The 111,094-nt window shown below is 67.6% G+C and carries 105 protein-coding genes, 1 tRNA gene and 1 pseudogene (1 of these 107 cut by a window edge); 60 read left to right on the forward strand and 47 right to left on the reverse strand.

The window, feature by feature from the left end:
- Positions 1-622 carry the 3' portion of a trimeric intracellular cation channel family protein gene (locus PFY01_RS03915; RefSeq protein ID WP_066552818.1) on the forward strand. 38 nt of this gene lie to the left of the window's left edge, so 622 of the gene's 660 nt are visible here — the last part of the coding sequence; the start codon falls outside the window, past its left edge; the stop codon is at positions 620-622.
- 141 nt (positions 623-763) lie between these two features.
- A complete protein-coding gene (locus tag PFY01_RS03920) occupies positions 764-1,324 on the forward strand; it encodes an HNH endonuclease (RefSeq protein WP_026108602.1) in 561 nt (186 codons plus the stop codon).
- Here PFY01_RS03920 and PFY01_RS03925 read toward each other — a convergent pair.
- The 3 genes from PFY01_RS03925 to PFY01_RS03935 form a co-directional block, all read right to left on the reverse strand.
- Complete coding sequence (locus PFY01_RS03925) at positions 1,321-1,782, reverse strand: hypothetical protein (protein WP_271042504.1); 462 nt, start codon at positions 1,780-1,782, stop codon at positions 1,321-1,323. The two genes, PFY01_RS03920 and PFY01_RS03925, sit on opposite strands and share 4 nt — an antisense overlap.
- A gap of 93 nt (positions 1,783-1,875) precedes the next feature.
- Positions 1,876-2,640 (reverse strand): ligase-associated DNA damage response endonuclease PdeM, encoded by a 765-nt coding sequence (pdeM, locus tag PFY01_RS03930; protein WP_271042505.1) that lies wholly within the window; start codon positions 2,638-2,640, stop codon positions 1,876-1,878.
- A complete protein-coding gene (locus PFY01_RS03935; protein ID WP_420197060.1) occupies positions 2,637-5,063 on the reverse strand; it encodes a ligase-associated DNA damage response DEXH box helicase in 2,427 nt (808 codons plus the stop codon). Before PFY01_RS03935 ends, pdeM begins: the two co-directional genes overlap by 4 nt.
- A gap of 151 nt (positions 5,064-5,214) precedes the next feature.
- Between PFY01_RS03935 and PFY01_RS03940 the strand changes: the two genes are divergently transcribed.
- The 5 genes from PFY01_RS03940 to hisC are packed head-to-tail and all read left to right on the forward strand — an operon-like array spanning position 5,215 to position 11,440.
- On the forward strand, positions 5,215-8,070 hold the full coding sequence (locus tag PFY01_RS03940) for an ATP-dependent DNA helicase (RefSeq protein ID WP_271042507.1): 2,856 nt from the start codon (positions 5,215-5,217) through the stop codon (positions 8,068-8,070).
- Position 8,071: 1 nt separating this feature from the next.
- Positions 8,072-8,545 (forward strand): Cys-tRNA(Pro) deacylase, encoded by a 474-nt coding sequence (gene ybaK / locus PFY01_RS03945; RefSeq protein ID WP_271042508.1) that lies wholly within the window; start codon positions 8,072-8,074, stop codon positions 8,543-8,545.
- 32 nt (positions 8,546-8,577) lie between these two features.
- On the forward strand, positions 8,578-9,636 hold the full coding sequence (locus PFY01_RS03950; protein WP_271042509.1) for a DUF2125 domain-containing protein: 1,059 nt from the start codon (positions 8,578-8,580) through the stop codon (positions 9,634-9,636).
- On the forward strand, positions 9,636-10,322 hold the full coding sequence (locus PFY01_RS03955) for a hypothetical protein (protein ID WP_271042510.1): 687 nt from the start codon (positions 9,636-9,638) through the stop codon (positions 10,320-10,322). Before PFY01_RS03950 ends, PFY01_RS03955 begins: the two co-directional genes overlap by 1 nt.
- Positions 10,323-10,336: 14 nt before the next feature.
- A complete protein-coding gene (hisC, locus tag PFY01_RS03960) occupies positions 10,337-11,440 on the forward strand; it encodes a histidinol-phosphate transaminase (protein WP_112863417.1) in 1,104 nt (367 codons plus the stop codon).
- 47 nt (positions 11,441-11,487) lie between these two features.
- Here the strand turns inward: hisC and PFY01_RS03965 are convergent, their stop codons facing one another.
- Genes PFY01_RS03965 through PFY01_RS03985 form a run of 5 tightly spaced genes read right to left on the reverse strand, consistent with a single transcriptional unit; the run spans position 11,488 to position 15,303 of the window.
- Complete coding sequence (locus PFY01_RS03965) at positions 11,488-12,267, reverse strand: MipA/OmpV family protein (RefSeq protein WP_112863418.1); 780 nt, start codon at positions 12,265-12,267, stop codon at positions 11,488-11,490.
- Between the two features lie 35 nt (positions 12,268-12,302).
- The gene (locus tag PFY01_RS03970; protein WP_066552743.1) at positions 12,303-13,040 is read right to left on the reverse strand and encodes a lysophospholipid acyltransferase family protein; all 738 of its coding nucleotides are present in this window, start codon (positions 13,038-13,040) and stop codon (positions 12,303-12,305) included.
- Positions 13,041-13,685 (reverse strand): YdcF family protein, encoded by a 645-nt coding sequence (locus PFY01_RS03975; RefSeq protein WP_066627937.1) that lies wholly within the window; start codon positions 13,683-13,685, stop codon positions 13,041-13,043.
- On the reverse strand, positions 13,682-14,596 hold the full coding sequence (locus PFY01_RS03980) for a cell division protein FtsX (RefSeq protein ID WP_084375396.1): 915 nt from the start codon (positions 14,594-14,596) through the stop codon (positions 13,682-13,684). The genes PFY01_RS03975 and PFY01_RS03980 overlap by 4 nt, the downstream gene beginning before the upstream one ends.
- Positions 14,593-15,303 (reverse strand): cell division ATP-binding protein FtsE, encoded by a 711-nt coding sequence (locus tag PFY01_RS03985; protein WP_271042511.1) that lies wholly within the window; start codon positions 15,301-15,303, stop codon positions 14,593-14,595. Before PFY01_RS03985 ends, PFY01_RS03980 begins: the two co-directional genes overlap by 4 nt.
- A 71-nt stretch (positions 15,304-15,374) precedes the next feature.
- Between PFY01_RS03985 and PFY01_RS03990 the strand changes: the two genes are divergently transcribed.
- The 5 genes from PFY01_RS03990 to PFY01_RS04010 all read left to right on the forward strand — a co-directional run bounded on the left by PFY01_RS03990 (position 15,375) and on the right by PFY01_RS04010 (position 18,639).
- Positions 15,375-16,313, forward strand: a complete 939-nt coding sequence (locus PFY01_RS03990) for an MJ0042-type zinc finger domain-containing protein (protein ID WP_205682452.1) — start codon at positions 15,375-15,377, stop codon at positions 16,311-16,313.
- Entirely contained in the window at positions 16,306-16,839 is a 534-nt protein-coding gene (locus tag PFY01_RS03995; RefSeq protein ID WP_271042512.1) for a phosphoribosyltransferase, read from the forward strand. Before PFY01_RS03990 ends, PFY01_RS03995 begins: the two co-directional genes overlap by 8 nt.
- A gap of 160 nt (positions 16,840-16,999) precedes the next feature.
- Positions 17,000-17,554, forward strand: a complete 555-nt coding sequence (gene rplU, locus PFY01_RS04000; RefSeq protein WP_271042513.1) for a 50S ribosomal protein L21 — start codon at positions 17,000-17,002, stop codon at positions 17,552-17,554.
- A gap of 96 nt (positions 17,555-17,650) precedes the next feature.
- Positions 17,651-17,938, forward strand: a complete 288-nt coding sequence (gene rpmA, locus PFY01_RS04005; RefSeq protein WP_039244031.1) for a 50S ribosomal protein L27 — start codon at positions 17,651-17,653, stop codon at positions 17,936-17,938.
- 167 nt (positions 17,939-18,105) lie between these two features.
- A complete protein-coding gene (locus tag PFY01_RS04010) occupies positions 18,106-18,639 on the forward strand; it encodes a GNAT family N-acetyltransferase (RefSeq protein ID WP_271042514.1) in 534 nt (177 codons plus the stop codon).
- A gap of 16 nt (positions 18,640-18,655) precedes the next feature.
- Here PFY01_RS04010 and PFY01_RS04015 read toward each other — a convergent pair whose 3' ends face one another.
- Together PFY01_RS04015 and PFY01_RS04020 are read right to left on the reverse strand one after the other, a co-directional pair.
- Entirely contained in the window at positions 18,656-18,853 is a 198-nt protein-coding gene (locus PFY01_RS04015) for a hypothetical protein (RefSeq protein WP_039244035.1), read from the reverse strand.
- A 115-nt stretch (positions 18,854-18,968) separates the two neighbouring features.
- Positions 18,969-19,484: a hypothetical protein gene (locus PFY01_RS04020; protein WP_165115222.1), complete on the reverse strand. Its 516-nt coding sequence runs from the start codon at positions 19,482-19,484 to the stop codon at positions 18,969-18,971.
- Positions 19,485-19,658: 174 nt separating this feature from the next.
- On the opposite strand from PFY01_RS04020, the gene PFY01_RS04025 reads away from it, so the two are divergent.
- The gene (locus PFY01_RS04025; protein WP_271042515.1) at positions 19,659-20,858 is read left to right on the forward strand and encodes a threonine ammonia-lyase; all 1,200 of its coding nucleotides are present in this window, start codon (positions 19,659-19,661) and stop codon (positions 20,856-20,858) included.
- On the forward strand, positions 20,839-21,354 hold the full coding sequence (locus PFY01_RS04030) for an FKBP-type peptidyl-prolyl cis-trans isomerase (RefSeq protein WP_165115226.1): 516 nt from the start codon (positions 20,839-20,841) through the stop codon (positions 21,352-21,354). The genes PFY01_RS04025 and PFY01_RS04030 overlap by 20 nt, the downstream gene beginning before the upstream one ends.
- Positions 21,355-21,397: 43 nt before the next feature.
- Here PFY01_RS04030 and queG read toward each other — a convergent pair whose 3' ends face one another.
- Together queG and PFY01_RS04040 are read right to left on the reverse strand one after the other, a co-directional pair.
- On the reverse strand, positions 21,398-22,534 hold the full coding sequence (queG, locus tag PFY01_RS04035; RefSeq protein WP_271042516.1) for a tRNA epoxyqueuosine(34) reductase QueG: 1,137 nt from the start codon (positions 22,532-22,534) through the stop codon (positions 21,398-21,400).
- Between the two features lie 29 nt (positions 22,535-22,563).
- Complete coding sequence (locus tag PFY01_RS04040; protein ID WP_271042517.1) at positions 22,564-23,106, reverse strand: DUF2239 family protein; 543 nt, start codon at positions 23,104-23,106, stop codon at positions 22,564-22,566.
- Between the two features lie 58 nt (positions 23,107-23,164).
- Here PFY01_RS04040 and PFY01_RS04045 point away from each other — a divergent pair, with 58 nt between their 5' ends.
- Entirely contained in the window at positions 23,165-23,500 is a 336-nt protein-coding gene (locus PFY01_RS04045; protein WP_271042518.1) for a GIY-YIG nuclease family protein, read from the forward strand.
- Here PFY01_RS04045 and PFY01_RS04050 read toward each other — a convergent pair.
- Positions 23,497-24,183 carry a glutathione S-transferase family protein gene (locus PFY01_RS04050; protein WP_271042519.1) on the reverse strand — a complete coding sequence of 229 codons (687 nt, stop codon included), beginning with the start codon at positions 24,181-24,183 and terminating at the stop codon, positions 23,497-23,499. The two genes, PFY01_RS04045 and PFY01_RS04050, sit on opposite strands and share 4 nt — an antisense overlap.
- Before the next feature lie 61 nt (positions 24,184-24,244).
- Complete coding sequence (locus tag PFY01_RS04055; RefSeq protein ID WP_271042520.1) at positions 24,245-25,237, reverse strand: cation diffusion facilitator family transporter; 993 nt, start codon at positions 25,235-25,237, stop codon at positions 24,245-24,247.
- Positions 25,238-25,375: 138 nt separating this feature from the next.
- On the opposite strand from PFY01_RS04055, the gene PFY01_RS04060 reads away from it, so the two are divergent.
- From PFY01_RS04060 to accD, 8 genes are all read left to right on the forward strand, one after another.
- Entirely contained in the window at positions 25,376-26,176 is an 801-nt protein-coding gene (locus PFY01_RS04060; protein ID WP_091750590.1) for an undecaprenyl-diphosphate phosphatase, read from the forward strand.
- Between the two features lie 4 nt (positions 26,177-26,180).
- Positions 26,181-27,080 (forward strand): class I SAM-dependent methyltransferase, encoded by a 900-nt coding sequence (locus tag PFY01_RS04065; RefSeq protein WP_271042521.1) that lies wholly within the window; start codon positions 26,181-26,183, stop codon positions 27,078-27,080.
- A gap of 32 nt (positions 27,081-27,112) precedes the next feature.
- Positions 27,113-27,865 carry a pseudouridine synthase gene (locus tag PFY01_RS04070; RefSeq protein WP_165115242.1) on the forward strand — a complete coding sequence of 251 codons (753 nt, stop codon included), beginning with the start codon at positions 27,113-27,115 and terminating at the stop codon, positions 27,863-27,865.
- Positions 27,866-27,905: 40 nt separating this feature from the next.
- On the forward strand, positions 27,906-28,547 hold the full coding sequence (locus tag PFY01_RS04075; protein ID WP_066627907.1) for a phosphoribosylanthranilate isomerase: 642 nt from the start codon (positions 27,906-27,908) through the stop codon (positions 28,545-28,547).
- 77 nt (positions 28,548-28,624) lie between these two features.
- Entirely contained in the window at positions 28,625-29,827 is a 1,203-nt protein-coding gene (gene trpB / locus PFY01_RS04080; RefSeq protein WP_271043021.1) for a tryptophan synthase subunit beta, read from the forward strand.
- A complete protein-coding gene (locus tag PFY01_RS04085) occupies positions 29,824-30,303 on the forward strand; it encodes a hypothetical protein (protein ID WP_055807772.1) in 480 nt (159 codons plus the stop codon). The genes trpB and PFY01_RS04085 overlap by 4 nt, the downstream gene beginning before the upstream one ends.
- Positions 30,300-31,142 (forward strand): tryptophan synthase subunit alpha, encoded by an 843-nt coding sequence (trpA, locus tag PFY01_RS04090; protein ID WP_271042522.1) that lies wholly within the window; start codon positions 30,300-30,302, stop codon positions 31,140-31,142. Before PFY01_RS04085 ends, trpA begins: the two co-directional genes overlap by 4 nt.
- A 10-nt stretch (positions 31,143-31,152) precedes the next feature.
- Positions 31,153-32,043: an acetyl-CoA carboxylase, carboxyltransferase subunit beta gene (gene accD / locus PFY01_RS04095; RefSeq protein ID WP_271042523.1), complete on the forward strand. Its 891-nt coding sequence runs from the start codon at positions 31,153-31,155 to the stop codon at positions 32,041-32,043.
- Here accD and PFY01_RS04100 read toward each other — a convergent pair.
- The gene (locus PFY01_RS04100; RefSeq protein ID WP_269220526.1) at positions 31,998-32,441 is read right to left on the reverse strand and encodes a DoxX family protein; all 444 of its coding nucleotides are present in this window, start codon (positions 32,439-32,441) and stop codon (positions 31,998-32,000) included. The two genes, accD and PFY01_RS04100, sit on opposite strands and share 46 nt — an antisense overlap.
- 36 nt (positions 32,442-32,477) lie before the next feature.
- Between PFY01_RS04100 and PFY01_RS04105 the strand changes: the two genes are divergently transcribed.
- Positions 32,478-33,764, forward strand: coding sequence for a bifunctional folylpolyglutamate synthase/dihydrofolate synthase (locus PFY01_RS04105; protein WP_271042524.1), 1,287 nt, complete (start codon positions 32,478-32,480; stop codon positions 33,762-33,764).
- Here the strand turns inward: PFY01_RS04105 and PFY01_RS04110 are convergent.
- The 8 genes from PFY01_RS04110 to PFY01_RS04145 all read right to left on the reverse strand — a co-directional run bounded on the left by PFY01_RS04110 (position 33,761) and on the right by PFY01_RS04145 (position 44,130).
- Positions 33,761-33,946 carry a hypothetical protein gene (locus PFY01_RS04110; RefSeq protein ID WP_066552684.1) on the reverse strand — a complete coding sequence of 62 codons (186 nt, stop codon included), beginning with the start codon at positions 33,944-33,946 and terminating at the stop codon, positions 33,761-33,763. The two genes, PFY01_RS04105 and PFY01_RS04110, sit on opposite strands and share 4 nt — an antisense overlap.
- Before the next feature lie 72 nt (positions 33,947-34,018).
- A complete protein-coding gene (gene trxA, locus PFY01_RS04115) occupies positions 34,019-34,348 on the reverse strand; it encodes a thioredoxin (protein ID WP_017506226.1) in 330 nt (109 codons plus the stop codon).
- 116 nt (positions 34,349-34,464) lie between these two features.
- Entirely contained in the window at positions 34,465-37,890 is a 3,426-nt protein-coding gene (addA, locus tag PFY01_RS04120) for a double-strand break repair helicase AddA (protein ID WP_271042525.1), read from the reverse strand.
- The gene (addB, locus tag PFY01_RS04125) at positions 37,887-40,925 is read right to left on the reverse strand and encodes a double-strand break repair protein AddB (protein WP_271042526.1); all 3,039 of its coding nucleotides are present in this window, start codon (positions 40,923-40,925) and stop codon (positions 37,887-37,889) included. Before addB ends, addA begins: the two co-directional genes overlap by 4 nt.
- A gap of 71 nt (positions 40,926-40,996) precedes the next feature.
- Positions 40,997-41,707, reverse strand: a complete 711-nt coding sequence (murU, locus tag PFY01_RS04130; protein ID WP_271043022.1) for an N-acetylmuramate alpha-1-phosphate uridylyltransferase MurU — start codon at positions 41,705-41,707, stop codon at positions 40,997-40,999.
- 29 nt (positions 41,708-41,736) lie between these two features.
- Positions 41,737-42,828, reverse strand: coding sequence for an N-acetylmuramate/N-acetylglucosamine kinase AmgK (gene amgK / locus PFY01_RS04135; RefSeq protein WP_271042527.1), 1,092 nt, complete (start codon positions 42,826-42,828; stop codon positions 41,737-41,739).
- Positions 42,821-43,279, reverse strand: a complete 459-nt coding sequence (gene tsaE / locus PFY01_RS04140) for a tRNA (adenosine(37)-N6)-threonylcarbamoyltransferase complex ATPase subunit type 1 TsaE (protein WP_271042528.1) — start codon at positions 43,277-43,279, stop codon at positions 42,821-42,823. The genes amgK and tsaE overlap by 8 nt, the downstream gene beginning before the upstream one ends.
- Positions 43,276-44,130 (reverse strand): GNAT family N-acetyltransferase, encoded by an 855-nt coding sequence (locus PFY01_RS04145; protein ID WP_271042529.1) that lies wholly within the window; start codon positions 44,128-44,130, stop codon positions 43,276-43,278. The genes tsaE and PFY01_RS04145 overlap by 4 nt, the downstream gene beginning before the upstream one ends.
- A 115-nt stretch (positions 44,131-44,245) precedes the next feature.
- Here PFY01_RS04145 and PFY01_RS04150 point away from each other — a divergent pair, with 115 nt between their 5' ends.
- Both PFY01_RS04150 and PFY01_RS04155 read left to right on the forward strand, forming a co-directional pair.
- Positions 44,246-46,330 carry a prolyl oligopeptidase family serine peptidase gene (locus PFY01_RS04150; protein ID WP_271042530.1) on the forward strand — a complete coding sequence of 695 codons (2,085 nt, stop codon included), beginning with the start codon at positions 44,246-44,248 and terminating at the stop codon, positions 46,328-46,330.
- 69 nt (positions 46,331-46,399) lie between these two features.
- Positions 46,400-48,511, forward strand: a complete 2,112-nt coding sequence (locus PFY01_RS04155) for an alpha/beta hydrolase family protein (RefSeq protein WP_271042531.1) — start codon at positions 46,400-46,402, stop codon at positions 48,509-48,511.
- Between the two features lie 76 nt (positions 48,512-48,587).
- On the opposite strand, the gene PFY01_RS04160 is transcribed toward PFY01_RS04155, so the two are convergent.
- Positions 48,588-48,893, reverse strand: coding sequence for a hypothetical protein (locus PFY01_RS04160; RefSeq protein WP_039246031.1), 306 nt, complete (start codon positions 48,891-48,893; stop codon positions 48,588-48,590).
- A gap of 263 nt (positions 48,894-49,156) precedes the next feature.
- Between PFY01_RS04160 and PFY01_RS04165 the strand changes: the two genes are divergently transcribed.
- Positions 49,157-51,106, forward strand: coding sequence for an AsmA family protein (locus PFY01_RS04165; RefSeq protein ID WP_271042532.1), 1,950 nt, complete (start codon positions 49,157-49,159; stop codon positions 51,104-51,106).
- 61 nt (positions 51,107-51,167) lie between these two features.
- Positions 51,168-52,019 (forward strand): alpha/beta hydrolase, encoded by an 852-nt coding sequence (locus tag PFY01_RS04170; protein WP_271042533.1) that lies wholly within the window; start codon positions 51,168-51,170, stop codon positions 52,017-52,019.
- Positions 52,020-52,031: 12 nt separating this feature from the next.
- On the opposite strand, the gene PFY01_RS04175 is transcribed toward PFY01_RS04170, so the two are convergent.
- The 9 genes from PFY01_RS04175 to PFY01_RS04215 all read right to left on the reverse strand — a co-directional run bounded on the left by PFY01_RS04175 (position 52,032) and on the right by PFY01_RS04215 (position 59,296).
- Positions 52,032-52,116: transfer RNA gene (locus PFY01_RS04175), tRNA-Leu, on the reverse strand.
- A 54-nt stretch (positions 52,117-52,170) separates the two neighbouring features.
- The gene (locus tag PFY01_RS04180) at positions 52,171-52,707 is read right to left on the reverse strand and encodes a CcdC protein domain-containing protein (RefSeq protein WP_271042534.1); all 537 of its coding nucleotides are present in this window, start codon (positions 52,705-52,707) and stop codon (positions 52,171-52,173) included.
- 63 nt (positions 52,708-52,770) lie between these two features.
- Positions 52,771-53,790: a fumarylacetoacetate hydrolase family protein gene (locus PFY01_RS04185; RefSeq protein WP_271042535.1), complete on the reverse strand. Its 1,020-nt coding sequence runs from the start codon at positions 53,788-53,790 to the stop codon at positions 52,771-52,773.
- Positions 53,791-53,833: 43 nt separating this feature from the next.
- Positions 53,834-54,100 carry a hypothetical protein gene (locus tag PFY01_RS04190; RefSeq protein ID WP_066627839.1) on the reverse strand — a complete coding sequence of 89 codons (267 nt, stop codon included), beginning with the start codon at positions 54,098-54,100 and terminating at the stop codon, positions 53,834-53,836.
- Positions 54,101-54,157: 57 nt separating this feature from the next.
- Positions 54,158-55,216: an isoaspartyl peptidase/L-asparaginase family protein gene (locus tag PFY01_RS04195; protein WP_271042536.1), complete on the reverse strand. Its 1,059-nt coding sequence runs from the start codon at positions 55,214-55,216 to the stop codon at positions 54,158-54,160.
- Positions 55,217-55,955: 739 nt separating this feature from the next.
- On the reverse strand, positions 55,956-56,141 hold the full coding sequence (locus PFY01_RS04200; protein WP_055807817.1) for a hypothetical protein: 186 nt from the start codon (positions 56,139-56,141) through the stop codon (positions 55,956-55,958).
- Complete coding sequence (hppD, locus tag PFY01_RS04205; RefSeq protein ID WP_271042537.1) at positions 56,142-57,254, reverse strand: 4-hydroxyphenylpyruvate dioxygenase; 1,113 nt, start codon at positions 57,252-57,254, stop codon at positions 56,142-56,144.
- Positions 57,255-57,408: 154 nt separating this feature from the next.
- Positions 57,409-58,512, reverse strand: coding sequence for a DUF5694 domain-containing protein (locus tag PFY01_RS04210; RefSeq protein WP_271042538.1), 1,104 nt, complete (start codon positions 58,510-58,512; stop codon positions 57,409-57,411).
- Positions 58,513-58,651: 139 nt separating this feature from the next.
- Positions 58,652-59,296 carry an exopolysaccharide biosynthesis protein gene (locus tag PFY01_RS04215; protein ID WP_271042539.1) on the reverse strand — a complete coding sequence of 215 codons (645 nt, stop codon included), beginning with the start codon at positions 59,294-59,296 and terminating at the stop codon, positions 58,652-58,654.
- 87 nt (positions 59,297-59,383) lie between these two features.
- On the opposite strand from PFY01_RS04215, the gene PFY01_RS04220 reads away from it, so the two are divergent.
- Genes PFY01_RS04220 through PFY01_RS04230 form a run of 3 tightly spaced genes read left to right on the forward strand, consistent with a single transcriptional unit; the run spans position 59,384 to position 61,112 of the window.
- The gene (locus tag PFY01_RS04220) at positions 59,384-59,959 is read left to right on the forward strand and encodes a YqaA family protein (protein ID WP_112863464.1); all 576 of its coding nucleotides are present in this window, start codon (positions 59,384-59,386) and stop codon (positions 59,957-59,959) included.
- A 39-nt stretch (positions 59,960-59,998) separates the two neighbouring features.
- Positions 59,999-60,544: a disulfide bond formation protein B gene (locus PFY01_RS04225; RefSeq protein WP_271042540.1), complete on the forward strand. Its 546-nt coding sequence runs from the start codon at positions 59,999-60,001 to the stop codon at positions 60,542-60,544.
- A gap of 4 nt (positions 60,545-60,548) precedes the next feature.
- A complete protein-coding gene (locus tag PFY01_RS04230; protein ID WP_271042541.1) occupies positions 60,549-61,112 on the forward strand; it encodes a demethoxyubiquinone hydroxylase family protein in 564 nt (187 codons plus the stop codon).
- A 249-nt stretch (positions 61,113-61,361) separates the two neighbouring features.
- Here the strand turns inward: PFY01_RS04230 and PFY01_RS04235 are convergent.
- Together PFY01_RS04235 and PFY01_RS04240 are read right to left on the reverse strand one after the other, a co-directional pair.
- Positions 61,362-62,562 (reverse strand): annotated as a pseudogene (locus tag PFY01_RS04235) (acetyl-CoA C-acyltransferase).
- Positions 62,563-62,707: 145 nt separating this feature from the next.
- Positions 62,708-63,616 carry an SDR family NAD(P)-dependent oxidoreductase gene (locus PFY01_RS04240; protein ID WP_271042542.1) on the reverse strand — a complete coding sequence of 303 codons (909 nt, stop codon included), beginning with the start codon at positions 63,614-63,616 and terminating at the stop codon, positions 62,708-62,710.
- A 154-nt stretch (positions 63,617-63,770) separates the two neighbouring features.
- Here PFY01_RS04240 and PFY01_RS04245 point away from each other — a divergent pair, with 154 nt between their 5' ends.
- The 5 genes from PFY01_RS04245 (at position 63,771) to aguB (ending at position 71,113) form a co-directional block, all read left to right on the forward strand.
- On the forward strand, positions 63,771-64,922 hold the full coding sequence (locus tag PFY01_RS04245; protein ID WP_271042543.1) for an OmpA family protein: 1,152 nt from the start codon (positions 63,771-63,773) through the stop codon (positions 64,920-64,922).
- Between the two features lie 281 nt (positions 64,923-65,203).
- Positions 65,204-66,568, forward strand: coding sequence for a capsular biosynthesis protein (locus PFY01_RS04250; RefSeq protein ID WP_271042544.1), 1,365 nt, complete (start codon positions 65,204-65,206; stop codon positions 66,566-66,568).
- Positions 66,501-69,101 carry a TonB-dependent receptor gene (locus PFY01_RS04255; RefSeq protein ID WP_271042545.1) on the forward strand — a complete coding sequence of 867 codons (2,601 nt, stop codon included), beginning with the start codon at positions 66,501-66,503 and terminating at the stop codon, positions 69,099-69,101. Before PFY01_RS04250 ends, PFY01_RS04255 begins: the two co-directional genes overlap by 68 nt.
- A gap of 132 nt (positions 69,102-69,233) precedes the next feature.
- On the forward strand, positions 69,234-70,253 hold the full coding sequence (locus tag PFY01_RS04260; protein ID WP_271042546.1) for an agmatine deiminase family protein: 1,020 nt from the start codon (positions 69,234-69,236) through the stop codon (positions 70,251-70,253).
- Positions 70,250-71,113 (forward strand): N-carbamoylputrescine amidase, encoded by an 864-nt coding sequence (gene aguB, locus PFY01_RS04265; RefSeq protein WP_271042547.1) that lies wholly within the window; start codon positions 70,250-70,252, stop codon positions 71,111-71,113. The genes PFY01_RS04260 and aguB overlap by 4 nt, the downstream gene beginning before the upstream one ends.
- A gap of 1 nt (position 71,114) precedes the next feature.
- Here the strand turns inward: aguB and PFY01_RS04270 are convergent, their stop codons facing one another.
- Complete coding sequence (locus PFY01_RS04270) at positions 71,115-71,855, reverse strand: alpha/beta fold hydrolase (protein ID WP_271042548.1); 741 nt, start codon at positions 71,853-71,855, stop codon at positions 71,115-71,117.
- 71 nt (positions 71,856-71,926) lie between these two features.
- Between PFY01_RS04270 and PFY01_RS04275 the strand changes: the two genes are divergently transcribed.
- The 5 genes from PFY01_RS04275 (at position 71,927) to rplT (ending at position 75,694) form a co-directional block, all read left to right on the forward strand.
- On the forward strand, positions 71,927-72,889 hold the full coding sequence (locus tag PFY01_RS04275) for a glycosyltransferase family 9 protein (protein ID WP_271042549.1): 963 nt from the start codon (positions 71,927-71,929) through the stop codon (positions 72,887-72,889).
- A 125-nt stretch (positions 72,890-73,014) separates the two neighbouring features.
- Entirely contained in the window at positions 73,015-73,536 is a 522-nt protein-coding gene (infC, locus tag PFY01_RS04280) for a translation initiation factor IF-3 (protein WP_055752751.1), read from the forward strand.
- An 84-nt stretch (positions 73,537-73,620) separates the two neighbouring features.
- Complete coding sequence (locus PFY01_RS04285; protein ID WP_271042550.1) at positions 73,621-74,925, forward strand: MFS transporter; 1,305 nt, start codon at positions 73,621-73,623, stop codon at positions 74,923-74,925.
- Between the two features lie 162 nt (positions 74,926-75,087).
- On the forward strand, positions 75,088-75,285 hold the full coding sequence (gene rpmI / locus PFY01_RS04290) for a 50S ribosomal protein L35 (protein ID WP_003166435.1): 198 nt from the start codon (positions 75,088-75,090) through the stop codon (positions 75,283-75,285).
- Between the two features lie 55 nt (positions 75,286-75,340).
- Positions 75,341-75,694 carry a 50S ribosomal protein L20 gene (gene rplT, locus PFY01_RS04295; protein ID WP_017506327.1) on the forward strand — a complete coding sequence of 118 codons (354 nt, stop codon included), beginning with the start codon at positions 75,341-75,343 and terminating at the stop codon, positions 75,692-75,694.
- 91 nt (positions 75,695-75,785) lie between these two features.
- On the opposite strand, the gene PFY01_RS04300 is transcribed toward rplT, so the two are convergent.
- A complete protein-coding gene (locus PFY01_RS04300) occupies positions 75,786-77,381 on the reverse strand; it encodes an ATP-binding protein (RefSeq protein WP_271042551.1) in 1,596 nt (531 codons plus the stop codon).
- Positions 77,382-77,549: 168 nt separating this feature from the next.
- Here PFY01_RS04300 and PFY01_RS04305 point away from each other — a divergent pair, with 168 nt between their 5' ends.
- The 7 genes from PFY01_RS04305 to PFY01_RS04335 all read left to right on the forward strand — a co-directional run bounded on the left by PFY01_RS04305 (position 77,550) and on the right by PFY01_RS04335 (position 85,001).
- Complete coding sequence (locus tag PFY01_RS04305) at positions 77,550-78,524, forward strand: polysaccharide deacetylase family protein (protein ID WP_271042552.1); 975 nt, start codon at positions 77,550-77,552, stop codon at positions 78,522-78,524.
- A 41-nt stretch (positions 78,525-78,565) separates the two neighbouring features.
- A complete protein-coding gene (gene pheS, locus PFY01_RS04310; protein WP_271042553.1) occupies positions 78,566-79,642 on the forward strand; it encodes a phenylalanine--tRNA ligase subunit alpha in 1,077 nt (358 codons plus the stop codon).
- Between the two features lie 12 nt (positions 79,643-79,654).
- Complete coding sequence (locus tag PFY01_RS04315; protein ID WP_066552620.1) at positions 79,655-80,068, forward strand: hypothetical protein; 414 nt, start codon at positions 79,655-79,657, stop codon at positions 80,066-80,068.
- The gene (locus PFY01_RS04320; protein ID WP_052689542.1) at positions 80,065-80,460 is read left to right on the forward strand and encodes a hypothetical protein; all 396 of its coding nucleotides are present in this window, start codon (positions 80,065-80,067) and stop codon (positions 80,458-80,460) included. Before PFY01_RS04315 ends, PFY01_RS04320 begins: the two co-directional genes overlap by 4 nt.
- On the forward strand, positions 80,457-82,880 hold the full coding sequence (pheT, locus tag PFY01_RS04325) for a phenylalanine--tRNA ligase subunit beta (protein ID WP_271042554.1): 2,424 nt from the start codon (positions 80,457-80,459) through the stop codon (positions 82,878-82,880). The genes PFY01_RS04320 and pheT overlap by 4 nt, the downstream gene beginning before the upstream one ends.
- 44 nt (positions 82,881-82,924) lie before the next feature.
- Positions 82,925-84,265 (forward strand): APC family permease, encoded by a 1,341-nt coding sequence (locus tag PFY01_RS04330; RefSeq protein WP_271042555.1) that lies wholly within the window; start codon positions 82,925-82,927, stop codon positions 84,263-84,265.
- A gap of 124 nt (positions 84,266-84,389) precedes the next feature.
- Positions 84,390-85,001, forward strand: a complete 612-nt coding sequence (locus tag PFY01_RS04335; RefSeq protein ID WP_017506335.1) for a DUF1134 domain-containing protein — start codon at positions 84,390-84,392, stop codon at positions 84,999-85,001.
- A gap of 52 nt (positions 85,002-85,053) precedes the next feature.
- Here PFY01_RS04335 and PFY01_RS04340 read toward each other — a convergent pair whose 3' ends face one another.
- Complete coding sequence (locus tag PFY01_RS04340) at positions 85,054-85,944, reverse strand: SDR family oxidoreductase (RefSeq protein WP_271042556.1); 891 nt, start codon at positions 85,942-85,944, stop codon at positions 85,054-85,056.
- Between the two features lie 8 nt (positions 85,945-85,952).
- Positions 85,953-87,185, reverse strand: a complete 1,233-nt coding sequence (locus PFY01_RS04345; protein ID WP_271042557.1) for an NAD-dependent epimerase/dehydratase family protein — start codon at positions 87,183-87,185, stop codon at positions 85,953-85,955.
- A 353-nt stretch (positions 87,186-87,538) separates the two neighbouring features.
- On the opposite strand from PFY01_RS04345, the gene PFY01_RS04350 reads away from it, so the two are divergent.
- From PFY01_RS04350 to PFY01_RS04365, 4 genes are all read left to right on the forward strand, one after another.
- Complete coding sequence (locus PFY01_RS04350; RefSeq protein WP_271042558.1) at positions 87,539-88,558, forward strand: DUF4167 domain-containing protein; 1,020 nt, start codon at positions 87,539-87,541, stop codon at positions 88,556-88,558.
- A 71-nt stretch (positions 88,559-88,629) separates the two neighbouring features.
- A complete protein-coding gene (locus PFY01_RS04355; RefSeq protein WP_271042559.1) occupies positions 88,630-89,928 on the forward strand; it encodes a hybrid sensor histidine kinase/response regulator in 1,299 nt (432 codons plus the stop codon).
- Positions 89,929-89,967: 39 nt separating this feature from the next.
- Positions 89,968-90,642 carry a DUF4893 domain-containing protein gene (locus PFY01_RS04360; protein WP_271042560.1) on the forward strand — a complete coding sequence of 225 codons (675 nt, stop codon included), beginning with the start codon at positions 89,968-89,970 and terminating at the stop codon, positions 90,640-90,642.
- Positions 90,643-90,702: 60 nt separating this feature from the next.
- Positions 90,703-91,446 (forward strand): DUF4893 domain-containing protein, encoded by a 744-nt coding sequence (locus PFY01_RS04365; RefSeq protein WP_271042561.1) that lies wholly within the window; start codon positions 90,703-90,705, stop codon positions 91,444-91,446.
- Here the strand turns inward: PFY01_RS04365 and PFY01_RS04370 are convergent.
- Both PFY01_RS04370 and PFY01_RS04375 read right to left on the reverse strand, forming a co-directional pair.
- Entirely contained in the window at positions 91,443-91,919 is a 477-nt protein-coding gene (locus PFY01_RS04370; protein ID WP_271042562.1) for a hypothetical protein, read from the reverse strand. The two genes, PFY01_RS04365 and PFY01_RS04370, sit on opposite strands and share 4 nt — an antisense overlap.
- An 89-nt stretch (positions 91,920-92,008) precedes the next feature.
- Positions 92,009-93,661, reverse strand: a complete 1,653-nt coding sequence (locus tag PFY01_RS04375) for a serine hydrolase (RefSeq protein ID WP_271042563.1) — start codon at positions 93,659-93,661, stop codon at positions 92,009-92,011.
- Positions 93,662-93,805: 144 nt separating this feature from the next.
- On the opposite strand from PFY01_RS04375, the gene PFY01_RS04380 reads away from it, so the two are divergent.
- Complete coding sequence (locus PFY01_RS04380; RefSeq protein ID WP_233156403.1) at positions 93,806-94,249, forward strand: MarR family winged helix-turn-helix transcriptional regulator; 444 nt, start codon at positions 93,806-93,808, stop codon at positions 94,247-94,249.
- Positions 94,250-94,275: 26 nt separating this feature from the next.
- Positions 94,276-95,619: a S41 family peptidase gene (locus PFY01_RS04385; protein WP_271042564.1), complete on the forward strand. Its 1,344-nt coding sequence runs from the start codon at positions 94,276-94,278 to the stop codon at positions 95,617-95,619.
- Between the two features lie 5 nt (positions 95,620-95,624).
- Here PFY01_RS04385 and PFY01_RS04390 read toward each other — a convergent pair whose 3' ends face one another.
- Complete coding sequence (locus PFY01_RS04390; protein WP_271042565.1) at positions 95,625-97,511, reverse strand: BCCT family transporter; 1,887 nt, start codon at positions 97,509-97,511, stop codon at positions 95,625-95,627.
- Between the two features lie 174 nt (positions 97,512-97,685).
- Here PFY01_RS04390 and PFY01_RS04395 point away from each other — a divergent pair, with 174 nt between their 5' ends.
- A complete protein-coding gene (locus PFY01_RS04395) occupies positions 97,686-99,977 on the forward strand; it encodes a TonB-dependent receptor domain-containing protein (RefSeq protein ID WP_271042566.1) in 2,292 nt (763 codons plus the stop codon).
- Positions 99,978-99,999: 22 nt separating this feature from the next.
- Here PFY01_RS04395 and PFY01_RS04400 read toward each other — a convergent pair whose 3' ends face one another.
- A complete protein-coding gene (locus tag PFY01_RS04400; RefSeq protein ID WP_271042567.1) occupies positions 100,000-100,641 on the reverse strand; it encodes a LysE family translocator in 642 nt (213 codons plus the stop codon).
- Positions 100,642-100,814: 173 nt separating this feature from the next.
- On the opposite strand from PFY01_RS04400, the gene clpB reads away from it, so the two are divergent.
- Positions 100,815-103,403 carry an ATP-dependent chaperone ClpB gene (gene clpB / locus PFY01_RS04405; protein ID WP_271042568.1) on the forward strand — a complete coding sequence of 863 codons (2,589 nt, stop codon included), beginning with the start codon at positions 100,815-100,817 and terminating at the stop codon, positions 103,401-103,403.
- 25 nt (positions 103,404-103,428) lie between these two features.
- On the forward strand, positions 103,429-104,241 hold the full coding sequence (locus PFY01_RS04410; protein ID WP_271042569.1) for a hypothetical protein: 813 nt from the start codon (positions 103,429-103,431) through the stop codon (positions 104,239-104,241).
- 398 nt (positions 104,242-104,639) lie between these two features.
- Here the strand turns inward: PFY01_RS04410 and PFY01_RS04415 are convergent, their stop codons facing one another.
- The gene (locus PFY01_RS04415; protein WP_271042570.1) at positions 104,640-104,996 is read right to left on the reverse strand and encodes an endonuclease domain-containing protein; all 357 of its coding nucleotides are present in this window, start codon (positions 104,994-104,996) and stop codon (positions 104,640-104,642) included.
- A gap of 239 nt (positions 104,997-105,235) precedes the next feature.
- Positions 105,236-106,147, reverse strand: a complete 912-nt coding sequence (prmC, locus tag PFY01_RS04420; RefSeq protein ID WP_271042571.1) for a peptide chain release factor N(5)-glutamine methyltransferase — start codon at positions 106,145-106,147, stop codon at positions 105,236-105,238.
- Between the two features lie 62 nt (positions 106,148-106,209).
- On the opposite strand from prmC, the gene PFY01_RS04425 reads away from it, so the two are divergent.
- The gene (locus tag PFY01_RS04425; RefSeq protein ID WP_271042572.1) at positions 106,210-107,514 is read left to right on the forward strand and encodes a YihY/virulence factor BrkB family protein; all 1,305 of its coding nucleotides are present in this window, start codon (positions 106,210-106,212) and stop codon (positions 107,512-107,514) included.
- Here the strand turns inward: PFY01_RS04425 and hslU are convergent.
- Positions 107,504-108,805, reverse strand: coding sequence for an ATP-dependent protease ATPase subunit HslU (gene hslU / locus PFY01_RS04430; protein ID WP_271042573.1), 1,302 nt, complete (start codon positions 108,803-108,805; stop codon positions 107,504-107,506). The two genes, PFY01_RS04425 and hslU, sit on opposite strands and share 11 nt — an antisense overlap.
- Positions 108,806-108,941: 136 nt before the next feature.
- Between hslU and PFY01_RS04435 the strand changes: the two genes are divergently transcribed.
- The gene (locus PFY01_RS04435) at positions 108,942-109,472 is read left to right on the forward strand and encodes a GNAT family N-acetyltransferase (RefSeq protein ID WP_271042574.1); all 531 of its coding nucleotides are present in this window, start codon (positions 108,942-108,944) and stop codon (positions 109,470-109,472) included.
- 65 nt (positions 109,473-109,537) lie between these two features.
- Here the strand turns inward: PFY01_RS04435 and ppa are convergent, their stop codons facing one another.
- A complete protein-coding gene (gene ppa / locus PFY01_RS04440) occupies positions 109,538-110,098 on the reverse strand; it encodes an inorganic diphosphatase (RefSeq protein ID WP_066552596.1) in 561 nt (186 codons plus the stop codon).
- A 139-nt stretch (positions 110,099-110,237) separates the two neighbouring features.
- Here ppa and PFY01_RS04445 point away from each other — a divergent pair, with 139 nt between their 5' ends.
- Positions 110,238-110,921, forward strand: coding sequence for a DUF599 domain-containing protein (locus tag PFY01_RS04445; RefSeq protein ID WP_055803258.1), 684 nt, complete (start codon positions 110,238-110,240; stop codon positions 110,919-110,921).
- Positions 110,922-111,094: the final 173 nt, after the last annotated feature.

The following is a 111,094-nucleotide window of genomic DNA, read 5'->3' on the forward strand; positions in this document are numbered from 1 at the left end:
CAATCCGCAGACCGTGTTGACCGCGCTGGATTTCGCCGGCGTGGCGGTGTTCGCCGCCACCGGCGCCCTGGCCGCCGCGCGCGAGAAGCACGACGTGGTCACCTTCGCCTTCTTCGGCGCCATCACCGGCGTGGGCGGCGGGACGCTGCGTGACCTGTTGCTCGGCCTGCCGGTCTTCTGGGTGCAGGACTGGCGCTATCTGGCGGTCTGCCTTTTCGCCTCGACGGCCCTGTGGCTGGTGGGGCAGCGCGACTGGCGGTTTCGCGCCCTGCTGTGGCTGGATGCCGTGGGTCTTGCGGCCTATGGCGTGATGGGGGCGGCAAAGGCCGAGGCGGCCGGGGCGCCGGCATTGATCTGCATCGTCATGGGCACGCTGACGGCCTGTTTCGGCGGGGTGGTGCGCGACACCCTGGCGGGTCAGCCGTCGATCCTGCTGCGGCGAGAGATCAACGTCACGGCCGCGATCCTGGCGGCGACGGTCTATATGGTGCTAAGGGCGCCGGGCGTCGGCGTCTGGCCTGCCGCCATCGTTGCGGCGTTGTCGGGCTTCCTGCTGCGCGCAGCCGCCTTGCGCTGGGGCTGGACCCTGCCGGGGTTCCCGACCCACGCGCGACGGGTCTGAGGCAGGACGTCACGAAAACGCTGCACACTGGTCATGGCGATGATCGGGAATCAGGGGTAGGCTGATCTCACAAGACTAGGGAAGGAGACGTGTCCTCACCTCTGTCGCCTCAAAATCCCCCCGTCCGCGCGGGAGGGCCTGATGCAGGTTCTCCATCGACCACCCTCCGGCTTCCCCGCCCTGGTGTTGAACGCCGACTTCCGGCCGCTGTCCTATTATCCGCTGTCGCTGTGGCCGTGGGAGGAGGCGGTCAAGGCGGTCTATCAGGACCGCGTGGACGTGGTGTCCCTGTATGACAAGGTCGTCCGCTCGCCGTCGATGGAGATGCAGCTTCCCAGCGTGATTGCGCTGCGCAGCTATGTAGATCAGGACCGCAGCCCCGCCTTCACCCGCTTCAACGTCTTTCTGCGCGACGGTTTCGCCTGTCAGTACTGCGGTCAGTCGGCTGAGTTGACCTTCGACCACGTCATCCCGCGCTCACAGGGCGGACGCACGACCTGGGACAATATCGTCGCGGCCTGCAGCCCCTGCAACTTGGCCAAGGGCGGGCGAACGCCGCGCCAGGCCATGATGCCGATCCGCCGCGAACCCTATCGCCCCAACGCCTGGCAGCTTCAGGACGCCGGCCGACGCTTCCCGCCGCACTATCTGCACCAGAGCTGGCTGGACTACCTCTATTGGGACATCGAGCTGGAGCCCTAGGGGCGCAGGACGGCGACGCCCGGGCGGCTGGTTTCGGCGCGGCGACGGCGCAGGCGGCGATCCAGCCGATCGATTTCGGCCAGGGTCATGTCCGGATGGCGGCGGAAGGCTTGGCGCAACTGTTCGATCCGGCCGGGCGCCCAGGCGGCGACGACGCCGGCCGCGCCCGCCAGGAAATCGATGACGGAGACGCTGCGGCCGGTCAGGCCCTGAAGCAATTCGGCGCCGAAGGCGGCGGCGATGACATAGAGGGCCAGGTCGTCGCGGCGCTGGTTCGGCGCGATCAGGAACAGGCCGCTGGCCACGCCATAGAAGGCGATGACGTGGGCGGCCTTGTCGTTCAGCCCGAAGACCTGTTCCAGACCCTGGAACGGTCCCAGCATCAGGACGGCCATGCCCAGCGCCGCCAGGGCGAAGCCGAGGCGGGCGGCCATAACGATGCGGCGGGGCGTGAGCATGAGGCGGGTGTCCGTAACCTTGATCCGCCGTCATCCTGCATCGCCGTCCGCCAAGATGCGGTGAAGCGACGTGCTGAACGCTTTACGAACAACTTATCGCAGGATCGCCCAATCCAGAGCGTGGACACGGTCTCGTCCCAGGGCGGCGGCCATAGGAGGGGCGGCGAACAGGTCGGCGATGGCGGGATCGAGCACGTTCAGTCCGCCGGTGAAGGCCCCGAAGGCCGGCAGGACGATCCGCGATCCGTCCGTGACGAAGCAAGGACGGCGCACGCCGCGCCCATAGGCGGCGATCTTGGCGGCGGGATGCAGGTGGCCCGCGACCTCGCCGCGCCGGTCCTCGTCGGCCGTCAGCGCCTCCGGCTCGTGGGTCAGGCGCAACGCGCCGAGGATCATATCGCCGACGATCCGGCCGGGCAGGCGGGACGCCGTGTCCGCATCGCGAGCCATGCTGCGATTCAGGGCCTCGCGGTCGTGATTGCCTTCCAGCCACAGCCAGTCGCGCCCGGCCGCCAGCCGGTCCAGCCGCGCCCGGTCGTCGGCCGCCATGCGGGGAATGGCCTTGGTGTCATGGAAGCTGTCGCCCAGCAGCACGACCACGGCCGGGTTCAGTTCGACGATCTCGGCTTCCAGCCTGTCCAGCGTGGCGCGGCTGTCATAGGGCGGCAGAAGTTGGCCGCGCACCGCGAAGGCAGAGCCCTTTTCCAGATGCAGGTCTGCGACGATCAGGGTGCGGTGTGCCGGAACCCACATCGCGCCGGAACAGCGCAGCACGCAGGCCTCGCCCGCGATCCGCACGCTCAGCGAACCGCAGATCTTGCGGGCTGGGGACAGGGTCTGGCGCAGGGCGGCGTTCATGCGGCGGCCCCAGACTGGCTGGGCGGCTCGGCGTCGTCCATGACCTCGGCGATCAGTAGGTCGGCGCTTTCGTCCAGAATCATTTCGGCGGCGTCTCCGCTGACCCTTTCGCGTCCGATCTGGACCAGCACGGGCACGCAGAAGGGCGAGGCGCGGTTCAGAGGCTGATGGCGGATACGCCCCTCGATGCGCGCCAACATCTGGCCCAGGCGCGCCACGTCCAGCAGTCGGGACGCGGCGTCGGCGCGGGCGGTCTTCAGCAGCAGATGGTCGGGTTGGTGGCGGCGCAGCACGTCGTAGATCAGGTCGGTGGAGAAGGTCACCTGCCGGCCGGTCTTTTCGGCGCCGGGCTGGCGACGTTCGATCAAGCCCGAGATCAGGGCGCAATTGCGGAAGGATCGCTTCATCATGAAGCTTTCCTCCAGCCAGGCTTCCAGATCGTCGCCCAGCATGTCCGGCTGGAACAGGGCGTCCAGATCGATCGTGTCCATCGGCTTGATCGACCAGATCGCCAGCGAATAGTCGGTCACGACAAACCCCAGCGGCCCGACGCCCATCCGGTCCAGCCGCCGGGTCAGCAGCATGCACAGGGTGGTGTGGGCCAGATTGCCCTCGAACGGATAGGCCACAAGGAAATGCCGGCTGCCGCGCGGAAAGGTTTCGACCAGCATGGATTCGGCGTCGGGAATGACCGAGCGGGTTTCCTGCAACTCCAGCCATTCCTGCACGTCGGGCGGCAGGACGCGCCAGTGATCGCGATCATGGATCATGGTGCGCACCCGGTCGGCCAGCGAGGTCGACAGCGGGAACTTCGATCCGCCCCACGACGGAATCTTGGGGTCGCTGTCATTGGCGTGGGTGACCAGAGCGTCGGTCCCGGTGATGCCCTGAAACGCCCAGGTCTGGCCGGCGAACTGGAAGGTGTCGCCGGGTGTCAGCTGTTCGAAATACCACTCCTCGGCCTCGCCCACCTTGCGGCCGCCGATCAGCTGGCGCGAGGCGCCGCCGCGACGGCTGGCGACGCGGACATTCAGCGTTCCGGCCGAGACGATGGCCCCGACGTTCATGCGGTGGCGCTGGGCGATATGCTGGTTTCGGACCTTCCAGCGGCCGTCTTGCGTGCGCACTATGCGGGCGAACCGGTCATAGGTGCGCAGCGCATAGCTGCCGGTGGCGACGAAATCGACCACCTCCTCGAACTGCTCCCAGGTCAGTGCGCGATAGGGTCCGCAACCGGTGACCTCGTCATACAGGACCTGCATGTCGAACGGCTCGGAACAGGCGACGCCCATGACGTGCTGGGCCAGGGTGTCGAGCGTGCCGATATGGACCGGCTCCCAGTCGAAGGCGTTGTCGGCGACGGCCTCGCGCGCCGCCTGGCACTCCAGCATCTCGAACCGGCTGGCGGGCACCAAAAGCGCGCGCGACGGTTCGTCCAGCCGGTGATTGGCGCGGCCGATGCGCTGGACCAGGCGGCTGGAGCCCTTGGGCGCCGCCATCTGGATGACCAGATCCACGTCGCCCCAGTCGATGCCCAGATCCAGCGTCGATGTGCAGACCACGGCCCTGAGGTCGCCGCGCGCCATGGCCGCCTCGATCTTGCGCCGCTGCTCGGCCGCCAGCGAGCCGTGGTGCAGGCCGATGGGCAGATTATCGTCATTGATGGCCCAGAGCTGCTGGAACACGAACTCCGACTGCCAGCGGGTGTTGACGAAGATCAGGGCCAGGGTCGAACGCTGGATGGCGGCATAGACCTCTGGAATTGCGTGCTGGCCGGTGTGGCCGGCCCAAGGGACCTTGCCCTCTGAAATCAGCACGTCGATGACCGCCGGCGCCCCGGGGTCGCCGCGGACCAAGGCCACGTCAGCGGCGCCGGGCGAGGGACTGAGCCATCCCCGGATCAGATCGGGATCCTCGATGGTCGCGCTCAGACCCACCCGGCGCATGTCTGGGGCGAAGCTCTGCAGTCTCCCCAAACCCAGAGACAGCAGGTCCCCGCGCTTGCCGCTCCAGATCGCATGGACCTCGTCCAGAACGACGCATTTCAGATCGGCGAAATAGGACCGGGCGCCCTCCCAGGCGCAGAACAGGGCCAGCTGCTCGGGCGTGGTCAGCAGGATGTCGGGCGGAAAGTCGCGCTGTCGCTGGCGTTTGGACTGTTTGGTGTCGCCGGTGCGCGTCTCGACGTGGATGTTCAGCCCGATATCGCGGATCGGGGTCATCAGATTGCGCTCGACGTCCGTGGTCAGGGCCTTCAGCGGCGACAGATAAAGCGTATGCACCCCCGACCCCGGCCCAGTCGTCGGCTTCGGTCCGCGCTCGGCCAACTCGATCAGACTGGGCAGAAACCCCGCCAGCGTCTTGCCCCCGCCGGTGGGCGCGACCAGCAGGGCGTGGCGGCCGGCCTGCCCCGCCGCCACCATCTCCAGCTGATGCCGCCGGGGCGACCAGCCGCGCGACTCGAACCAGTCGGCGAACAAGGGCGGAAGCGTTGCGGGAGCGGCGGCGGTCGTCACGGACGGGATATAGCATGTTCCCGTTCCGTTTCAGCCCCAGGCTCGCTATCTATCGGACGTGTCCGACGAATCCGTCATTTCCCAAGCCCGCCTGACCGGCGCCCAGCCGTGGGCGGACTTGCCGCCGGCGCTCGCCACGCCGCCGGGCGCAGGGGCGGTATGCGATGAGGCGGGGGCCCGGAAGATCGGGCGCGGGGCGGCCGAGGGGTTCTTCAGCACCGGGCCGGTGATGGTGGCGCATGCGTCGCTGACGGCGCGCCGGCTGGGGCTGACGCCGCCGCCGCGATCGACTGAGTTGATGGATGTGCTGGAGCTTTACGCCTTCGTGCGGCCGGCGCGCTTCTGTGCGCCGTCGCCGACGGGCTTGGCGCTGTCGCTGGGTCTGGCCGAGCCGAAGTCGGCGGAGGAACAGGCGGCGGCCCTGAGAGAGGCGGCGGGGCTGCTGCTGCGCGAACTGGCCGATCCGGCCTATGCTGAGCGCGAGGCGGCCTATGTTCTGGCGCTGACGATGCAGCGGGCGGGCTGGGCCTGGGGCGAGCGGGTGGTTCAGGCGCTGGAGGCCGGCGGCGTACGGGCGCGCCAGCATCGCGGGTCCGGGATGGATGTCTGGTCGCGCCTGACCGAATGGGAGGACGATGCGCCGCGCGGCGAGGCGGGATCGGCCCCGGTCGACAGCGAGAGCGCGCGCATCCGGCTGGAAAAACTGCTTCAGGCTTCGGGACTGGACGAGACGCGGCCGACCCAATCGGACTACGCCGCCGAAGCCGCCTTCGCCTTTTCGCCGAGGAACGAAGAGGGGCGGCCCCGCATGCTGCTGGCCGAGGCGGGGACCGGCACGGGCAAGACTCTGGGCTATCTGGCGCCCGCCTCCCTGTGGGCCGAACGGAACCAGGGAGCGGCCTGGATCTCGACCTATACCCGCGCGCTGCAACGCCAGATCGACCGTGAAAGCCATTCGCTGTGGCCCGATTCGGTCGAGCGCAAGAAGAAGGCGGTGATCCGCAAGGGGCGCGAGAACTATCTGTGCGTCCTTAATCTGCAGGACATGGTGCAGGCGGCCCAGTTGGGGAATGGCGACCTGATCGGCCTGGCGCTGGCCGGGCGTTGGGCCCTGCATACGCGCGACGGCGACATGACGGGCGGGGACTTTCCTGGCTGGCTGCCCGGCCTGTTCGCCATGCCGGCGGCCCATGCGGCGGGAGCCCCCAATTTGGTGGATCGGCGCGGCGAGTGCGTCCACGCCGCCTGCCCGCACTACCGCGCCTGTTTCGTCGAAAAGACGATCCGCGCCAGCCGCCGTGCGGATCTGGTCATCGCCAACCACGCCCTCGTTTTGACCCAGGCGGCGTTCGACGGGGCGCGCTCGGCGCGGGGCCAGAAGCAAGACGGTGAGACGGCGGCGCTGAAGCGGATCGTCTTCGACGAGGGCCACCACCTGTTCGACGCCGCCGACAGCGCCTTTTCCGCCTGCCTGTCGGGCCAGGAGGCGGCTGAGCTGCGCCGCTGGATCCGCGGGCCGGAGGGGCGGGGGCGTCGCGGGCGCGGGCTGGAACAGCGGCTGGGCGACATGGTCAACGACAATGAGGCGGCGATGAAGGCGCTGCAGGACGCCATCCGCGCCTCGGCCGCCCTGCCGGGGGAAGGCGTATCGGGCCGCGTTGCGCCAGCCTCCGGCGAGGTCAATCCGATCGGCCCGATCGAGGCCTTCCTGGCCGCCGCACTTGATCAACTTCGGGCGCGCACGGCCGAGACAAACACCTATGGCGGGCCCGAGTTCGGCATGGAGTGCGCGCTAAAGCCCGTGACGGATCCGGTGGCCGAGACGGCGCGAGCGGCGGCGCAGGCTTTGGCCGCTATCGAGGCGCCGCTGCTGGCCTTGTCGCGGCATCTGGAAGACATCCTCGACGACGAGGCGGCCGAGTTGGATGGGTCGCAGCGGTCCCGCATCGAGGGCGCTTTGCGCGGTCTGGATCGGCGCGCGCGCATGACCCTGCCGGGATGGCGGTCGATGCTGGCGGCGCTGGAAGATGGGAGCGATCAGCCCGATCCCGACTTCGTCGATTGGCTGTCGGCCGAGACCGCGTTCGGCCGCATCCACGACGTGGCGCTGCGCCGCCACTGGATCGACCCGACCGTTCCGCTGGAGGCCGCCGTGATCGTGCCGTCGCACGGCGTGTTGGTAACCTCCGCCACCCTGTCCGATCCGTTGCAGGAAGACCCGTTCGACCTGGCGCGGATGCGGACCGGATCGGCCCGCCTGATCGAGCCGCCTCGCACCCTGAAGGTCGAGAGCCCGTTCGACTATGCGGCCAACAGCCGGGTCATCGTCGTCAACGATCTGGTCAAGGACGATCCGCGCCAGACGGCGGCGGCGATGCGCGAGCTGTTCCTGGCGGCGGGCGGCGGGGGGCTGGGCCTGTTCACCGCCATTCGCCGATTGAAGGCGGTTTATGAGCGGCTGGGGCCCGATCTGGCAAAGTCGGGCGTGCCCCTGTATGCCCAGCACGTCGATCCGCTGGAGGTCGGGGCGCTGGTGGATATGTTCCGGGTCGAGGAGAACTCGTGCCTCTTGGGCACCGACGCCGTGCGCGACGGGGTGGATGTGCCGGGTCGCTCCTTGCGGGTGCTGGCCTTCGACCGCGTGCCGTGGCCGCGCCCAGACCTGCTGCACAAGGCGCGGCGCGAACGGCTGGGCGGCAAGGGTTATGACGATGCCCTGGCCCGCGCCCGCATCGCCCAGGCGTTCGGTCGGCTGATCCGGCGCGGCGACGACAAGGGGGTGTTCCTGATGCTGGACGCCGCCACCCCCACCCGCCTGTTCGCCAGCCTGCCGCCCGGGACCGAGGTCCAGCGCATGGGCTTGGCCGATGCGGTCGAACTGACCCGCAGTTTCCTGAATCCCGAGACGACGTAGGATGTCCAAGACCACGCCCGCCACCGTCGTCCTGACCAAGGCCGGCGTCGCCTTCTCTCTGTTTCCCTACGACTATGATCCCGACGCGCCGCGCGTGGGATTGCAGGCCGCCGAGGCGTTGGGCGTGGCGCCTGAGCAGGTGTTCAAGACGCTGATGGTCCTGGTCGACGGGGCTCCGGCCTGCGTCATCGTGCCGTCCGACTGCGAGGTCAGCATGAAGAAGCTGGCGGCGGTGCTGGGAGCCAAGTCGGGCCAGATGATGAAGCCGGCCGACGCCGAACGGCTGACCGGCTACAAGGTCGGCGGGGTCAGCCCGTTCGGCCAGCGAAAGGCCGTGCCCACTGCGATGGACGAAACCGCCATTCTGTTCGATCAGGTCCTGATCAACGGCGGTCAGCGGGGGCTGCTGCTGGGCCTGGCGCCGGAGGATGCGCGGCGGGCGGCGAAGGCGGTGCTGGCCGACCTGACCGCCTAGAAGGGCGAGGTGCAGCGCGCTATAGGTCCGGCATGACCGACGCCTCGACGACCAAGCGACACAGCCGCAAGGGCCTGTATGCGCCCTTCATCCTGGTGCTGATCGCGCTGGCGGCCTGGACCGGATGGTGGATCTTCCTGACGCGCCAGATCGATACGCGGCTGGAGGCCCAGGTCCAGACCCTGCGTCAGGACGGCTGGGACATCCGCTTCGCCGACAAATCCATCAACGGCTGGCCGTTTCGCACCCATGTGGCCTTGACGAACCTGATCGTTCAGGCGCCGTCGGGCCATGCGGTCAAGGCGACCGAACTGACCGCAGAGGCCAACGCCTATCAGCCGACCAAATGGGTGGTTGTTGCTCCGCAAGGCCTGATGCTGACCCGCGCCGGCAAGGGCGAGGTCGCGGTCAAGGGCGACGCCATCCGCATGAGCGCGAGCGGCATCGATCAGCGCTGGCCCAATCTGGCGCTGGAGATGGTCAATCCGGTCTTCACGGCCCAGACCGGCGCCGAACCCTTCCCCATCGCCCGCGCCGCGCGGATCGAATTCTATGCTCGGCCGCATCTGGAGGGCTCGACCGCGCCGACCGACGACGTCGATGTCATGTTTGGCCTGGTGGACGGGCAGGGGCGGGCGGACGGCCCCGTCGAAGGCTTCGCCCAGGACAGCCGCCTGACGACCCAGCTGGAGGCCGAGATCGGCCAGGCCAGCCTGCTGAAGACCGGCGGCGATGCGGCGGGCGTCTTCTCGGCCTGGACCAAGGCGGGCGGGACGTTCCGCAATGTGCGCGGCGATCTGCAGGCCGGCGACAGCCGCGCAACCCTCTCCAGCGACGTGTTGCGAGCCGATGCGAACGGCCGGCTGACCGGCCAGGTCCAGCTTCAGGCGCAGAAGCCTCTGCCCGCCCTGGCCGGACTGATGGCGACGCGTCAGGGGCCGGTGAACCGGATCGGCGCGGCCGGGGCCGCTGCAGCAGCGGGCGCGGCCGAGGCCACGGGCCAGGAGCAGTTGCCTCTGACGCTGGTTTTCCGCGACGGCCGCACCTGGCTCGGCCCCTTCCCGCTGGCCCCGGCGCCCAAGCTGTTCTGATGGCGCTGCTGGACGAACCCGAAGCCGACGACGCCCTGCTGGCGCTGGATCGCGCTTTGGTCGAGGCGGTGCGGGCGCGGGTCGCCGCCGGTCCGCGCGACCGGGCCGACGCATCGGCCATCGCCCTGCGTCAGCTGCTGGACGGCGCCTCGGCCGATGAGGCTGCGGCGGCCAAGGCGGTGTGGGGACGGATCGAGGTGGCGACCGGACCTGCGCTGGTCGTCTGTGGCGGCGTAGCCCAGGCCCTGGCGACGGACCGCTATGGCCTGCGGTCGCGGCCCCTGTCCGCCGACGAGGCGTTGAAGGCGGCCGAGGCGGGCTCGCGCGCCGTGATCGACCTGTCGCCCGACCGGCCGTGGTGGGGCCGCCTGCTGGCGCGGCCCGAACTGAAGATCGTCGCCGCCCTGCCGGACGATCGGCGCGGCCGACCTCAGGCGTTCGTCGTGTCCAAAGAGATGTCCGGCCCCACGGGCGAAGACCGCAGCTTCTGGGTCACCGACAGCGGCTGGTCCGAGACCAAGATCGTGGACGCCCTGGGCGACGCGGGACTGGTCGCCGATCCGCTGGCGGCGGCGGGCGGGTTGAAGCTGTTCATGCTGACGGGCTATGTGCAGGTCGACGACGGGCGGCTGAAGAGCGCGCCCGGACGAATGAGCGGCGTGATCGGCGCCGCCCCCATCTTCTGAGATCAAGGCTTTCCATGACCGACGCGACCGCGCCACACGGCCCTGCCCCCAAGCCCGGCATCCTCGACATCGCCCCCTATGTCGGCGGCAAGTCGTCCATCGCCGGCGTCGCCGAACCGATGAAGCTGTCGTCCAACGAGAACATGCTGGGCGCGGGCGAAAAGGCGCGTGCGGCCTATGAGGCGGCGATCAAGAATATCCACATCTATCCCGACGGCCGGGCGACCAAGCTGCGGAACGCGGTGTCGGAACTGCACGGGTTGGAGCCTGAACGGCTGATCTTCGGCAACGGCTCGGACGAGGTCTTCGCCCTGTTGAACCAGACCTATCTGACGGCGGGCGACAACATCGTCTGCGGCCAGTACGGCTTTCTCGCCTACCGCATCAGCGCCCTGGGCTGCGAAGCCCAGGTCAAGCTGGCGCCCGAGCCGAACTTCAAGGCCGAGGTCGACGCGCTCCTGGCCCAGATCGATGAACGCACCAAGATCGTCTATGTCTCCAACCCGTCGAACCCGACCGGCAGCTACAATACGGGCGAGGAAATCCGCCGCCTGCACGCCGCCCTGCCGGCCCACATCATCCTGGTCGTGGACGAGGCCTATGCGGAATATGTGACCGAGGCCGACTGGGAGACCGCCTTCCCGCTGGCCAAGGACGCCGAGAACATCGTCGTCACCCGCACCTTCTCCAAGATCCACGGCCTGGGCGGTTTGCGTATCGGTTTCGGCTATGCGCCGCTGAAGGTCGCCGAAGCCATCGACCGGATTCGACTGCCGTTCAACGTCTCGGTGCCGGGGCTTGAGGCCGCAACGGCCGCGCTGTCGGACGAGGCGCACCAGACGGCGTCGCGCGATCTGATCTCGAACTGGAAGCCGCGCCTGACCCAGGCCCTGCGCGGCTTTGGGCTGAACGTCCTGCCCAGCGCCGGCAATTTCGTGCTGGTGCTGTTCGACAGCGCCAAGCGCGCCGCCGCCGCCAACGACTATCTGAACACCAAGGGCATCATCGTCCGCCCCGTCGGCGGCTATGGCCTGCCGCAAGCCCTGCGCATCACCATCGGCACCGAAGACCAGAACCGCGCCGTCATCGACGCGCTGAGTGAGTTCGCGGCCACCTGATCAAAGGGCAAGAAGCGGCGGCCGCATCCGCAGCCGCCGCCTTGCTATCAGCCGCCGAAGCGACGGGCGATGAAGACGCCGGTGCGGACGGCGTCGTCGCTCTGCGACAGGGGGCTGTCGGCCACGTCGCCCAGGCGGCGTTCGTAGTTGATCAGGCCGCCCGCACCCCATTTGTCGCCGATCGGGACCAGCAGGACCAGGCTGGCGCCCGCGCCCTGCAGGCCGCCGCCGGGGGAATAAGCGCTGATGCCGTTGGCGGCCGCCTCGGCGGTGCTGACGCCATAGTAGGCATCGGCCAGTTTGGAATCGCCGCCGCGCACATAGACCGAGGCGTTCAGCAGGCCGACCGACGTCACGCGCTGATGACCGACGGAGGCATAGTATTCCGTGCCCTCGCTGACGTCGGACACGTCGCGGCTGATCCGACCGCCGACCACCACATTGCCGGGCAGACGCTTGTAGGCGTAGGCGGCCAGGTCGGCGCCGAAGCCCGGACGATCCAGCGTCAGGCCTTCGATATCATCGGCCGAAAAGCGCGGGCGCAGTTGCAGGCCGGCGCGGAAGTCGTCGGTCTTGATCGCGTTCCAGCCCAGGCCGTCGATCGGGTTCAGATAGACTAGGTCGCGATAGTTGGCCGAAACCCACGGGGCGACCGTTGTCTTGGAGCCCGTGTCGCCGTTGGAGTCGTTGCGATAAAGGACGCCCGCGCCGAGATCGACGGTCCAGTTCTGGGGGGCGGGCCGGATCTGCTCATACGGTTGCGACTGGGCCAGAGCGGAGCCGGCGACGGCGGCGAAGGCGACGGAGAGCAGAAGGGGACGAAGCATCGGGCGTTTCCATGGGTGGCGCCCGAGCGGGGAGGTCAGGCCGGTTCAGAATGCGCAAGCTGGGCCTTTGGCTCCAGCAGCGCCAACGACGCCGTCTCTATGCGACTTTCCAGCAACGCCATCATGGCCCCGCGCTTCAGCTGGGCCGGGATCGGCTCAAGGAATTCGAACACGACCGTGCCGGGATACCGGCGGAAACCATGAGCCGGCCAGTGGACGCCGGAGTTGGTGGCGACGGGCCAGCAGGGGCCTTCCAGATCGCGATAGATTGCGGCGACGCCGGGCTTGTAGTCGCCCGGCACGCCCGGATCGTTGCGAGTGCCCTCGGGGAAGATGACGATCTGGCGGCCTTCGGACAGGCGGTCGCGCGCCTGTCGCGTCATGTCTTTCAGCGCCTTGGCGTGGCCCGCGCGATCCACGGCGATCATCTTGGCCTTCCAGGCGAACCAGCCGAAGAAAGGCAGGGGCATCAGCTCCTTCTTCATCACGAAACAGGCGTCGGGCAGGACGGCCAGCAGGGCCACGATGTCCAGCATCCCCTGGTGTTTGGACGCGATTAGGGCGGCGCCGGACGGGGCGTGCTCCAACCCGCGCACCTCGACCTTCACCCCCGCGATCCAGCGCAGGCCGAACAGGACGATCTTCGCCCACAGCTTGCACACGCCCTGCACATAGCGGTGCGGCAGCAGCAGGACCGGCGACAGGCCGATGGCGATGATCGGCATCGACAAATAGAGCCAGGCGGTGAAGATCAGGGAACGCAGGGTGTTCACTTAGGACGCGGCCTTTTCGTCAGGGGCGGTTTCGCTCTCGGCCGGTACGGCGGCGGGCCGGTCGCGGGTGATGCGGCGCACGCCCTCACGGCCCAGGACGGCGAGGTATTTCATATATTCCAGCGTCATCCGACGCGCGGTCACCGCCGCCCGCCACCAGCGCGCATTGTCCAGCGACGGGGTGGAGATGGCGTAGGGCGTCAGTTTCACGCCCGGCAGCTGGCCCCGGATTTCGACCAGCGAACGCGGCATATGATAGTCGGAGGTCACGACGATCAGGCTGCGATAGCCCTTGGCGCGGCTCCAGGCGGCGATCTCCTGAGCGTTGCCGACGGTGTCCTCGGCCTCGAAGCCCAGGTCGACGCAGCAGTTGAACAGACGGCTGGAGCCGGGCGTCAGCTCGCGCAGCTCCTGACGGCGCACCTCGCGATTGACGCCGGAGATCAGCACCCGTTCGCCCTTGCCCTGTTCCAACAGGCGGATGGCGGTGTTGACCCGCTCGGACGACGGACCGGTCAGGGCCACGATGGCGTCGGCGCGGGCGGGGTCGTCGGCTGGCGTCAGCTCGCGCACCCGGTGGGCGAAGGCGAACAGGCCGACCAGCCAGATCAGACCGGCGATGAAGATGACGCTCAACAGTCTCATGCGCCCCCTCCCTCTGTCGGCCGTCCTGAAGCCAGCATTCGCATGGCGGCGAATCTCGCCGCGAGAACCGCAACCGTAGCCGCGAGCAGCGGGCAAGGCGAGAGCAACGCCAGGTCGCTCCAGCTGATCGGCAGGGCCGCCGTCAGGCCGCCCGATCCGCCGATGAACCGCAGGAGGATCAGAAGGACCGCCGCCAGCCCGGCGCCGATCGCGCCCGCGCCGGCCGCCATCAGACCGAACCGCCGCTGGAACAGCCAGGCGATGGCCCCGTCGGTCGCGCCGTTCAAGCTCAGGGTCTCGATCACGCCTTGACCGGCCGCCAGGCCCGCCCGGGTCGCATAGGCGATAGCGGCGGCCGCCGCGAAGGCGACGGCCAGGAAGGCGGCGCCGGCCAGAACCGTGATCATGCCGGCCGACCGCTCGACCTCGCCGCGCCACAGGCTGTGATCGTCCACCGTAGCGTCCAGCCCGGCCTCGGCCAAGGCGCGGCTCAGGGTGACGGCGCTGGCGGGGGCGTCGCGGTTCAGCCGCACGGTCACCAGATGGGGCAGGGGCAGATCGGGCAGGACTGCGTCGCCCAGCCAGGGGCGCAGCAGATCTTCGGCCGCCTTGCGGCTCAGAGCGGCGGCCTCCTCTACTCCATCGACGCCGGACAGGGTCTCGGCCGCGCGGGCGGCGGCGGTGTCGCCGGTTTCGCCGACGCGGGGACGGACCTGCACGGTGGCCTCGGCGCCCAGCTGTCGGGCCCAGCCGTGCGCGGCGCGGTCGGCGGCCGAGGCGGCGACGGCGGCGAGGCAGGCCAAAAAGCACAGGACGGCGATGACGGTCATCAGCCACGGCTCGCCGGCTGCGGCGGGCGGCAGCAGGCCAGGCCGGCGGCTGGAGAGACTAAAATCGGACAGACGGATCATGCGGCGACCCGCGAGGGTTCGCTGAGCCGTCCGGCCTCCAGCCTCAAGACGCGCGCGCCCGACCGCTGGGCTAGGGCCTCGTCATGGCTGGCGATCAGGACGGTGGCGCCCAGTTTGTTCAGCGACTGGAACAGCCGCAGCAGCTTGTCAGCCATCACGGCGTCCACGCTGCCGGTCGGTTCGTCGGCCACGATCAGGCCGGGGCGAGTGATGACGGCGCGGGCGATGGCCAGGCGCTGCTTCTCGCCGCCGGACAGGGCGGGGGGGCGAGCGTCCATCCGGCGACCTAGGCCTACCCATTTCAGCATCTCGCGCACGTCGTCGGCGTACTCGGCTTCGGATCCGCCCGCGAGCCGCAAGGGTAGGGCGACGTTGTCGAAGGCCGACAGATGATCCAGCAGGCGGAAATCTTGGAACACCACGCCCATCCGCCGCCGAAAGGCCGGGATGTCGCGACGATCGATGCGCGTGACATCCGATCCGAACAGGCGGAGGGTTCCCGTTCGGGGTTGGTCCGCCAGCGTCAGCAGACGCAGCAGCGAAGACTTTCCGGCCCCGGACGGCCCGGTAAGAAAGTGGAAAGAGCCGCGCGGCAAAATGAGGTTAACGTCCCGCAGCACGTCGGGCGCGCCGACATAGCCGAAGCCGACGCCGGACAGGCGAACGGTCTCGGTCATAGCGGCGGGTTCGGCAGGCGAGGACGGCATGGTATGTGTTTCAGGAACAGGGCGCGGCGTCGCGCCTTACGGGAGGGGGCGACAGCCTCGCAGTCAGCCACATGATACTGACCTGCCCCGCCTGCGCCACCAGCTATTTCATTCGTGACGAAGCCGTAGGCCCCGAAGGCCGCAAGGTGCGCTGCCAATCGTGCGGCGAAGTCTGGCGCGCCACGCCCGACGAGCCGCTGGAACTGACCTTGGCGCCCGACCCGGCGGTCGCCGCCGCCGCCACGCCTGCAACCCCGCCCGAACCCGATCCCGCACCGACCGCCGCCAGCCTGGCCGAAACGCCGGCGCCGGAGTTGCCCCGGGCGTTCCGCGCTCGCGCCGATCGCCAGAAGAAGCTGCGCCGCGCCGCCACCCAGGGCGTGATCTGGGCGGGTCTGGCCAGCGTCTTCATCGGCCTGATCGTTTCGGCCTTCCTGTTCCGTGTCGAGATCGTTCAGGCCTTCCCCCGAGCCGCTTCGGCCTACAAATTCTTCGGCGCGCCGGTCAATCCGGTCGGGTTGGACTTCGAAGCCCTCACGGCCAAGGCTGCGCCGAACCATCCCGGCATGGTCGTGGTGTCCGGCGCCATCCGCAATGTGCGCGACGTAGAGATCGTCTCGCCGCCGATTCGCGTGGCCCTGCTGGACGCCGCCGGCGCCGAGGTCGGGTTCAAGATCGTAAAGATCGACGCGGCGCCGGTCCTGCCGGGCAAGGTCCAGGGCTTCGCCGCCCTGATCCCCGATCCGGGCGGCCACGGGGCCGGGATCGGCGTCGACTTCGCGCCGGCCAGCCCGGCGCCTGCCAAACCCCCAGCTGAACACGGCGGACATGATGCGAAGGCCGCGCCCGCGCACGCAGCGCAGCCCGCCGCCGAAACCTCGCAGGGACTGCGCTCGGCGACGGCGCCCGGCGCCGAGGCGCCGAACACGGCCGCGCCGATCGACGCGCGACCGGTCGGGGCTGTGGACAAGGGGCATGGTGAGGCGGTATCGGCCTCGCATCATGGCTGATCCCTCCCCGACGCCGACCGTTCTTCTGTCCGAGTCCGAGGTGGCGCGCATCGTCGCCGACCTGGCCCAGCGCATCGCGCCCGTCATCGACGACGATACGGTCGCCGCCGTGCTGCTGACCGGCGGCCTGTGGTTCGCCGCCGACCTGACCCGCGCCCTGTCGCGCGTCGGCCGCAACGTCCGTTTCGACGCCCTGTGGCTGGCCTCCTACGGCGACGAGCAGACCAGCCGGGGCCGGATCGACGTCTATGCGCCGTTCCAGCGCCCGATCGCGGGCCGCCGCGTCCTGATACTGGACGACGTGTTCGATACCGGCCTGTCGCTGGCCGAAGCGGTGCGTATCGCCAAGGACGCCGGCGCGTCCGAAGTCCTGACCTGCGTCTTCGCCAGGAAGCCCTGGCCCAAGCCCCGCGCGCCCGAGCCGGACTTCGTCGGCTGGGAGGCGCCGAATCGCTTCCTGGTCGGTTATGGCCTGGACCACGCCGGCACGCTGAGGGGCCTGCCGGACATCTGCGCCCTCGACTGAGTTCCAGGCGCGGCGACAGCGGGGATAATCCGTCCGGGGCTGAATTTCCGCCCGGTTCGGCGTTGACTCTCCGACACCCTTCCGTATATGTCGCCGCTCTTCGCCGCCGGGGCCCTCTCCGGGGGCGTATCTTTTTTTGCGTTTGCGCTGAGGCTTCAACATGTACGCGGTGATCAAGACCGGCGGCAAGCAGTACCGGGTCCAACCGGGCGACACCATCGTCGTCGAAAAGCTCGACGGCGACGCCGGCGCTGAGCTGAAGTTCGACAGCGTCCTGATGCTGGGCGGCGACAAGGGCGTGACCCTGGGCGCCCCCCTGATCGACGGCGCCTTCGTCGGTGCCACCCTGGTCGAGACCCGCAAGGGTGAGAAGATCAAGATCTTCAAGAAGACCCGTCGCCAGGGCTATCGCCGCACGAACGGCCATCGCCAGATGGAATCGGTCCTGCGCATCACCGGCATCGAAGGCGCCGGCGAGACCGCCAAGTGGGATGGCAAGGTCGATCTGACCACCAAGGCCGAGATCAACCTGCGCGCTCGCAACCTGGCCGCTCGTGACACCACCTCCTCGCTGGGTTCGACCGAGACGGTCGTGACCGACGTGGACGGCGCTGAGGTCAAGGGCGTCGTGGTCGAGAGCTCGGCTCCCGCCAAGAAGGCCCCGGCTAAGAAGAAGGCTGCGCCCAAGGCTGAAGCCGCCGGCGACGAAGCCTAAGACATTCACCGGCGCCTCGGCGCCAGACCTAAGTTACGGACGCGCTCAAGTAGGCCGAAAGGCCGGTAGCGCACCAAGAAAGTACGGAGCGGCAAGATGGCTCACAAGAAATCCGGTGGTTCGTCGCGTAACGGTCGCGACTCTGAGTCGAAGCGCCTTGGCGTGAAGAAGTATGGCGGCGAGCGCGTGCTGGCCGGCAACATCATCGTGCGCCAACGCGGCACCACCTTCCACGCCGGTGAGAACATGGGCATGGGCCGCGACCACACCCTGTTCGCTCTGACGAACGGCGCTGTGAAATTCACCACCAAACGTGGTGGCCGTTGTTATGTGTCGATCCTCGCGGCCAACGACGACGCCGCTCAGGCGATGGCCGCCGAGTAACGCAGTCTGGACCTTCCCGGATCGCGTTGCTCCTGCCAGCAGCCGATCCGGACCAGGGATGATAATCCGCGGGGAGTCTGGATCACCAGGCTCCCCGTTTGCGTTTCCCCGCCTCGAAGACCGTCCGAGCCCTTCAAGGAGATGGTCGACAATCCGAGGCAACGCCCATGTGCGTCATCGAAACCGCTCCTGTCGTCGAGACCCGGCGCCTGATCCTGCGCGCGCCCGCGCCCCAGGATGCGCCGCGCATCGCCGCCCTGGCCAATGACCTGGACATCGCGCGCATGACCAAGCGGATGCCGCATCCGTTCCAGATGCGCGACGCCGACGACTTCGTGCTGCAGGTCGCCTCGCAGGATCCCAGGCGAGCCAACACCTTTGTCATCGACCATGAGGACGTGGGGCCCATCGGCGTCATCGGCCTGTTCGAGGGCGAGGACCGGGTGCCGGAAACCGGCTACTGGATCGGGCGTGAATACTGGGGTCGGGGCTTCGCCACCGAGGCGCTGGACGCCGCCCTGGTGTGGGCCAGCCGCAAGTGGAAGCGCCGGGCGCTGGTCGCCGGGCATTTCGCCGACAATCCGGCCTCTGGCCGCGTGCTGGAAAAGGCGGGCTTCCTCTACACCGGCGAGACGCGCCGGGCGTGGAGCCGGGCGCGTCGGGCCGAGGCCGATACGCGCATGATGGTGTGGCTGGCCTGACGGCCAGCCCGCAATGTCAGCCGCCCGCCAGGGCGGGGCCATAGACGGCGGCGACGGCGACGGCGCCCACCACCAGCATGGCGCCCGCGCCGGCGATGAAGGTGGCGATGGTCTTGGACCGGCGACGCCGCATGCCGCCCGCCTTGTACTTGCGGATGATGACCGACGGCCCTCGCGTAAAGGCCTCGGATCCTATGATATTGTGTTGGGACAAGAAAAAAGCTCCCCGAACTCTCGCACAGAAGCAGCGATCAGTCCGGGGCGCTCGTGGTCAGAAGATGGCGATCCGCGTTACCGGGGTCGCATCTTCGTGAGAAGGGGCGTGCGGGTCACAGGGTGACGGAGACGGCCCGGCCGCCACGCGTCTGCACCGACTGCATCAGCACCAAGGGCGCGTCGCCCGAGGTGACCGGCACGATCAGGAACCAGCCGCCGTCCGGCAGGCCGTCGAATCGGAAACGGCCGTTCTCGCACCGCTCGGAGCGGACATAGTTGCGATAGTCGGCGTTGGCGTCGGCGACGGTGCGGGCGCGGACGACGGCGGCAGGCACGGCTGCGCGCTGGGTCGAACCGTACAGGGTGCGAATGCGGGCGCGCGTGTAGGGGGTGTCTGGCGTCAGGCCGACGCTGGCGACGCAATCGAAGGCCTTGCCGTCCCGGGCGAAGGCGATCTGGCCCTGAATGCTGTTGCGGCCGGGCATCTGGGACCAGCCGAAATCGGCCTCGTTGAACGCTGCCGGGCCCCCGTTCGGCAGGCCGCCGCCGGCGGTCGGCGCACAGGCGGAGAGGGCTGCGGCGGTCAGGGCGAGAGCCAGGCCAGGGGCGGCGAACGAACGGATCGACATGGGGCTTCCTCCGGGATTTCGGGGTCGTGGGGGACGACTTTCCCCACTATCGCACGACAAGCCGGGCGACTTCCACGCTCAAGATTCCCCCTCTGGACCCGGACCCGACAACGCGCGAAACAGGCCCGACAACGCGCCCAGTCGTCGAGGCGCGACAGCTCGGAAACGTCCCGCATGACCGTCACCTTCGCCGATATCCAAGCCGCGCGCACCCGGATCGCCGGCGCGGTCGACCGCACCCCGACCCGCTATTCCAGGAAGCTGTCGCAGCTGACGGGGGCCGAGGTCTGGGTGAAGTTCGACACGGCATTCACCGGCAGCTTCAAGGAGCGCGGGGCCCTGAACCGGCTGCTGATGCTGAGCCCCGAGGAGATGAAGCGCGGCGTGGTGGCCGCCAGCGCCGGCAACCACGCCCAGGCCCTGGCCTATCACGGCGGACGGCTGGGCGTGCCGGTGACCATCGTGATGCCCGAGGGCACGCCCTTCGCCAAGATCAACGGCACCCGCTCGCACGGCGCGACCGTGGTGATCGAAGGGCTGGACTTCACCGGCTCGACCGAGGCGGCCAAGCGGCTGGAAGCCGAAAAGGGCTATGTCTTCGTCTCGGCCTTCGACGACGAAGGCATCGTGGCGGGTCAGGGCGTCTGCGCGATAGAGCTTCTGGAGGATGCGCCCGAGGTCGAGGCCCTGATCATCCCCATCGGCGGCGGCGGGCTGATTGCGGGCTGCGCCATCGCGGCCAAGGCGATGAAGCCGGACATCAAGGTCTTCGGCGTGGAGGCCGTCCGCTATCCGTCCTTCACCGCCAAACGGGCGGGCAAGCCGCCGGTCTGCACCGGCCAGACCATCGCCGAGGGCATCGCCATCAAGGCCGTGGGCGACATTCCCTTCGCCCTGGCCGACCCATTGGTGGACGAGGTCTTCGTCTGCGAGGAGGCCGACTTCGAACGGGCCGTCGCCACCTATGTCACCTATGAGAAGACCGTGTCCGAAGGCGCCGGCGCGGGCGGTCTGGCGGCGCTTCTGGCTTATCCCGAGCGGTTCAAGGGGATGAAGGTCGGGCTGGAACTGTGCGGCGGCAACATCGATGCGCGGATGCTGGCGGTCGTCTTGAACCGCGAGATGGTCCGTGAGCGGAGATTGATCGTCTATCGCATCCTGGGCGACGACCGGCCGGGCATGTTGTCGGCCATGGCGGCGGTGATCGGCGGCCTGGGCGGCAACATCATCGACGTGGTCCACAACCGCTTGGCGCTGGACGTGCCGGCCAAGGGCGCCGAGTTCGACATCATGGTCGAAACGCGCGATAGCGCCCACGCCGACGAGATCGGCGAGGCCTTGAAGGAACGCGGCTATGAACTTCGGATGGGGTAAGGCGGCTCTGCTCGCTGCGGTGCTGCTGGCGGGCTGCGGCCAGGCCGAGCCGGTTGATCCGAACGCGGGCAAGGCCGAGGCGGCCGCCTTCATGGCCAAGAACGCCAAGGAGGAGGGCGTCCAGACCCTGCCCAGCGGCCTGCAATACAAGGTGGTGCAGGCGGGACCGGCCGGCGGCGTCAGCCCGGACCGCAACGACCTGGTCAAGGTCGATTACGAGGGCAAGCTGGTCGACAACAGCGTGTTCGACAGTTCCTTCGCGCGCGGGGCGCCGGCGGTGTTCACGCCCGAGGAGGTGGTCAAGGGCTGGACCGAGGCGCTGCAGAAGATGCGCGTCGGCGACGAATGGCTGCTCTATGTCCCGCCCGAGCTAGGCTATGGCGAGCAGGGTAATCCCAAGATCCCCGCCAACTCCGTGCTGATCTTCCGCCTGAAGCTGCTCGACGTGGCCAAGGTGCCCGGCGGCGGATCGGGCGTCGGCACGGCCATGGGGTGACCCTCACGCAATCCGCCTCTCGCTGCGAAGCGGGACGGAGACTTCAAGCGCTCCGCCACTCGGTCATGACTGCGGGGTCGGTCTCGGTCGTCGCCTTGGCCAGGGCCGCGAAGTCGTCGGGCGGCGTCAGTTGCGACAGGGCCCAAACCGCCGCGCCGCGCACCAGGGGCGAGGGGTCGGCCAGTAGGGCTTTCGTCGGGGCGATCAGGGAGGCGTCGTCCGAGTTGCCGACGGCGTAGAGGACGTTTCGCAGGAAGCGGTCACGGCCGATCCGTTTGACCGGGCTCTTGGTGAACAGGGCGCGGAAGGCGGCCTCGTCCAGCGCCAGCAGGTCGTGCAGGCGCGGGCTTTCAAAAGCCTCACGCGGCAAAAGCCTGATCTCACGCGCTTCCTGGGCGAACTTGTTCCACGGGCAGACCGCCAGACAGTCGTCGCAGCCATAGATGCGCGATCCGGTCAGGGTGCGGAACTCGACCGGCCAAGGGCCCGCGAACTCGATGGTCAGGTAGGACAGGCAGCGCCGGGCGTCGAGCTGGAACGGGGCGGGAAAGGCCTTGGTCGGACAGGCGTCGAGACAGGCGGTGCAGCGGCCGCAGTGTTCGGTCTCGGCCGTGTCCGGCTCGATCTCGGCGGCGGTCAGTATGGTCCCCAGGAACAGCCAGTTGCCATGGGTGCGGCTGAGCAGATTGGTGTGCTTGCCCTGCCAACCCAGGCCGGCGCGCTGGGCCAACGGCTTTTCCATAAGGGGGGCGGTGTCGACGAAGACCTTGATGTCCGCGCCGTTGCGGGCGGCGATCTGGCCGGCCAGCTGTTTCAGCCGGCCCTTGATGACCTCGTGATAGTCGTCGCCGCGCGCATAGACCGAGATGTAGCCGGCCGAACGGTCAGCCAGCTGATCCAGCGGGTTCTCATCGGGGCCGTAGTTCATGCCCAGGACGATGGCGGTCCTGGCCTCGTCCCACATGGCGGTCGGATGCTGGCGGCGATCCAGCGTCGTTTCCATCCATTCCATGTCGCCATGCCGGCCTTCGTCCACGAAACGCCGCAGCCGCTCGCCCGCCGGCCAGGCGTCGGCCGCCGAGGCGAACCGGCAGACATCGAAGCCCAGCTCGGCCGCGCGCTGGCGGATGAAGGTTTTCAGGCGGTCGGACACGAGGCGGGGGATAGCATGAAGTCTCATTTGCACGCAGTGGCTGAGAGACGTCTTTGTCAATCGCTGGATGCCGCATCGCCGTCGAACAATTCGAGAATCTCGGCCCGAATGTCAGTGGGCCAGGGGGCTATCAGGGCGGTCAAACGGTCGCGATCGCCCGCGAACAGGGCGCGGCTGGCCTCTTCGAAGTCGGGGGCGTCGCCGGCCATCTCGACCATGAAGCCGTAGGCGGCGTCGGTGCGGCGGCGGCGCGCATCGTCGTGGGCGCCGGTCTTGCGCGCCTGCTCCACCAGACGGCGCAGGGCGGCCGAGGCGCCGCCCGGCTGGGTCGCCAGCCAGTCCCAGTGACGGGGCAACAGCGTGACCTCGCGCGCGGCGACGCCCAGACGCGGACGGCCGCGCTTTGGAGCCGGAGCCGGTTCTTGTTCGCGGAGGGCCAGGTCGACCGGTCGACCGGTCGCCAGATCGAACACGCGCAGCGCGGCTTGAGGCGAGGCCGCCAGGGCCTTGCGGAAGGCGGCAGCCACTACGACGTCCGAGCCTCTGGCGATACGGCGGGGACCGTCGAACAGGACCAGATCGCGATCTCCGTCACTCATGTATTTACCCGGATGAAATTGTCTGTCATATTTGTACCCGGATAAATAAGAGAGCGCCATGACTCCGACAAATCGCAAGAGCCTGATCGCCGAATATAAGGAGCGCGCGACCATCGCCGGGGTCTATGCCGTGATCTGCAGCGCGACGGGTCAGGCCTGGGTCGGCAAGAGCCGCCACATCGACACCGAGCAGAACGGCCTGTGGTTCGCGCTGCGCCACGGCGGCAGTCCATATCGGTCGCTTCAGGCGGCGTGGAAGGCGCACACGCCCGAGGATTTCCGCTTCGAACAGCTGGACCGCCTGCCGGAAGACATTTCTGACATGCGGCGCAAGGACGAACTGGTCAGTCGCGCCAAGCTGTGGATCGCCCGGTTGAGCGCGGAGGCGCTTTAGAAATCCAGATCCGCGTACCAAGCCGACGGGGGCACGCCGACGAAGCGGTCGGCGAGCAGGGGGCGGAAGCAGGGGCGGGATTTGAGCTTGGAGTACCAGGTCTTCAGACCGGGCCAGTTCTTCCACTGGATCTCGCCGAAATAGTCCAGCACCGACAGGTGGGCGGCGGCGATCAGGTCGGCCTGGGACAGGCGGCGGCCGGCCAGCCAATCGCGGGCGGCGACCAGATCCTCCAGCATGGCGAGGTGGGATTTCAGGGCGTCGCGCCCGTCGCGCAGAGCGCGGGCCTCGGGCGGGCCGAGCTTGAGCAGGGGTTTTTCCATCCGCTCGTGCAGCAGGACGGCGTCGACCTCGTCCATGAAGCGGCGCTCGAACCAGCCGGTCAGGCGGCGCGCCTCGGCCCGTTCGGCGAGGTCGGCGGGCAGCAGTAGCGGGCCCTTTTGCTGATCCTCGATCCAGCCCAGGATGGCGGGCAGTTCGCACAGCACCAGCGGACGGCCGCGATCCATCGTCTGGATCACCGGCGGCAGGCCGGACGGATTGAAGTCGTTGACCGGGCAATCGTCTTCCCACGGACGGACCGGGGTGTCGGTCCATGCGATCCGCGCCTCGCCCAACGCCAGTCGCGCGGCGCGCGAGGCGGGCTGGAAGGCGAAGTGAAACAGAACGCAAGGGTCGGCCATCTAAGGGTGATGCGCCCGGACCCGTTAATGCGCGTTTACTGCATTGAAATTGGACGCAAGGTCAGGACCACGGCCCCTTGGGCGCGGGGCCGGTCGGGGCGGGGGCGGTTTGCGGGTCGGCGGGAGCCGCGGCCGGGATCGCGGGCTGCGGACGGGCGTGACCGCGCGGGTCGGCGTGGATCAGGATGTCGGCGGCGGGATACTGGGCCAGCACCCGGTTCTCGGCGGCGACGACGATGGCGTGGGCCGCGTCCAGCGTCTGGTGCGCGTCCAGATCGACATGCATCTGGATCATCATCACCTGACCGGACATGCGGGTGCGCAGCTGGTGCACGCCGAAGACCTGGGGGTCGGCCAGGACGGCCTTGGTGATGGCGGCGCGGTCGGCCTCGGGCACGGCGCGGTCGAGCAGGTGATCGGCGGCGGCCTTCAACATGCCGGTCGCGCCCCAGAACAGCCAGACGGCGACGACGATGCCTGCGGCCGCATCCAGTCCCGGCGCGCCGAGGAAGGCGCCCGAGATGACGCCGACCAGCACCACGACGTTGGCGGCAAGGTCTGCCGCATAGTGGGCGCGGTCGCCTGCGACGGCGACGGAGCCGGTCTTCTTCAGCGCCTGGGTCTGCATCCACACCAGCCAGGCCGTGATGACGATGGTGGCGACCACGATCCCGCTCGCCCACAGGCCTGCGGTTAAGGGACGGGGATCGAAGATGCGCTGCACCCCCTCCCAGGCGATGAAGATGGCCGAGGCGAAGACCAGCCCGGCCTGGACCAATGCGGACAGGGCCTCGCTCTTGCCATGGCCATAGCGGTGGTTCTCGTCGGCCGGGGCGGCGGCCCAGCGCACGGCGAAGAAGGTGGTCAGGGACGCCGCCAGATCCAGAACCGAATCCGCCAGGGTCGCCAGGATGGAGACCGAGCCTGAGGCGCCCAGCGCAAAGGCCTTCATCGCGATCAGCACCACCGCGACCCCGACAGACAGGCGGGTGATGCGGCGCGTGGCCAGATGGGCGTCGTCAAGCGAGGCGGGGGCGGGGGCGGGCGTCGTCATTATCGGCTTCTTCTCGCGCAATCGTGGCTGAAAGCCAACCGCTGGCCCAAACGGGTCGTTCCGTCAGAAACGATCATGCTCTAGGGGGAAGGCATCCGGGCGCGGCGCGTTCCGGGCGCATTGGTTTTCGAGGGTCTCATGTCGGACTGGCTTGCCGCCATTATTCTGGGTCTGGTCGAGGGGCTGACCGAGTTCATTCCGGTCTCGTCCACCGGCCATATGCTGCTGCTGGGCCATTTCATGGGCTTCGAGAGCGCGGGCAAGACCTTCGAGATCGTGATCCAGCTGGGCGCATTGCTGGCCATCGTCAGCGTTTACTTCAAGAAGCTGTGGACCCTGGCGACGCGCTGGCCCTTCGACGCCGAGGCGCGCCGGTTCCTGATCGGGCTGCTGGTCGCCTTCGCGCCGGCTGTCGTGATCGGTTTCCTGGCCTATGACTTCATCAAGACGGTGCTGTTCGAGACGCCGCAGGTGGTGTGCATCGCCCTGATCGTCGGCGGGGTGATCCTGCTGCTGCTGGACCGGATGGACAAGAAGCCCCGCTGGCTGGACGCCGAGGCCTATCCGATGCGAATCTATTTCCTGATCGGCCTGTTCCAGTGCCTGGCCATGATCCCCGGCGTGTCGCGGTCCGGCGCCACCATCGCTGGCGGGCTGCTGCTGAAGACCGACAAGCGGTCGGCGGCCGAGTTCAGCTTCTTTCTGGCCCTGCCCACCATGGGGGCGGCGGTGGCTTATGACCTGTTGAAGAACCACAAGACGCTGGATTTCAGCGACATCGGCCTGATCGTCGTGGGTTTTGTCGTGGCCTTCATCTCGGCCCTGGCGGTGGTGCGGTTCCTGCTGGATTTCGTGTCCAGGCGCGGCTTCGGCGTCTTCGCCTGGTGGCGTATCGTGGTCGGGGTCGTGGGATTGGTGCTGTTGCAGGCGGGGTTCTGAGACCATGACCACGCTTCTGTACGGCCGCCCGCCGGTCGTCTTCGATCCGCCCGGCGACACGACCCAGACCTCGCCCCTGATCCCGGACTCAGCTGCGCTTGAGGCGCAGGACCCCGGCTCGGCTGACAGCGTCATGATCTACGCCCCCCCCGGCATGCTGGAGCGGCGCTACGTGCTGGCCCTGGCGCTGAAGGCGCTAAAGGTCGGCGGACGGCTGGACGTCATGGCGCCCAAGGACAAGGGCGGCTCGCGCCTGGGCAAGGAGCTGAAGACGTTCGGCCTCGACGTCGCCGAGACCGCCAAGGCGCACCATCGCCGCTGCATCGTCATTCGACCCGAAACGGTCGAGGGGCTGGACGAGGCCATCGCCGCGGGCGGGCCGCAGATCGTGCCGGGACTGGAAGCCTGGTCCCAGCCCGGCATATTCGCCTGGGACCGGATCGATCCGGGCTCGGCGCTGCTGGCCGAACATCTGCCGGCGATGAAGGGTGAGGGCGTCGATCTGGGCTGCGGCTATGGCGCGCTGTCGATCGTGGTGCTGCGCTCGCCCGCCGTGAGCAAACTGAAGATGGTCGATCTGGATCGCCGCGCCATCCAGGCCGCTCGCCGCAATATCGAGGACGACCGCGCCAAGGTCTGGTGGTCGGATGCCCGCACCCTGGAGGCCAAGGGCGACAAGGATTTCGTGGTCAGCAATCCGCCCTTCCACGACGGTGGGGCCGAGGACCGTCGGCTGGGTCAGGCCTTCATCCGCAAGGCGGCGGAACTTCTGAAGAAGGGCGGCGTCGCCTGGGTCGTCGCCAACCGGCACCTGCCCTATGAGGCCGAGCTGAACGCGGCGTTCAAACGGGTGCGGCTGGTCGCCGAGGCGGGCGGCTACAAGCTGTTCGAGGCGGTGAAGTGACCGCGCTCAAGCAGTCCGAAGGGCGGTAGCGCATGAAGAAAACCCCGACGTCGAGGGTCGATCGTCTGCTGGGCTCGATGGGCTATGGATCACGCGCCGAAATGGCGCGGATGGCCAAGGCGGGCGGCATCGTGCTGGACGGGGCGGACCTGACGGACGTGTCCAAACGCATTGCGGTGACGCCGGACCTGCCCACGCGAATGGAGATCGACGGCGAGCCGCTGGACCCCGTGCAGGGGCTGGTGATCCTGCTGAACAAGCCGCTGGGCATGACCTGCTCACACAAGGAAGAGGGGGCGCTGGTCTATGACATCCTGCCGGGACGGTGGCGGGCGCGCGATCCCGCCATCTCGACCATCGGACGGCTGGACAAGCAGACGACGGGCCTGCTGCTGCTGACCGACGACGGCGATCTGCTGCACCGGGTGATTTCGCCCAAACGCCATGTGGCCAAGGTTTACCGGGCGGGTCTGGCGCGACCGCTGACGGGCACGGAAGGCGCGCTGTTCGCCTCGGGCGAGCTGGTGCTGGAGGGCGAGGACAAGCCGTTGGCGTCGGCGGTGCTGGAGGTGGTGTCGCCGACCGAGGCCCTGCTGACGGTGACGGAGGGCCGCTATCACCAGGTGCGCCGGATGTTCGCCGCCGCCGGCAACCACGTCGAGACCCTGCATCGCGAACGGCTGGGCGGATTGGTCCTACCCGCCGATCTGGCGCCCGGTCAGTGGCGCCTCGCGACGGCGGATGAGGTCGCCTCGATTTTCACGACGCCCGAGAGCCTGGGTTGAAGCTCTTGACGCCTGCGGGATCGAACGCGCAGGTCGAGGGATGACCACTAAGATCAAGATCTGCGGCCTGACCACGCCGGACACGCTGGATGCCGCGCTGGATGCTGGGGCGGATTTCGTCGGCTTCGTGATGGTCAAGGCCAGTCCGCGGTACGCGGGGCCGGCCTTGGCGAAGCGGCTGGTGGATCGGGCGCGCGGCCGAGCGAAAACCGTATTGTTGTTTGCCGACATGGTCGGTCCTGAGATGGACGATCTGGTTCATGATCTTCGGCCCGACATGATCCAGCTGCATGGTCGCGAAACGCCGCTTCAGGTTCGCAACGCACGGGCCGACTGGGAAATTCCAGTGATCAAGGCGGTGGGGGTGGCCGGCGCAGAGGACTTGGTCGGACTGGAAGCGATGGAAGCGTCGGCAGACCACCTGCTGCTGGACGCCAAAGCGCCCAAGGGAGCCTTCTACAGTGGAGGGCATGGGTTGGCTTTCGACTGGACCCTGCTGGCGGACCGGGCGTTTCGCCATCCGTGGTTCCTGGCGGGCGGTCTCAACCCGGACAATGTGGCCGAGGCGCTGAGAATTACGGGCGCGCCCATGGTCGATGTGTCCTCTGGCGTGGAAAGCGCGCCGGGTGTTAAGGACGCCGACCGGATCGCGACCTTCATCCAAAACGCGCGCCGGTCGTAATTGCGACGCCTCTCCGCGTGAAAGTCGAAACCGTGAACGCTCAGACCCCCATCCAAGCCGCCGATTCCACCCAGCCGCTGTCGAACGCCTACGCTTGGCCGGACGCGCAGGGTCGCTTCGGTCCGTACGGCGGTCAGTTCGTGGCCGAGACCCTGATGCCGCTGATCCACGAGCTGGATGCGGCCTATAAGGCGGCAAAGGCGGACCCCAGCTTCCAGGCCGAGCTGGACAGCTTTCTGACCCACTATGTCGGTCGCGAAAGCCCGCTGTATTTCGCCGAGCGCCTGACCGAACATTTCGGCGGCGCCAACATCTGGCTGAAGCGCGAGGACCTGAACCACACGGGCGCGCACAAGATCAACAACTGCATGGGCCAGATCCTGCTGGCCCGTCGCATGGGCAAGACCCGCATCATCGCCGAGACCGGCGCGGGTCAGCACGGCGTCGCCTCGGCGACCGTGTCGGCGCGCTTTGGCCTGCCCTGCACGGTCTATATGGGCGCGGTGGACGTGGAGCGGCAGCAGCCGAACGTGTTCCGCATGCGTCTGCTGGGCTCGGAAGTCTTCTCGGTCACGGCCGGCGCCGCGACCCTGAAGGACGCGATGAACGAGGCGATGCGCGACTGGGTCACCAACGTCTCGGACACCTATTACATCATCGGCACGGCGGCGGGTCCGCACCCCTATCCGGCCATGGTGCGCGATTTCCAGTCGGTGATCGGCAAGGAGATCAAGAGCCAGTCGATGGCCCGGATAGGCAAGCTGCCCGAAGCGGTGGTCGCCTGCATCGGCGGTGGCTCGAACGCCATCGGCGCCTTCCACCCCTTCATCGAGGACGAGGGCGTGCGGCTGATCGGCGTCGAAGCGGCCGGCCATGGCCTGGATACGCCGGATCACGCGGCCTCGTTGAAGGGCGGGCGGTCGGGCGTGCTGCACGGCAACCGAACCTATCTGCTGCAGGACGAGGACGGCAACATCGTCGAGGGACACTCGATCTCGGCCGGGCTGGACTATCCCGGCATCGGGCCGGAACACGCCTGGCTGCACGACATCGGCCGGGCCGAATACCGCTCGGCGACGGACAATGAGGCGCTGGAGGCGTTTCAGCTGTGCTCGAAGCTGGAAGGCATCATTCCGGCGCTGGAGCCGGCCCACGCCCTGGCGCGGACGGGCGAAGTGGCGCGCGAAGTCGGCAAGGGCGGCGACGTCGTTTTGCTGATGTCGGGGCGCGGCGACAAGGACATCTTCCAGGTCGCCAAACATCTGGGAGTGAACCTGTGATCCGTACCCTTCTTGCGGCGACCGCCGTCCTGAGCCTGTCCGCCGCCGCTGCGCAGGCCCAGACGCCTACCCCGACGCCGGCCCCCGCTGCGCCGCAAGGCGGTCCGGCCGACGTCGGCCTACTGCCCGGCGCGGAGCTGTCGCCCGATTGCGGAGGGCTGAACAATCTGACGGGGCGGGCCTATTGCGTGACCGCGCAGTTGGGCCAGATCGGCGCTCTGGCCGACGCCTATATCGCCGATCTGGAAACCAAGAACTGGCTGGCCGCCGGCGGCGACGACAACCGCGTCGTCTTCATCAAGCGTCGTGAGGCCGGCGGCTGCGACGGCATGCAGATGGTCGCCTTCTACGACACCACCAAGACCGCCGTCGCCGAACTGCCCGGCTATCTGGGCTTCGCCACCATTCCAGGCGACGTGTGCGCGGCTGCCGCGGCCGCGACACCGCCTGCCGCCGCCGGATCGCCGCAACAATGACCACCGCCCGTATCGACGCGCGCTTCAAGGCGCTGAAGGCCGAGGGCCGTGCGGCCTTCATTCCCTATGTGATGGGCGGCGATCCGTCGCGTGAAGAGGCGCTGGCGATCCTGAACGGCCTGCCGGCGGCGGGCGCGGACATCATCGAACTGGGCTTTCCGTTCAGCGATCCGATGGCCGAGGGGCCGCCGATCCAGCGGGCGGCGATCCGGGGCATGGCGGCGGGTTTCGGCCTGCGCTCGACCATGGATTTGGCCAAGGAATTCCGTAAGGGCGACGACGCGACGCCCATCGTGCTGATGGGTTATCTGAACCCGATCGAGAGCCTGGGCTATGACGCCTTCGCCGCCTATGCGGCCGACTGCGGCATCGACGGGCTGATCGTGGTGGACTGCCCGCCGGAAGAGGCCGGGCCTCTGATCGAGGCGCTGGACAAGGTTTCGGTCTCGCTGATCCGCCTGGCGACGCCGACCTCGGACGACGAGCGGCTAAAGATCGTGGTCCAGGGCACGTCGGGCTTCGTCTATTATGTCGCCGTCGCGGGCGTGACGGGCGTCAAGGAAGCGAACGCGGATGTGGTGGCGCCGGCCGTAGAGCGGGTGCGCAAGGCCTCGGGCCTGCCGGTTGCGGTCGGCTTCGGGGTCAAGACGCCGGAACGGGCCGCCGAGATCGCGCGCGTCGCCGATGCGGTGGTCGTGGGCTCGGCCCTAGTGGACGAGGTGGCGGCGGCGCTGGAGGCGAACGAACCCGTCGCGGCGCGCGTTCTGGCCCGGGTGAAGGCGCTGGGCGATGCGGTTCGATCCGTCGCCGCTAGTGCTTCCGTGGCGGAAACCGTCTAAGAGCGCGCGGATGAATGACAAGACCAAGCCTCAGGAAAAGCGCGGCGGCTGGCTGAGCCGCTTTGCGCCCGGCGTCCGCAAGATCGTGTCGCGCCGCGACACCCCGGACAATCTCTGGGTCAAGGATCCCGACAGCGGCGAGATGCTGTATCGCTCGGATCTGGAGGCCGCCCTTTGGGTGACCCCGTCGGGTCGGCATATGCGCATCGATGCGCCGACGCGTCTGAAGGCCACCTTCGACGGCGGCGTCTTCCAGTCCATTGACACGCCGGACGTGCCGGAAGATCCGCTGAAATTCTCGGACGGCAAATCCTACAAGGATCGCCTGAACGCCGCGCGCAAGGCCGCGGGCCGCAAGGACACCATGGCCATCGGCTATGGTTCGGTCGGCGGTCAGAACGCGGTCGTGATTGTTCAGGATTTCACCTTCATGGGCGGGTCGCTGGGCATGGCGGCGGGCGAAGCCTTCATCAAGGCGGCGCGCGAGGCGGTGAGCCGCAAGGTTCCGCTGGTCTGTTTCACCGCCGCCGGCGGCGCGCGGATGCAGGAGGGCGCCCTGTCGCTGATGCAGATGGCGCGCACCACCCTGGCGATCGAAGAGCTGAAGGACGCCAGACTGCCTTACGCCGTGGTCCTGACGGACCCGACGACGGGCGGGGTGACGGCCTCCTACGCCATGCTGGGCGATGTGCATCTGGCCGAACCGGGGGCCCTGATCGGCTTCGCCGGACCGCGCGTGATCGAGGCGACCATCCGCGAGAAACTGCCGCCCGGCTTCCAGCGCGCCGAATATCTGCAGGAAAAGGGCATGGTGGACCGGGTCGTGACCCGCGCCGAACTGCCGCGCACCCTGGGTCAGATCCTGTCCATGCTGATGGGCGGCACGCGCGCCGCCGCCTGAGACCGCCTGAAGGGCCAGTCGATCGCGGTCGAGGCCCACAGGCACCACCAGACGATGACCGGCTGAAACAGCAGGCGCGGGCCGTGATAGGCCCAGCCTAACCCTGCGCCCGACGTCATAAAGTTCACGGCATGCTGGATGTTGGCCGGATAGACGCAGACGGCGTAGGCGGCCAGCGCCCATCCGGCGGCGACGCGCAGGCGCGGGATCGTCAGACCCGCCGCGCCCAGCAGTTCGGCGATCCCCGTCAGGGCCACGACCAGGGCCGGCTGCGGAACCCACGCCGGCGTGATCCGCACGAAGGGGCCAGGGACCATCAGATGCAGCACGCCCGCGCCCAGGAAGACGGCCGCGAGGACGAGGCGCGCCGCGGTTCTGATCTGCGGCCTGGAAGTCATGTCGCGGTTCTCGAAATCAGGGGGTAAAGGAGGCGGATGGATCCCGTCTCCGAACGACTACGCGCGCGCCACCCCCAGCGGATCGACCTTTCGTTGGAAAGAATGCGCGTGCTGTGCGCGGCCCTTGGCGATCCGCAGCACAAGCTTCCGCCGGTGATCCATGTGGCGGGCACGAACGGCAAGGGGTCGACCGTCGCCCTGATCCGCGCCATCGCCGAGGCGGCGGGGTTGAAGGTGCACGCCTACACCTCGCCCCATCTGGTGCGGTTCAACGAGCGAATCCGGCTGGCCGGAACGCTGATCGAGGACGACCATCTGAATGCGATCCTGGACCGGATCGAGGCGGTCATGGCCGAAACCGACAGCGAGGCCACGGTGTTCGAAAGCACCACCGCCGCCGCCTTCCTGGCCATGTCCGAGACGCCCGCCGACCTGGCCATCATCGAAGTGGGTCTGGGCGGGGTGCTGGACGCGACCAATGTGATCGAGCGGCCGCTGCTCAGCGTCATCGCGCCGGTCGATTACGATCATGCGGAGTTCCTTGGCACGGATCTGGCCGCCATCGCCTCGGAAAAGGCGGGTGTGCTGAAGGCTGGAGCGCCGGCCGTTATCGCGCGCCAGAAGGAAGAGGCGATGGCGGCCATCGAACGTCGCGCCGCCGACGTCCATGCGCGGCTGAACGTGCTGGGGGTCGACTTCGACGCCTGGGCCGAGCGGGGCGGCCTGGCGTTCCAGACGGCCGAACTGTTAATGGACCTGCCGGCGCCGGCCCTGGCAGGCGCGCACCAGATCGACAATGCGGCCCTGGCCGTGGCGGCGGCGGTCGAACTGGACCTGCCCGAGGCTGCGATCGCCGAGGGGCTGAAGCGCGTGCGTTGGCCCGCCCGGCTTCAGAGGATTTCGGCGGGTCCATACGGCGCTGCGGCCAAGGCGGCGGAGGCGGAGCTGTGGCTGGACGGGGGGCACAATCCTCACGCGGCGCGGGCGCTGGCGGCGTTTCTGGCTGAGCGTCAGGCGCGGGCGCCGCGTCCCCTGGCCCTGATCTGCGGCATGTTGAACAACAAGGACGCGGGCGGTTTCTTCGCTGCGCTGAAGGACAGTCAGGCGACGGTATTCACCGTCGGCTTCGACGGCGCGGCGGCAGAGCCTGCGGCCCTGGCGGCCGTGGCGCGCGGGCATGGGCTGGCGGCGACCCCGGCGAGATCGGTGGGCGAGGCGCTGGATTTGGCGCTACGCCTGGGCGCGGGCCGGGTCGCCATCTGCGGATCGCTGTATCTGGCCGGCGAGGTCTTGGGCGCCAGCGAGGAGACCTGGCCGGTCTAGCGCGTCATCCAGGGCTTGGACTTGCCGGCGGCGATGCGGGCGGCCTGTTCGCGCTGGAAGCGACCGCCGCGCGGCGGCTTGGCGCGCGCATCCAGCCGGGCGTTCTTCAGGCGCAGAGCCTTTTGGACGGGGGTCTCGCCGGGGATGTCGTCAGCCGGGTTCGGGGTGTCTTCGTCGCTCATGGCGCCATCCTAGCATGAAAAACGCCCGCCGGTCGGACCGGCGGGCGCTTGATCCGACAGGGTCGAAAGGGCTCAGGCCTTGACGCCGGCCTCGGCCAGCCATTCGACGATCTTGCCCTTGGGCATGGCGCCGACCTTCATCGACGCCATCTGGCCGTCCTTGAACAGCATCAGGGTCGGAATGCCCTTCACGCCCAGCTTGGACGGGGTCATGGGGCTGTCGTCGATGTTGATCTTGGCCACGGTGACCTGACCGCCCAGTTCGTCGGCGATCTGTTCCAGCGCCGGGCCGATCTGTTTGCAGGGGCCGCACCATTCGGCCCAGAAGTCGACCAGGACGGGGGTCGAGGATTTCAGGACGTCGGCGTCGAAGCTTTCGTCGGTGACTTTCACTGTCGCCATAAAGGGCTCCTTGGGCGCTATCGCTCGGCGCGCGGCGCCTCGCTGCTTGAGCGCAGGTTGATGTTGGCCGGAGCGTCCGGGTTCGGTCGCAGATGTGGGAGCGAATCGCGGGCAATTCAACTGCTGGCGAGCGCCGCCGCCAGCAGGGTTTCGGGAATGGGCATCAGCTTGGGCCCGTCGGTCCAGACCAGGGCGGCCTCGACCGGGCGATCGGGATAGAGGCGCTTCAGCACGGCGACATAGACGGCGGCCTGCAACACATAGGCGGGATCGACCGCCTCGATGGCGTCTGGCGCAGGGCGGTTGGTCTTGTAATCGACGACCAGAACCTTCTCGGGCGTGACCACAAGCCGGTCGATGCGGCCGTTGATGGCGACGCCGGGCGGCAGGTCCGGCGCGGACCCCGTCAGGGCGACTTCGGCGCGGGAGCCGGGACCGAAGACGGGGGCGAAGCGGGCGTCGTCCAGCACAGAGAAGGCGGCGGCGATCATCTCGGCGCGCTGGGCCTCGTCCAGATCGGTCTCGCGCGCCAGAAGGCGCCGGGCGGCGTCGGGGCGGTCGGCGGGCGCGATCTCGGGCAGGCGTTCCAGCAGCCGGTGGATCAGGTCGCCGCGCCGGAACCGGCCCAGCGCGGCGCCGCCCGCCTCGGTCCTGGCCAGGGGCGAGGGGGCGGGAATGCGGATCGCGCCGCCCTCCATCCGCGACGGCGAGGCGAAGCGGGCGGCGGCGTCGGCGGGCGGCGCGGCGGCGGCCCAGGCGGGCAGGGCGGCGGCGCAGGCGATCGCAGCGGCCTGTGTCGGGCAGCGTTCGGGATCGACGCCATAGCGGCGCACGCCGTTGTCGATCTCACGCACCTGATCGCCCAGCCGGTCGAAGGTCTCTTCGATGATCGACCACCAACTGCCGGCCTCGGCGCCCCGGCTGGAGGCGCGGCCCATGACGATGACGCGGTCCCGCGCGCGGGTCAGGGCGACATAGAGCAGGCGCAGGGTCTCGTCGTCGGTGCGGGCCTGGCGCGCGGCGCGGGCGTCGGCCGAGGCGGGGCAGTCGTCCTTGGCCGAGCCGGGCGCCATCAGCCAAGCCTCGTCTTCGCCCTCTGGCGTAACCGCGGGCATCAGGGACGGACCTTGCGCCTTCGCCTTCATAGTCATGTCGGGCAGGATGACGATGGGCGCCTCCAGCCCCTTGGCGCCGTGGACGGTCATGACGCGGACCTCGCCGCGCGCGCCCTCCAGTTCGCGCTTCACCTCGACGTCGGCGGCCTCCAACTGCGCCAGGCAGGTTTCCAGATCGACTGCGCCGCGATTTTCGGCGGCCAGCACCTGATTCAGGGTCTCGTCGATGGCTTCTTCGGCCTCACGTCCCAGCCGGGCCAGGATGCGGGCGCGGCCCGACCGCCCCGTATCGTCCATCCGGTTCAGGGCCTGGGAGAAGAAGGCGAAGGGATCGCCGCCGCGCGCGCCGATGGCGGCCTGCACCGCATCGCGCGCGCGAGCCCATTCGGGGCGTTCATGCGCCCGGTCGCGCAGGTCACGCCAAAGTTGGCCGGCCTTGCGGTTCTCGCGGCCAGCCAGCGCGTAGAGGCCGTCCTCGTCCACATCGCACAGCGGGCTGCGCAGCACCTCGGCCAGGGACAGATCGTCGTCGGGGAAGAGGGCGAAACGCGCCAGCGAGATCAGGTCGTCGAAGACGATATGGCTGGACAGTTTCAGCCGGTCCGCCCCGGCGACGGGCACGCCTTCGGTTTTCAACGCGCGGATAATCTCCTCGAACGTCGCGTCGCGACGGCGGACCAGGACGATGTAGTCGCCGTAGCCGGCGGGGCGCAGGTCGCGGGTGCTGCGATCGAAGACGGCGACGCCGCGTTCGACCTGCCGGCGGATTTCGCGAGCCAGGTCGCGGGCCAGGCGCTTGCGGGCGCTGCCGGCGCTTTCCTGATCGACGGGATCGTCCCAGGCGTCGGTGTCGGGCGCGGGCTCGTCCAGGAACAGGGGCCAAAGGTCGATGGCGCCGTGCTGGCCGACGCGCGCAGGGAGGTGTCGGGCGATGTCGCCTTGCGGGCCGGTCAGGGCGCGGGTGCGGTCGGGATCGGCGAAGACGGCGTCGACGAAGGCCAGCACCTCTTCGGTCGAGCGATAGGAGGTGTTCAACTCCGGCCCGGCGAAGGGCTCGCCGGCGCCCTCGGCCAAGGCGAGGAAGGCGCCGCGTTCCTGGCGCAGCCGTTCGGGTCGCGCGCCTTGGAAGGAATAGATCGACTGTTTCTCGTCGCCGACGGCGAAGACGGTGCGGCCAGATTTTTCGCCAGAGTAGAACTCGCCGGTCAGGGCACGGACGATGGCCCATTGTTCGGGGGCGGTGTCCTGGGCCTCGTCGATCAGGACGTGATCGACCCCGCCGTCCAGCTTGTACAGCACCCAGGCGGCGGCCCCGCTTTGGGTCAGCAGGGCGGCGGCGCGCGCGACCAGGTCGGGAAAATCCAACGCCCCGCGCTGGGCCTTGGCGGCTTCGTAGAAGGCGGCGTGGGCGCGGGCCAGGGTCAGGACCTTGACCGTATCGTCGGCGACCTTGGCCTTGCGCAGAGCCTCGCGCGTGGCGAGGAACTTGGTCTGAAGGTCCAGCAGCCAGCCGACCGCCCCCTGGGGCGCCGACTTCGTGCCCATGCTCTTTCGCGGTTCGCCCGCCTGGGTGCAGAAGACCCCGGCCAGGGCCGCGAACCCGGCATAGGGAGGGGCGGCGACGCTCATGGCGTCGGCGATCTTTTTGTCATTGGCCGAGCCGGTTTCCATGGCTTCGGCGATGCGGTTCCATTCGCCGGGATCGATGAAGGCGACGAAATCGCGCTCCAGATCCTCCGGGCTGCGATCGCGTTCGGCGCCGGTCAAGGACCAGGGATCGGGCGCGGTCCCGGCCTCGGCACGGTCGATATAGTCCAGCAGATCGGCGCGCTTGGCCTCGATCATCGACAGCAGGGCCTGGAACCGCTGCCAGTCCAGCTCGACGGCGAAATGGCTGTAGGCTTGGCCGATGGGGCCTTCCGGATCGGCGACGGCGGCGCGGGCCAGGTCTTCGCGCGCGGCGTGGCTTAGGGCGGTCGCAGCCTGGTCTTCCAGCACGGTGAAGCGGGGCGAGACCCCAGCCTCCAGCGGGAACCGTCGCAGGAGTTTTTCGCAGAAGGCGTGGATGGTCTGGATCTTCAGCCCGCCCGGCGTCTCCAGCGCCCGGGCGAACAGCTTGCGCGCGCGGGAAAGCGCGGCGTGATCCATCGCCTGCGGGTCGCCGTCGTCCAGCCGGGCCAGTTCGCGCGATAGTGCGGCGTCGTCCAGCACGGCCCAACCGCCCAGTTGGTCGAACAGTCGGGCCTGCATCTCGGCGGCGGCGGCCTTGGTGTAGGTGACGCACAGGATGGCGCCGGGATCGACCTGATCCAGCAGCAGCCGCGCCACCCGGTTGACCAGGGTGGTGGTCTTGCCCGAACCGGCGTTGGCGGTGACGAAGACGGTCAGGCGCGGATCGGCGGCGACGATCTGGGGGGCGATGCTCATTCTTCGTCCCCATCGCCGATCACAGACCATTCCCAGACGCGGGCCAGATGATCGTAGTTGCCGCCCTGGTTGCCCATGAACTGGGGCGCGGCCCAGGAGACGTAAGGCGTGTTCTCGTCGTCGAACCGTTCGACGCGGCGCTTCAGCCCGTCCAGCGCCGCCTGTGCCAGGTCGGCGGCCTCAGAGCCCGAGGCGCGGGTGACGACTTCGCCCGCCGTCTTGCGCCCGACCACGCGGACATAGGTCAGTTCGTCGGGCGTGACCGGGCCGTTGGTGTCCTTGAACCCGCCGTCGGCCAGGATGGCGGCAGTCAGGGTCAGTTGCGGGGCGAAGCCGGACTTGACCTGTTTGGCGGACGGCGCCGCACCGGTCTTGAAGTCCATGACCGCCGCGCCGTCCGACGCCAGTTCGATGCGGTCGGCAAAGGCCTTGACGGTGAAGGGGCCGGCTGGGGCGTCGAAGGTCATCGTCCCCTGCTGTTCCACCAGGATATCGACGCCGCGCGCCCGACGCCGTCGCTCGAACTCGGTCAGCCAGCGGGCGCAGTTGCGGGCCAGCGGCGCCTCGCGGGCCATGGCCGCATCCTCGAACCCGCGTGCGCCCAGTTCGCGCAGCAGATGGTCGTGCAGGATGGCCTCGCAGTCGTCGGGCAGGTCGTTCGGCCAGTCCAGCGTCAGCCGCTCGATGGCGGCGTGGACGGCGTTGCCCCGAGCCAGCGCTTCGGCAGACGCGCCGGGCCGCTCCATCGCCTCCAGCCCCAGCACCCACAGGGCGTAGATTGCGTAAGGGTCGCGCACCCAGCGTTCGACGCGGGTGACGTACAAGCTGCGCGGACGGCGATGCACCGGCGGGCGCGGCTCGGGCCGTTTGGCGAAGCGCGGCGGTCCGGGCGGAGGCGCGTCCAGGGCGCGGGCCCAGTCGAGGACGGTGGTCGGGCGGGCGATGGCGACGGGCGTCTCGGCCGCGTCAGCGCCGCGCGTCAGCATCTCCAGCCGCCACAGCCAGCGCGAACGCACGGCGGGCTGGCCGCCGCGCCGCTCGCTGTGGATCATTATGACCTCGTCGGCGCAGGCGGCCTGGACAAAGTCCTGCGCCGTCTGGCCCAGGCGACGCTCCGGCGGGGGCAGGCCCAGGGCCTTGCGCATCGGGCGCGACAGGAAGGGATCGGTCGGGGCCGCCTGGGGCCAGACGCCTTCCTCTAAGCCCGCCAGGATCATCCGGTCGGCGCGCACCAGCCGCGCCTCGATGGCCCCCAGAATCCGCAGCGACGGATGGGTGGCCCCGCCGGTCCGCACGACGTTTTCCTTGACCAGGGACGTGACCAGTTCGGCCAGTTCCGCGCGACGGATCCGGCCCAGCGACGCCCCGCCCTCGATCAGGCCGGACAGAAGGGCGGCGGCGGCCTCGCCGTCGGGACCCGCCCAGGCGTTCTGGCCGGCCAGGGTTTCGATCAGCCGGGTCAGGGCCGAGGCGCCGACGTTCAGATCCGCGTCGGGCGCGAAGACGGCGGTCGCGGCCTCGACGGCGGCCTGAAGCTGATCGACCAGGCGGGTCGTGGCCGACAGCCGGGCCTGTTTCCATTCGGGCGGCGCCTTGCCGCGCCGGTCGGGCTGGACCGCCTCCAGCAGGCGGCGGTGGATGGAGGCGAAGTCGCGCGGGCGGGGGCCGCGCAGGGCGTGTTCTTCCAGCGCGACGACGGCGGCGGCCTGAGGAGCGTCGCTCAGATCAAACCGGGCCAGGGGATGTTTGACGACGGCGAGCAGCAGATGGGGCTGGACCGGATCGGCGATCCAGCGGGCGCACAGATCGACCAGGGCGCCGGCGGGCAGGCGCGACAGGGGCGCGCCTGCCGAGGAATCCGCGGTGACGCCCCAGCGTTCCAGCCGAGCGGCGACGCGGCGGCCCAGGGCCTGATCCGGCGTGACCAGGGCGCACGTCTTGCCCGGCGTTTCCAACGTCTCGCGCATCATCAGGGCGATGGCGGCGGCGGCCTCTTCCTCGGCGCGGACGGACAGATGGGAAAGGCCCTGCAAGCCCTCGGCGATCGGATCACGCGCCTCCTTGCGGGCAACGGCCGCCGAGCGGATGTCGCGGATGGCGCGGCGCCAGTCGTCGGTCGCCTCGGCGGGACGCAGGGCCTCGTTGACCAGCCGCTGGCGCGCCAGTCCGCGCGCCTCGCGGGCCGGAGGAACGGCGGGACGGAACCAGGGGCGGACGCTCTCGCGCGCGATCTCGCAGCGGTCCAGCAGCCGCTTCATCGCACTTTGCGGATGCTGTTCGTCCAGCTGGTTCCAGACGCCGGCGTCCAGATCCAGGTCGAGGCCAGGCAGGACGACGCAGCCCAGCGGCGCCCGCGCCACGGCCTTCAACACGTCTCCGGCGGCGGGGACGGTGCCGGTCGAACCGGCGGCGATGACGGGCTGGCGCGGCGGCTCGCGGTCCCACAGCTCGGCGAGGCGGCGCAGCAGGGTCGCGCGACGCCAGGCCGGATCGACCAAACCCAGTTCGGCCAGACGCTTGGGCCAGGCCTCGACCGCCAGACCCAGAAACTCGGCCGACCGTTCCCAGTGTTCGGCCATTTCGCCGTCGACCAGTGTGGCGATCCGCTCGGGGTTCTGAATCTCTTCCAGTTGGCAGGAATCGAGGAAGCCGCCCAGCGCGTCGGCGAGGTCCAATGCACGCATCGGGCTCAGGGATGCATCGAACTGTTCGACGATCATCCGCGCCATCTCGAACCGGCGCGTCAGGGCGGGGATGGCGGGCGGCAGGTCCAGACCCAGGGCGCCGGGCGTAAACGGCGGCTCGTCCTCCTCAAGATCGCCCAGCGGCCGGACCTGAGGCAGCAGGATGGGGCGACCCTGCGACAGCTTGGACAGGGCGCCGGTGAAGGCACGCGCGGCCCGGCGGTTGGGCAGCAGGATGGTGGCGTCCGACAGGGTCTCGGGCGGCAGATCGCCCAGCCAGGCCAGGACGCCGGCGGCCAGGTCCTCAAGGAAGGGCCGGTGCGCGGGGATGGCGTACCAGCGAGGGCGCATTTCCGTTTCCCTATCACCGACCGCGCGGCGGTCGGCTGCTTGAGGGACGTCCAAAAATGGATCGAAGACGCTCACGCCTCTCCCGCCAGTTTGGCCTCGGCTTCATCCCGCGCCTGCGGGTCGCCGACGTGCATCCAATCGCCGTCCAGGACGCAGCCGAACAGACGTCCTTCAGCGGCGGAGTTGCGCCAAAGGGGGCTGAGGGAGAAGGGGCCGTCGGGGCCGTGATCGGCATAGCCGGGGCGGGTGATGTGCACGCCCATATAGGCGAACGGAGCGGACGGGGCGTCGCCCCGGAAGGTCAGCTTTCCGTCGTCGGCCATGAAGAAATCGCCGTCGCTCTCAAAGCCGATGGAGCCTTCGCGGCGGGCCAGCAGCAGGGCGGCGTCCATCGTCTCTGGGTTCCACAGACGGACCAGATCGGCCAACGCACCGCCTCGGTCGATCCAGACGCTGTCGATATTGGCGACGAAGACGGGCTCCTCGCCCAGCAGGGCGTGAGCCTTCTTCAGCCCGCCGCCGGTCTCCAGCAGTTCGGCGCGTTCGTCGGAAATCACGATCTCGGGGCCGCGATTTTTAGGATTTTGGCCGCGCGCCGCCAGATGCGCTTCCAGCCGGTCGGCGAACCAGTGGACATTGACCACGGCGGTTTCGACCCCGGCGTCCGCCAGTCGGTCCAGCACATGGTCGATCAGGGCGCGGCCCTGCACCTCGACCAAGGCCTTGGGTCGGTCGTCGGTCAGCGGGCGCATGCGCGTGCCCAGGCCGGCGGCGAGCACCATTGCGGTCTTGGGGGCCGTCTTTGGAGCGGTCATGCGCGCACCTCGGCAGGAACGTGACGGTCGAACCAGCGGGCGACGGGCGCCAGGGCCGGCTGGTCCAGATTGGCGTTCAGGTGTCGCCACATGCGCGGCAGGAAATGGCGGTATCGCGGCTTGCCGTCGCGCGCGATCAGCCGGGCGAAGATGCCGATGATCCGCGCCTCGTTCAGGGCGGCGAGGCCGGCGTAGTCGGCCATGAAGGCGGCGCGGTCGACCTGGGGCCGCAGGGCGAAATAGCGGTCCAGCGCCTCGGCCTCCAGCGCCGGCGACACGTCTCGGCGGGCGTCCTGAAGCAGGGAGTGCAGGTCCCACGACGGGTGGGCGCGCACCGCGTCCTGAAAGTCGATCATGCCGACGCGGGCTGGGCCGTCGCGCTGGGGCAACCAGATCAGGTTCTCCGCATGATAATCGCGGTGGGCCATGACCGAGGCCCCGGCCGCGCCCGAGGCGACGATGGGCGCCCAGGCCGCGCGCCAGTCGGCGATGGCGGCGGCGTCGAAGCGGACCCGATCGTCGAGCTTCGGCAACCATTCGACGAACAGATCGGCCCCGCCCTGCAGCGCCGTCTCGTCATAGGTCAGCAGCGGCCAGTCGCCGCCGGGGCCGTGCAGGGTTTCGGGCGGAGCGCCGGCCTCGTGCAGAACGGCCAGGGCCTCGATGGCGGTCAGATAAAGCGGCGTCTCGTCGGCGCCGTCTTCGATCACGCGGGCGAACAGGTCGTCGCCGAAATCCTCCAGCACGGCCAAGCCGTCGGCGGCGTCCAGCGACGGGATTTCGGGGGCGGACAGGCCCAAAGACTTCAGATGGGCGGCGACGGCGGCGAAGGCCTCGATCCGGCCGGCGGACAGGCGGGCGACGGCGTTCCAGCCGGCGGCGCGACGCTGCTCGGGCGTCCAGTGCGGATCGCACGGCTGGCTTTCGGCGGCGGGCGCCTGATCCATCAGCATCAATGTAGGGCCGGTCGTCGGCGTCAGCCGCTCATACCGCCGCGTCGAGGCGTCACCGGGCAGGGGGGCGCGCACGGCGTCGGCCAGGCCGGCGGCCTTCAGGAAGTCGAGACGGAGGGTTTCGCGGTCAGACATGCAGTTCCTTCAGCCCCGTTTCCCATCGGCCTACGCCGGAAACGGTCGCAAGGCGGCCGTCACCCTGTTCGGAGATTTCGATGATCAGCTGATCCGGCCCCAAAAACCGGCCGGGATCGTCGCCCAGACGCTCGGGCCATTCGATCACGGCGCACCCCTCGTCCAGCGCCTCGTCCAGGCCGATCTCGAACGCTTCTTCCGACCGGGTCAGGCGATAGAGATCGAAATGGGCGACCGGCGGGTCGCTTTCGTAGAACTGGACTAGGGTGAAAGTCGGGCTTGGCACGTCCTCGTCCGGCGTGGTCAAGGCGCGGATCAGGCCGCGAGCTAAGGTCGACTTGCCCATGCCCAGCGGACCGTAGAGCAGCAGACTGTCGCCCGCCGCCAGCAGGGGGGCGATGGCCTGGCCCAGGGCGGTGGTGGCCTCGGCGTCGGGCAGCGCGATCTTCATGGAAACACCGCGTCGTGGTCGGCGGCCAAAGTCCGCTCGGTGAAGGTCTTCAACGCCTCGGTGGCCTTGCCAGCGTCCACGTCCAGCCGTTCGGCGGGAATGGGCAGGCCGACATCGACGCCGAACGGCTTACCTTCCTTGTTCAGCAACTCATGAAACAGCGTCACGTCGCGCAGCTCCTGCGAGACCTTGTCGAACAGGTGAAACAGCCGGCTATAGGGGCCGGTGACGTGCACGGGGATCACCGGCGCGTCATACTTGCGCGCCATCGAGGCGGCGGTCGGCGCCCATTCGGGATCGGTCAGTACGCCGTTCTTCTCGCGCGCCAGACGACCGGCGGGGAACATGACGACGCAGCGTTCCGCCTCGAACGCCTCCCTGGCGGCGTTCAGTGTGGCGCGGGTCTTTTCGCGGGTGCGTTTGTCGTGGACCCATTCGACGGGGATGATGGTCTCGTCCAATCGCGGCGAGACACGGATGGCGTCGGCGTTGGCGAAGAAGATCATGTCGCTGCGCCGCCGTTTGAGCGCGTCGAATACGGCGACCCCGTCGGCGATGCCGGTGGGGTGGTTGCAGACGACGACGCAGCGGCCGGTCGCGGGCAGGCGCTCCAGATTCGTCGTGGTCACCTTCAGCCTCAGCAGGTCCGAGACAAAATCGAAGGTCTCGGTCCCCGACAGGTCGCGGATGGCGTCGGCCATTCGCACCGCCGCCCCATAGCCTAGCACGCCGTAAAGCGCCGGCCGCACGACCGGCCACAGCGGCGAACTGGTCAGGCGCGGCGCGCGTTCGGCGATCAGCACATCGACGATGTGGGGCTGACGGCGGGCGGGAAGGGTGGCGGCGGTCATGAAAGATCGCTTGTCGCCGGTTCGGTCGGAGGGGGCAAGATGCGCGGCGTCGTGGACGCTTGGCGATCGGACGGGCGGCCCCTATCACTGTCGAAAAGCTGTGGGGAATGAAAACATGACGCGTTCACGCTGGATGGCGGCGGTCGCCCTTGGAAGCCTGATCCTGGCCGCCGCGCCCAGTCTGGCGCAGCAGGCCTCGTCCGCGCCGGCCGCCGCCCCCGCCGCCCCAGCGCCCGCATCGCGCGGCCTGTCGCTGAAGGATCTGGCGATGATGGAGCGGGTCAGCGAGCCGCGCGTCTCGCCGGACGGCCGCCAGATTGTCTACGCCGTGCGCACCACCGACTGGGACGGCAACAAGGGCACCAACGGCCTGTGGCTGGCGGACGTGTCGGGCGGCGAGCCGCGCAAGTTGGCGATCTCGGAAGGCGGCGCCTCGGGCGCGCGCTGGGCGCCAGATGGAGGGGGGATCTATTTCCTGTCGTCGCGGGGCGGATCGAACCAGGTCTGGCGCACGGATGCGGCCGGGATGGCGGCGGCCCAGGTGACGACCCTGCCTTTCGACGTGTCGGGCTTCCGCATCGCGCCGGACGGCAAGTCGCTGGTCCTGGCCGTCTCGATCTTCGTCGATTGCGACACCCTGGCCTGCACCAAGACCCGGCTGGACGCCCGAGGCAAGTCGACGCTTCAGACCTATGACCGTCTGCCGATGCGCGACTTCGACCACTGGGTCGATACACGCCGCACCCATCTGTTCGTCCAGCCGCTGAACGGGTCTGGTTTGAGTGGCGGCGAACCACGCGATCTGATGGCGGGCCTCGATGCCGATGTCTCGACCGGTGATTCCAGTTTCGACATTTCGCCGGACGGCCGGACCCTTGTTTACGGCACGCAGACGCAAGGCGCGGGCGAAGCCTTCACCAGCAACAGCGACGTCTTCCGCGTGGCGCTCGGCGGCGGCGCGCCGGTCAATCTGACCGAGACGAACAAGGGATCGGACGGCAATCCGGTCTTCTCTCCGAACGGTCGCCAGCTGGCCTGGCTGTCGGCGCCGCGCGAGAATGTCGGCGGGGATCAGGCGGCGGTCTGGGTGGCTGAGGCCGACGGCTCCGGCGCCAGGAAACTGACCGACTGGGATCGCGGCGCGGGCGGCCTGCAATGGCGCACCGATGGCCGGTCGCTGCTGGTCTCGGCGGCGGACGAGGGCCAGAACCGGCTGTTCTCGGTCGACGCCCGCACCGGCCGGATCACGCCCCTGACCGGAAACGGCACGGTCGGCGCCTATGAGGAGAAGGCCGGGGTCTTGGCCTATGCCCACGAAAGCTTCGTCGCCCCGACCCAGATCTTTGTTCAGACGCGGGGCGAACCCCGCCAGATCAGCCGCCAGAACGCCGAGGTGCTGGCGCAGATGGACCTGCCCAAGGGCGAGGCCTTCACCTTCGCCGGCTGGAACAACGAGCCGGTGCAGGGCTGGGTGTTCAAACCGGCGGGCGCGGTCGAGGGCCGGCGCTATCCGGCGGTCTATCTGATCCACGGCGGGCCGAAATCGCCCTGGACCGAAAACTGGTCCTACCGCTGGAATCCGCAGGTCTATACGGCGGCGGGCTATGCGGTGGTGATGATCAACTTCCACGGCTCGCCCGGCTATGGCCAGGCCTTCACCGACGCGATCAACGATCACTGGGGCGACCGGCCGCTGGAGGACCTGGAGAAGGGCTGGGCGGCGGCGCTGTCCAGCAATCCGTGGATCGACGGCGACCGGGCCTGTGCGCTGGGCGCGTCCTACGGCGGCTATATGGTCAATATGATCGCCGGAAAGTGGAATGGGCCGTGGCGCTGCCTGGTCAACCACGCCGGCGTGTTCGACGTGCCGCAGCTGATGAACGCCATGGATATCGGCAACTTCATCTGGGAGTTCGGCGGTCCGAGCTGGGAGCGCAAGGCCGTCTATGACGCCTTCAACCCTGAGACCTACGCCGGCGACTGGAACAAGCCGATGCTGGTGCTGCATGGCTCCAAGGACTTCCGCGTGCCGATGGAGCAGGGGCTGGCGACCTTCTCGGCGCTTCAGCGTCAGGGCGTGCCCAGCCGGTTCGTCCATGTGCCGGACGAGAACCACTGGGTGCTGAAACCCCGCACCTGGGTCGACTGGCAGCAGGAAATCCTGGATTGGGTGGGCCGCTATACGGCGCCGGCGGGCTGAGCGACCCATTGACGCGCCTTGGCAGGGTGCTACGCCTCGCGGCCAGAAAGCTTCGCGAGGAAGATCTTGATGCGTCACCGTTCCCTTCTGTCCGCCGCCTGCGCGTCTGTTGCGCTGATGAGCGCCGCGCCTGCCCTGGCCCAGACGCCGCCCGCGCCGGTTCCGGCCGCGCCCGCGACGCCTGACGCCTTCACCTATCAGGACATGATCTCGGCCAACCGGCTGGGCGATCCGCAGGTGTCGCCGGACGGCCGCTATGTCGTCTATTCGGTCACGACCACCGATGTTCAGGCCAACAGCCGCGCCGGCAGCCTGTGGATCCTGGACCTGAACGCGCCGGACACGGCCCCGCGCCGCCTGGCCATCTCGGATCAGGGCGCCAACACCGCGCGCTGGGGCGGGGACGGCAATCTGTACTTCCTGTCGGGCAAGTCTGGCGCGAGCCAGGTCTGGCGCGTGGCCTCGCCCACGTCGGCGCCGGTTCAGGTGACGAACCTGCCCACCGACGTGAACGCCTATCGGATCAGCCCTTCGGGCGACAAGGTGGCGGTGTCGCTGGCCGTCTATCCCGATGCGGCCGATCTGAACGCCTCGGTCCAACAGGGCAAGGCCATCGCCGAGCAGAAAACGACGGGCCAGGTCTATGACCGCATGTTCGTGCGTCACTGGGACACCTGGAACGACCACACCCAGAACCACCTGTTCGTCCAGTCGATCGGCCGCGACGGCAAGGCCACGGGAACGCCGACATGGATCACGAAGGGCTTTGACGGCGACACGCCCTCCAAACCCTTCGGCGACGAGAGCGAGTTCGTCTTCACGCCGGCGGGCGACGCCGTGGTCTTCTCCGCGCGTCTGGCCGGTCAGACCGAGCCGTGGAGCACCAACTTCGACCTGTGGAAGACCAACGGCCTGTCGGGCGACGGCACCTTCACCAATCTGACCGACGGCAACGACGCCTGGGACACCGGCCCGGTCTTCTCGCCGGACGGACGGACCCTGGCCTATCGCGCCATGGCGCGGCCGGGCTTCGAGGCCGATCGCTATCAGATCGTGCTGATGGACGTCGAAACGGGCCAGAAGCGCGAGATCGCCTCGAACTGGGATCGCTCGGCCGACACGCTGCAATGGTCGCGCGACGGCCAGACGCTGTACACCACGGCGGGCGACGTCGGCTCGACCAAGCTGTTTTCGGTGGATACGCGCAACGGCGTGGTGACGCCGATCACGGGCGCGGGCCACGTCTCGGCCTTCCAGCAAACGCCGTCGGGCTTCGTCTTCGCCCAGGACAGCCTGCGCGAGCCGGGCGACCTGTATTTCAAGACCTATCTGGGTCGCGAAATGCCGCGTCGTCTGACGCAGTCCAACCCCGCCTTCGCCGCCAAACAGTTCGGCGAGTATGAGCAGTTCAGCTTCGCCGGCTGGAACAACGAGACGGTCCACGGCTATGTCATCAAGCCGGCCGGATACGTCGAGGGCCGCAAATATCCGGTCGCCTTCCTGATCCACGGCGGGCCGCAGGGTTCGTTCGGAGACGGTTGGTCCTATCGCTGGAACCCCGAGACCTATGCGGGCGCGGGCTATGCGGTGGTGATGATCGATTTCCACGGCTCGACCGGCTACGGCCAGGCCTTCACCGACGCGATCAGCCAACACTGGGGCGACCGCCCGCTGGAAGACTTGCAGAAGGGCTGGGCGGCGGCTCAGGCGAAATACAGCTTCCTGGACGGCGACAACGCCTGTGCGCTGGGCGCCTCCTACGGCGGCTATATGATCAACTGGATCGCCGGCAACTGGTCCAATGAATTCAAATGCCTGGTCAACCACGACGGCGTCTTCGACACCTTCGGCATGGGCTATTCGACCGAAGAACTGTGGTTCACCGAGTGGGAATACGGCGGCACGCCCTGGGACAAGCCGGAGGGCTACCAGAAGTTCAACCCGGCCAACCACGTTGATAACTGGAAGACGCCGATGCTGGTGGTGCAGGGCGACCGCGACTTCCGCATCCCGACCGCCCAGGGCCTTTCGACCTTCACCGCCCTGCAACGGCGCGGCATCGACAGCCGCCTGATCGTCTTCCCTAACGAAAACCACTGGGTGCTGAAGCCGGCCAACAGCCTGCAATGGCACAATGAGGTGTTCGGCTGGCTCAACAAATATCTGACGCCGACGCAGTAAGAAGCGTCCTTCCGGACGACAAAAAAGGGGCGCGGTCTGACGACCGCGCCCCTTCTTCATGCCCGCTTGATCGGGATCAGAGCGCCGCGCGCTGCATCGGCGCGCCAGCAAGACGGTCATACTGATGCGCCGTCATGCAGCGCGGCGCGGCCCAGCGCTGGCCCGACTGATAGGCGGCGACCGCTTGTTGAGCCGTGACGAAGCTCGGCGTCGCGCCGTGGTCGCGCTGATAGGCCGTGCGTGAGGCCACATCGGTTCCGCATACCCTGACGGTTTGCAGCACGGCCGCGCGCTCGGCGGGGCGCGGACTTTGCGCCAGCGCCGGCGTCGTTGCGGTCGCCAGGGCGGCGGCGATCAGGGCGGGGGTCAGAAAACGGGTCATCGGCAATCCTCCACGGCCTGAATTAAGATCAGGACTCTGACGAATTATGCGCCAATCCTGAAGTTTGTAAAGATTATGCGACAACTTCGCGTCAGATCGACGACAAGCTGACCCTGCGGCGCCAAACCGGGGCTGGTGCGTTTCCTCTGGCTGACGGAGACAGGCGATTGTCGAACCCACGGAATTGGCGCACTTTTCGGGCCGACCTGAACCAGCGGGCATGGGGGCCGGCCGGGGCGCGTTTTTGCAGCTGGCGCGACTGGTTGCGCGACAACGATCCCGTCTATGCGGCGGCTCGACGACCGGGGACGGCGGAAAAATGGGCGGCGGGCGTGGTGCTGATCGTCGTGGCGGCCGTGGTTCTTTTCCTGGCCCTGTTCGACTGGAACATGCTGCGCGGGCCGATCGGCCGCTGGGCCTCGGTCAAATACGATCGCGAGATCGCCCTGACCGGCGATCTGGACGTCAATCTGTTCAGCTGGACGCCGTCCGCCGTGGTGCGGGGGTTGAAGATCGGCGGCCCCGACTGGGCGCGCGATCGCGACACGGCCGACGTCGATGAGGTCCAGGCTTCGGTGCGCCTTCGAAAGCTGCTGGCCGGTCAGGTGGAGATGCCCCTGCTGAGCTTCACCCGGCCCCGGGTCGTGCTGATCTCCACCAAGGACGGCCGCAAAAGTTGGCAGTTGAATCCCGACAAGCCCGACGACGGCGAAGGGCTGAACCTGCCGGTCATCCAACAGCTGGTCATCAAGGACGGCCAGCTGACCTTTGAGGAACAGCGGCGCGGACTGACGCTGGAGGCGGCGGTCAATGCGCGCGAGGCGGCCAGCGGTCAGGCGGGTTTCGTGCTGGACGGGCGCGGCGATGTGCGCGGCGCGCCCATGACCGTCAGGATCGAGGGCGGTCCCTTCATCAACATCCGGCGCGATCGTCCCTATCGGTTCGAGGCGGATGTGACCGGCGCGGATTCGTCCCTGGTCGCCAAGGGGGCGATCACTCGACCGTTCGATCTGGGGCGGTTCGATGCGACCATGACGATCCAGGGCCGCAACATGTCGGACCTCTATCTGCTGACCGGCGTCGCCCTGCCCAATACGCCGCCGTATCGGCTATCGGGGGCGCTGAACCGCGATCGGCGGGTCTGGACCTTCAAGGATTTCGACGGACGCGTCGGCGCGTCCGATCTGTCGGGCGAGGTGAAGGTCCAGTCGGGCCAGCGTCTGCGCGTCGACGCCGACCTGACCTCGCGCCGTCTGGACATCGACGATCTGGCCGCTGTCCTGGGCGCGCGGACCCGCACCAATGCGGCGGGCACCGACACCGAGGCGCCGGTCGTGGTCGGCGGCAAGCTGCTGCCGGACGCCAAGCTGCAGACCGAGCGGCTGCAGACCATGGACGGCGCCCTGTCCTATCGGGCCGGATCGGTGAAGGCGAACGCCTTCGACGTACGTCAGGTGAACCTGGGCGCCGACCTGAAGGACGGCATCCTGAAGCTGGATCCGATCAGCTTCGACTTCAACCGGGGCGCGCTGAACGGCACGGCGCGGATCGATGCGACGAAGGACGCCCCCTACAGCTCCGTCGATCTGCGTCTGGCCGGCTATCCACTGGAGTCCATCATCCCGGCGCGCAACGGCTCGGCGCCCGTCACCGGCAGGGCGCTGGGCCGGGCGAAGCTGGAGGGGCCTGGCGCCTCCATTCATGATTTCGCTGGCGCGTCGAAAGGCTCGCTCAGCCTGGTCGTGCCGAACGGCAAGATGCGGGCGGCCTTCGCCGAACTGCTGGGCATCAACGCCAGCGCGGGGCTGCTGAAGCTGTTGAGCGGAGATCAGTCGGAAAGCCAGATCCGTTGCGCCGTCGCCGACTTCAACGTCAGCGGCGGCACGGCGACCGCCCGCACCTTCGTCATCGACACCGATGTGGTGCTGGCCCAGGGCAAGGGCAGCATCAATCTGGGCGCCGAGACGATGAACCTGCGGATCGAGGGCGAATCCAAGAAGCCGCGGCTGTTGCGCCTTTGGGCGCCGATCACAGTCTCGGGCCCCCTGACCGCGCCCAAGGTCGGGGTCGATGTCGGTTCGGTGGTGTCGCAGGGCGGTCTGGCGGGCCTGCTGGGCGCGGTGGTGGCGCCGGTGACGGCCCTGTTCGCCTTCGTCGATCCGGGCCTGGCCGAGGACGCCGACTGCGGCCGGCTGATCGCCAACGCCCGCTGATCGTTGATGACGACGACCGATCCGGCGATCCGAGCGTATTGTGGGTGATGGAGCCTTTCGCATGACACGCCGTGGACTGTTCGCACCTGCCCTTGGGCTTCTCGCCGCCGCATGCTCGCCGCTGAGCCTGCTGAACACCTTGGGACCGAGAGACGGCGGCGTGCGACGCGTCGCGCGCGACATTCCCTATGGCGACGATCCGCGCCAGCAGATGGATCTCTATGCGCCGACCGCGCCTGGCCCCTATCCGACGCTGGTCTTCTTCTATGGCGGCGGCTGGGATTCGGGCTCGCGCGGCCAGTATGGCTGGGCGGCGCAAGCCTTGGCGGCGCGGGGGTTCGTGGTCGCCCTGCCGGACTACCGCGTCGTACCCCAGGCAGTCTTCCCGGCCTTCATCGAGGACGCGGCCGCCGCCACGGCCAAGGCGGCCGAGGTGGTTGGGCAATACGGCGGCGATCCGGCGCGGCTTGGCGTGCTGGGCCATTCGGCGGGCGCGCATCTGGCGATGATGATCGCCCTGGATCGACGCTATATGGCCGCTGTCGGTCGGCCTGACCTGATCAAGGCGGCGGCAGGTCTCGCGGGCCCCTACGACTTCCTGCCATTCGACGTGGCGGCGTCGCAGAACGCCTTTGGGCGCGCGCCGGATCCGACCCTGACCCAGCCCGTCACCTTCGTGCGCGCCGACGCCCCGCCGATCTGGCTGGGCCACGGCACGGCCGACACAGTGGTCCACGACGAGGACACGGTCATTCTGGATGATCGGATGCGCGCGGTGGGCGGGCGCTCGGAGGCCAAGCTCTATCCGGGTCTGGACCACGCCGACCTGATCGCGACCTTCTCGCCCCTGTTCCGCAAGAAGGCGACGGTGCTGGCTGACGTGACGGAGTTCTTCCACCGGCAGCTGGGCTGAACCGACGAAGAATGGTGCGGGCGGCCGGGGTCGAACCGGCACTCCTTTCGGAACTGGATTTTGAGTCCAGCGCGTCTACCAATTCCACCACGCCCGCAGCGGAAGGACCGCCTCATGCCACAGAGGCGAAGGCCGCGTCCAGCCCGAAGCGTCAGGCCGCGACCTCCACATGGCTGTCCGTGCCGCCGGACTGGATGCGGCGGGCGCGGATGTACATTTCGACGCGCTGCATCACGATCAGTCCCATGGCGAAGACCAGGAAGGCGTCGGTGACGGCCAGGGCGTTCAGATGCCAGGCGGCGGCGTGGCTTTCGATCAGGTCGCGCAGCAGCGACCGACCGGCGAACAGCACGACCAGGAGGATCAGACCCAGAGGCGAGGCCTGGGCCATGAGGGAACCGTCCGGCTCCTTTTCGATGGTGACGGTCTTGCCGCGATACCAGCCGGCGACGCCGCCCAGGAGGCCGCCGATGGCCAGCACCGCCCAGGCGTCGGGGCCGAACGGCGCATGGGCCATGTTCGGGTTCTGCGCCGACCCCCAGATGCCCAGGCTGATCAGCGGCAGGACGATGGCCGGCATGACCCATAGCAGCTGCGGCTTCAGCACGCGCTTCCGACGGTTCTTCAGCAGCACCACCACCAGCATGATCGGGATCATGAGCAGCGGAATCAGTTTTTCAGGCGGCACGTCGTCTCTCCCCAAAGACAGGATGCGGCCTCCCCCGAGGCCGCTGTCGGCACCCTAGCGGCGTCAGTCCGCGCTGGATAGCGGCGCGACCGTCTGTTCGATGGCGCCGAAGATCGAATGATGACGGTCGTCCAGCATTTCGATCCGCACCGTGTCGCCGTGTTTCAGGAAGGGCGTCTCGGCCGCGCCGCGCAGGATGGTCTCGACGGTGCGGACCTCGGCGATGCAGGAATAGCCCAGGCCGCCTTCCGAGACCGGCTTGCCGGGGCCGCCGTCGGCGTCCTTGTTCGACACCGTGCCCGAACCGATGATGGTCCCGGCGCCCAGCGAACGGGTCTTGGCCAGGTGAGCGATCAGGGTTCCGAAGTCGAAGGTCATGTCGACGCCGGCGTCGGCCTTGCCGAAATCCTGGCCATTCAGTTGCACCGAAAGGGCGCCGTGCAGCTTGCCGTCCTTCCATCGGTCGCCCAGCGCCTCGGGCGTGACCAGAACGGGCGACAGGGCGCTGGCGGGCTTGGACTGGACGAAGCCGAAGCCCTTGGCCAGTTCGGCGGGGATCAGGTTGCGCAGGCTCACGTCGTTGACCAGGCCGACCAGGCGAATGGCGTCGAGCGCCTGTTCGCGCGTCGCGCCCTGCGGCACGTCGCCGACGACGACCACGATCTCGGCCTCCAGGTCGCAGCCCCAGGCCTCGTCGGCCAGCGGGATCGGATCGCGCGGCGACAGGAAGCTGTCGGAGCCGCCCTGATACATCAGCGGGTCGGTCCAGAAGCTCTCGGGCATTTCGGCGCCGCGCGCCTTACGAACCAGTTCGACGTGGTTCACATAGGCCGAGCCGTCCGCCCATTGATAGGCGCGGGGCAGGGGCGAGGCGGCGTCGCGCTCATGGAAGCGGCCGCGCGGCACGGCCTCATGCTCCAGACTTTCGGCCAAGGCCTCGAGACGGGGGCCGCAGCGGTCCCAGTCATCCAGCGCCGCCTGCAGCGTCGGGGCGATCAGGAAGGCGTCGGTGAACCAGTTCAGGTCCTGGGAGACGACAACGAGGCGGCCGTCGCGGCCGTGCTTGAGCGAGGCGAGTTTCATGACCAAGGCCTAGACCGGATTTGCGATATTGGGAACGGCGGAATCAGTCGGTGGCGGTCAGCAGGGCGCGGGCCTCGGCGCCGGTGCGGGCGGCGCGGTCGCGGACCTCGACCTCGACGATGACGCCGCCCTCAGGCTCGACGGCCCACAGGTAGCGACGCTCGACCTCGACCGTGCGGCCGGACGGGGCGAAGCCTTCGTAACTGTCGCCCCAAGGGGTGATCTTCCTGACCTCGACGAAGGGCATGGCGCAGGCGGCGTCCAACTCCTCGTTGGCCATCACGGTCAGTTCGTCATCGGATGCAGGCATGGGTCTCGGTCTGGAAAAAAAGAGAGTCTAATTCGTTTAATTGGTCTGAACGGGCGCTCAGGGTTCGTCGGCGTAGATGGCGACGCGGGCGGGGTCGGTCGAGGAGGCCGCGCCGCGATACATGCCCGAGGTGGACATGGCGAAGGCGGGGCGGCCATCCAGGCTCATGACGATGACGCCGCCCTTGCCGCCCAGACGATCGGCGTCAGCGATCTCAGCCTGACCGGCGGCCTGCGTCGTCGCGCCTCCCGCTATCCGCGCGCAGATGTCGCGGGCGACGGTGGCGCGGATGAAATATTCGCCGTCGCCGGTGGCGGACACCGCACAGCCGTCGGCGTTGGAGGCATAGGTGCCGGCGCCGATGATCGGCACGTCGCCGACTCGTCCCCAGCGTTTGGCGGTCATGCCGCCGGTCGAGGTGGCGGCGGCGAGACGACCTTGGCTGTCCAGCGCCACAGCGCCGACCGTGCCGAACTTCTTCTCGTTCAGGGGCGGGGCGACTTGGGCCTGAGCGCCCGGTAGAGGCGCGCCGGCGGGGCGTTCGGGGATCGGCTGTCCGGCCTCGGTCAGAGCCTTGACCAGCCCTTGCCAGCGCCGCTCGGTGAAGAAGAAGGACGGATCGACCTGCTCCAGCCCGACCGAGGCGGCGAAGGCGTCGGCGCCGGGGCCGATCAGCATGACGTGGGGCGACCGCTCCATCACCGCGCGGGCGGCGGCGACGGGATGACGGGTGGTGGTCAGGCCGGCGACGGACCCGGCGGTCAGGTCCGATCCGTTCATGACGGCGGCGTCCAGCTCGTTACGGCCGGCCGCGGTGAAGACCGCCCCGCGCCCGGCGTTGAACAGCGGATCGTCCTCCATGACCTGAACGGCGGCCTGGACCGCATCCAGCGCCGAGCCTCCGCTTTTCAGCACGGCCGAACCGGCGTCCAGCGCGCCTTGCAGCGCCCCGCGATAGGCCGCGTCCTGCTCGGGCGTCAGGCTGGATCGCTCGATCACGCCCGCCCCGCCGTGAATGGCCAGCGACCAATGCGGCGCGACGACCTGGGCGTGGGCCTGGGCTGAGGAAAAACACAGTGCAAAGAGTGCAATCAGTCCCGAACAGGCGATGCGCATCGTGAACCTCCTCCGCGCCAAAAAGTGGGTGCAACTGGTGCACTTTACCCCAAGGACGCCGGTCGGTCGCAGTGTAACGCCGCCGTTGGGCGTGTCAGGTCGATTGGCCGAAGAAAATCGGAAACGTCGCAAGATCAGTGGGTTGGTTCTTGGCGATAGGATGGTTTGCCGACCCGGGCCCGGGCCGGGTCCGCCCATTGAGCGGAAGGCCGCTTTCGACCTAATACCGGGCTGCCGCATCGACGTATTGCAGGCGTTCGCGGATTGGATTTAGGACGGCTGATGATCATCGCCACGATGCTGCTCGCTCTTAGTCAAGCGGCGCCACCTGCCGCAATGCGGCCTGAACCTGCTGTTTGCGATTTGTCCGAGCGGGATCCAGCAACAGGATCTCGGCTTTGGTGTCCTGCCGAGCTCCGGCGGCGCATTCCGCGAGGCCTGATGACCACGATGCCAATAGAAGGGATCGGCAAGGGTTGGACGCTGTTGAAATGCGACCTAGGTGAAGGCGGCGTGACGACGGTGTGGGGTATTGTAGATGAGTCGGAACCGGGGTCTTCGTTCGGGGCATGGGCAGTACGCGCCCAGCTTAGAGCTACTGCGCAGACCACCGACGGCAGTTTCCCTCCGGCGGGCGATAGCTACTATGCCTTTGCTCGATGGGAAGTTCGCTAGAGGCCGCAAACTACCCGCAGCAAGACTCCCGTTTTGCCCGTTCGCCGCATAGACCAGCCGCCCCTCACCCCCGGTGGTGCAGCCGCTTCCACACCTGATAGCCGATGATGGGGGCGAAGCCGCAGAGGAGGGCGGCGATCAGGACCATCCAGAAACCGCCGCCCAGCCAGTATTCGCCGGCCAAAGCACCGGCGCCGGCCGCCAGGACCGGGCCGAGCCAGGGCAGCCAGGTCGGCGGCCGCATCGTCATTCAGGCGTCGACCTTGATGACGCCGCGACGGATTTGGTCCAGCTCGATGGAGTCGAACAGGGCCTGAAAGTTGCCGTTGCCGAAGCCTTCGTTGCCCTTGCGCTGGATGATCTCGAAGAAGATCGGGCCAAAGGTGTCCTGGGTGAAGATTTGCAGCAGCAGGCCTTCCTCGTCCGAGCCGTCGATCAGGATGCGGTTCTTGCGCATCCGCTCCACGTCCTCGCCATGGTTGGGCAGGCGTTTGTCGATCAGTTCGAAATAGGTCTCGATGGTGTCCTGGAAGGCGACGCCGCGTTCCTTCATCGCCTCGACCGTCTCGAAGATGTTCTCGGTCGTCAGGGCGATGTGCTGGATGCCTTCGCCGTTGTAGCGACGGATGAACTCCTCGATCTGGGAGTTTTCGTCCTGGCTTTCGTTCAGCGGGATGCGGATGGCGCGGTCGGGCGCGATCATGGCCTGGGAGAACAGGCCCGTCGCCTTGCCCTTGATGTCGAAATACTTCTGCTCTTCGAAGTTGAAGATCGAGTTGTAGAAGCCCGACCAGGTGCGCATCTGGCCGCGACGAACGTTGTGGGTCAGGTGGTCCAGGATCTCCAGGCCCATCGAGTTCTTGCGCTCGGCTTCTTCCCAGCCCTCGATCTCGTCCCAGGCGTCATAGAGCGAGCCGGCGTCGCCGTACTGGTCGATGACATACAGCAGCGAGCCGCCGATGCCTTGCAGGATGTAAGGATAGTCGTCGCCCAGCGCGCCGCCGGCGGCGTCCGTTGCGGCGACGGCGCCGCGGGCCAGGGCGCCCTCATAGGCGGCCTTGGCGTCGGTGGTGCGGAAGGCCATGCCGTTGGCGGACGGGCCGTGATCCTTGGCGAAGTCGGCGGCCTGACCCTTGGGCGAGCGTTGCACCAGGAAGCTGATATCGCCCTGCTTCAGGCGCACCACGTCGGTCTTGGGGTTCACGTGGGTCTGGGTGAAGCCCATCAGTTCCAGGCGCGAAATCATCGCCTCGGGCTCGGGGCCGGTGAATTCGACGAACTCGAAACCGTCGACGCCGAGGGGGTTTTCCTGGTCGATCTGTTCCGCCGTGGCCAGATCCTGGGGCTGGGTCATGTCGTTCATGGCGCGTCTCCCGCGTAGCTTTTGAGGCGGGCTTAACCGAAAGGGGCCGCCGATTGGCGCGGAACCTAGTCACAGATGACGACGGAGCCAAGACGAAGCCACGGGGTCGTGATGACGGGTGGCCCCAGAAGCCCCGTTTGCCGTCCTTAGGCGATCAGCGCAGGACGGGCTCGGGATCGACCAGCCGGACGTCGTGCATCTGATCCAGATAGGCCTCGTAGTAGCCCTTGTGCGAGGCGCCGACGATGGTCAGCAACCGCGTGCCCGGATAGCGGCCCAGGACATCGCGCATATTGGCGACCATGCGCAGATTGCGCGTCTCCCAATAGCCGAGGTAGCGCCGACCGAAGGCCTGCGGCGACGGCTCGACCAGATTTGCGCCGAAATCGGACTGATAGGCCATGGCCGGGACGGTCGGTGCATTGTAGGCGCGGTACATCTGAAGAAGGCCGCCCGGCTGATCCAGGGCGGCGCTCAGCCGTTCGTCTTCCGCCCGACAGGCCGTGATGGCGGGATTGTCCCAGGCGGCCATGACGGCGTCCTGTGATGCCTTCTTCTCCACAGGGTCGGCGGGGTCGGGCGAATCGGCGGAGTGGTCATCGACGCTCCATAGCCGTTCCAGTCCCAGGCGCGCGGCGAGGGGGGCGGAGATCAGGAAGGTCTCGTTGGCCTGTTCCTCGATCTGGTTCAGCACGCCGACCAAGGCGTCGTTCAGGCCGTCCCCGGCGATGCGGTCCTGGGCGGGCAAGCGAAGCCACTGGACCAGGGCCGATCCCCGCTCGCCAGCCGCCAGGAAGACCGCCGCCAGATGACGCCGCTGGGCCGCCGTGGGCTGATTGGGCCATTCTGCCAGCAGTCGCTCGGCCTCGGCGTTGGCGGCCGGCACGTCCAGGCCGGTCGCCAGGGCGGCGGGGGCGGGATCCCAGCAATAGGTTTCAACCGTCTCGGCATAGCGCGACGGATAGCGACGCAGGCTGTCGCATTGCAGGCCCGACAGGTCCTCGGTCGCGATGGCGGTCGGCTTCCACGCCGCCAACCGATCCAGCAGCGGCGCCAGGCTCTCGGCCTTGAAGCCGTCGCCCATGTTCGACAGGTGCGGCGTGCCCAGCACCAGAACCTCGTTCAGCGCGCCGGCCGGCGGTCCCTTCAGCTGATCGGGATGGAAAGGCTGGTGGTAGTCTTGTGCGGTTGCGGGCAGGGCGGTGGCCAGCAGCGCGCCGAAGGCGACAAACAGGATGCGGGAGGAACGAAGAGGCAAGGCCATGACACGCCGTGGAAGGAATTTGAGAAGGATCGACCGTCGGTCGGTCACGCCACCTTCCACGGATCACCGCCCGGGCGTCCGTTAATTCTTGGACATCTAAGGCTACGCTTGCAGGGCTGGAAGTCTGTCTGCGTCAGCCAGGCAGCCAGCGCGTGGCCCATTCGGCGCCCATCAGAAGGCCGGTCCCGAGCGCGCCCAGGATGGTCAGCCACACGGCGGTTACGGCGCAGCCGGCGAGGACGAACAGGCCGTCGCGTTGGATCAGGCCGACTGACAGCAGGGCCAGGGCGATGGAGGGGATGGTGTTGGTCAGGGGCATGACGATGGTGACGGTCGCCAGGATCATGAAGACGGCGGCCAACTTCTCGCCCGGTCCATCGGCGAACCGGCGCAGGCGGGGGCGCGACAGCCGGTCGATCCAGCCCAGTTTGGTTTCGGCGAAATCGGCCATGGCCTTCAGCCACGATCCCTTGCACCGCAGGTTTAGAAACCAGCGCGGCAGCCACGGCTCCTCGCGCCCGACCAGCATCTGGCCGGCCAGCAGGATGACGATCAGCCCGACCACCTGCGGCACGCCGTAAAGGCCCGGCACGAGGCAGGGGATTGAGAGCAGCAGGATCAACAGGCCATAGGCGCGCTCGTCCAGCCGGTCCCGGATTTCGTGCAGGGTCAGCCCGGCGTCGCCGCCGTCGTCGGCCAGCCGCCGCAGCAGCCGGGTGACGTTATGGCTGACGTCGTCCTGCTGGACCGTGGACGGGGAAGAGGCGGAGGTCGTCATTCAGGCGCTCTAGCAGGTGGACGTGACGGCCGAGGATGACGCAACGCCGCAGGGGTGCTAACGCGCCGTGCCGCCTTAAGGATCGCCATGCTGCGCAAACTCTATGACCGCGTCTTCGATCTGGCGCGCAGCCGCCATGCGACCAAGGCCCTGGCGGTCGTCTCCTTCGCCGAGAGTTCGTTCTTTCCGATCCCGCCCGACGTGATGCTGGCGCCCATGATCCTGGCGCGGCCGCAGAAGGCGTATTTCTACGCCGCCGTCTGCACTGCAGCGTCGGTGCTGGGCGGGATTCTCGGTTATGCGATCGGCTATTTCCTGACCGATCTGGGTCTGGCGATCATGCGGGTGCTGGGCCATTCGGACGGGCTTGAGCAGTTCCGCGCCTGGTTCGATCAGTGGGGCCTGTGGGTCATTCTGATCAAGGGGCTGACGCCCATACCCTACAAGCTGGTGACCATCGCCTCGGGCCTAGCGGCGTTCAGCTTTCCGGTCTTCATGGCCGCGTCGGTCGTGACGCGGGGCGGACGGTTCTTTCTGGAAGCGTGGATCCTGAAACGCTGGGGGCCGGCCATGCTGGCGCAGGTCGAAAAGCGGCTGGCGATGTGGAGCGTGATCGGCCTGGTCGCGCTTGTCGCGTTGATCGTCGTCCTGAAGCTTCTGTAAGTCGACGCGGCCGCAGGGGCGGGGTAAGACCGTTTCAAGATGATCGATGTCTATCGCCTTCTGACCCGTTGGTGGACCGCCTTCGCCCTGGCCGCGTCGCTGGCCATGCTGGGCGCGGCCCACGCGTTCGAACGGTTCGGCGGCCTTGCGCCCTGTAACCTGTGTCTGAAGCAGCGCGAGGTCTATTGGGGGGCGGTGGTCGTCGCGGTGCTAGCCACAGGCTGGACCCTTTTCAGCGGCGGACGCCGGGGCACGCCGCGCATCGCCGCCTTCCTGCTGGCGGCCGTGTTCGCCACAGGCGCCATCACGGCCATCTTCCACATGGGCGGCGAATATAAATGGTGGGCGCTGCCTGCGACCTGTTCGTCCGTCGGCGGCTCGGTCGATATGGACAGCCTGACGGCGCTCGCCATGGGCACGGGGCCGGTGACCAAGGTGATCGGCTGCGGCGATGTGGCCTGGAGTTGGCTGGGTCTGTCGATGGCAGGATGGAACGCGATCATCGCCTTGGCGCTTGCGGTGTTCAGCCTGTTGGCGGCGAAACGTCCCAAGGACGCCCGTGCGCCCCGGATCGAAAAGGCCTGATGCGATGAGCCATTCCATTCCTCTCCCTCGTCCTGGCCAAGGCGCAGACAAGGCGCGGATGGACGAAATCCTGCGCGTCGACCACGCCGGGGAATATGCGGCCGTCCTGATCTATCGCGCCCAGAAGGCGGTGTTCGAGGGGCGCAAGGGGCGTGACGGCATCGCCCGCGACCTGTCGGAGATGCAGGACCAGGAGGCGGTGCATCTGGCGCGCTTCGAGCGGCTGCTGAACGAGCGGCGGGTGCGACCCACGGTCATGACGCCCCTGTGGCGCATCGCCGCCTCGGCCCTGGGCGCCGGCACGGCCCTGATGGGTGAAAAGGCGGCACACGCCTGCACCGAAGCGATCGAGAGCGTGATCGAGAAACACTATGCCGACCAGATCGCCGAGATCGGCGACCGCGATCCGGCTCTTGCCGCCGAGCTGAAGCAGTTCCGCGATGAGGAACTGGCCCACCACGACCACGCCATCGAACACGGCAGCCGCGAGGCGCCCGCCTATCGGCTGCTGTCCGGCGTGATCAAGGTCGGCTGCAAGGCCGCGATCAAGATCAGCGAGCGGGTCTGACGCGTCTCCTCCCCACCTGTGGGGAGGGGGACCGCGAAGCGGTTGAGGGGATCTTGAAGTCCCTCAGATCTTTGCGATGCGGCGAAGAGCCCCTCCGTCGCGGCGCTAAAGGAGCGCCGCGCCACCTCCCCATCGCTGCGCGACAGGGAGGAGACGAAAGTCAGTAAATCTCGAACAGCCCGGCCGCGCCGCTTCGAGACGCTGGCGTTTCGAACCTGTGTCTCATGTGGGCGCGGCTTTCGGGCTTTCTCAATAAATCTCGAACAGTCCGGCCGCGCCCATGCCGCCGCCGATGCACATGGTGACCACGCCGTATTTGGCCCCGCGACGCTTGCCCTCGATCAGGACGTGGCCGGTCATGCGGGCGCCGGACATGCCGTAGGGGTGGCCGATGGAGATGGCGCCGCCCGACACGTTCAGACGGTCGTCGGGAATGCCCAGCGTATCCTGACAATACAGCACCTGAGCCGCGAAGGCTTCGTTCAGCTCCCAGATGCCGATGTCGTCGATGGTCAGGCCGTGGCGCTTCAGCAGTTTGGGCACGGCATAGACCGGGCCGATGCCCATTTCGTCAGGCTCGCAGCCGGCGACCGCCATGCCGCGATAGGCGCCGAGCGGTTGCAGATTGCGCTTCACGGCCTCGCCGGCCTCCATGACGACGCAGGCCGAGGCGCCGTCCGACAGCTGCGAGGCGTTGCCGGCGGTGATGAACTCGCCCGTCTGGATCTCCTCGCCGCCGCCGAAGACGGGCTTCAAAGCCTTCAGCCCTTCCAGCGTCGTATCGGGACGGTTGCCCTCGTCCTTGGACAGGGTGACCTCTTTCGATGAGGTCTGGCCGGTGGCCTTGTCCATGACCAGCATGGTGGTGGTCATGGGCACGATCTCGGCGTCGAACCGACCGGCGTCCTGGGCGGCGGCGGTGCGATGCTGGGATTTCAGCGCATATTCGTCCTGGCGGTCGCGGCTGACGCCGTAGCGGCGCGACACCACCTCGGCCGTCTCCAGCATCGACATATAGATGTGGGGCGACAGCTTCAGCAGCGCCTCGTCCTTCATCCGGTATAGGTTCATATTCTGGTTCTGCACCAGGGAGATGCTTTCCAGCCCGCCGCCGACCGCCATCTTCTGCTGATCGAAGACGACCTGTTTCGCCGCCGTGGCGATGCCCATCAGGCCCGAGGCGCACTGACGATCCAGGCTCATGCCGGGAACGGAAGAGGGCAGGCCGGCGGCGAGCGCGATCTGGCGCGCGACGTTGGTGCCGGTCGAACCCTGCTGCAGGGCCGCGCCCATGACGACGTCCTCGATCTCGGCCGGATCGACGCCGGCGCGCTGGACCGCGTGCTTGAGCATGGGCGCCGAGCTGCTGCGCCTGGGTGTCGTTGAAGGCGCCGCGATAGGCGCGCCCGATGGGCGTACGGGCGGTGGAGACGATGACGGCTTCGCGCATGGGCTTTCCTCCTGGGGCTATCGCCCTTCGGGCTACTTGAGCCCATTCTTGTTTGGCCTATCGCGCTTGGCGCTGCTTGAGGCCGGTTTCCTCTGACGCCAAGTTAGGCGCCTCACGTCGCGTCAACGCAAGGCGGCTTATTTGGTCAGCCGCCGTGCGCCTTCTGCGCCTTGGTCAGTTCGATCATGCCCTGGGCGGCGCCCATGTCCGGCACAATCTCGCCCGCGCGGTCCGAGATGGCGTTGAAGCGGGCGGCGACCTGTTCTGGCGCATCGTCGCCGGTGACGAAGTCGCCTTGGGTCAGAGTGACATAGGCGCGCTCGAACCCGCCGGCGCCGGCGGCCAGAATGGCGCGGCTCGGCGCCTCCTGGCTGACAAGGTAAAGCAGGCCGGGCGTGACCAAGGCCGGGGCCAACGCCTCCAGCGGCAGGGCGGCGCCCAGATCCTCGGTCATGCGGGTGTGGGCGGTGGGCGCCAGGCAGTTGACGCGGATGTCGTTCTTGGCCCCCTCGATCGACAGGGTCTGCATCAGGCCGACCAGCGCCATCTTGGCCGCGCCATAGTTCGACTGGCCGAAGTTGCCGTACAGGCCAGACGACGAGGTCGTCATCACGATCCGGCCGTAGTTCTGCCCGCGCATGATCTCCCACACCGCCTTTGTGCAGTTGACCGCCCCCATCAGATGGACGTCGACGACGAAGAGGAAGTCCTCGAGCTCCATCTTTGCGAAGGTCTTGTCGCGCAGGACGCCGGCGTTGTTCACCAGGATGTCGATCCGGCCCCACTTGGCCACGGCCTGATCGACCATGGCCTGGACTGCGGCATAGTCCGTCACCGAGGCCGCATTGGCGATAGCCTCGCCGCCGGCCGCCTCGATTTCGGCGACGACCGATTCCGCCGCCGTCGCCGACCCGCCCGAACCGTCGCGCGCCCCGCCCAGGTCGTTGACCACCACCCTGGCCCCGCGCGCCGCCAGAGCGAGCGCGTGTTCTCGCCCCAGGCCGCCTCCGGCGCCCGTCACGATCGCCACCTGTCCGTCAAACCGCATCGCCATATTCGTTTCCTTTCGCAGGCGCCCAATGTGTTGAAACGGCGCCACAGTCGACACAATCGTAGCTCAAGCGCGGAACCGTGCGCCAGCCACGCCGTTCGGCTCGGGAACGCTGTGCCAGTGCGCAGCTTCGCGCAATTCACACAGTGAGGAAGCTATGAAGCTTAAACTTCTCGCCTCTGTCGCCGCAGCCGGGCTGTTCGCAGCCGGCGCCGCATCGGCAGAACCCAATGGCTGGTACGGCGCCATCGACGCCGGCTACCACATGATCGACGATATCAACGCTGAATCGTCCACGACCGGCGCCAACTGGAACTGGGAAGTGAACGACGGCTGGGCAGCGTTCGCTCGCCTCGGCTACCGCTTCAACCCGAACTGGCGCGTTGAACTGGAAGGCGGCTACCGCTCGGGCGACATCGGCAAGGTTCGCGCCGTCACCGGCACGCAAGGCCTGTGCAACCTGACCCCGGCGACGGGCGGCTGCTTCTCGCCCGAAGGCGACATCGAATCCGCCACCCTGATGGCCAACGTCATCTATGACTTCGGCTTCGAATACTGGGGCGTTCGTCCGTTCGTCGGCCTCGGCGCCGGTGTGAACCGCGTCGACACCAACACGATCGGCGCTCTGCGCGCCAACCGTCTGGCCACCTTCGCCGCCGACGACACCTCGACCAAGTTCGCCGCTCAGGCGATCGCGGGTCTGGCCTGGGCCATCGGCGACCGCGCCAACATCGACCTGACCTACCGCTACCTGACGGGCGACGCAAACTTCGCCTCGACGACGGCCGGCACGGGCGTGGGCGCCACGCAGTTCGGCGAATGGGACGGCGACTACGACCAGTCGCACACCGTGACCCTGGGTCTGCGCTATAGCTTCGGTGCGGAAGATGCTCCGCCGCCGCCGCCTCCCCCGCCGCCGCCGCCGCCTCCGCCCCCGCCCCCGCCCCCGCCCCCGCCGGTCGCTCAGACCCCGGTAGCTCGCCAGTTCGTCGTCTACTTCGACTGGGATCGTTCGGACCTGACCGCAGAAGCCCGTTCGGTGGTGACGCAGGCCGCCAACTACGCCAAGTCGGGTCGTCCGACGCGCGTCCTGATCGTCGGCTACACCGACACCTCGGGTTCGGCCGCGTATAACCTGGGTCTGTCCAACCGCCGTTCGCGCACCGTCGCGGACGCCCTGGTTGCTCAAGGCGTCAACGGCGGCGTGATCGCCCTCGACGGCAAGGGCGAAACCAACTTGGCCAAGCCGACCGCCGACGGTGTGCGCGAACCGCTCAACCGCCGCGCGACCATCGACATCAACTTCTAAGACTTTTCGGTCAGTGGTTGAGGTCACTCAATCACCGATCCGCGACGCATAAAGCCGTCGTTTCAAAGACATCGAGCCGTCGTCGCCGTCAAGGTGGCGGCGGCTTCGCTGGTAAAAGCAACGTTTAAATCGCCACGTTTCAGAATCTTTGAACTTGGGGTATTTTTCATTGATCGTAAAAGTTGGTCACGACAAAAGGGCAACATGCTTTTTTTGGACAAACTCTTCGGTTGCAACGGCCGCGCCAAACCGCTTTCTAGTCCACCATTGTATGAGTGGGCATGATGGCGGACGTGCGTTCGTCTTCTAGAGTTCTGTCAGCGCGACGGCGTTGGCGCTATCGATTAAGGGCAGATTACTTTCGGCCGAGCGTATCTCTGCGACTGCGTTCAGCGGTGCTTTCCGACCCAGCGGTCATTGCTGCCTTCCCCGCAAAATGGCAAGGCGGTCAATACCGCCTATCCGGCCGCAGGTTCCTGATCGTTTCGGCCCCCTTCGGATCGTTCGGAGTCGCATTAGCCTCGGTGCTCGAGGCGCGCGGCGCGCTCGTCAATCGCATGATCTTTAACGCCGGCGATGCGATGAACTGGCGAAGACCAGGTGGACTGGTGTTCAAGGGGACGGCGAAATCCTGGACCGATCGCCTAGCACGTATTGCCGACAATTTCAGCGACGTTATCGTCTTTGGCGAGGTCGGAGCCTACAACCGTGCGGTACTTGACGCAGCTGAAAGCTTGAGCGCGCGTATTTGGGTCTTGGAAAACGGTTATTTTCGTCCTGATTGGGTGACAGTTGAGCGCGACGGCGTAAACGGTTCTAGTGCGCTGCCAAGATTCCGCGACGGCTATCCTGAACCGGCGCCGAAGCTGCCTCAGCCAGTCGCGGTCGGGAAAATACTACCTTATCACGTCGCCAACATCAGCGCCTATCATACGGTGCAGGTCGCTGGGAAAATGTTCTTTCCCAACTATACAGCGCCGTATGTCTTTTCACCGCTCAAACAGTGCCTGGGCCATATCCGACGCTACGTCAGTCTTGCGTTCCGCCGGCCTGAGAACTGCGATGCCGACATCATCAGGGCCAAGGGCAAGTTTTTCATCGCCTGCCTGCAACGGGAGGGCGATGCGCAACTGCTGCGTTATTCTCGATATACCGACAATCGCGCTTTCCTGACCGCCATCATCGCCAGCTTTGCTGCGAATGCATCGCCGAAGACGCGGTTGGCGGTCAAGAACCATCCCCTAGACCCCGGTTTGGTCAATCTGCGCGCAGTCACAATGCGGCTTGCCCGAGAATATGGCCTAGAGGGTCGTGTGGATTTCATCGACGGCGGCAATCTAGCCTCGCTTTGCCGCGCATCGATGGGCATGGTCGTCAACAACTCCAGCGCCGCGTTGTCGGCGCTGGGCTTCCACACGCCGGTCAAGGTTCTGGGCAACGCCTTCTTTGACTTCGAGGGGCTGACTGACCAGAAACCGCTGGATGCTTTCTGGTGCGCACCCGATGCGCCGGACAGCGACCTGTTCATACGTTTCCGCGCGCATGTGATCGCCCAGAGCCAAGTGAACGGCAATTATCATGAGCCGCACGCCATCGTGCCAACGGCGAATGGCATCGCGGACATTTTTGAGCGGGCGTCAGCCTAGCCCAGCCCCCAAGGTGTGGCGCCCAGACCACCCTCTGTCTCTGTCATATTGTTGTTACATAACTGTCGCCCAAGATTTCAACATCGGCCCTAGAGGGGGGCTGGATTGCGACAGGCGATGGACGTCTGCCGCCAAAAAGGCCGTCGGCGCCGTCCATCTGGGGATAGATGTAATGATTACTCGTAAAAGCCTTATCTGGGCGACCACCGCCCTTGCCGGCTCGCTGGCCTTCGCCGGCGCCGCCTCCGCTCAGTCGACCGGTACGGAAGCGACCGAACTGGACCAGGTCGTTGTCACCGGCCAGCGTGGACCGCGCTCGATCGACGGCGCGATCGTCGCCGAGACGGTCGCGAAGTCGCGGGCATCGATCACCGAAGAGTACATCTCGACCCAGGCGCCGGGACAGACGATTCTCAACTCGATCAATCTGTTGCCGGGCGTGAACTTCACCAACAATGACGCCTTCGGCTCTTCGGGCGGCGATCTCACGATCCGCGGCTTCGACTCGGCGCGTATCTCGCTGACTCAAGACGGCGTTCCGCTAAACGACACCGGCAACTACGCCATCTATTCCAACCAGCAGCTGGATCCGGAACTGATCAGCCGGGCGACTGTCAACCTCGGTACCACCGATGTCGATAGCCCGACGGCTTCTGCCACAGGCGGCACGGTCAACTATTCCACGCGTCGTCCCGAGCAGGAGTTCGGCGTCATTCTGCAGCCGTCGATTGGCGAAACCGGCTACCGCCGCTTTTTCGGCTTGGTCGACACGGGCGCATTCGGCCCTTGGGGCACGACTGCCTGGTTCTCGGCTTCGAAGACCGCGTATGACCACTTCATTGGTGCCGGCGGTGTCGACAAGACCCAATACAACGCGCGTATCTATCAGCCGCTCGGCGACAACGGCGACTTCCTCTCGCTGACCGCCAACTACAACGAAAACCGCAACAGCTTCATCGCCCGCAAAACGCTGGCTCAGTTCAACGCCGGGACGGCCTATGAGTCGGGCAATACGCTTCCGTCTGCTCTGACGAACATCAACCCCTCGAACACGGGCAACATCCGCGGGGCTTCGCGCTTTACTCTGCGCGACAATCTGGTTCTGACCATCGACCCGTCCTTCCAGTACGTGCTGGCGCACGGCGGCGGCACTCAAACCATGAGCGAAACCGACCCGCAGCTGATCGGCAACTCCACGGCAGCCGGCGTCGATCTGAATCGCGACGGCGTTATCAATGGCGCCACGCGGGTCACCCTGTTCCGCCCCAACATCACCAACACGCACCGTTACGCTCTAACCAGCTCGCTGATCTGGGACATTAACGATGACAACCGTCTGCGCCTCGCCTACACCTACGACAATGGTCGTCACCGTCAGACGGGCCAGTTCGGCTACATCGACGCCAACGGCAAGCCGGAAGATCCCTTCGCCGGCCGTAACGGCACGCCGGTCAATCTGCCGGACGGCACTATTTTGCGCCGCCGCGACCGCCTGTCCTACGCCAAGCTGAATCAGATCGCTGCTGAATACCGCGGCAACTTCTTCAACGACGCGATCAGCCTAGACCTCGGCGTTCGTGCGCCGTACTTCGATCGCGAGCTGAACAACTACTGCTATCAGCGCGACACTTTTAACGCCTACTGCACCACCGAGGCGGGCACGCCGGTCGCCGGTACGGACCTCGTCACGTTCCCGGCCTCCTCGATGAACAGCAGCGCAGCGAACCGCTACGGCAAGCCGCGTTCGTTCGAGAAGAAGTATGACGCGGTTCTGCCGAACGGTGGCGTGACTTGGCGCTTCGCCGACCACAACTCGGTCTATGCCAGCTACGCCGAAGGTTTCTCCGCGCCGCGCACCGACGACCTCTATGACGTGGTCGATGTGAACCCGGAACCGGAACGCACCAAGTCCTACGACCTCGGTTATCGGTATCAAGCCGCCGGCTTGATCGGCTCGATCGCTGCTTGGAAGACGGATTACTCCAACCGCATCGTCCGCACCTTCGACGAAGCCGCCGGCCTGTTTCTGACCCGCAACGTGGGTGACGTGACGCTTCAAGGCTTCGATGGCCAACTGGGCTGGTCGCCGTTCGACAAGTTCAACATCACCGGCTCCGTGACCTATACGGACAGCGAAGTGAAGAACGACCTGCCTAACGGCGTGGTGAACGGCGTTCCCGTCTTCATCCAGACCGCTGGCAACCGTCTGGTGGAAACGCCGGAGTGGCAATACGGCATGCGGGTCGCCTACTCGGTCGGTCCGTTCGACCTGGGCCTGCAAGGCAAATACGTTGGTGAGCGGTTCTCCAACGACATCAACACCGAAGTGGCGCCCGACTACACGACGTTTGATCTCGACGTTCGTTACAACCTGGCCAGCCTCGGCAATGGCGGTTCTTACATCCAGTTCAACGTCATCAATCTGTTCGACGAAGAATACCTCGCGGATATCTCGACCTCGACCACCGGTTCGGCCAGCTATCAGCTGGGCGCCCCCCGCACGGCGATGGTCACCCTGCGCGCTTCCTTCTAAGCGTACGTTCGACTCAAACGACGAAGGGCGGCCCGTTCGCGGGCCGCCCTTTTTCGTGGCTGACGTTGAAGTCGGGGGCGCTTGGGGCCATATGGCGCGGCTCCCAGTTCGGCCCTTCTTGAGGACGCCCGCATGACCGATCCGACTGCTGCCGCCATCCCCGCCGAATGGGCGCCGCACCGCGCCATGTGGGTGGGTTGGCCCAGCCATGCGGAATATTGGTTCGAGGCGCTGGAGCAGGCGCAGGACGAGGTCGAAGGGCTGGTGAGGGCTCTGGCCGGACCGGGCCGCGAGCAGGTCAGGCTGATGGTCGGCAAGGCCGAGGCTCTGGCCGACGCCCAGGCGCGCTTTGCGGGCGTGGCGAATGTCGAGGTTGTGCCCGGCGAGTTCGGCGACGTCTGGCTGCGCGATACCGGGCCGATCTTTGGCGCGGGATCCAGGACGGCCGCCGCCTTCAAGTTCAACGGCTGGGGCGGGAAGTACGACATGCCGGGCGACGACCTGGTCGCCGGCCAGATCGGCCGACATGCGGGCGTGGACCTGACCTGGAACGACTTTGTCATGGAGGGCGGGTCGCTGGATCATGACGGGGAGGGGACCGTCCTGACCACGCGTCAATGCCTGCTGAACCCGAACCGCAATCCGGCCTGGAACCAGGATGAGGCCGTCGCGGCGGCGGCGCTGGAGAAGGCGGTCGGCGCCAAGGTCGTGGTGTGGTTGGGCGACGGTCTGCTCAACGATCACACCGACGGGCACGTCGATAACCTGGCGCGGTTCGTCGCGCCGGGCATGGTGGCCTGCCCGGTCGCCTGGGGGACGAACGACGTCAACGCCAACGTCTACGACGCGACGGCGCGCGATCTGGCGGCAGTAACGGATGCGGCGGGCCGTCGGCTGAAGGTCGTGCGCATCCCGTCGCCGGGCCTGGTGCTGGACGAGGACGAACGCCCGATCCCGGCCAGCCACATGAACTTCCTGATCGCCAACGGCGCCGTGATCGTTCCGACCTATGGCGATGCGCGCGCCGCCGACATGGCCTGTCAGGCGTTGAAGGACGCCTTCCCCGATCGTGAGATCATTCCGCTGCCGTCCAACGCCATTCTGACGGGCGGCGGCTCGTTCCACTGCATCTCCCAGCAGGAGCCCGCATGACCCGCAACATCACCGTCGCCGGCATCCAGACCTCGTATGGCGAGGACATGCAGGCGAACATCAACAAGACCATCGCCTTGGTGCGCGACGCGGCGGGGCAGGGCGCGCAGGTGATCCTGCCGTCGGAGCTGTTCCAGGGGCCGTATTTCTGCGTGTCGCAGGAAGAGCACTGGTTCGCCCAGGCCTATGAGTGGCGCGAGCATCCGTGTGTTGTAGCCATGGCGCCGGTCGCCAAGGAACTGGGCGTGGCCATTCCGGTTTCGATCTTCGAGAAGGACGGGCCGCAGTATTACAACTCGCTGGTCATGCTGGACGCCGACGGCGAGGCGCTGGGCGTCTATCGCAAGAGCCATATCCCCGACGGCCCCGGCTATCAGGAGAAATACTATTTCCGGCCGGGCGACACGGGCTTCAAGGTCTGGAAGACGCGCTTCGGCAAGGTCGGGGTCGGCATCTGCTGGGACCAGTGGTTCCCGGAAGCGGCGCGGGCGATGATGCTGATGGGCGCCGATGTGCTGATGTATCCGACCGCCATCGGCACCGAGCCGCATGATGCGACCCTGCACACGGCCGAGCCGTGGCGGCGGGCCATGCAGGGCCACGCGGTGTCCAACGCCGTGCCGGTCGTCGGCGCCAACCGGATCGGTCATGAGCGCGTGACCGAGGTCGGCCAGACCTTCTACGGCCATTCCTTTATCGCCGATCAGCAGGGCGAACTGGTCGAGCAACTGGGCGCTGAGGAGGATGGGGTGCTGGTGCACCGCTTCGATCTGGACGAGCTGGACAAATACCGCGCGGCCTGGGGCTTCTTCCGCGATCGCCGGACGGACCTGTACGGAGCGCTGACGGGCAAGGGCTGATTTAGCCCCGCATCGCCTCGACCGCTGCGACCAGTCGGTCGAGGTCCGCCGGCGACGAAAGCCGGTGATCGCCGCCCTCGATCAGGTCCAGGCGCACGTCGCCGCCGGTCAACCGTTCGACCAGCTCGACCTGATGTCGCCAGGGCACGACGTCGTCGGCGCGGCCTTGCAGGATGTGAACCGGCGCGGCGACGTCGATCACGCCGTCCAGCAGCAGCCAGTCGCGCGCCTCCTCGAACATGTGCCGCGTCAGGACGTATTCGCCCAGCCCTTCCTCGACGATCAGGGTCTCGCCCTCGCGCAGGATGGCCTGACGCTCGTGGTCCGCCAGGCCGGGCCACATCAGCCGCTCGGTGAAGTCCTGGGCCGGATTGACCAGGACCATGCCCTTGATCCGGTCCGGCCGCGCGAGGGTCGCCAGCAGCGAGACCCAGCCGCCCATCGAGGAGCCGACCGGAATGACCGGGCCGGACAGGCTATCGATCAGGGCGATGGCGTCCTCGCGCCAGCGGCCGATGGTAGCCTGTCTCCAGTCGCCGGTGGACTGGCCATGGGCGAAATGGTCGTAGCGGACGAAGTTCCAGCCGCGTTCGCGTGCGGCGACGTCCAGGGCCAGGGCCTTGGTCCCCTCCATGTCCGAACGAAAGCCGCCCACCCAGATCACGGTCGGGCCGCCGCCTTCGACGCGTTTGAAGGCCAGGGTTTCGCCATCGGGGCGGGACAGGTGCTGGATGTCGGTCATGGCGCCGTTCTGCCCGGACTTTCCGCCGTCGTCACCCTTGACCGCGACGCGCGATGGCGGAACACAGACCCATGTCCGCACCCCAGGTCCTGTTCGTCACCTCCAACCGCATCGGCGACTGCGTCATCTCGTCCGGCGTGATCCGCGAGATCGCGCGTCAGGTCCCGGGGGCCGAGATCACCGTCGCGTGCGGTCGGCCGCCCGCGCCCTTCTTCCGCAATGCGCCCGGCGTGGTGCGCACCATCGTGCTGGACAAGAAGAAGCTGTCCGGCCACTGGCTCGATCTGTGGAAACAGGTCGTCGGCACGCGCTGGAATCTGGTGATCGACATCCGGGGTTCGGCGCTCAGCTATCTGATCCCGGCGAAGCGGCGCATCGTCTATAACCGCTCGTGGGAGACGGGCCTGCGCAAGGTCGAGATGGTGTCGCGGCTGATGGGTTCGCCGACGCCGCTGGATCCCGAAATCTTCCTGGACGATCAGGCGCGGGCCAAGGCCGCCGCCGTGATCGATCCGCAGCTGGCGGGCGGCGCGGGTCCCGGCCCGATAATCGCCCTGGCCCCCATCGCGCATCAGCCGGGCAAGAGCTGGCCCGCCGATCGCTGGGGCGCGCTGGTCGAGAAGCTGAAAGCCGAGCCGCGCTTCAACGGCTGGCGCTTCATGCCGGTGGGCGGGCCGGGTGACCGGCCCCCGGCGACCCCGGCTTTGGAGGCGGCGGGGCCGCGCGGCATCGATTTCGTCGGCAAGGGCGACATCCTGGCCTCGGCCGCCGCCATCGATCGGGCCGATCTGTTCGTCGGCAACGATTCGGGTCTGATGCACGTGTCGGCGGCGCTGGGCCGGCCGACCCTGGGTCTGTTCGGTCCGACCGAGTGGTGGCTGTATGGACCGTGGGGACCCAAGACGCGCACGGCGGCGTCCAACGAGACGCGCGGCCAGTTCGCGCCGATCGAGGACCTGACGGTGGATCACGTCTTCGACGCGGTGCTGGCGCTGCATGACGCCTACATCGTCGAAACGCCTGCGAACCCTTGAAAAATCGGGGCTCGCGGCGCATATTGCCGGCCTTGAGGGGAACGTGGCGATCGCCGCGTGCATTCGCTCATCACGACATACGCCTTCTCTGACCACATAAGGAAACGACGCCCATTCGCCGTCCCATGCAAGCGCCACCCGTGAAAGACGGGCCGCGTATGAACCAGGATATCCGCGCCCCTCGCGTTCTGCTCATCGACCAGAACGGCGAAAAACAGGGCGTCATGCCCACCTCCGCTGCTCTGGAAGCCGCCGAGGAAGCCGGGATGGACCTGGTCGAGATCGTCTCCACCTCAGAGCCGCCGGTGGCCAAGATCCTCGATTACGGCAAGCACCGTTTCCAGGAACAAAAGAAGAAGGCCGAGCAGCGCAAGCGCCAGAAGGTCGTCGAGCTGAAGGAGATCAAGCTCCGTCCCAACATCGACACCCACGACTATGAGGTGAAGGCCAAGGCCATGCACCGCTTCTTTGAGGAAGGCGACAAGGTCAAGGTCACCCTGCGCTTCCGCGGTCGCGAAATGGCCCACCCCGAACTGGGCATGAAGCTGCTGAACAAGGTTCAGGCCGACTTCGACGAAGTCGCCAAGGTCGAGTTCTCGCCCAAGATGGAAGGCCGCCAGATGATCATGATCCTGGCCCCGCGCTGATCGCGATCCATCGCTGAATACGAAACGCCCCGGTCCCACGACCGGGGCGTTTTTCTTTGCTGGAGAAACGGCTAAGCGTGGGAAATGACGAACGCCGATACGGTCGCTGCGCGCACCCCGCCGCCCAAGCTCAAGACACCGGCGTTGGCCGTGTTGTTCGCGACGGTGTTCATCAATCTGGTCGGGTTCGGGCTGGTGGTGCCGTTGCTGCCGTTCTTCGCCCAGAGCCTGAAGGCCGAGGCGTGGCAAATCACGCTGATGTTCTCGGCCTATTCGCTGGGTCAGTTCTTCGCCGAGCCGTTCTGGGGGCGGTTGTCGGACCGGATCGGACGAAAGCCCGTGCTGTTGATGACCCTGATCGCCAATGCGCTGGGCTATCTGATGCTGGCCTTCGTGCCCAACATCTGGCTGGCGATCGCGGTCAGGCTGTTCACCGGCCTGGGGGCCGGCAACATCTCGACGGTTCAGGGGTATGTGGCCGATGTGACCCCGCCCGAGCAGAGGGCCGGGCGGATGGGTCTGATCGGGGCGGCGTTCGGCCTCGGCTTCATCGTCGGGCCGGGGCTGGGCGGATTGCTGACGCAGCCGCAGCTGGGACGGCTGGGCTATCAGCTGCCGATCTTCCTGGCGGCGGCGTTAGCGGCGGTCGCGGCGGTCGGCGTCGTCGTCTTCCTGCGCGAGAGCCGGGCCAAGGCCGATCCCGCCGCGCCGCGTCCGGCCTTCCTGGCGGGCCTGAAGGCTGCGCGCGACAACGCGGTGGTGTCGCGCGTGCTGGTCGTGACCCTGATCTATATGGCCGGGTTTTCGGCGATGGAGAGCGTGTTCGGCCTGTGGTCCGAGAGCCGCTATCAATGGGGCGCGCGCGAGGTGGGGCTCAGCTTCATGATCGTGGGCATCGTCTCGACGCTGAACCAGGGGTTCTTCGCCGGGCGGCTGGCGCGGCGTTTCGGCGAATCGCGCGTGCTGGCCACCGGCATGCTGCTGTTTGGCGCATCGCTGGTGTTGCAGGTGCTGGCGTCGGTCGCGTGGTTTCCCGCGACGCGGCTTGAGCTGGGCGCCCTGACGATCCCGGTCGTCCAGGGCTGGATCATCCCGATCGTGATGGCGATCGGCGCGTGCGGCATGTCGCTGGCCATGCCCAACATCTCGGCCATGATCAGCCGCGCCTCGCCGCCGGATCGGCAGGGGGCCATGCTGGGTCTGAACATGGCCTCCAGCTCGGTGGCGCGCATTTTCGGGCCGATGATCGCAGGCGCGCTGTTCTCGGGGTTGGGGCATGACTGGCCCTTCGTGATCGGGGCGTTGCTGACCCTACCGGCGGCCCTGATGGCGATCAACGCCGGGCGCGTCATTCGCAGCAGCGAGGGCGGCGTCAAAGCCCCGGCCTGACTCGTCTTGCAATGGCGGCGCTCTTCACGTAGAAGCCGCGCCTTCGCGTACCGAACCGCCAGGCGAACAGGCATGCCTGGGCGGTTCTTAAACTCTGAGGAAACACCGCAAGACGGGCTCAAGTAGCTCGAAGGGCGGTAGCCCCTCAAAAAGGAGACTGAAATGCCGAAACTGAAGACGAAGTCGGGCGCCAAGAAGCGCTTCAAATTCACGGCCACTGGCAAGGTTAAGGCCGGCGTTGCGGGCAAGCGTCACCGCTTGATCAGCCACAACTCGAAATACATCCGCCAGAACCGCGGCACCTCGGTCATGGCCGACGCCGACGCCAAGAAGATCAAATCCTACATGCCGTACGCCTGATCGGCGCGCGCTGTACGACTGATCTCCATCCCAAAGAATTTGAAGGAATAGCGACATGGCTCGCGTTAAACGTGGCGTAACCTCGCACGCCAAGCACAAGAAGGTTCTGGAGCAGGCCAAGGGCTTCTCCGGCCGCCGCAAGAATACCATCCGTACGGCCAAGGCCGCCGTCGACCGCGCCGGGCAATACGCCTATCGCGACCGTCGCGCCAAGAAGCGCAACTTCCGCGCCCTGTGGATCCAGCGCATCAACGCCGCCGCCCGTCTGGAAGGCTTCACCTACAGCCAGTTCATCAACGGCCTGAACAAGGCCGGCATCGAACTGGACCGCAAGGTTCTGGCCGCGATCGCCGCTGACGCGACCGGCTTCAAGGCCGTCGCCGATAAGGTCCGCGCCGCCCTGGCTTAAGGGCCGCGCTCAAGCCGCGAGCGATCGCGTCGCGAGCGTAGCGCAAGAAGAATGACGCCCGCTCCGGTTTCCGGGGCGGGCGTTCTTCGTTTCAGGCCGCCTTGGGGACGTGCGATGCCTGGCTCTGCGCCAGCACCATGCGGATGGCGTTCAGAAGGGCGTCGGGCTGGATCGGCTTTTGCGCCACGCCGTTCATGCCGGCGGCGATATAGTCCAGCTCGTCGCGCTCGTCGGCGTTCGCCGTCAGGGCCAGGATCGGCAGGGCGCCGGCCGGACCGGGCAGGGCGCGGATAGCCCGCGTCGCGGCGACCCCATCCATCACCGGCATCTTGATGTCCATCAGGGCCAGGTCGAACGGACGGGTCATTACGGCGTCCACCGCCTCGCGCCCGTTCTCGGCCATCTCGCAGGTGCAGCCGAACATCTCCAGCAGCTTGCCGGCGACGAAGCGGTTGGTGGCGTTGTCGTCCACCACCAGCACATGCAGGGTGTCGTGCGGCGTCGGCTCGGCCATGGCGGGGGCGGGCGCCGCGCTCTCGGTTGCGACGCGCAGCGGCAGGCGCACCTGGAACCGCGCGCCGCCTTGGGGCGAGGCGCCCAGCGAGATCGCGCCGCCCATCCGTTCGGCGATCTGTCGACAGATGGCCAGGCCCAGGCCCGCGCCCGCCCCCTCGCGCCCGGCCTTTCCGGTGTTGAAGGGATCAAAGATGGTCGCGGCCGCCGCCTCGGGCACGCCGGGGCCGCTGTCGTCCACGGTGAAGATCACCTCGCCGTCGGCGTGGCTTTCGATCAGGGCGACGACCTCGCCCGTCCGGGTGAACTTCAGCGCATTGCCGATCAGGTTGTTCAACAGTTGCTTCAGCCGCATCCCGTCGGCCTGAACGCAAGGAACGGCCAGGTCGGTGCGGATGGTCAGGGCCAGGGCCTTTTCCTCGGCCCGCGCGCGCCACAGGGCGTCGATGTCGAAGGCGACCGCCGCCAGGTCCAGCGGCTCCTCCTCCAGCGTCAGCATGCCGGCCGAGGCGCGTGACATGTCCAGCGCGTCGGTCAGCAGCCGCAGCAGGCTCTGGCCCGAATCGATCACGGTGCGGACGTAGGGGCGCAGCTCTTCCTGCTCCAGCTTCTTGTCCATCAGGGCTGCGACGCCCAGCACCCCGTTCAGGGGCGTGCGGATCTCATGGCTCATCACCGCCAGAAACTCGGACTTGGCCCGGCTGGAGGCGACGGCCTCGGCCTCGGCCAGGGCCAGGTCGCGGGCCAGGGCGCTCATCTCCTCGGCCCGCTGGCGGTGCAGGGCCGCGCCCGCCTGAACCACCTGCAGCGCCGTGCCGACGCCGACATAGCGGCCGCCTGCCACCACGATGAAGCCGGTCAGCAAGGCGCCCAGCTCAGCCGCACCATAAGCCTGGAAGAAGGCCTCGGCGCTGGTCGCCGCCTCCGCCACCGGCGCATTGCGGTCCATCAGGCTTTCGGCGGGCCTTCGGGCATACAGGGCGCGTCCGAACTCGGCCGCCATCCTCAGGGTGAAGGCGTTGCGTTCGATGATGCCTAGGGGGCGGCCATCGTCATCGACGACAGCCAGGGCCAGGGTGTTCGGCTCGGTCTGGAACCGTTCGAACACATCCGCGCCCGGCGTGGACGGGGCCACGGGTGCGATCAAGTCGACGAAATCACCGATCAGCGGCATCAAGGTCCTCGCAAGTCCGGAGGCCTGATTAGACGGTGATATTTAACGCCAGCTTTGCCGTTCATGAACCTTTCGCGGCGGGTTTTCGACAGTCGATCCGTGGGCGGATGGAAAGTCGCTGTCGCGCGACATATTCCCTCGCGGCCGCGGCTTCGATAGCCTTGCCGCATGATGCGCACCCTGATCTGCAGCCTGGTCGCCGCCCTCGCCCTGATCACTCCCGCCGCCGCGCAGGATCGACGCGTCGCCGTGACCTTCGACGATCTGCCGTTCCAGACGGATGCGACGACCCTGTGCGATCCGGCGCGCCTGATGACGATCACCCAGGACTTCGTCGCCATGCTGAAGCCGCTGGACACGCATGGCGTCGCCTTTGTCAATGCGGGCAAGGTGTGCGAGGCCCAGCGCGCCAGGCTCCTGCCGCGCGTGCTGAATGTCTGGCTGGACGCCGGTCTGGACCTGGGCAACCACACCAACACCCATCTGAACATCCACACGACGACGGTTGAGGCCTACCTGGCCGACGTGGACGCCGGGGCGCCGATCTTGCGCGACGTGCTGGCGGCGCGAGGCCAGTCCTTGCGCTGGTTCCGCCACCCCTATCTGTTCACCGGCGAGACGCAGGATAAGCATGACGCCATCGCCGCCGGCCTGGCCCAGCGCGGCTATACGATCGCGCCAGTGACCCTCGACAACAACGACTGGATGTTCGCCGACGTCTATCGCAAGGCCGAGCAGATCGGCGATCAGGCGCTGATGCAGCGCATCGGTCAGGCCTATGTGGCGCATATGGCGACTGTGCTGGATTTCTTCGAACCCTACAGCGCCGAGGTGGCGGGCGGGCGTGAACCGGCGCAGGTGCTGCTGCTGCATGCCAACAGCCTGAACCAGGCCTGGTATCCGCAGATCCACGCCCTGTATCTGGCGCGCGGTTATCGTTTCGTGCCGCTGGAAGAGGCGCTGGCCGATCCGATCTACCAGCACCCTGACACCTATGTCCGCGCCAACGGAATCTCGTGGCTGCACCGTTGGATGCAGACCGACGGCCGGCCCATCCGCTGGGAGCCGGAACCGCCCGCCTGGATCGTTGCGGCCAACAAGGCGCCGGCGTCGGAACTTCAGGCCATCGCATCGGCCCCTTGAAGGGTGACGAACGCGCGCGAGAACGCTAAGGCACAGCGCAAATGACCGATCTCGCCACACTTGAACTCGACCTGATCAACGCCATCGGCGGCGCGGAAACCGTCGCCGCCCTGGAAGAGGTGCGCGTCGCCGCCCTGGGCAAGTCCGGCTCCGTCTCCGGCCTGCTGAAGGGCATGGGCGCCATGAGCCCCGACGAACGCCGCGAGCAGGGGCCGATGATCAACGGCCTGCGCGACCGCGTCGCCGCCGCCATCGCCGCGAAGAAGATCGCGCTGGAAGCCGCCGAACTGGACGCGCGTCTGCTGTCGGAACGCATCGACCTGACCCTGCCGGCGCGTCCGCGCAGGAAGGGCGGGGTCCATCCGACCATGCAGGTGATGGACGAGATGATCGCCCTGTTCGCCGAGATGGGCTTCGCCGTGGCCGAAGGTCCCGACATCGAGGACGACTTCCACAACTTCACCGCCCTGAACTTCCCGCCCAAACACCCGGCGCGGGAAATGCACGACACCTTCTTCCTGAAGCCGGACCCCGAGACGGGCGAGCGCAAGGTGCTGCGCACCCACACCAGCCCGGTGCAGGTCCGCACCATGATGAGCCAGAAGCCGCCGATCCGCATCGTCGCGCCGGGCCGCACCTTCCGCAAGGATTCCGACGCCACCCACACGCCGATGTTCCACCAGATCGAGGGTCTGGTGATCGACCGTGACATTCACATGGGCCACCTGAAGACCACGCTTCAGACCTTCATCGCCCGTTTCTTCGAACTGGACGCGGTCCAGGCGCGCTTCCGTCCGCACCACTTCCCCTTCACCGAGCCCTCGGCCGAAATGGACATCCGCTGCGACCGGTCGGGCGGGAAACTGGTGTTCAACACCGGCGACGACTGGCTGGAAATCCTGGGCTGCGGGATGGTGCATCCCAATGTGCTCAGGAACTGCGGCATCGACCCGGACGAATATCAGGGCTTCGCCTTCGGCATGGGCGTGGATCGGCTGGCCATGCTGAAATACGGCGTGCCCGACCTGCGCCCCATGTTCGACGCCGACACCCGCTGGCTGTCCCACTACGGCTTCTCGGCCTTCGCCGCCCCCAACCCGGCCTCGGGCCTGAGCTGAACGAGTTTCAAGATGACCGATCAAACTGAAACGCCGATGTCGGCCGAAGAAAAATTCGGCCGCGAACTGGTGGCCCGCACAACCTTCGAAAAGGAAGCCGTTTGGCTGCCGTCGTTGGCCGTTCATCACATGAACGCCGGCAAGACGTTCATCGAGGACAAGACCTTCACGAACTGTCTGATCGAGGGGCCAGCCGTCATGGCGGTCATGAACGGCACGACGTTCGACAGCTGCAACATGGGCGTGGCGTCCAATCCGCGCACGCTGCTGCTTCAGCCGATGGGCGATATGATCGCGGGCGTCGTGGGCATGTCCAACTGCCGCTTTGTCCGCTGCCGCTTCGTTCAGGTGGGCTTCACCGGCGCCCCGGATCTGCTTGAGCAGATCGAGGCCGACCTCCTCAGCGCACGGGAGAACCAAGCATGAGCCGGCTTCCGATCAACCGTCCCGTCAATCTTGCGCGCGACCTGACCCAGACCACGTTCGAGAACGTCGATCTGAACCTGCACGATCTTTATCAGCACTGCCGTGACAAGGGTGCGGTCGTGGGGCGCACCTTCACCGGTTGCCGGCTGGATGGCCCGGCGATCGTTCTGGTCGGACCCGGCACGACGTTCGATGAGACGAACTTCGGCGACTCGCGCGGGGGCATGAAGAACCTTCTGCTTCAGCCGATGGGGGACAAGGCGCTGGGCACCATCCCGATGCATGACTGCACCTTCGTGGGCTGCGAGTTCTACAATGTCGGCTTCACCGGAGCTGCCGAGATTCTAGAGCAACTGGCGGCCGTTCCGACGGTGGCGGGGCCGACGGCATGAAGTTCACCCTGTCCTGGCTGAAGGACCACCTCGAAACCGAGGCGGATGTTCATCAGATCGCCGAGGCCATGACCATGGCCGGGCTGGAGGTCGAGGAGGTGCTCGACCCCGCCGCCAAACTGGCGCCGTTCACCGTGGCCAAGATCGTCTCGGCCGAGCGGCATCCCAACGCCGACCGGTTGCAGGTCTGCCAGGTCGAGACGGTCGATGGACTGAAAGAGATCGTCTGCGGCGCACCGAACGCGCGGGCGGGCCTGACCACCATCTACGCGCCCATCGGCGCCTATGTGCCGGGCCTGGGCGTGACCCTGGTCGAGAAGCCGGTGCGCGGCGTGGTGTCGAACGGCATGCTGTGCTCGGCCTCCGAGCTTGAGCTGTCGGACGAGAGCGATGGCATTCAGGAGCTACCGCCGGAAATCCCCGTCGGTACGCCGGTCGCCGGTCTGTTCGGCGCTGAGCCCGTCATCGATTTCGAGGTCACGCCGAACCGGCCCGACTGGCTGGGCGTCGCCGGCATCGCCCGCGATCTGGCCGCCGCCAGCGTCGGCAAGCTGAAGCATTTCGACATCGCCGTGGTGCGCGGGGCCTTCCCGTCGCCGATCAGCGTGCGGCTGGAGGCTCCCGAGATGTGCCCGGTCTTTGCCGGTCGCGTCATTCGCGGCGTCAAAAACGGTCCGTCGCCGGCCTGGCTGCAGAAGCGTCTGACGGCCATCGGCCTGCGCTCGATCAACCGTCTGGTCGATGTAACCAACCTGATCGCCTATGACCGCGCCCGGCCGCTGCACGTCTATGACGTCGCCAAGCTGTCGGGGACCGAGATCGTGGTGCGGGCGGGGCAGGTTTCGGCCGCGACCGGCGAGCACGAACATCTGATCGCCCTGGACGGCAAGACCTACGCCGCATCCGCAGCCGACTGCGTCATCGCCGACGCCGGGGGCGAGCGCCCCATCGGCATGGGCGGCGTCATGGGCGGGGAATCGACCGGCTGCGACGAGACCACTACGGACGTCTTCCTGGAAAGCGCCTGGTTCGACCCGCTGGTCATCGCCCAGACCGGCCGTGCGCTGGGCATCCATTCCGACGCCCAGTACCGGTTCGCGCGCGGCGTCGATCCGGTCTCGGTCACGCCGGGTCTGGAACTGGCGACGCGCCTGATCCTGGACCTGTGCGGCGGCGAGCCGTCGGAAATCGTCTTCGTCGGCGAGCCTCCGGCCAGCCCCGCGCCCTTCGCCTTCGACCCCGCCTATGTGAAGCGCCTCAGCGGCATGGACCTGGCCGACGACCGGATCGGGACCATCCTGGGCCAGCTCGGTTTCCTGGTTCAGGCCGCGCCCGCCGGTCAGGCCGAGGCCTGGCTCGTCACCCCGCCCTCGTGGCGGCGCGACGTCGAAGGCCCGGCCGATCTGGTGGAAGAGGTGGCGCGGATCGAGGGCTTCGACAGCCTGCCCGATACGCCTCTGCCCGAGGTCGCCCGCCCCGCCGGCGGCGTGCTGAGCCCGCGCCAGGCCCGCGTCCGAACCGCGCGTCGCGCCCTGGCGGCCCTCGGTTACGCCGAGGCCGTCACCTGGTCCTTCACCAAACAATCGACCGCAGCCCTGTTCGGTGGCGGGGATGATCGGCTGGTGCTGGAGAATCCCATCGCGGCCGATCTGGACTGCATGCGGCCCTCGGCCCTGCCGAACCTGGTCCAGGCGGCGGCGCGCAACGCCGCGCGCGGTTTCGCAGACGCCGCCCTGTTCGAGATCGGCCCCATCTATCTGGGCGACGGTCCGGCCGATCAGCGCACGGTCATCGCCGCCCTGGTCGCCCCGCACGCCGCCCGTCACTGGGCCGGCGCCGGTGAGGACGGTCTGTTCGCGCTCAAGGGCGACCTGACCACTTTGCTGGAAGAGATCGGCGCCCCGGTCGCCTCGATGCATTTGGCCCAGGGCCAGAACCGCGACTGGTGGCACCCCGGCCGTTCGGCCCGGCTGCAACTCGGCCCCAAGAATGTGATGGTCGAGTTCGGCGAACTGCATCCGCGCGTGTTGAAGGCGCTGGACGCTGACGGTCCGATCTTGGCCTTCGAAATCGTGCTGGACAATGTGCCGGAGCCACGCGGCAAAAGCGGCAAGGCGCGCGGGTCGGCGGACCTGTCGGCCCTCATGCCCCTGACGCGCGACTTCGCCTTCGTGGTCGAAGACGCGAAGCCGGTGGGCGATCTGGTCCGGGCCGCGACGGGCGCCGACAAGGCCCTGATCGCCGACGTGCGCGTCTTCGACGTCTATCGCGGCAAGGGCGTGGACGAGGGCTTCAAGTCCGTGGCCCTGGAGGTCGTGATCCAGCCGCGCGAGGCCACTCTGACCGAAGCCGACATCGAGGCCCTGACCGCCAAGGTCGTCGGAGCGGTCGAAAAGCAGGGCGGCAGGCTGCGGGCTTGAGGGGGCGCAGCGCCGTCTTTCGGGCGGCGCGGGGGACATAGGCGATGACGAGGGAACCTCAGGCGGCCCAACCGGATCGCGGCCATCTGCTGCGAGTCCTGGGCGTGACGTTCGGCGTCGCCGTCGTGGTCGGCGGCGTCATCGGTCAGGGCATATTGCGCACGCCGGGCGTGGTCGCCGAGGGGGTTCAGAACCCCACGATCATCATCGCCCTGTGGTGCGTGGCCGGTCTGGTCGCCTGGATCGACGCCATGTCGACGGTTGAGCTAGCCGCCTCGATCCGCAAGACGGGCGGCCCCTATATCTTCGCCCGTCGCGCCTTCGGGTCTTTGACCGGCCTCGCCGTCGGCGTCTGCGACTGGCTGGGCAATATGGGCGGCATCGCCTTCATCGCCGTGGTCTTCGGCGAATATCTGCATCGGTTGGGTGTCGCGACCAGCGTGCCCATCGGCGTCCTCGCCCTGTTGATCGTGGTCGTGGTGGGCAGCGTGCAATGGCTGGGGACCAAGGTCGGCGGTCGGTCGCAGGAGATCGGCAGCGCGGTCAAGGCGGCCCTGTTCACCGTGCTGATCATCGGCCTGTTCCTGGCGCCGCGTGGCGCGCCCGTCGCGACCGAGATCGCGCCGGCGACGGCGGCGGCCCTGACCTTCGGCGGCATCGTCATGGCCTTGAGGGCTATTTCCGGCACCTACTACGGCTGGAACAGCGCCTCCTATTTCTGCGAAGAGGTCTTCGATCCGGGCCGGACCATCGCGCGGGCGACCTTCTCGGGCATCGCCGTGGTCACGGTGATCTATGTGCTGGCCAACCTGGCCTATCTGAACGTCCTGACGCCGGCCGAGATGGCCGGGTCGAACCTCGTCGCGGCGGATGCGGCCGGTCGGGTGTTCGGCGATGTCGCGGGCCCCATCGTCACGGCCATTTCGCTGGTGTCGCTGGTGACGATCATCAATGCGATGGTCATGGTGTTCCCGCGCGTCCTGTTCGCCATGGCGCGCGAGTATCAGATCTCGGCCCTGACCCGTGTCGCCGCCAACGGCACTCCGCGTCTGGCCCTGATCGCGACCGTGCTGGCCGGCGGGCTGCTGGCCACCATCGGGGTCTATGAGACTTTGCTGACCTTCTCGACGTCGCTGCTGGCGCTGATGAGCGTTCTGGTGAATGCGGCCGTCATCGTCCTGAGGGTGCGCGAGCCAAATCTGGAACGTCCTTGGAAAATGCCGCTCTATCCCCTGCCGGCGATCATCGCCCTGACGATCAATACGACCCTGTTCGTGATCTTCGTGGTCGAGGATCCTTTAACGGCTGGAAAGGCCTTCGGAATGCTGGCGGTCCTGATCGGCCTTGCCTGGCTGCTGGTCCGGCGAAAGCGCGCTGCGGCCTGATCGGCGCGCCCGGTAAGACCCCGTTAACCTTGAAGCCGCAAGGCTGCCGCAAAGGTCGGGGACGGTGAGGCCAAGACCGGCGCGCCAGCCGGCCGTCCTCTCGTCGCCTTTCGGAGCGCCCTCCATGCATCGCCGCCAACTGATCCTTTCGGGCCTCGCCACCGCCGCCGGCGCCTCGTCGCTGGGCGCCTGCGCCTCGGCGCCGCCGCGCGATCCCAACTATCCGATCCGCTCGGACCAAACGGCCCAGGCCTACAGCTTCGATGAACTGGTTTCGGCCGGCTCGCGCGAGCTGGGCATCGCGGCTGAGGTCGTGGGCGGCGCGATCGAGCGCGTCTTCGCCGACCAGGGCGACCGCCCGACCGCCTATATCGCGGGCGAGGAAGGCTCCGGCGCCGTCGTTGTCGGCGCCCGCTACGGCCGCGGCGCCCTGCACATGAAGGACTTGTCGGCCTCTCAGGAAGTGTTCTGGCAGGGCGCGTCGGTGGGTTGGGACTGGGGCGGCAACGCCAGCCGCGTCTTCACCCTGGTCTATGGCCTGTACCACCCCGACATGATCTATCGCCGCTATCCCGGCATCGAGGGCTCGGCCTATCTGGTCGCAGGCCTGGGCGTGAACTATCAGCGCGCCGACGGCATCGTCCTGGCTCCCATCCGCACCGGCGTCGGCCTGCGCCTGGGCGCCAACGTCGGCACCATGAGCTATAGCCGCCAGCGCAATCTGCTGCCCTTCTAAGCGCGCTAGGCTCGCGACGCGGTCGCTCGCGGCTAGGGCGCGGGACTGCGCCCTAGCTCACCAATCGCAGCGGCGGCGCGTCCATCAGCGTCGCCAGCCCCTCGCGCCAGCTGGGATAGGCGGGCCGCCAGCCGAGCTCGGCCTTGGCCAGGGCGTTCGAGACGCGCTTGGAATCCAGATAGAAGCGACGCATCGCCTCGCTGACGCTGTCGTCGGTCCAGTCCACCTCTGGCGGGCGGGGCAGGCCCATCCGATCCGCCGCCCATTCCATCACCACATCGGCGGGCGACGGTTCGTCGTCGGTCAGATTGTAGGCGGCGCCCGGTCGCGGCTGCGCCATCGAAGCGAACAGGCCCGAGACGATGTCATCCACATGGATGCGGTTGAAGACCTGGCCGGGCTTTCTGACCAGCTTCGCCGTGCCTTCCTTCAGCCGCTCGACCACGCTGCGCCCCGGTCCGTAGAAACCGGGCAGACGGAAGATCTGGACCGTCAGCCCCATCCCCTGCGCCCCGTCCAGCCAATCGCGTTCGGCCCGGACGCGGCGTGCGCCCTCCAGATTGGCGGCGTTCAGCGGCCCGTCCTCGAACACCCATCCGCCGGCCCGGTCGCCATAGACGGAGGTGGACGAGACATAACCGATCCAGTCGGGCCAGGCGTCGCCCGCAAGGGGCCCCAGGGCCCGCAGACCGGGACAGCCTTGGGCGTCCGGCGCGGCGGTGATCAGCACGGCCGTCGCCGCCTCCAGCGACGTCTTCAAGGCAGCCGCATCGCTGGGGTCGATGGCCATGATCCCGTCGGCCGCCAGGGCGCGGCGCCGCTCGGGATCGCGCGATGTGGCGGTCGCCCGTCCGCCGCGGCGTATGGCCTCCAGCGCCGCCGCCCGCCCCAGATAGCCGCCGCCGAAGACCAGCAGATCGAGGGGAGGGGAGGCGATAGGCATTACGAAACTCAGGCCGTCAGAACTTGGGAAGGTGGCGCGTCAACTGCCGGTCGCGCCTCATTTTCCAGCGCCTCCGCCCGGCGTTGGTTCCAGGCGGATACACACGGCACCCGACCCAGATCGGCCCGGTCGGCATAGCGGCGGGCGATGTCCGTGACCTCGTCCATCAGACCCTGCGCCAGGGTGATCGGCTTCAGGCCCAGATCGCGGAACTGGTCGTTGGCGACGACCAGATCGTTCTCGTCGGCCTCCTGACGCGGATTGGCGACATTGTGGATTGCGGCGCCGGTCTTGTCGGCGATCATGGCCGCCAGATCGCGCACGCGGCGGCTCTCGGTCATCTGGTTCAGGATTTTGACCCGGTCGCCGCGTTTGGGCGGGTTCTTTAGCGCCAGTTCGACGCAGCGCACCGTGTCCTGAATATGGATGAAGGCCCGCGTCTGGCCGCCCGATCCATGCACCGTCAGCGGATAACCGACCGCCGCCTGCATCAAAAAGCGGTTCAGCACCGTGCCGTAATCGCCATCATAGTCGAAGCGGTTGATCAGTCGTTCGTCCTGTTTGGTCTGCTCGGTCTGGGTGCCCCAGACGATGCCCTGGTGCAGGTCGGTGATGCGCAGGTTGTCGTTGCGGGCATAGAACTGGAACAGCAGGGCGTCCTGCGTCTTGGTCATGTGATAGATGCTGCCCGGATTGGGCGGGAACAGGATTTCCTGCTCGGCGGGGCCGTTGTCGGTATCCACCGTCACCTTCAGATAACCCTCGGGGATGCGCAAACCCGCCGTGCCGTAGCCATAAACCCCCATCGTCCCCAGGTGCGCCAGATGGACGTCCAGGCCGCTTTCGACGATGGCGGCCAGCAGGTGGTTGGTGGCGTTGATGTTGTTGTCGACGGTGTACAGCTTGTGCCGCGCCGACTTCATCGAATAGGGGGCGGCCCGCTGCTCGGCGAAATGCACCACGCTGTCGGGGGCGAAGTCGCGGATCAGGGCGACAAGACGGTCGAATTCCTTGCCCACCGTCATGTTGACGAAGCCGATGTCGCGGCCGGAGACTTCTTTCCACGCCTTGATCCGCTCACCCATGGTGCGGATCGGCGTCAGGGACTGGACCTCCAGCTCGTTGTCGATATTCCGGCGGCTCAGGTTGTCGACGATGGTCACGTCCCACCCTTCGGCCGACAGATGCAGGGCCGTGGACCAGCCGCAAAAACCGTCGCCGCCCAGAACCAGCACGCGCATGGGATAGCCTCGTCGTCGTCTCAAAGGTCATGCCTAGCCCAGCCGGCGGGCTTGGCAAAGCGGCGCTGTGCAGGGTTCGGTGCGACGCATTGACGAATATCGCTTGGAAAGGCCGCCCACTCGGGTTAAGTCTCTGCCGTCTCCCACTCAATCGCAGCTTTACGGGCGCATACCCGGCTGTTCGCGGCTTGAGCCGGCCATGACGGTCGGTCCCGAAAGGACCGGCGCACCATGCGGGCGACAAGGCATTCCGACAGTTCGACAATCGGGGATCGGCCCCGAGCGAGACGGAACCACGAAACGGACGGAACCGGCCTTCAGGCTTTGGTCCGCCCCTGCACACGGTAGCGCGAATGAGAGATTTCAAGGGCATGAAGCGTCAGCGCGGACGCAATCGGAACAAGGCGGGCGCCAACAACGCCAACAACGCCAATCCGAATCGTTCGTGGGATTCGCAAGGACCCGAGAACATCAAGGTCCGGGGCAACGCCCAGACGGTGTATGAGCGCTATCAGCAGCTGGCCCGCGATGCGGCCTCCAGCGGCGACCGAGTGCTGGCCGAAAACTATCAGCAGCACGCCGAACACTATTACCGCGTCCTGCGCGCGCTCCAGCCGCAGCGGTCCTTCTCGGACATCGCCGCGCGCGAACAGTCCAACCAGGGCTTCGACATCGACTTCGAGGACGAATCCGGCGCCCAGGCCGCCGCCTTCGTCGCCGCCCAGCAGGCCGCCGACCGTCAGGCCGCGGAGGCTGCAGAGCGCGCCGAGCAGAACCAGAACCGCGATCAGAACCGCGACCGCGACTACAATCGCGACCGCGACCGGGACCGTGACAACCGCGATCGGGACAACCGCGACCGCGACCGCGATCAAAACCGTGACCGTGACCAGAACCGCGACGGCCAGCAGCCGCGCGAACCCCGCGAGCCGCGCGAGGGCGACGAGGTCCGCGCCGAGGGCGAGGGCGGCGGTCGTCGCGAAAGCCGTCGCGAACGCTGGGAGCGTCGCCGCGAGGAACGCAATCGCCGCTTCGACAATCAGGACGGCGCCCAAGAGGGCGCTGAGGGCGCCGCCCCTTCCTACGCCGAAGCCGTCAGCGAAGCGCCCGTCGTCGAGACGCCGGTCAATGCGCCTGCCACTGACGCCCCGAGCGTCGAGGCGCCCGCTGCCGACGAACGGCCAGCACGCCGACCGCGCCGCACCGCCGCCGCTGTTGCGGCGGACGAGGGCGACGCCCCGACCGCCCTGCCGGGCTTTTTGACCCGCGCGCCGGCGTCGTCGACCCCGGCCGAGCAAGCCGAAGGCGAGGCGGCCCCGCGTCGCCGTGCGCCGCGTCGCAAGCCCGAAGCCGCCGCAGCCAGCGAAGACTGATAACAACCCAAGCGGGCGCATTTACCTGAATGCAACTCTGACGCGTCAATATGGCGCGTCGGAGGGGCGTCATGGATTTCGTCTTGCTTGTCTTGTCCCTGGCGCTGGCGGGAGCCTGCGCCGGGATCTGGCTCTGGCTTCAGGCGCACGGGGTCGCCGAGCGCCTGCGTCGTGAGAACGCCCGGCTCGAAGCCCGCATCGCCCACCAGACCCAAGGCCTGCGCCGCGCCCTGACGACGGCCGAAGGCGAGGTCAACCGCCTGACCGCCGAGCTTCGGACGCGGGACGAGATCATGCAGGCCCTCGGGCGCGAACTGCGTAGTCCCCTGACCACGATCATGGGCTTCACCCAGTTGCTGCGCGCCGACGACCCGGCCAATCCCCTGACCGCGCGCCAGGCACAGTCCGTACGTCAGATCGAGGCCGCGGCCGGTGTCTTGCTGGCCCTGATTGAGGAAACCGAAGCCTTCATGACCGGCGGTGACGGCGGCGGTTCGCCTTCGCTGCACCGCGTCGATCTGCGTCTGGCGCTGCGCCAGGTCTGCGATGGGCTGGAGGCGCAGGCGCGGGAGGCGGGGGTGACGCTGGCCTGTCCGCCGCCCGCCCACGGCCTGTCCGTCATGGCCGATCCGGGCCAGATCCGCCGCATCCTGCGCCGCTTGGTCGAGAACGCCCTGCGCCATTCGCCCGGCGGAGGCACGGTGCGCATGGAGATGTCGCGCGCCGAGGGCCGGATCATCATCGCCATCCATGACGCCGGCATGATCCCCGTCGGTGCGGGCGACGACCGACCTTTCCGCCCGTTGGATGGTCGCGACGCCAGAGGCGGCACCGCCCTCGGCGTCGCCTCGGTCCAGCGGCTGACCGAGCGGATGGGCGGCGCCCTGACCATGGCGCGCGACCCCGGTGCGGGCACGATCTTTTCGCTGAGTTTGCCGGCAGCCCACGCGCCGGGTCAGGCGTCATCGTGTCAGGCGGTGGTGCTCTATATCGAGGACAATCCCGCCAACATCGCCCTGATGCGCCAGGCGGCGAGCGGCCTGGGCCTGACCCTGCACGCCGCGACGACGGGACCGGAGGGGTTGGATTTGGCGCGTGCGCTCAGACCCGACGTCATCCTGCTCGACATCGGCCTGCCGGACATGGACGGCTATGAGGTCAAGGCGCGACTGGACGTCGACCCCCTGACGCGCCATGTGCCGGTCCTGGCGCTGACGGCGGCCGTATCGGCGCCGGACCGGGCGCGCGGCCGCGCCGCCGGCTTCGACGCTTGGCTGGCCAAGCCGCTGGATCTGGCGGCCCTGGCGGCGGCGCTGAATACGGCGCTGGGCGGCCCGGAGGTTGACGCCGACGGTCGCGAGAGGGCCTAAGAGGCTTAAGTTCGCCTGGTCGCCCCAAGGGAAGCGTCGATGTCCCCGTTCGTCTCGTTCCGCTCGCTCATGCGTCGTCTGGCGCCGCTGGCCGTCCTGTGCGCCGTCGCCGCCTGCGCTTCGACCCCGCCGCCGCCACCCCCACCGCCGTCCGGCGCATCGGGCGCGCTGATGGACTGGCGCGGCGTCATCACCTCGGCCGACCGGGATCGCTATCGCCGCGTCGACGCCGCATGGACATTGGCCCTGCAACAGGCCAAGCGTCAGCGCGGCTCCGGCGACCTGAACAGCCTGGGCGATCTGATCGACCCCAAGGCCGATCGTCCCGGCGTCTCGCCGCCGCCCGGCGACTATCGCTGCCGCACCGTCAAACTGGGCACCCAGGGGGGCGAGGACGGGTTGGGCTATGTCGTCTATGGCTGGTTCGCCTGCCGTATAGAACAGACGCCGAAAGGCCTGAAGTTCTCCAAGCTGACCGGCTCGCAGCGCCCCTCCGGCCTGCTCTTTCCCGAAGACGACCGCCATATGGTTATGCTCGGCTCGCTGGCCCTGGCGCAGGAGCCCGCCGCCAACACCTATGGCCGCAACCCCGACCGCGATCTGGTGGCCATCCTGCAACGCATCGGCGAGGCGCGCTGGCGGCTGGTGCTGCCGTGGCCCAACACCGAATCCAATCTGGACCTGATCGAGCTGGTCCCGGCGCCGCGCGGCTAAGGTTCGGCTGAACCTCGGGCGCCCTGTCACGTTCGGTCAGGGCAACCGATGGAGACGCTGATGCGCCGCACCCCTCTGGCCGTTCTGGCCCTGATGACCACGACAGCCCTGGCGGCCTGTGGCGACAACAGTCCCGCCGCGCCGACCGAGGCCTCGCCCGCCGTCACCACCCCCGCGCCAGGCGTGCCGGCCCAGGCCGCACCTGAGGCGACGGCGACGCCGCAGTCTGCAGCCGCTTCCGACGACGGGATGCAGGGCGGAACCGACTCCTGGCGTCAGGTCGCCAAAGCCGCCGACGCCAGCTTGCTTGGCCGGCTGGACCAGGCTTGGCGTATGGCCCGCGCCGAGGCCGAGGATGGCGGCTTCTCGCGTCAGGTGGAGGCTCTGGGGCCGCTCGCCGACCCAAACGCCGCCCAGACGGGCCGCATCCAACCCGGCCCCGGAACCTATCGCTGCCGCACCATCAAGATGGGCCGCCGTGTCGAGGGTCAGGGACTGGCCTACGTCGAATATCCTTGGTTCGCCTGTTCGGTCGAGCTGACGCCGGGCGGCGATCTGGTCCTGACCAAGACGACGGGATCGCAGCGCACGCGCGGCTTGATCTATCCCGACACCGACCGCCGCGCCGTCTATGTCGGCGCCCAAGCTTGGGGCGCCGACGAGAAGACCTTCCCCGCCTATGGCGACAAGGCAGAACGCGATCAGGTCGGTGTCATCGAACGCATAGGCCAGAACCGCTGGCGCCTGGTCCTGCCGTGGCCCAAGCAGGAAGCCAAGCTGGAGCTGCTGGAGATCACCGGCTAGCGCGCGCCGGTCGAGCGGGCGATCGTGGCGCGCATCCCCTCGGCGTGAAGCGCGCCTGACGGGGCGATCTTGGTGTTCGGCGTTTCGCTGGGCCCCAGATCGGCGGTGCGATCGTCCGGCCCGGTCCAGGTCGGGCTTTCGGCCTTGCGACGGACGGCCTCGCGCAGATTGTTGGTCGCCGTCGCGGATGCCCCGCCGGATTTAGAGCCGGATTTGCGCCGGTCCATCTCATTGGCGACGCGGGCGATGGCCTCGGTCAGCAGCGCCTTCTTTTCACGCGCGCCCGTATCCGGGCCGCTCTCTCCCGCACGAACGCGTCCTCGGATCTGACGCTGCACCCGGTCACGCCGCCCGCGCAGCCGCCCGATCAGGTCGCGCAGCTCCGCCGGCGAACGCTCGGCCAGCGCCTTCGTCTGTTCGACCATATCCGCCTCGTCGCGATCCAGCGCGCGCGGGTTTGGGGTCTTGGACATGACGGTCTCCCTTTCCATTGATGGGAAGACAGCGTCAGGACGCCAGGGCCGTTCCGGTTTGCGACCCTGGGTCACAGGGTCGTCCGAGGTCACACGCGCGTCAGTCTCAGGTCCTGATAGTCGTAGCTGAAGTCGATGTCGGGGCTGACCCCCTTCACCGTCGCCGTCGCCGGTTTGGCCGTCAGGATCGAGAAGGTGACGAAGGCGTCCTCCTCGCGCTTGTCCGGGAAACGGGTGCGGAAGGTCTCGCCGTCATACGGCTCCAACCAGCCTTGCAGGGCGGGCGTGTGGGTGAAGCTCAGCCACAGGCCGCTCTTGCGGTTGCGGCCGCGTCCCTCGGTCTTGGGCGCAATGACGATGTCGCCGTACCACGGATCGCGCCAGGTCCCCGCGTAGGATTCCAGCGGCATGGACGGGGGCGCGCCGGCCGCCTGTTTGGCGTCGATTTCGGCTGCGGCGGCGATGGATTTCGCATTGCCCTCGGCCTCCAGCTTCTTGGAGTCTGCGATCCAGTCGACGTCGACCTTGCCCATGCAGATGTCGGTGATGCCGGACCGCAAGGCGCGCAGCAGGAAGCTCTCCTCGGCATTGGAGAAGACGCTGAAGCCGGTCTTGCGGCCAGGGATCAGCACGGTGGCGGAAATCCCGCCGGGCGAGCCGCCGCCGTGGCTGGCGATCCGCTCGCCGCGATAGTCCTGAACCTGCAGCCCCATCGCATAGGTCGAGGCGATGGATCGGTTGGGCAGTTCCGCCGTCGGGCCGGCCGACGAACCGACGATGATGTTGGGGCGATACATCTCGCGCGCCGCATCTTCGGAATAGAGCCGCGTCCCGTCCGCCAGCTTGCCGTCGTTCAGCCGCACGGCGATCCATTTGGCCCAATCGGTCGGGGTGGTGCAGATGCCCCCCGCCGCTGCAGCGGAGTCCCAGTTCCACACCTCGACGATGGACTTGGCGATCGGCGTCATCGCCCCCTGATAGCGCAGCGGCGGCCCAACCCGGCCGTGGGGCAGGGCGGACTTGGACGCATCCGCCAGACGCGCCAGCGGCACGGTCTCGGTCATCCCAACCTTGTCCAGGATACGCGTCTGAATGAAGGCCTCCCAGCTCAGGCCCGACACGGCCTCCAGCACCGCGCCCGCGACCACGAACATCAGGTTGCAGTAGTGATAGCGCGAGCGGAACCCGTCCTCGATCGGCACGAAGGCGGCCTGGGCCAGCACTTCCGCTCGGGTCCGGTCCGAGTTGGGCCAGAACAGGAGGTCGCCGGCGCCCAGGCCGAACCCGGCCCGGTGGCTCAGCGTATCGCGCACCGTGACGTGTTCGCCGATGTAGGGATCGGACAGGGTGAAGCCGGGCAGATAGGTCCGGACCGGTTCGTCCCACTTCACCTTGCCCTCGTCGACCAGGATGGCCAGGGCGGCGGCGGTGACGTTCTTGGTGTTGGAGGCGATGGCGAACAGGGTGTGCTCATCGGCCCGCGCCGGCTTGCCCTGAACCTTGACGCCATAACCGCGCGCCAGAACGGTCGCCCCGTCCTTGACCACCGCGACGCCCAACGCCGGCTGATCCGGCCAGGCCGCCATACACTTGGCCACATAGGCGTCAACCGCCGCCGCCAGCGACGCATCATCGTTCGCCGGCGCGCTCTGATCTGTCGTTTGGGCGAACACTGGCCCCGCCGCCAGCGCCGCCGCGCCTCCGGAAGCAAACAGGGTGCGGCGCGACAGACGAAGGGACATGGCGAACTCCAGCGAAGACCGCCGGACGCTAGCGCCCCGCCAGCCCAAGGCCAAGCGCTGCTGACAAAAGGACGATTGACGATAAATATAAGCGCTTATATATAAGCCCTCATGTTGTCTGCATCACCCACCCTTGGAACGCTCTTGCGCCATCTGATCGATCTTCTGGATGGAGAGGTCGAGGCGGCCTATGCGGCCTCTGGCCTGAATTGGCGTCCCCGCTACACGCCGATCCTTCGCATCCTGATGCGCGACGGCGGGCAGTCGATCAAGACCATCGCGCAGCAGATCGGCATCAGCCATTCGGCCGTCAGTCAAACCGTGACCCAGATGGTCAAGGACGAGCTGGTTCTGCTGAAGCCCGGCGCCGACGCGCGAGAGCGGATCGTGATGCTGACCGCCAAGACCGAAGCGATGATACCGCGTCTGCAAGGGCAATGGGCGGCCGTGAACCAGGCGGCCGAGACATTGGACCAAGAGCTGTCGGCGCCCCTCTCCGGCGTGGTCAAGGAGGCCATCGCCGCCCTGACGGATCAACCCTTCGGCCAACGCATTCAGGCCGCTGCAAAGACGCAGTCGGCCGTCTAACCTCAACCCCTCCACCGGAATCTATCATGCAATCTAAGCTGCTCAGCGCCGCTACGATGGCGCTCGCCCTGATGGGCGTCCAAGGCGTCGCACACGCTCAGTCCCGTCCGCCCGTCGCGGCCGCCACCCAGGCTGAATTGTCCGCGACCCAGCGCGCTGCGGTCCTGAGCGCGATCCGACAGGCGGTTCAGTCCTCCTACGTCTTTCCCGACCGGGCGCCGGCGATCCTTGCTCGGTTGGACGCCGCCCAAACGTCCGGCCGCTACGACGTGTCCTCGCCCAACGAACTGGCGGGGCTGATCAGCGGCGACCTGCGCGACGCCAGCCAAGACGGTCACGTCTATCTGGAATATGCGCCCGATCGCTTCGCCGCCGCCTCGGCCGGCGCCGACGCGACCCAAGCCCTCTCAGAGATCGACGCCGCCGCCGCCCGTCGCGACAACCACGGTCTCAGCGCCATGGAAATCCTGCCCGGCAACGTCCGCTATCTGAAAATCGACGCCTTCCATTGGGTCTCGGACGAAACGGGCCGCGCCTACGACGACGCCATGCGGTTCCTGAAGGGCGGCGACGCGGTCATCATCGACCTGCGGGGCAATGGCGGCGGAGCGTCCGAGGCGGTCCAGTATCTGGTCAGCCACTTCCTTCAGGCCGGGACGCTGGAGGTCACCTTCCTGAAGGCCGGGCAAGAGCCGGTGCAGACGCGCGCGCTCGACAATCTGCCCGCCGGGCGACTGAACGGCACGCCCCTGTATGTACTGATCGACCAGGCCTCGGCCTCTGCGGCGGAATCCTTCGCCTATGACGTTCAGCAGTTCAAACTCGGCCGGCTGGTGGGAGCCAAGACGGCGGGCGCCGCCAACAACAATGACTTCTTCCCCATCGCGCCGGGCTTCATGCTCAGCCTGTCGGTTGGCCGACCCGTTCACGCGGTCAGCGGCGGCAACTGGGAGGGCGTCGGCGTGGCGCCGGACACCCCGACTTCCTCCGTCCAGGCGCTGGACGCCGCCCAGGCCGAGGCCCTGCGCGGCTTGCTGTCGACGACGACGTCCGACGCCGCCAAGACGGACTACGCCTGGGCCCTGACTGCGGTCGAGGCGCGCCTGAACCCGCCCGTGACCGACGCCGCCCTGCTGCAATCCGCGCCCGGCGGCTATCGCAACTATGTGGTCACGATGCAGGACGGCGCCCTGGTCGTCGCCCGGCCCGGCCACCCGCTGTGGCCCGCGCCGCGCGAGCTGCAAGCGCTGACCGCCGACGGCCTGTTTGCAGTCGAGGGTCTCGACGTCCTGCGCATAGGCTTTAAGGACGGCGCCCTGCAGCTGTGGTGGAAGGACGAGCCCGCGCCGCGCATCATCCCGAAGACCTGAGGTCTCTACGCCAGTCGCCAGCGTTGCAGCTTTTCCAGCACGTCGGCGACGATCTGGTCGCGGGTGAAGCCGGTGATGTCTTGGGGGCGTTCGCCTTGGCCGGTCTGGGCGGTCAGTCGCCATTCCAGCAGGCGGCGGCCTTCAGGCGTCTCGCGCTGGGTCACGGCGGGACGCGGACGCGAGCGGGCGCCCAGGCGATAGATGAAGGTGCGCTCGCCCTGTTTGACCGTCAGCCAGGCGACGCCGTCGTCACGCACGATCTCGGACTCCGCCGCCTCGGCCTCCATGGCCGCGTGAACCGTCTCCAGCGCGGGCAGGCCGTGGCGCTCGATCTCATCGTCGATGTCGCTGCGGCTGGCCGGGGCCAGGATGCGTTTCAGCTGCTGAGCCAGGGGCGCGCCTTCGGTCTCAAGGCTGCGGCCGGCGACGTCGGCGTTCATCTGGCGCACTAGGCCGATCGATAGCAGGATCATGATCAGCACGAAGGGCAGGGCGGCGGCCAGGGTCGCAGCCTGCAGCGCGCCCAGCCCGCCCGCCAGCAGCAGGGTCGCGGCGATCAGGCCCAGCAACAGGCACCAATAGACCCGCTGCCAGCGCGGCGTGTCGTCGGCCCCTCCGGAGGCGATGGTGTCGATGACCAAGGCGCCGGAATCGGCCGAGGTGACGAAGAAGACCGCCACCAGCAGGATGGCCAGACCCGAGGTGAAGGTCGCGCCCGGCAGTTGTTCCAGAAAGTAGAACAGGGCGGTCGATAGGTCGGCCGAAACGGCGTTGGAAATCGCACCCGCCGCCTGACCCATGTCCAGGCTGATTGCCGTATTGCCGAAGACCGTCATCCACAGGAAGGTGAAGCCGGCCGGCATCAGCAGCACGTTCAGCAGGAACTCCCGCACCGTTCGCCCGCGCGAAATCCGGGCGATGAACATCCCCACGAACGGCGACCAGGCGATCCACCAGGCCCAGTAGAACAGGGTCCAGTCCGCCATCCAGGCGCGCGGCTCATAGGCGTAGAGGGTGAAGGTCCGCTCGACGAAATGGCTGAGGTAGAAGCCGAAGTTCTGGACCAGGGCCTTGAACAGGAAGCCGGTCGGCCCGACCGCCAGCACGAACAGCATCAAAAGCACGGCCAGGATCAGGTTCAGCTCGGACAGCCGGCGCACCCCCTTGCCGACCCCGCTCATGACCGAGGCGGTCGCCGCCGCCATGACCACGACGATCAGCCCGACCTGAACCCAGGCGGTGTTGGGAATGCCCAGCAGATAGGTGAGGCCGCTGTTCATCTGCGACACGCCGAAACCCAGAGACGTGGCGATGCCGAAGGCCGTGCCCCAGATGGCGAAGATATCGACCGCATCGCCGATCGGCCCGTTGACGCGCCTGCCCAGCAAGGGCGACAGCCCCGACCTCAGCGTCAGCGGCAGACCCTTGCGGTGGGCGAAGAAGGCCAGGCTGAGGCCCACCAGCGCATAGATCGCCCAGGCGTGCGCCCCATAGTGGAAGAAGGTGATGCCCATAGCCTGACGCGCAGCGTCGAAGGTGCGGCCGGCGCCCTCGGGCGGATTGATATAGTGCTGGATCGGCTCTGCGACGCCGAAATACATCAGGCCGATCCCCATGCCCGCGGCGAACAGCATGGCCAGCCAGGACAGATACGGAAAGTCCGGCTCGGCGTCGTCAGGCCCCAGCTTCAGCGCGCCCGTGGGGCCGATCGCCAGCACCAGCACCAGCCCCACGAAGGCGGCGACCGAGGCGATATAGAGCCAGCCGAAGGTGTCGATCACCCAGGCCTGAACGCTCTGGAACAGGCGGTCGGATTGTCCCGGCGCCACGATGGCGACGAGGAGCAGCAGCGCGATGATGGCGCTCGCGCCCCAGAACACGCGGGGGTTCATCTTCGTGGTCAGCATCGGGTCAAAGCGTATGGCGAAGCTGACAGTTCCCAGCTTGGCCACAACCGCGCCGTCTCGATGAAGAAGATGTAACTTTGCGATTCAAAGTAACGCCGATAGTCAGCCTTATCGACGGGCGCAAACAGACGCCCGCGCACTCTTTCAGGATCGCCGGGCATGACCTCTTCCAAACTCGTTCTCATGCTGGGTGCGGCTGCCGTCGCCCTGCCCGGCGCCGCTCTGGCCCAGACTCAGACGCCGTCTCAGACCCCGCCGACGTCGACGACGAGCCAGCCGGCCGCCCAGACCCCGGCGACGACGGCGCAGACGCCCCCGCCGCGCACTCAGACGACCGAACCGGCCCAGCAACAGCAGCCCGCCAGCGTCGGCGACGTGGTCGTCAACGCCCGCGCCAATGACGTGCGCACCTCGATCGACTCGGTCAGCTACAGCCTGGCCAATGACCTTCAGGCGACGACGGGCAGTCTGGCCGACGCGCTCCGCAACGTGCCGTCGGTGGACGTGGACCCTGAGGGCAACGTGTCGCTGCGCGGCGACGCCAATGTCACCATTCTGGTCGACGGCCGCCCGTCCGGCATTCTGACCGGCCCCGGTCGCGGCCAGGCCCTGATCCAGCTGCCGGCCAGCCAGTACGCCCGCATCGAGGTCATGACCAATCCGTCCGCCGCCTACAGCCCCGAGGGTTCGGGCGGGGTCATCAACCTGATCACCAAGCCCACGGCGCCCAAGCCGGGCACCCAGACGACCGGCTCGCTGCGCGTCAACGTCGGCGACAACGGCCGCTGGAACGCGGGCCTCAGCGGCTCGTACCAGAAGGATCGCCTGACCCTGTCCGGCGACGCCAGCTATCGCTCCGATCCGACCGAACTGACCTTCAACCGCGTCCGTGAACAGCTGGACCCGGTCACCGGCGCGGTGGTTTCCACCACGACCGTCGAACAGCCGGTGGAGTCCGAGCAGAACGGCGCCTTCGCGCGCTTCACCGCCGAATACAAGCTGGACGACAAGACCCAGCTGACTGGCGAACTGCGCGGCGTGGCCTTCGACGGCACGGGGTCGGGCGACGGCCTGTATGAAACCCGCAACGCCGCCGGCGCGGTGACCAGCGCCTATCGCCGGGTCGGCGATTCCGACTTCACCTTCAACAATTGGGGCGCCACGGCGCGCGTGCTGCGCCGCTTCGACGGCGACGGCCATGAGTGGTCCAACGAACTGCGCTACGATTCCAACGCCAACGACACCACCAGCCAGACCCTGACCACCTTCCTGACCCCAGCGGGCGCGGCTCTATACGAGCGGACCAGGACCGCGGTCGATCAGGTGACCTGGGGCTTCACCAGCGCCTATACCCGCCCGATGTCCGACGGCGGCAAGCTGCGCTTGGGCTATGAGCTGAACGCCCAGCGTCCCGAGCAGGACGCCGAGTTCCTGCGCGGTCCCTCGCAGGCGGCCTTGGCGCCGGTTCCGGCCCTGAACAACCGCTTCGAAGCCACCCAGACGGTGCATGCCCTATACACCACCTATGAGCGGCCGCTGGGCGAGAAGCTGTCGGCCCAACTGGGTCTGCGGCTTGAGCAGGCGGACATCGAGATCAAGGATCTGACCGGCGGCGCCTCGGCGTCTCAGGACTATTTCCGCGCCTATCCGACCGCCCACCTCCAGTATCAGCTGACGCCCGAACAGACCTTGCGCGCCAGCTATTCGCGCCGCATCCAGCGGCCCCAGCCCAGCCAGCTGAATCCCTTCGTCGTCTATCAGGACCCGCTGAACGTCCGCTCGGGCAATCCAGATCTGGAGCCGCAGGAAACCGACAGCTTCGAGGCCATGTGGCAGATGCGAAAGGGCCAGAGCTTCTATCAGGCCACCGCCTATCTGCGGAACACCGACAAGGCCTTCACCGACGTGGCGTCCGACATCGGCGGCGGCGTCTTCCTGACCCGTCCGGAAAACCTGGGCTCGCGTCGCGACCTGGGCGTGGAGGCGACGGCGAACGGGCGACTGCATCCGACCCTGCGCTATAGCGCCAGCGTCAACGTCTTCCGTCAGGAGATCGACTCGGGCGCCGTCGTCGGCGGCGGCGACCGCGAGGCCACATTGGCCAGCGGCCGTCTCAGCCTGAACTGGCAGCCGACGGCCAAGGACTTCGTCCAGGTCTCCAGCTTCTGGCAGGGCGACAGCCTGTTGGCGCAGGGCCGGCGCGAGGCCGGCGGCATGGTCAATCTGGGCTATCGCAGGAAGCTGAACGAGCAGCTGTCGTTCAACTTCACCGCGCGGGATATCTTCAACACCTTCAACACCACGACCATCTACGAGACGCCGCAGTTCCGCGAACGCTCGGAGCAGGACATCAAGCTGCGGGCCTTCTACATCGGCCTGACCTGGAACTTCGGCGGTCCGCGCCGCCAGCCGGAACAGTTCGACTTCTCGACCGGCCCGACCGGGGGCTGACGGCCTGACGGGGGACGTGGGCTCACGCCCGCGTCTCCCAGGCCAGCCAGGCGGCGACCACGATCAGGCCGCCGGCCATCACCGCGCGCAGGGCGCGACCCTGCATCCGGGGCGCCAGCCGCGCCGCGCCCGCGCCAGCGATCACGATCAGGCTGTGCACCAGGACGGCGACCGCCAGATGCAGGCTCCCCAGCGTCAGGGCTTGGCTCAGCGGCGCGCCGTGGTCCGGTCGCATGAAGGTCGGCAGCAGGGCGACGTAGAAGACCGCGGCCTTGGGGTTCAGCAGATTGCCCATCAGGCCGCGCACGAACAGGCCGCGCAGCGAGCGGCCGTCCGGCGTCGGCGCCGCCTCGATCGTCGGCGCGCGCCAGGCCTCCCACCCCAGCCACAGCAGAAACAACACGCCCGCCCAACGCAGGCCCTGATACAGCGGCGGCCAGACGGAAAAGACCTCCGTCAGCCCATAGGCGGCCGCCAGCATCCACACCGCCAGCCCCAGGGTCACGCCCGCCACAGCCGCGAAACCGGCCAGCCGTCCCCGCGCCAGGGCGACCAGCGCCAGCCAGCCCATGTTCGGTCCCGGCGTCAGCTCGATCAGCGCCACGGCGATCAGAAAAGGGCCGACGATGGCCGGATCGACGGGCCAGGCGGAATGGGCGATCACGAGGCGCTCCTGTTCGCCAGAGCCTAGGCGCGCGGCGGCGAAACGGACAGCCCCGAAAGACGCCCAGCGGACCCCTTGTGTGACCCGATCGTCACACCCACCTCGATCTCAACGGCGCGCTGCTCAGCAGAGGGTGTGCTGAAATCCATCCGCCTCCCGAGGGGACTGAAACCATGAATCTCGAACTCTATTCCGACCGCGCCAAACAGGCCGTCCAGTCGGCCCAGTCGCTGGCCCTGGCCCGCCGGCACCAGCAGTTCGCGCCTGAGCATCTGCTCAAGGTGCTGCTGGAGGAACGCGACGGCCTGGCCCGCAACCTGATCACGGCCGCCGGGGGCGACGCCCGCCGCGCCGAGGCCGATGTCGAAACCGCGCTGAAGAAGCGCGCCCAGGTCACCGGCGGCTCGGGTCAGCTCTATCTGGATGGCGACACCGCGCGCGTCTTCGCCGCCGCCGAGGAGGCCTCCAAGACCGCCGGCGACGCCTTCGTCACGACCGAACGCCTGCTGGCCGCCCTCGCCAAGGAGGGCGGGGTCGCCGCCGAGGTGCTGAAATCCTCCGGCGCCACGGCCGACAAGCTGGAGGCCGCCATCGCTGAGGTGCGCAAGGGCAAGACCGCCGACAGCGCCGGCGCCGAAGACGGCTATGACGCGCTGAAACGCTACGCCCGCGACCTGACCCTGGCCGCCCGCGACGGCAAGATCGACCCGGTCATCGGCCGTGACGAAGAGATCCGCCGCACCATTCAGGTCCTGGCCCGCCGCACCAAGAACAACCCCGTCCTGATCGGCGAGCCCGGCGTCGGCAAGACCGCCATCGTCGAGGGCCTGGCCCTGCGCATCGTCAACGGCGACGTGCCCGAATCCCTGCGCGACAAGACCGTCATGGCGCTGGACATGGGCAGTTTGATCGCCGGCGCCAAATACCGCGGCGAGTTCGAGGAACGGCTGAAATCCGTCCTGTCCGAGGTCTCGGCGGCCGAGGGCGGCATCATCCTGTTCATCGACGAAATGCACACCCTGGTCGGCGCCGGAAAGGGCGACGGCGCCATGGACGCGTCCAACCTGCTGAAGCCGGCGCTTGCGCGCGGCGAGCTGCACTGCGTCGGCGCCACGACCCTGGATGAATACCGCAAGCACGTCGAAAAGGACGCCGCGCTCGCCCGCCGCTTCCAGCCGGTCTTCGTCGCTGAACCAACGGTGGAGGACACCGTCTCCATCCTGCGCGGCCTGAAGGAGAAGTACGAGGTCCACCACGGCGTGCGCATTTCCGACAGCGCGATTGTCGCCGCCGCCACCCTGTCGAACCGCTACATCACCGACCGCTTCCTGCCGGACAAGGCCATCGACCTGATCGACGAGGCGGCCAGCCGCGTGCGCATGGCCGTGGACTCCAAGCCCGAGGCCCTGGACGAGATCGACCGCCGCCTGGTCCAGCTCAAGATCGAACGCGAGGCCCTGAAGAAGGAAACCGACCAGGCCTCCCAACACCGTCTGGAAAAGCTGGAAGACGAGATCGCCGATCTGGAAGGCCAGTCCGACGACCTGACCACCCAGTGGAAGGCCGAAAAGGACAAGGTCGGCCAGGGCGCCCAACTGCGCGAAACACTGGACCGCCTGCGCCTGGAACTCGCCAACGCCCAGCGCGCCGGCGATCTGGGCCGGGCGTCAGAGATCGCCTACGGCCAGATCCCCCAGATCGAAAAGCAGCTCGAAGAAGCCGAGGCTGAGGAAACCCGCGGAAAGGGCCCCCTGACGCCCGAGGTCGTCGACGCCGAACAGATCGCCGCCGTCGTCAGCCGCTGGACCGGCGTCCCCGTCGACAAGATGCTGGAGGGCGAACGCGAAAAACTGCTCCAGATGGAGACCGCGCTCGGCGGCCGTGTCGTGGGTCAGGACGAGGCGCTGGCCGCCGTCTCCGACGCGGTGCGCCGCGCCCGCGCCGGCCTGAACGACCCCAACCGTCCGCTGGGCAGCTTCCTGTTCCTGGGCCCGACCGGCGTAGGCAAGACCGAACTGACCAAGGCCCTGGCCGAGTTCCTGTTCGACGACGAGGCGGCCATCACCCGGCTGGATATGTCGGAATATATGGAGAAACACTCGGTCAGCCGCCTGATCGGCGCCCCTCCCGGCTATGTCGGCTATGACGAGGGCGGCGCCCTGACCGAAGCCGTGCGCCGCCGCCCCTATCAGGTCGTCCTGTTCGACGAGGTCGAAAAGGCCCACCCCGACGTCTTCAACGTGCTGCTGCAGGTGCTCGACGACGGCCGCCTGACCGACGGCCAGGGCCGCACCATCGATTTCAGGAACACCCTGATCATCATGACCTCCAACCTGGGCAGCCAGTATCTGGCCGATCAGGGCGAGGGCGATGATGTGGAGGCCGTGCGCCCCTTCGTCATGGACGCCGTGCGCGCCCACTTCCGGCCCGAGTTCCTGAACCGGATCGACGAGATCATCCTGTTCCACCGCCTGGGCCGCGACCAGATGGGCGGCATCGTCCGCATCCAGCTGTCACGCTTCGAGAAGCTGCTCGCCGACCGCCGCCTGACCCTGGACCTGGACGACAGCGCCCTGGCCTGGCTCGCCGACCGCGGCTACGACCCCGCCTATGGCGCACGACCCCTGAAACGCGTCATCCAGAAGGACCTGGTCGACCCGATCGCACGCAAACTCCTGGCCGGCGAGATCGAGGACGGCGGGGTGATCGCCGTCACCGCCGGCGAGGGCGGATTGGAGATCGGGAAGATGCGGGTGCACTAAGCAATAGGCACAACCTGGGGTAGTTATGAAATCGAATCTTGACCGTTATCGCAAGGACCTTGAACTGCTCATATTGCAGGGCAACCTGCTCACGTACGCTATGCAAAGAAGCTTAATGGGCGAGGCGAAATTCGACGGACAGATAACTAAACAGATTGGGAAGGAGGAGGGCGAGAAGTTTTTAACTTCTCTTCCGCCTTTTAACTCAACATACGAGTCATGGTATTCCGAAGGAAAGTCGCTAATACGTCAAATTCTTCCAGATAGATTTGAAGATTTTGTTAGGCTGCACGAAAAGCCGAGAAGTCGAAAAGAAGTAAGTTACGGTAACTATGTTATGGAGGATTACCTCCAAGACCTTAAGGTTACTTTCGGTAATGGGGATGTGAAAGTAGATAGATCTGCGGCTCTTCCCCAATTTCAACAAATGTTAAATATTATAACGGCCTGCAACCGTAGGTTTGAGTCTAGTATATTTGATATCAAACAGCTGTTGCAGGCTGACTTATTCGACTCAGAAATTTCCGCGGCACGTCATCTGCTTAAGCAGAAATTTGTTAGAGCTGCAGGAGCTATGATGGGAGTGGTGTTGGAGCGCCATCTTGCTCAAGTTTGTGCAAATCATAACGTAAAAATCACAAAGAAAAACCCCACCATTGCTGATTTCAACGAGGCTCTAAAATTAGCTAATGTTATCGACATACCAATATGGCGCGGAATCACCCGATTGGGCGATTTAAGAAATCTGTGCGATCACAATAAAGACAGAGAGCCGACTATCGACGAAGTCGATGATCTCATATCAGGTGCTGACAAGTTGCTTAAGACGTTGTTTTAGGCGGCCCTGATCCTTCTCCCATTGGGAGAAGGTGGCCGCGAAGCGGACGGATGAGGGTTGGGCGTCAAAGTCGGCGTGAGCCGTCGCTGCGGTCGGGCCGCAGCGGGTGTCCGGGTGGCGTGCGACCCTCACCCTTTCGCGCAAGGCCGCTCGCTGCGCTCTCGGGCGCTCAAGCCCTCTCCCAATGGGAGAGGGAAGGCCAAAACTTGATCCTTCTCCCATTGGGAGAAGGTGGCCGCGAAGCGGTCGGATGAGGGTCGGGCGTCGAAGTCGGCGTGAGCCGTCGCACCGGTCGGGCCGCAGCGGGTGGCGGGACGCGGACGACCCTCACCCTTTCGCGCAAGGACGTCGGCTGCGCCGCCGTGCGCTCAAGCCCTCTCCCAATGGGAGAGGGGAGGTTAGAGGCCTAGCGTCTTCGCGTGGTCGCGGATGGCGGCGTCGATGCGGGCGGGGTCGGCCAGGGCTTCGGCGTTGGTGAAGCGGATGACGGTCCAGCCCAGCGCCTCGATCGCCTGCTGGCGATAGTGGTCGTTCAGGACCACCTCGTCGCGCTCATGCACCCCGCCGTCGATCTCGATGACCAGCCGAAGCGGCACGCAGGCGAAATCCACCACATACCGGCCGACCGGATGCTGGCGACGCACCTTCCAACCGTCGACGGCGCCGCCGCGCAACCGCGCCCAGATCCGGTCCTCGGCTAACCCGCCGACTTGGCGCAGTCCGCGAGCGCTGGGCGTCAGGCGGTTGGTCGTCATGGGCGGCTCCTCTCGGCGCACACTAACGCAGAGCCGCCAGCCCGCGCATCTGCGACGCACATCGCGAACGATTTCAACACCCTGCCGCCCGCCAGCGTCATCCTCCTGCCCATGCCTCCAAACCGTGCGATCCTGTCTCGGTTCGTCCGCAGGGGACGCATCGCACGGTCGGGGAGGGCCAGATCAGACGAATTAGACGAATTAGACGGTGTTTTTGTCCGCCGACCGTCTGATCTCGGTCAGTCCTGCGGGATGGGATTGGTGCGCGGGTCCGGGCCGTTGGTGACGACGCGGTCGCGCTCGCCCAGGTCCTTGATGATCTTGACGTCGGTGAAGCCGGCGGCCTCGAACAGCGCCTTGACCTGCGGGCCCTGATCGAAGCCGATCTCGACGGCGAAGACGCCCAGCGGCTTCAGGATGCGTTTCACCTCGGGCGCCAGGTCGCGATAGGCCTGCAAGCCGTCGGGGCCGCCGTCCAGGGCCAGGTGCGGGTCGTGGTCGCGCACCTCCGGGTCCAGGGTCGCGATATGGTCGGTCGGGATATAGGGCGGGTTGGACAGCACCAGGTCGAAGCTGGCGTCGCCGAAACCCGCGGCCCATTCGGTGCGCAGGAAGGTCGCGCGGTCGTTCAGGTCCAGGTTGGCGGCGTTCTCCCTGGCCACCGCCAGGGCCTCGGACGAGATGTCGGTGCCCACCCCGCGCGCGGCCGGCCGCTCGGCCAGAAGCGCCAACAGGATCGCGCCCGAGCCGGTGCCCAGGTCGATGGCGTCGAAGGCCTCGGTCTTGCCGAAGGCCAGCATGGAGACGTCCATCAGGGTCTCGGTGTCGGGGCGGGGGCTGAGGACGTCGGGGGTGACGTTCAGCATGATCTTCCAGAAGCCCTTCTTGCCGACGATGCGCGAGACGGGCTCGCGCTTCAGCCGGCGCTCGACCATGGCCTCATAGGCGCTCAGTTGGTCGGCGGTGATGGGCCGGTAAGGGTCGGTCAGGATGTCCATGCGGCTGGCGCCGGCGGCGGCCTCCAGCAGCAGGCGGGCGTCGATGGCGGGGCTGTCGATGCGGCCGGTCTTCAGCCGGGCCTGCGCCGCCTTCCAGGCGGTCAGCAGGGTCGGGGCGTCTGTGTCGGACTTGGGCGTGATGGGGTCGGTCATGGGCGTTGATTGGCCCGGCCCGGCGCCGATTTCAAGCGCGACGGGAGGAACGCGAGGCCAGCTTGACCGTTCGCGTCGGGATGACTGCGCGCCGCCCCTCCCGCCTCGCCCCGCTTCGCAACCTGTTCGCCCGGGCGCCCGCGCCGTCTGAGCGGGGTCGGGTGTGGAAGTTCCTGGCCGCCGCCGCCGGGGGTCTGGCCGCCGGCGCCGGCGCCGCCCACCTGCTCTACAGCCAAGGCCACAAGGTCGGGGTCGAGCTGCGCGCCCCCCGCCCCGAGCCCCTGCCGCCCAAGGTCCCCACGCCCGAGGACTATGAGGCCCAGGAGCCCGGTCGCGGCCGCATGGCCAAACGGCCCGAGCACATTCCGCACAGGGGCTGGTCCGACATCGTGTGGCGCACCGGCGGGTCCTATTTCGGCGACCGGGTCGGCTTCGTCGCCGGCGGCGTGACCTTCTTCACCCTGCTGTCGCTGTTCCCGCTCCTCGGGACGTTCGTGACCCTCTACGGCCTGTTCGCCGATCCGGCCGACGCCTGGGGCCGGCTGCAGTTCCTCTACGCCTTGCTGCCCGACAGCATCGCCGAGTTCCTGGGCGGGGAGATGCAGCGGCTGGCCGAGAACTCCAACAGTCAGCTGACCTTCACCCTGGCCTGGACCCTGGCCCTGTCGCTGTGGACCGCCAACGGGGCGGTCAAGGTGCTGTTCTATGGCCTGAACGTCGCCTACCACGAGGTCGAGCGCCGCAACATCGTGCGCTACAACCTGATCTGCATGGTCTTCACCGTGGGGGCCATCCTGGCGGTCCTGTTGACCTCGGCCCTCGTGGTCGGCGTGCCGGTGGTGGTGCGGCTGTTCGGGCTGGAGGAGGAGTGGGGCCTGATCGCCCCGCTGCGATGGCCGCTGCTGCTGGTCGGCTATATCGCGGCTCTGACCGTCATCTACCGCTATGGTCCCTGCCGCCAGCGCGCGCGCTGGCGCTGGGTCACGCCGGGCGCGATCTTCGCGGCGGTGCTCAGCCTGACGGTGTCCTTCCTGTTCAGCTGGTATCTATCCAACTTCGTGCGGACCGACAGCTACGGGCCTCTGGCGGCCATGATGGGTTTCCTGCTGTGGACCTGGCTGTCGGTGCAGGTGATCCTGATGGGCGCCGAGCTGAACGCCGAGATCGAGCACCAGACCGCCGTGGACACCACGACCGGCAAGCCCCTGCCGATCGGCGAGCGCGGCGCCAAGGTCGCCGACAGCATCGGCGCCCGGCGCGGCAATCCCGCGGCTCTCGCCTTCACCCAGCGCCAGGCCGAGCGGGTGGCGGATCGCCTGCGCGGCCGCCAGAACCGCAAGGCCGCCGAGCGCGTCGCTACAGAATGAAGCGGCTCAGATCGACGTCCTTGGTCAGGGCGTCCATCTTCTCGCGCACCGCATCGCCGTCGAAGGTCACGGTCTGACCCGACAGGTCCGAAGCCTTGAAGCTGGTTTCCTCCAGCACCCGCTCCATCACGGTCTGAAGCCGGCGCGCGCCGATGTTCTCGACCGCGCTGTTGGCCGCCACCGCCGCATCGGCCATCGCCTCCACCGCATCATCGGTGAAGGTCAGGGTCACGTCCTCGGTCGCCAGCAGGGCCTGGTTCTGACGGATCAGATTGGCTTCCGGCTCGGTCAGGATGCGCTTGAAGTCGTCGCGCGTTAGAGCCTTCAGCTCGACCCGGATCGGCAACCGCCCCTGAAGCTCGGGCAGCAGGTCGCTGGGCTTGGCGACGTGGAAGGCGCCCGAGGCGATAAACAGCACATGGTCGGTCTTCACCGGCCCGTATTTCGTCGAGACCGTGGTGCCCTCGATCAGGGGCAGCAAGTCGCGCTGCACCCCCTCACGCGACACGTCGGCGCCGGATGCGCCTTGCCGGGCCGCAACCTTGTCGATCTCGTCCAGGAAGACGATGCCCTCGTTCTCGGCCAGTTTCAGCGCCTCCTGCGTCAGGCTGTCCTGATCCAGCAGCTTGTCGCCCTCTTCGGCGATCAGGGGCGTCGTCGCATCGCGCACCGTCAGCTTGACGGTCTTGGTGCGCCCGCCGCCCATCTTGCCCAGCATTTCGGACAGGTTCAGCAGGCCGACGTTGCCGCCGCCCGGAATGTCCAGGCCCTGGATCGGCGAGGCGGTGTCCGCCAGCGAGATCTCGATCTCCTTGTCGTCCAGCTCTCCGGCGCGCAGCTTCTTCCTGAAACTGTCGCGCGTCGCGGGCCCCGCGCCCGGTCCGACCAGGGCGTCCAGGATCCGGTCCTCGGCGGCGGCCTCGGCCTTGGCCCGCACGTCGCCGCGCCGGCGCTCGCGCACCATGATCAGGGCGCTTTCGACCAAGTCGCGCACGATCTGATCCACGTCGCGGCCGACATAGCCGACCTCGGTGAACTTGGTCGCCTCGACCTTCAGGAAGGGCGAGCCCGCCAGCCGCGCCAGGCGACGCGCGATCTCGGTCTTGCCGACGCCGGTGGGGCCGATCATCAGGATGTTCTTGGGCGTCACCTCGTCGCCCAGGTCGGCCGGCACGCGCTTCCTGCGCCAGCGGTTTCTCAGGGCGACGGCGACGGCGCGCTTGGCGTCGTTCTGGCCGACGATATAGCGATCCAGTTCGGAGACGATCTCGCGGGGGGTCAGTTCGGTCATGCGACGCAGATAGGAGAGGCCGAACCGTTGCGGGAGAGGGGCGGGGCGTCGCAGCGCGCACAAAATCCTATCGTCATCGGCGAAAGGGCGTCATGCCGATCGCTAGGACCGCGCACGCTGCACCAGAGGCTTAACGATGACCCCCTTGCAAACGGATCGTCTGACCCTTCGACGCTTTGAGGCCGGCGACGCCGCAGACCTGTTCGTCTATCTTCATCATCCGCGCGCCGCCTGTTTCGCCGCGATGGCGCTTCAGGACATGGCGGCGGCCGAGGCGGAAGTCCTCAAGCGCGCAGCCGAGGGCGAATATATCGCTGTCCAGTCCAAGGCCGACGGCCATGTCATCGGTGATGTCTTCGCGATGTTCGAGGCGCCGGACACCTGGTCCATCGGCTGGAACTTCAACAGCGCCTATGAGGGCGCCGGCTATGCGTCCGAAGCGGCTCGCGTCCTGGTCGACCATCTGTTCAAGGACAAGGCGGCCCGTCGGCTGTATGCCTATGTCGAGGACGACAATCTGGCGTCACAGAGGCTTTGCGAACGGCTAGGCATGCGGCGAGAAGGACTGTTCCGCGAGTTCATCTCGTTCGTGAACGACGCCGCGGGCCAGCCGATCTACGTCAACACGTGTCAGTACGCCCTTCTGCGACACGAATGGCGAGCCTGACTATCAGCAAAAAGGCGTCCCCCGGTCGGAGGACGCCTTAAGGCTTCAAGCGCTTGTCGCCCGGATCAGGCGGCGTTGGCGGCCTTGTTCTTGGCCAGCTTGTCCTGGTGGGCCTGCATGCCTTTGGCGATCAGGTCGGCCGCCTCGCCGGCGTCGCCCCAGCCCTCGACCTTGACCGATTTGCCCTTCTCCAGGTCCTTGTAGCGGGTGAAGAAGTGCTCGATCTGCTCGATCAGGATGGCGGGCAGCTGACGATAGCTGGCGATCTCGGTGTAATAGGGGTTCAGCTTATCGACCGGCACGGCCAGGATCTTTTCGTCGCCGCCGGCCTCGTCCGTCATCTTCAGCACGCCGATGGGGCGCGAGCGGATGACGCAGCCCGGAACGACAGGCGTCGGGTTCAGCACGATCACGTCGCAGGGGTCGCCGTCGTCCGACAGGGTGTGCGGCACGAAGCCGTAGTTGCCCGGATAGTACATGGCCGTGTGCAAGAAGCGGTCGACGAACAGGGCGCCCGAGGCCTTATCCATCTCGTATTTCACCGGCAGGCCGCCCTGCGGAATTTCGATGATGACGTTGATGTCCCAAGGAGCGTTCGGGCCGACGGGAATGGCGTCGAGGTTCATGGCGGGTCTTTGCTGCGACTGCGAAACTTTGAAAGGCGAAGGGTGATAGGCTCCCCGGCCCGTCACGGCAAGGGCGACATGTGGCGAACACGGGCCCGGCGGACTTGCGTCGCGGCGCATCATCGCGGACATCTGGATCATGACCTGGACCGATTGGGCGGCGTTGGCCCTCTTCTTCATCTGCTGGCTGGGATACAGCCCCATCCTGGCTTTCATCAGCCGACGGGGCGGCTCGCTGAACCAGGACATGGAGCATGTCCGGGCGGCCTGGATGCAGTCCATGACTCATCGCGAGATGAAGCTGATCGACAGCCAGCTGATGGGTCATTCGATCAACTCCGCCTCCTTCTTCGCCTCCACCAACCTGCTGCTGATCGCGGCGGTCGCAGGCATCCTGTTCGGCGGCGAGAGCGCGCTTCAGGGGTTCGCCGCCGTCGGCGCCGAAAACGTGCCGATGAAGATTCTGGAGGCGAAGCTGGCGCTGGTGCTGATCTGCCTGGCGCGCGGCTTTCTGGATTTTATCTGGGCGCTGCGCCAGATGAACTACGCCCTGGCGCTGATCGGTGCGGCGCCGGAGATCCACACCAAGACCGACCGCAAGGCCTTCAGCGAGGCGGCGGGCCAGCTTTTGAACCCTGCGCTCAGTTCCTTCAGTCAGGGTGTGCGCGGCTATTATTTCGCCCTGGCGGCGGCGGCCTGGCTGTTCGGACCGCTGTGGCTGGCGCTGGGCGTCGCCTCGTCCTTCGGTCTGTTGATCTATCGCCAAGAGGCGTCACCTGCCGCCCGCGCCATTCGCAACGCACGGCGCCTGCTGGACAACTGACCCTATCCTTTCGCAGTTGCGAGATTGAGCGCCCCGTCCGACTTTGGTCGAAAGAGCGCCGTCTTGTCGGGCGATCCGCCATATTTCCGTAACAAGGCGTGACCGTGCAGGCGCGCATGGGTCTTGACCCATTGTGCATCGCAACCTAAGTTGACCTCTGACGCCTTCGGGCG

The sequence above is a fragment of the Brevundimonas vesicularis genome, from assembly GCF_027886425.1.
GTDB classification, from domain to species: Bacteria; Pseudomonadota; Alphaproteobacteria; order Caulobacterales; family Caulobacteraceae; genus Brevundimonas; species Brevundimonas vesicularis_C.

What these genes read in the sequence shown, in the direction of transcription:
- PFY01_RS03995 (WP_271042512.1), top strand. Translation starts at nt 16,306, where the DNA reads ATGGCTGATCCCTCCCCGACGCCGACCGTTCTTCTGTCCGAGTCCGAG.
- PFY01_RS04220 (WP_112863464.1), top strand. Translation starts at nt 59,384, where the DNA reads ATGCTGCGCAAACTCTATGACCGCGTCTTCGATCTGGCGCGCAGCCGC.
- PFY01_RS04390 (WP_271042565.1), bottom strand. Translation starts at nt 97,511, where the DNA reads ATGAACCCCCGCGTGTTCTGGGGCGCGAGCGCCATCATCGCGCTGCTG.
- trpA (WP_271042522.1), top strand. Translation starts at nt 30,300, where the DNA reads ATGACCACCGCCCGTATCGACGCGCGCTTCAAGGCGCTGAAGGCCGAG.
- PFY01_RS04260 (WP_271042546.1), top strand. Translation starts at nt 69,234, where the DNA reads ATGACCGATCCGACTGCTGCCGCCATCCCCGCCGAATGGGCGCCGCAC.
- PFY01_RS04245 (WP_271042543.1), top strand. Translation starts at nt 63,771, where the DNA reads ATGAAGCTTAAACTTCTCGCCTCTGTCGCCGCAGCCGGGCTGTTCGCA.
- PFY01_RS04150 (WP_271042530.1), top strand. Translation starts at nt 44,246, where the DNA reads ATGACGCGTTCACGCTGGATGGCGGCGGTCGCCCTTGGAAGCCTGATC.
- PFY01_RS04385 (WP_271042564.1), top strand. Translation starts at nt 94,276, where the DNA reads ATGCAATCTAAGCTGCTCAGCGCCGCTACGATGGCGCTCGCCCTGATG.
- PFY01_RS04360 (WP_271042560.1), top strand. Translation starts at nt 89,968, where the DNA reads ATGTCCCCGTTCGTCTCGTTCCGCTCGCTCATGCGTCGTCTGGCGCCG.
- PFY01_RS04345 (WP_271042557.1), bottom strand. Translation starts at nt 87,185, where the DNA reads ATGCGCGTGCTGGTTCTGGGCGGCGACGGTTTTTGCGGCTGGTCCACG.
- PFY01_RS04010 (WP_271042514.1), top strand. Translation starts at nt 18,106, where the DNA reads ATGTGCGTCATCGAAACCGCTCCTGTCGTCGAGACCCGGCGCCTGATC.
- PFY01_RS04190 (WP_066627839.1), bottom strand. Translation starts at nt 54,100, where the DNA reads ATGCCTGCATCCGATGACGAACTGACCGTGATGGCCAACGAGGAGTTG.
- queG (WP_271042516.1), bottom strand. Translation starts at nt 22,534, where the DNA reads ATGAGACTTCATGCTATCCCCCGCCTCGTGTCCGACCGCCTGAAAACC.
- PFY01_RS04110 (WP_066552684.1), bottom strand. Translation starts at nt 33,946, where the DNA reads ATGAGCGACGAAGACACCCCGAACCCGGCTGACGACATCCCCGGCGAG.
- addA (WP_271042525.1), bottom strand. Translation starts at nt 37,890, where the DNA reads ATGAGCATCGCCCCCCAGATCGTCGCCGCCGATCCGCGCCTGACCGTC.
- PFY01_RS04275 (WP_271042549.1), top strand. Translation starts at nt 71,927, where the DNA reads ATGTCCGCACCCCAGGTCCTGTTCGTCACCTCCAACCGCATCGGCGAC.
- PFY01_RS04040 (WP_271042517.1), bottom strand. Translation starts at nt 23,106, where the DNA reads ATGAGTGACGGAGATCGCGATCTGGTCCTGTTCGACGGTCCCCGCCGT.
- ppa (WP_066552596.1), bottom strand. Translation starts at nt 110,098, where the DNA reads ATGAACCTCGACGCCATTCCCGTCGGCCCGAACGCTCCTTGGGACATC.
- rplT (WP_017506327.1), top strand. Translation starts at nt 75,341, where the DNA reads ATGGCTCGCGTTAAACGTGGCGTAACCTCGCACGCCAAGCACAAGAAG.
- PFY01_RS04315 (WP_066552620.1), top strand. Translation starts at nt 79,655, where the DNA reads ATGACCGATCAAACTGAAACGCCGATGTCGGCCGAAGAAAAATTCGGC.
- trxA (WP_017506226.1), bottom strand. Translation starts at nt 34,348, where the DNA reads ATGGCGACAGTGAAAGTCACCGACGAAAGCTTCGACGCCGACGTCCTG.
- PFY01_RS03985 (WP_271042511.1), bottom strand. Translation starts at nt 15,303, where the DNA reads ATGCCGTCCTCGCCTGCCGAACCCGCCGCTATGACCGAGACCGTTCGC.
- PFY01_RS03935 (WP_420197060.1), bottom strand. Translation starts at nt 5,063, where the DNA reads ATGGTGGCGGCGGGGCAGGCCGGCCGCCACGCCCTGCTGGTCGCGCCC.
- PFY01_RS04240 (WP_271042542.1), bottom strand. Translation starts at nt 63,616, where the DNA reads ATGGCGATGCGGTTTGACGGACAGGTGGCGATCGTGACGGGCGCCGGA.
- addB (WP_271042526.1), bottom strand. Translation starts at nt 40,925, where the DNA reads ATGCGCCCTCGCTGGTACGCCATCCCCGCGCACCGGCCCTTCCTTGAG.
- PFY01_RS03925 (WP_271042504.1), bottom strand. Translation starts at nt 1,782, where the DNA reads ATGCTCACGCCCCGCCGCATCGTTATGGCCGCCCGCCTCGGCTTCGCC.
- PFY01_RS04255 (WP_271042545.1), top strand. Translation starts at nt 66,501, where the DNA reads ATGAGCCGCACGCCATCGTGCCAACGGCGAATGGCATCGCGGACATTT.
- PFY01_RS04055 (WP_271042520.1), bottom strand. Translation starts at nt 25,237, where the DNA reads ATGACGACGCCCGCCCCCGCCCCCGCCTCGCTTGACGACGCCCATCTG.
- PFY01_RS04335 (WP_017506335.1), top strand. Translation starts at nt 84,390, where the DNA reads ATGCATCGCCGCCAACTGATCCTTTCGGGCCTCGCCACCGCCGCCGGC.
- PFY01_RS04105 (WP_271042524.1), top strand. Translation starts at nt 32,478, where the DNA reads ATGGATCCCGTCTCCGAACGACTACGCGCGCGCCACCCCCAGCGGATC.
- pheS (WP_271042553.1), top strand. Translation starts at nt 78,566, where the DNA reads ATGACCGATCTCGCCACACTTGAACTCGACCTGATCAACGCCATCGGC.
- PFY01_RS03950 (WP_271042509.1), top strand. Translation starts at nt 8,578, where the DNA reads ATGACCGACGCCTCGACGACCAAGCGACACAGCCGCAAGGGCCTGTAT.
- infC (WP_055752751.1), top strand. Translation starts at nt 73,015, where the DNA reads ATGCAAGCGCCACCCGTGAAAGACGGGCCGCGTATGAACCAGGATATC.
- PFY01_RS04100 (WP_269220526.1), bottom strand. Translation starts at nt 32,441, where the DNA reads ATGACTTCCAGGCCGCAGATCAGAACCGCGGCGCGCCTCGTCCTCGCG.
- PFY01_RS04200 (WP_055807817.1), bottom strand. Translation starts at nt 56,141, where the DNA reads ATGACGATGCGGCCGCCGACCTGGCTGCCCTGGCTCGGCCCGGTCCTG.
- hslU (WP_271042573.1), bottom strand. Translation starts at nt 108,805, where the DNA reads ATGACCGAACTGACCCCCCGCGAGATCGTCTCCGAACTGGATCGCTAT.
- PFY01_RS04365 (WP_271042561.1), top strand. Translation starts at nt 90,703, where the DNA reads ATGCGCCGCACCCCTCTGGCCGTTCTGGCCCTGATGACCACGACAGCC.
- PFY01_RS04050 (WP_271042519.1), bottom strand. Translation starts at nt 24,183, where the DNA reads ATGGCCGACCCTTGCGTTCTGTTTCACTTCGCCTTCCAGCCCGCCTCG.
- PFY01_RS04020 (WP_165115222.1), bottom strand. Translation starts at nt 19,484, where the DNA reads ATGTCGATCCGTTCGTTCGCCGCCCCTGGCCTGGCTCTCGCCCTGACC.
- PFY01_RS04375 (WP_271042563.1), bottom strand. Translation starts at nt 93,661, where the DNA reads ATGTCCCTTCGTCTGTCGCGCCGCACCCTGTTTGCTTCCGGAGGCGCG.
- PFY01_RS04145 (WP_271042529.1), bottom strand. Translation starts at nt 44,130, where the DNA reads ATGACCGCCGCCACCCTTCCCGCCCGCCGTCAGCCCCACATCGTCGAT.
- prmC (WP_271042571.1), bottom strand. Translation starts at nt 106,147, where the DNA reads ATGACCGACCCCATCACGCCCAAGTCCGACACAGACGCCCCGACCCTG.
- PFY01_RS04060 (WP_091750590.1), top strand. Translation starts at nt 25,376, where the DNA reads ATGTCGGACTGGCTTGCCGCCATTATTCTGGGTCTGGTCGAGGGGCTG.
- PFY01_RS04075 (WP_066627907.1), top strand. Translation starts at nt 27,906, where the DNA reads ATGACCACTAAGATCAAGATCTGCGGCCTGACCACGCCGGACACGCTG.
- PFY01_RS04415 (WP_271042570.1), bottom strand. Translation starts at nt 104,996, where the DNA reads ATGACGACCAACCGCCTGACGCCCAGCGCTCGCGGACTGCGCCAAGTC.
- PFY01_RS04045 (WP_271042518.1), top strand. Translation starts at nt 23,165, where the DNA reads ATGACTCCGACAAATCGCAAGAGCCTGATCGCCGAATATAAGGAGCGC.
- PFY01_RS04025 (WP_271042515.1), top strand. Translation starts at nt 19,659, where the DNA reads ATGACCGTCACCTTCGCCGATATCCAAGCCGCGCGCACCCGGATCGCC.
- tsaE (WP_271042528.1), bottom strand. Translation starts at nt 43,279, where the DNA reads ATGAAGATCGCGCTGCCCGACGCCGAGGCCACCACCGCCCTGGGCCAG.
- PFY01_RS04300 (WP_271042551.1), bottom strand. Translation starts at nt 77,381, where the DNA reads ATGCCGCTGATCGGTGATTTCGTCGACTTGATCGCACCCGTGGCCCCG.
- PFY01_RS03990 (WP_205682452.1), top strand. Translation starts at nt 15,375, where the DNA reads ATGATACTGACCTGCCCCGCCTGCGCCACCAGCTATTTCATTCGTGAC.
- PFY01_RS04410 (WP_271042569.1), top strand. Translation starts at nt 103,429, where the DNA reads ATGAAATCGAATCTTGACCGTTATCGCAAGGACCTTGAACTGCTCATA.
- PFY01_RS04250 (WP_271042544.1), top strand. Translation starts at nt 65,204, where the DNA reads ATGATGGCGGACGTGCGTTCGTCTTCTAGAGTTCTGTCAGCGCGACGG.
- PFY01_RS03980 (WP_084375396.1), bottom strand. Translation starts at nt 14,596, where the DNA reads ATGATCCGTCTGTCCGATTTTAGTCTCTCCAGCCGCCGGCCTGGCCTG.
- PFY01_RS04030 (WP_165115226.1), top strand. Translation starts at nt 20,839, where the DNA reads ATGAACTTCGGATGGGGTAAGGCGGCTCTGCTCGCTGCGGTGCTGCTG.
- PFY01_RS04155 (WP_271042531.1), top strand. Translation starts at nt 46,400, where the DNA reads ATGCGTCACCGTTCCCTTCTGTCCGCCGCCTGCGCGTCTGTTGCGCTG.
- PFY01_RS04435 (WP_271042574.1), top strand. Translation starts at nt 108,942, where the DNA reads ATGACCCCCTTGCAAACGGATCGTCTGACCCTTCGACGCTTTGAGGCC.
- PFY01_RS04340 (WP_271042556.1), bottom strand. Translation starts at nt 85,944, where the DNA reads ATGCCTATCGCCTCCCCTCCCCTCGATCTGCTGGTCTTCGGCGGCGGC.
- PFY01_RS04195 (WP_271042536.1), bottom strand. Translation starts at nt 55,216, where the DNA reads ATGCGCATCGCCTGTTCGGGACTGATTGCACTCTTTGCACTGTGTTTT.
- PFY01_RS04225 (WP_271042540.1), top strand. Translation starts at nt 59,999, where the DNA reads ATGATCGATGTCTATCGCCTTCTGACCCGTTGGTGGACCGCCTTCGCC.
- hppD (WP_271042537.1), bottom strand. Translation starts at nt 57,254, where the DNA reads ATGAACGACATGACCCAGCCCCAGGATCTGGCCACGGCGGAACAGATC.
- PFY01_RS04350 (WP_271042558.1), top strand. Translation starts at nt 87,539, where the DNA reads ATGAGAGATTTCAAGGGCATGAAGCGTCAGCGCGGACGCAATCGGAAC.
- pdeM (WP_271042505.1), bottom strand. Translation starts at nt 2,640, where the DNA reads ATGAACGCCGCCCTGCGCCAGACCCTGTCCCCAGCCCGCAAGATCTGC.
- PFY01_RS04170 (WP_271042533.1), top strand. Translation starts at nt 51,168, where the DNA reads ATGACACGCCGTGGACTGTTCGCACCTGCCCTTGGGCTTCTCGCCGCC.
- PFY01_RS04215 (WP_271042539.1), bottom strand. Translation starts at nt 59,296, where the DNA reads ATGACGACCTCCGCCTCTTCCCCGTCCACGGTCCAGCAGGACGACGTC.
- clpB (WP_271042568.1), top strand. Translation starts at nt 100,815, where the DNA reads ATGAATCTCGAACTCTATTCCGACCGCGCCAAACAGGCCGTCCAGTCG.
- PFY01_RS04070 (WP_165115242.1), top strand. Translation starts at nt 27,113, where the DNA reads ATGAAGAAAACCCCGACGTCGAGGGTCGATCGTCTGCTGGGCTCGATG.
- PFY01_RS04065 (WP_271042521.1), top strand. Translation starts at nt 26,181, where the DNA reads ATGACCACGCTTCTGTACGGCCGCCCGCCGGTCGTCTTCGATCCGCCC.
- PFY01_RS04330 (WP_271042555.1), top strand. Translation starts at nt 82,925, where the DNA reads ATGACGAGGGAACCTCAGGCGGCCCAACCGGATCGCGGCCATCTGCTG.
- PFY01_RS03955 (WP_271042510.1), top strand. Translation starts at nt 9,636, where the DNA reads ATGGCGCTGCTGGACGAACCCGAAGCCGACGACGCCCTGCTGGCGCTG.
- PFY01_RS04230 (WP_271042541.1), top strand. Translation starts at nt 60,549, where the DNA reads ATGAGCCATTCCATTCCTCTCCCTCGTCCTGGCCAAGGCGCAGACAAG.
- accD (WP_271042523.1), top strand. Translation starts at nt 31,153, where the DNA reads ATGAATGACAAGACCAAGCCTCAGGAAAAGCGCGGCGGCTGGCTGAGC.
- PFY01_RS04185 (WP_271042535.1), bottom strand. Translation starts at nt 53,790, where the DNA reads ATGAAACTCGCCTCGCTCAAGCACGGCCGCGACGGCCGCCTCGTTGTC.
- PFY01_RS04270 (WP_271042548.1), bottom strand. Translation starts at nt 71,855, where the DNA reads ATGACCGACATCCAGCACCTGTCCCGCCCCGATGGCGAAACCCTGGCC.
- rpmA (WP_039244031.1), top strand. Translation starts at nt 17,651, where the DNA reads ATGGCTCACAAGAAATCCGGTGGTTCGTCGCGTAACGGTCGCGACTCT.
- rplU (WP_271042513.1), top strand. Translation starts at nt 17,000, where the DNA reads ATGTACGCGGTGATCAAGACCGGCGGCAAGCAGTACCGGGTCCAACCG.
- hisC (WP_112863417.1), top strand. Translation starts at nt 10,337, where the DNA reads ATGACCGACGCGACCGCGCCACACGGCCCTGCCCCCAAGCCCGGCATC.
- PFY01_RS03965 (WP_112863418.1), bottom strand. Translation starts at nt 12,267, where the DNA reads ATGCTTCGTCCCCTTCTGCTCTCCGTCGCCTTCGCCGCCGTCGCCGGC.
- PFY01_RS04370 (WP_271042562.1), bottom strand. Translation starts at nt 91,919, where the DNA reads ATGTCCAAGACCCCAAACCCGCGCGCGCTGGATCGCGACGAGGCGGAT.
- rpmI (WP_003166435.1), top strand. Translation starts at nt 75,088, where the DNA reads ATGCCGAAACTGAAGACGAAGTCGGGCGCCAAGAAGCGCTTCAAATTC.
- pheT (WP_271042554.1), top strand. Translation starts at nt 80,457, where the DNA reads ATGAAGTTCACCCTGTCCTGGCTGAAGGACCACCTCGAAACCGAGGCG.
- amgK (WP_271042527.1), bottom strand. Translation starts at nt 42,828, where the DNA reads ATGTCTGACCGCGAAACCCTCCGTCTCGACTTCCTGAAGGCCGCCGGC.
- PFY01_RS03975 (WP_066627937.1), bottom strand. Translation starts at nt 13,685, where the DNA reads ATGAGACTGTTGAGCGTCATCTTCATCGCCGGTCTGATCTGGCTGGTC.
- PFY01_RS04305 (WP_271042552.1), top strand. Translation starts at nt 77,550, where the DNA reads ATGATGCGCACCCTGATCTGCAGCCTGGTCGCCGCCCTCGCCCTGATC.
- ybaK (WP_271042508.1), top strand. Translation starts at nt 8,072, where the DNA reads ATGTCCAAGACCACGCCCGCCACCGTCGTCCTGACCAAGGCCGGCGTC.
- PFY01_RS04285 (WP_271042550.1), top strand. Translation starts at nt 73,621, where the DNA reads ATGACGAACGCCGATACGGTCGCTGCGCGCACCCCGCCGCCCAAGCTC.
- PFY01_RS04355 (WP_271042559.1), top strand. Translation starts at nt 88,630, where the DNA reads ATGGATTTCGTCTTGCTTGTCTTGTCCCTGGCGCTGGCGGGAGCCTGC.
- aguB (WP_271042547.1), top strand. Translation starts at nt 70,250, where the DNA reads ATGACCCGCAACATCACCGTCGCCGGCATCCAGACCTCGTATGGCGAG.
- murU (WP_271043022.1), bottom strand. Translation starts at nt 41,707, where the DNA reads ATGGTGCTCGCCGCCGGCCTGGGCACGCGCATGCGCCCGCTGACCGAC.
- PFY01_RS04445 (WP_055803258.1), top strand. Translation starts at nt 110,238, where the DNA reads ATGACCTGGACCGATTGGGCGGCGTTGGCCCTCTTCTTCATCTGCTGG.
- PFY01_RS04320 (WP_052689542.1), top strand. Translation starts at nt 80,065, where the DNA reads ATGAGCCGGCTTCCGATCAACCGTCCCGTCAATCTTGCGCGCGACCTG.
- PFY01_RS04160 (WP_039246031.1), bottom strand. Translation starts at nt 48,893, where the DNA reads ATGACCCGTTTTCTGACCCCCGCCCTGATCGCCGCCGCCCTGGCGACC.
- PFY01_RS03920 (WP_026108602.1), top strand. Translation starts at nt 764, where the DNA reads ATGCAGGTTCTCCATCGACCACCCTCCGGCTTCCCCGCCCTGGTGTTG.
- PFY01_RS04395 (WP_271042566.1), top strand. Translation starts at nt 97,686, where the DNA reads ATGACCTCTTCCAAACTCGTTCTCATGCTGGGTGCGGCTGCCGTCGCC.